104 protein-coding genes and 2 pseudogenes are annotated in these 112,379 nt (G+C 71.2%); 60 read left to right on the forward strand and 46 right to left on the reverse strand.

Annotated elements, in window-relative coordinates; translation table 11 throughout:
* Nucleotides 1–132 precede the first annotated feature (132 nt).
* The 5 genes from tsf to ACZ63E_RS33745 all read left to right on the forward strand — a co-directional run bounded on the left by tsf (nt 133) and on the right by ACZ63E_RS33745 (nt 4,813).
* Nucleotides 133–948, forward strand: coding sequence for a translation elongation factor Ts (gene tsf / locus ACZ63E_RS33725; RefSeq protein WP_465340256.1), 816 nt, complete (start codon nt 133–135; stop codon nt 946–948).
* A gap of 116 nt (nt 949–1,064) precedes the next feature.
* Nucleotides 1,065–1,808, forward strand: a complete 744-nt coding sequence (gene pyrH / locus ACZ63E_RS33730; RefSeq protein ID WP_072480944.1) for a UMP kinase — start codon at nt 1,065–1,067, stop codon at nt 1,806–1,808.
* 49 nt (nt 1,809–1,857) lie between these two features.
* On the forward strand, nt 1,858–2,415 hold the full coding sequence (gene frr / locus ACZ63E_RS33735; RefSeq protein WP_392773704.1) for a ribosome recycling factor: 558 nt from the start codon (nt 1,858–1,860) through the stop codon (nt 2,413–2,415).
* Complete coding sequence (locus tag ACZ63E_RS33740; RefSeq protein WP_465340257.1) at nt 2,415–3,407, forward strand: phosphatidate cytidylyltransferase; 993 nt, start codon at nt 2,415–2,417, stop codon at nt 3,405–3,407. The genes frr and ACZ63E_RS33740 overlap by 1 nt, the downstream gene beginning before the upstream one ends.
* Nucleotides 3,408–3,487: 80 nt before the next feature.
* Nucleotides 3,488–4,813 (forward strand): MFS transporter, encoded by a 1,326-nt coding sequence (locus ACZ63E_RS33745; RefSeq protein WP_465340258.1) that lies wholly within the window; start codon nt 3,488–3,490, stop codon nt 4,811–4,813.
* Here ACZ63E_RS33745 and ACZ63E_RS33750 read toward each other — a convergent pair.
* Nucleotides 4,801–5,646 carry a VOC family protein gene (locus tag ACZ63E_RS33750; protein WP_465340259.1) on the reverse strand — a complete coding sequence of 282 codons (846 nt, stop codon included), beginning with the start codon at nt 5,644–5,646 and terminating at the stop codon, nt 4,801–4,803. The genes ACZ63E_RS33745 and ACZ63E_RS33750 overlap by 13 nt on opposite strands.
* Nucleotides 5,647–5,759: 113 nt before the next feature.
* Here ACZ63E_RS33750 and ACZ63E_RS33755 point away from each other — a divergent pair, with 113 nt between their 5' ends.
* On the forward strand, nt 5,760–6,572 hold the full coding sequence (locus ACZ63E_RS33755) for a class I SAM-dependent methyltransferase (protein ID WP_465340260.1): 813 nt from the start codon (nt 5,760–5,762) through the stop codon (nt 6,570–6,572).
* Here the strand turns inward: ACZ63E_RS33755 and ACZ63E_RS33760 are convergent.
* Nucleotides 6,509–7,135 carry a PadR family transcriptional regulator gene (locus ACZ63E_RS33760; RefSeq protein WP_465310634.1) on the reverse strand — a complete coding sequence of 209 codons (627 nt, stop codon included), beginning with the start codon at nt 7,133–7,135 and terminating at the stop codon, nt 6,509–6,511. The genes ACZ63E_RS33755 and ACZ63E_RS33760 overlap by 64 nt on opposite strands.
* Before the next feature lie 78 nt (nt 7,136–7,213).
* Between ACZ63E_RS33760 and ACZ63E_RS33765 the strand changes: the two genes are divergently transcribed.
* Nucleotides 7,214–7,738, forward strand: a complete 525-nt coding sequence (locus ACZ63E_RS33765) for an Lrp/AsnC family transcriptional regulator (protein ID WP_465340261.1) — start codon at nt 7,214–7,216, stop codon at nt 7,736–7,738.
* A gap of 107 nt (nt 7,739–7,845) precedes the next feature.
* Entirely contained in the window at nt 7,846–10,149 is a 2,304-nt protein-coding gene (locus ACZ63E_RS33770) for a transketolase-like TK C-terminal-containing protein (RefSeq protein ID WP_465340262.1), read from the forward strand.
* On the opposite strand, the gene ACZ63E_RS33775 is transcribed toward ACZ63E_RS33770, so the two are convergent.
* Entirely contained in the window at nt 10,142–10,738 is a 597-nt protein-coding gene (locus ACZ63E_RS33775) for a hypothetical protein (RefSeq protein ID WP_465340263.1), read from the reverse strand. The genes ACZ63E_RS33770 and ACZ63E_RS33775 overlap by 8 nt on opposite strands.
* 168 nt (nt 10,739–10,906) lie before the next feature.
* Here ACZ63E_RS33775 and rlmN point away from each other — a divergent pair, with 168 nt between their 5' ends.
* The 5 genes from rlmN (at nt 10,907) to ACZ63E_RS33800 (ending at nt 14,915) form a co-directional block, all read left to right on the forward strand.
* Nucleotides 10,907–12,013 (forward strand): dual-specificity RNA methyltransferase RlmN, encoded by a 1,107-nt coding sequence (rlmN, locus tag ACZ63E_RS33780; protein WP_192782494.1) that lies wholly within the window; start codon nt 10,907–10,909, stop codon nt 12,011–12,013.
* Nucleotides 12,014–12,045: 32 nt separating this feature from the next.
* A complete protein-coding gene (locus ACZ63E_RS33785; RefSeq protein WP_465310744.1) occupies nt 12,046–12,312 on the forward strand; it encodes a hypothetical protein in 267 nt (88 codons plus the stop codon).
* 451 nt (nt 12,313–12,763) lie between these two features.
* On the forward strand, nt 12,764–13,129 hold the full coding sequence (locus ACZ63E_RS33790; RefSeq protein ID WP_465310639.1) for a YciI family protein: 366 nt from the start codon (nt 12,764–12,766) through the stop codon (nt 13,127–13,129).
* 78 nt (nt 13,130–13,207) lie between these two features.
* Entirely contained in the window at nt 13,208–14,032 is an 825-nt protein-coding gene (locus ACZ63E_RS33795; protein ID WP_465340264.1) for an NAD(P)H-binding protein, read from the forward strand.
* 7 nt (nt 14,033–14,039) lie between these two features.
* The gene (locus tag ACZ63E_RS33800) at nt 14,040–14,915 is read left to right on the forward strand and encodes a M48 family metalloprotease (RefSeq protein ID WP_465340265.1); all 876 of its coding nucleotides are present in this window, start codon (nt 14,040–14,042) and stop codon (nt 14,913–14,915) included.
* Here ACZ63E_RS33800 and ACZ63E_RS33805 read toward each other — a convergent pair.
* Genes ACZ63E_RS33805 through ACZ63E_RS33815 form a run of 3 tightly spaced genes read right to left on the reverse strand, consistent with a single transcriptional unit; the run spans nt 14,905 to nt 16,543 of the window.
* A complete protein-coding gene (locus tag ACZ63E_RS33805; protein WP_465340266.1) occupies nt 14,905–15,858 on the reverse strand; it encodes an NAD(P)-dependent alcohol dehydrogenase in 954 nt (317 codons plus the stop codon). The two genes, ACZ63E_RS33800 and ACZ63E_RS33805, sit on opposite strands and share 11 nt — an antisense overlap.
* Entirely contained in the window at nt 15,855–16,079 is a 225-nt protein-coding gene (locus ACZ63E_RS33810; protein WP_465340267.1) for a helix-turn-helix transcriptional regulator, read from the reverse strand. Before ACZ63E_RS33810 ends, ACZ63E_RS33805 begins: the two co-directional genes overlap by 4 nt.
* Nucleotides 16,073–16,543: a hypothetical protein gene (locus tag ACZ63E_RS33815; protein WP_465340268.1), complete on the reverse strand. Its 471-nt coding sequence runs from the start codon at nt 16,541–16,543 to the stop codon at nt 16,073–16,075. Before ACZ63E_RS33815 ends, ACZ63E_RS33810 begins: the two co-directional genes overlap by 7 nt.
* Nucleotides 16,544–16,628: 85 nt before the next feature.
* On the opposite strand from ACZ63E_RS33815, the gene ACZ63E_RS33820 reads away from it, so the two are divergent.
* On the forward strand, nt 16,629–16,979 hold the full coding sequence (locus ACZ63E_RS33820) for a YciI family protein (protein ID WP_465340269.1): 351 nt from the start codon (nt 16,629–16,631) through the stop codon (nt 16,977–16,979).
* A 2-nt stretch (nt 16,980–16,981) separates the two neighbouring features.
* Nucleotides 16,982–18,220 (forward strand): RNA polymerase sigma factor, encoded by a 1,239-nt coding sequence (locus tag ACZ63E_RS33825; RefSeq protein WP_465340271.1) that lies wholly within the window; start codon nt 16,982–16,984, stop codon nt 18,218–18,220.
* A gap of 81 nt (nt 18,221–18,301) precedes the next feature.
* On the opposite strand, the gene ACZ63E_RS33830 is transcribed toward ACZ63E_RS33825, so the two are convergent.
* Nucleotides 18,302–18,925 carry an enoyl-CoA hydratase/isomerase family protein gene (locus ACZ63E_RS33830; RefSeq protein WP_465340272.1) on the reverse strand — a complete coding sequence of 208 codons (624 nt, stop codon included), beginning with the start codon at nt 18,923–18,925 and terminating at the stop codon, nt 18,302–18,304.
* Nucleotides 18,922–19,515: a TetR/AcrR family transcriptional regulator gene (locus tag ACZ63E_RS33835; protein WP_465340274.1), complete on the reverse strand. Its 594-nt coding sequence runs from the start codon at nt 19,513–19,515 to the stop codon at nt 18,922–18,924. The genes ACZ63E_RS33830 and ACZ63E_RS33835 overlap by 4 nt, the downstream gene beginning before the upstream one ends.
* A 53-nt stretch (nt 19,516–19,568) precedes the next feature.
* Here ACZ63E_RS33835 and ACZ63E_RS33840 point away from each other — a divergent pair, with 53 nt between their 5' ends.
* From ACZ63E_RS33840 to ACZ63E_RS33850, 3 genes are read left to right on the forward strand one after another with little or no spacing between them, the layout of a single operon-like run.
* Nucleotides 19,569–19,925, forward strand: coding sequence for an arsenate reductase family protein (locus ACZ63E_RS33840; protein WP_465340275.1), 357 nt, complete (start codon nt 19,569–19,571; stop codon nt 19,923–19,925).
* A gap of 10 nt (nt 19,926–19,935) precedes the next feature.
* Nucleotides 19,936–20,733 carry a thymidylate synthase gene (locus tag ACZ63E_RS33845; protein ID WP_465310651.1) on the forward strand — a complete coding sequence of 266 codons (798 nt, stop codon included), beginning with the start codon at nt 19,936–19,938 and terminating at the stop codon, nt 20,731–20,733.
* The gene (locus tag ACZ63E_RS33850) at nt 20,730–21,188 is read left to right on the forward strand and encodes a dihydrofolate reductase (RefSeq protein ID WP_465340276.1); all 459 of its coding nucleotides are present in this window, start codon (nt 20,730–20,732) and stop codon (nt 21,186–21,188) included. Before ACZ63E_RS33845 ends, ACZ63E_RS33850 begins: the two co-directional genes overlap by 4 nt.
* On the opposite strand, the gene ACZ63E_RS33855 is transcribed toward ACZ63E_RS33850, so the two are convergent.
* Both ACZ63E_RS33855 and ACZ63E_RS33860 read right to left on the reverse strand, forming a co-directional pair.
* Entirely contained in the window at nt 21,164–22,396 is a 1,233-nt protein-coding gene (locus ACZ63E_RS33855) for a threonine synthase (protein ID WP_465340277.1), read from the reverse strand. The genes ACZ63E_RS33850 and ACZ63E_RS33855 overlap by 25 nt on opposite strands.
* Nucleotides 22,397–22,409: 13 nt before the next feature.
* On the reverse strand, nt 22,410–22,901 hold the full coding sequence (locus ACZ63E_RS33860; RefSeq protein WP_465340278.1) for an EXPERA domain-containing protein: 492 nt from the start codon (nt 22,899–22,901) through the stop codon (nt 22,410–22,412).
* A 30-nt stretch (nt 22,902–22,931) separates the two neighbouring features.
* On the opposite strand from ACZ63E_RS33860, the gene ACZ63E_RS33865 reads away from it, so the two are divergent.
* Nucleotides 22,932–23,732 carry a DUF1295 domain-containing protein gene (locus ACZ63E_RS33865; protein WP_465340279.1) on the forward strand — a complete coding sequence of 267 codons (801 nt, stop codon included), beginning with the start codon at nt 22,932–22,934 and terminating at the stop codon, nt 23,730–23,732.
* A gap of 44 nt (nt 23,733–23,776) precedes the next feature.
* Here ACZ63E_RS33865 and ACZ63E_RS33870 read toward each other — a convergent pair whose 3' ends face one another.
* The 3 genes from ACZ63E_RS33870 to ACZ63E_RS33880 all read right to left on the reverse strand — a co-directional run bounded on the left by ACZ63E_RS33870 (nt 23,777) and on the right by ACZ63E_RS33880 (nt 26,769).
* Nucleotides 23,777–24,523 carry an SDR family NAD(P)-dependent oxidoreductase gene (locus ACZ63E_RS33870; protein ID WP_465340281.1) on the reverse strand — a complete coding sequence of 249 codons (747 nt, stop codon included), beginning with the start codon at nt 24,521–24,523 and terminating at the stop codon, nt 23,777–23,779.
* Nucleotides 24,524–24,607: 84 nt separating this feature from the next.
* On the reverse strand, nt 24,608–25,507 hold the full coding sequence (locus tag ACZ63E_RS33875) for a LysR family transcriptional regulator (RefSeq protein ID WP_465340282.1): 900 nt from the start codon (nt 25,505–25,507) through the stop codon (nt 24,608–24,610).
* The gene (locus ACZ63E_RS33880) at nt 25,507–26,769 is read right to left on the reverse strand and encodes a cytochrome P450 (RefSeq protein WP_465340283.1); all 1,263 of its coding nucleotides are present in this window, start codon (nt 26,767–26,769) and stop codon (nt 25,507–25,509) included. The genes ACZ63E_RS33875 and ACZ63E_RS33880 overlap by 1 nt, the downstream gene beginning before the upstream one ends.
* Before the next feature lie 46 nt (nt 26,770–26,815).
* Between ACZ63E_RS33880 and ACZ63E_RS33885 the strand changes: the two genes are divergently transcribed.
* Together ACZ63E_RS33885 and ACZ63E_RS33890 are read left to right on the forward strand one after the other, a co-directional pair.
* A complete protein-coding gene (locus ACZ63E_RS33885) occupies nt 26,816–27,544 on the forward strand; it encodes an alpha/beta fold hydrolase (RefSeq protein ID WP_465340284.1) in 729 nt (242 codons plus the stop codon).
* Between the two features lie 239 nt (nt 27,545–27,783).
* Nucleotides 27,784–31,023, forward strand: a complete 3,240-nt coding sequence (locus ACZ63E_RS33890; RefSeq protein ID WP_465340286.1) for a tetratricopeptide repeat protein — start codon at nt 27,784–27,786, stop codon at nt 31,021–31,023.
* A gap of 97 nt (nt 31,024–31,120) precedes the next feature.
* On the opposite strand, the gene ACZ63E_RS33895 is transcribed toward ACZ63E_RS33890, so the two are convergent.
* Nucleotides 31,121–31,897, reverse strand: a complete 777-nt coding sequence (locus ACZ63E_RS33895; protein ID WP_465340287.1) for an L-histidine N(alpha)-methyltransferase — start codon at nt 31,895–31,897, stop codon at nt 31,121–31,123.
* 28 nt (nt 31,898–31,925) lie between these two features.
* On the opposite strand from ACZ63E_RS33895, the gene pdxR reads away from it, so the two are divergent.
* The 7 genes and pseudogenes from pdxR to ACZ63E_RS33930 form a co-directional block, all read left to right on the forward strand.
* On the forward strand, nt 31,926–33,371 hold the full coding sequence (gene pdxR / locus ACZ63E_RS33900) for a MocR-like pyridoxine biosynthesis transcription factor PdxR (protein WP_465340288.1): 1,446 nt from the start codon (nt 31,926–31,928) through the stop codon (nt 33,369–33,371).
* A 164-nt stretch (nt 33,372–33,535) separates the two neighbouring features.
* Complete coding sequence (locus tag ACZ63E_RS33905) at nt 33,536–35,305, forward strand: MFS transporter (protein ID WP_465340289.1); 1,770 nt, start codon at nt 33,536–33,538, stop codon at nt 35,303–35,305.
* A 389-nt stretch (nt 35,306–35,694) separates the two neighbouring features.
* Nucleotides 35,695–37,599: a tachylectin-related carbohydrate-binding protein gene (locus ACZ63E_RS33910; protein ID WP_465340290.1), complete on the forward strand. Its 1,905-nt coding sequence runs from the start codon at nt 35,695–35,697 to the stop codon at nt 37,597–37,599.
* A gap of 98 nt (nt 37,600–37,697) precedes the next feature.
* Nucleotides 37,698–46,985 (forward strand): RHS repeat-associated core domain-containing protein, encoded by a 9,288-nt coding sequence (locus ACZ63E_RS33915; RefSeq protein ID WP_465340291.1) that lies wholly within the window; start codon nt 37,698–37,700, stop codon nt 46,983–46,985.
* A gap of 13 nt (nt 46,986–46,998) precedes the next feature.
* Nucleotides 46,999–47,481 carry a hypothetical protein gene (locus ACZ63E_RS33920; protein WP_465340292.1) on the forward strand — a complete coding sequence of 161 codons (483 nt, stop codon included), beginning with the start codon at nt 46,999–47,001 and terminating at the stop codon, nt 47,479–47,481.
* Nucleotides 47,482–47,570: 89 nt separating this feature from the next.
* Nucleotides 47,571–48,419 carry an HYD1 signature containing ADP-ribosyltransferase family protein gene (locus ACZ63E_RS33925; protein WP_465340293.1) on the forward strand — a complete coding sequence of 283 codons (849 nt, stop codon included), beginning with the start codon at nt 47,571–47,573 and terminating at the stop codon, nt 48,417–48,419.
* A gap of 29 nt (nt 48,420–48,448) precedes the next feature.
* Nucleotides 48,449–48,700: pseudogene (locus ACZ63E_RS33930) on the forward strand (DUF6881 domain-containing protein); the annotation flags it as partial.
* Nucleotides 48,701–49,818: 1,118 nt separating this feature from the next.
* Here ACZ63E_RS33930 and ACZ63E_RS33935 read toward each other — a convergent pair.
* On the reverse strand, nt 49,819–50,478 hold the full coding sequence (locus ACZ63E_RS33935) for a peptidylprolyl isomerase (protein ID WP_465340294.1): 660 nt from the start codon (nt 50,476–50,478) through the stop codon (nt 49,819–49,821).
* A 26-nt stretch (nt 50,479–50,504) separates the two neighbouring features.
* Nucleotides 50,505–50,759 (reverse strand): DUF2631 domain-containing protein, encoded by a 255-nt coding sequence (locus tag ACZ63E_RS33940; protein ID WP_465310672.1) that lies wholly within the window; start codon nt 50,757–50,759, stop codon nt 50,505–50,507.
* A 491-nt stretch (nt 50,760–51,250) separates the two neighbouring features.
* On the opposite strand from ACZ63E_RS33940, the gene dxr reads away from it, so the two are divergent.
* The 4 genes from dxr to ACZ63E_RS33960 all read left to right on the forward strand — a co-directional run bounded on the left by dxr (nt 51,251) and on the right by ACZ63E_RS33960 (nt 55,566).
* The gene (gene dxr / locus ACZ63E_RS33945; RefSeq protein ID WP_465340295.1) at nt 51,251–52,453 is read left to right on the forward strand and encodes a 1-deoxy-D-xylulose-5-phosphate reductoisomerase; all 1,203 of its coding nucleotides are present in this window, start codon (nt 51,251–51,253) and stop codon (nt 52,451–52,453) included.
* Between the two features lie 3 nt (nt 52,454–52,456).
* Complete coding sequence (locus ACZ63E_RS33950) at nt 52,457–53,671, forward strand: M50 family metallopeptidase (RefSeq protein WP_465340296.1); 1,215 nt, start codon at nt 52,457–52,459, stop codon at nt 53,669–53,671.
* 118 nt (nt 53,672–53,789) lie between these two features.
* Nucleotides 53,790–54,941 (forward strand): flavodoxin-dependent (E)-4-hydroxy-3-methylbut-2-enyl-diphosphate synthase, encoded by a 1,152-nt coding sequence (ispG, locus tag ACZ63E_RS33955; protein ID WP_465310675.1) that lies wholly within the window; start codon nt 53,790–53,792, stop codon nt 54,939–54,941.
* A 52-nt stretch (nt 54,942–54,993) separates the two neighbouring features.
* Nucleotides 54,994–55,566, forward strand: a complete 573-nt coding sequence (locus ACZ63E_RS33960; RefSeq protein ID WP_465340297.1) for a class I SAM-dependent methyltransferase — start codon at nt 54,994–54,996, stop codon at nt 55,564–55,566.
* Here the strand turns inward: ACZ63E_RS33960 and ACZ63E_RS33965 are convergent.
* A complete protein-coding gene (locus tag ACZ63E_RS33965) occupies nt 55,555–55,809 on the reverse strand; it encodes a hypothetical protein (protein ID WP_247062465.1) in 255 nt (84 codons plus the stop codon). The genes ACZ63E_RS33960 and ACZ63E_RS33965 overlap by 12 nt on opposite strands.
* An 81-nt stretch (nt 55,810–55,890) precedes the next feature.
* On the opposite strand from ACZ63E_RS33965, the gene ACZ63E_RS33970 reads away from it, so the two are divergent.
* Complete coding sequence (locus ACZ63E_RS33970; protein WP_465340298.1) at nt 55,891–56,697, forward strand: helix-turn-helix domain-containing protein; 807 nt, start codon at nt 55,891–55,893, stop codon at nt 56,695–56,697.
* Nucleotides 56,694–57,083, forward strand: coding sequence for a VOC family protein (locus tag ACZ63E_RS33975; RefSeq protein ID WP_465310678.1), 390 nt, complete (start codon nt 56,694–56,696; stop codon nt 57,081–57,083). The genes ACZ63E_RS33970 and ACZ63E_RS33975 overlap by 4 nt, the downstream gene beginning before the upstream one ends.
* 9 nt (nt 57,084–57,092) lie before the next feature.
* On the opposite strand, the gene ACZ63E_RS33980 is transcribed toward ACZ63E_RS33975, so the two are convergent.
* A complete protein-coding gene (locus ACZ63E_RS33980; RefSeq protein ID WP_465310679.1) occupies nt 57,093–57,299 on the reverse strand; it encodes a DUF4177 domain-containing protein in 207 nt (68 codons plus the stop codon).
* Nucleotides 57,300–57,399: 100 nt separating this feature from the next.
* Between ACZ63E_RS33980 and ACZ63E_RS33985 the strand changes: the two genes are divergently transcribed.
* The 3 genes from ACZ63E_RS33985 (at nt 57,400) to map (ending at nt 60,994) form a co-directional block, all read left to right on the forward strand.
* Nucleotides 57,400–58,254, forward strand: coding sequence for a GNAT family N-acetyltransferase (locus ACZ63E_RS33985; protein WP_465310680.1), 855 nt, complete (start codon nt 57,400–57,402; stop codon nt 58,252–58,254).
* Between the two features lie 61 nt (nt 58,255–58,315).
* Entirely contained in the window at nt 58,316–60,112 is a 1,797-nt protein-coding gene (locus ACZ63E_RS33990) for a penicillin-binding transpeptidase domain-containing protein (RefSeq protein WP_465340300.1), read from the forward strand.
* A 24-nt stretch (nt 60,113–60,136) separates the two neighbouring features.
* Nucleotides 60,137–60,994, forward strand: a complete 858-nt coding sequence (map, locus tag ACZ63E_RS33995) for a type I methionyl aminopeptidase (protein ID WP_465340301.1) — start codon at nt 60,137–60,139, stop codon at nt 60,992–60,994.
* Between the two features lies 1 nt (nt 60,995).
* On the opposite strand, the gene ACZ63E_RS34000 is transcribed toward map, so the two are convergent.
* From ACZ63E_RS34000 to ACZ63E_RS34025, 6 genes are all read right to left on the reverse strand, one after another.
* Nucleotides 60,996–61,799 (reverse strand): ABC transporter permease, encoded by an 804-nt coding sequence (locus tag ACZ63E_RS34000; protein ID WP_465340302.1) that lies wholly within the window; start codon nt 61,797–61,799, stop codon nt 60,996–60,998.
* Nucleotides 61,799–62,755 carry an ATP-binding cassette domain-containing protein gene (locus ACZ63E_RS34005; RefSeq protein ID WP_465340303.1) on the reverse strand — a complete coding sequence of 319 codons (957 nt, stop codon included), beginning with the start codon at nt 62,753–62,755 and terminating at the stop codon, nt 61,799–61,801. Before ACZ63E_RS34005 ends, ACZ63E_RS34000 begins: the two co-directional genes overlap by 1 nt.
* A gap of 28 nt (nt 62,756–62,783) precedes the next feature.
* Nucleotides 62,784–63,626: a DUF4097 family beta strand repeat-containing protein gene (locus tag ACZ63E_RS34010; RefSeq protein ID WP_465340304.1), complete on the reverse strand. Its 843-nt coding sequence runs from the start codon at nt 63,624–63,626 to the stop codon at nt 62,784–62,786.
* Between the two features lie 71 nt (nt 63,627–63,697).
* Nucleotides 63,698–64,189, reverse strand: coding sequence for a toxin-antitoxin system HicB family antitoxin (locus tag ACZ63E_RS34015; RefSeq protein ID WP_465340306.1), 492 nt, complete (start codon nt 64,187–64,189; stop codon nt 63,698–63,700).
* A 59-nt stretch (nt 64,190–64,248) separates the two neighbouring features.
* Nucleotides 64,249–64,602 (reverse strand): phosphotransferase, encoded by a 354-nt coding sequence (locus tag ACZ63E_RS34020; RefSeq protein ID WP_465340404.1) that lies wholly within the window; start codon nt 64,600–64,602, stop codon nt 64,249–64,251.
* 398 nt (nt 64,603–65,000) lie between these two features.
* Nucleotides 65,001–65,684 carry a FadR/GntR family transcriptional regulator gene (locus ACZ63E_RS34025; protein ID WP_465340307.1) on the reverse strand — a complete coding sequence of 228 codons (684 nt, stop codon included), beginning with the start codon at nt 65,682–65,684 and terminating at the stop codon, nt 65,001–65,003.
* Between the two features lie 49 nt (nt 65,685–65,733).
* Between ACZ63E_RS34025 and ACZ63E_RS34030 the strand changes: the two genes are divergently transcribed.
* The 3 genes from ACZ63E_RS34030 (at nt 65,734) to ACZ63E_RS34040 (ending at nt 69,808) form a co-directional block, all read left to right on the forward strand.
* Nucleotides 65,734–66,963: an MFS transporter gene (locus ACZ63E_RS34030; protein ID WP_465340309.1), complete on the forward strand. Its 1,230-nt coding sequence runs from the start codon at nt 65,734–65,736 to the stop codon at nt 66,961–66,963.
* A gap of 51 nt (nt 66,964–67,014) precedes the next feature.
* Nucleotides 67,015–67,911, forward strand: a complete 897-nt coding sequence (locus ACZ63E_RS34035; RefSeq protein WP_465340310.1) for an XRE family transcriptional regulator — start codon at nt 67,015–67,017, stop codon at nt 67,909–67,911.
* An 85-nt stretch (nt 67,912–67,996) separates the two neighbouring features.
* Entirely contained in the window at nt 67,997–69,808 is a 1,812-nt protein-coding gene (locus tag ACZ63E_RS34040) for a proprotein convertase P-domain-containing protein (protein ID WP_465340311.1), read from the forward strand.
* Nucleotides 69,809–69,853: 45 nt separating this feature from the next.
* Here the strand turns inward: ACZ63E_RS34040 and ACZ63E_RS34045 are convergent, their stop codons facing one another.
* A complete protein-coding gene (locus ACZ63E_RS34045; protein ID WP_465340313.1) occupies nt 69,854–71,248 on the reverse strand; it encodes a mycothione reductase in 1,395 nt (464 codons plus the stop codon).
* Between the two features lie 97 nt (nt 71,249–71,345).
* Entirely contained in the window at nt 71,346–72,218 is an 873-nt protein-coding gene (locus ACZ63E_RS34050; protein WP_465340314.1) for a M15 family metallopeptidase, read from the reverse strand.
* Between the two features lie 166 nt (nt 72,219–72,384).
* Here ACZ63E_RS34050 and ACZ63E_RS34055 point away from each other — a divergent pair, with 166 nt between their 5' ends.
* Nucleotides 72,385–73,191: a S1 family peptidase gene (locus tag ACZ63E_RS34055; protein ID WP_465340315.1), complete on the forward strand. Its 807-nt coding sequence runs from the start codon at nt 72,385–72,387 to the stop codon at nt 73,189–73,191.
* A gap of 17 nt (nt 73,192–73,208) precedes the next feature.
* The gene (locus ACZ63E_RS34060; protein WP_465340316.1) at nt 73,209–73,643 is read left to right on the forward strand and encodes a GNAT family N-acetyltransferase; all 435 of its coding nucleotides are present in this window, start codon (nt 73,209–73,211) and stop codon (nt 73,641–73,643) included.
* Nucleotides 73,644–73,646: 3 nt separating this feature from the next.
* On the opposite strand, the gene ACZ63E_RS34065 is transcribed toward ACZ63E_RS34060, so the two are convergent.
* From ACZ63E_RS34065 to ACZ63E_RS34075, 3 genes are all read right to left on the reverse strand, one after another.
* On the reverse strand, nt 73,647–74,822 hold the full coding sequence (locus ACZ63E_RS34065) for an 8-amino-7-oxononanoate synthase (protein WP_465340317.1): 1,176 nt from the start codon (nt 74,820–74,822) through the stop codon (nt 73,647–73,649).
* A gap of 100 nt (nt 74,823–74,922) precedes the next feature.
* Nucleotides 74,923–76,533 carry a DEAD/DEAH box helicase gene (locus tag ACZ63E_RS34070; protein WP_465340318.1) on the reverse strand — a complete coding sequence of 537 codons (1,611 nt, stop codon included), beginning with the start codon at nt 76,531–76,533 and terminating at the stop codon, nt 74,923–74,925.
* A gap of 325 nt (nt 76,534–76,858) precedes the next feature.
* Entirely contained in the window at nt 76,859–77,863 is a 1,005-nt protein-coding gene (locus ACZ63E_RS34075; RefSeq protein ID WP_465340320.1) for a serine protein kinase RIO, read from the reverse strand.
* Between the two features lie 272 nt (nt 77,864–78,135).
* On the opposite strand from ACZ63E_RS34075, the gene ACZ63E_RS34080 reads away from it, so the two are divergent.
* Nucleotides 78,136–79,674: a phytoene desaturase family protein gene (locus ACZ63E_RS34080; RefSeq protein WP_465340321.1), complete on the forward strand. Its 1,539-nt coding sequence runs from the start codon at nt 78,136–78,138 to the stop codon at nt 79,672–79,674.
* 191 nt (nt 79,675–79,865) lie between these two features.
* On the opposite strand, the gene ACZ63E_RS34085 is transcribed toward ACZ63E_RS34080, so the two are convergent.
* Nucleotides 79,866–80,753 (reverse strand): MBL fold metallo-hydrolase, encoded by an 888-nt coding sequence (locus tag ACZ63E_RS34085; RefSeq protein WP_465340322.1) that lies wholly within the window; start codon nt 80,751–80,753, stop codon nt 79,866–79,868.
* Between the two features lie 82 nt (nt 80,754–80,835).
* Here ACZ63E_RS34085 and ACZ63E_RS34090 point away from each other — a divergent pair, with 82 nt between their 5' ends.
* Complete coding sequence (locus ACZ63E_RS34090) at nt 80,836–81,702, forward strand: LysR family transcriptional regulator (RefSeq protein WP_465340323.1); 867 nt, start codon at nt 80,836–80,838, stop codon at nt 81,700–81,702.
* Here ACZ63E_RS34090 and ACZ63E_RS34095 read toward each other — a convergent pair.
* Nucleotides 81,672–82,226 (reverse strand): suppressor of fused domain protein, encoded by a 555-nt coding sequence (locus tag ACZ63E_RS34095; RefSeq protein WP_465310702.1) that lies wholly within the window; start codon nt 82,224–82,226, stop codon nt 81,672–81,674. The genes ACZ63E_RS34090 and ACZ63E_RS34095 overlap by 31 nt on opposite strands.
* An 83-nt stretch (nt 82,227–82,309) precedes the next feature.
* On the opposite strand from ACZ63E_RS34095, the gene ACZ63E_RS34100 reads away from it, so the two are divergent.
* Both ACZ63E_RS34100 and ACZ63E_RS34105 read left to right on the forward strand, forming a co-directional pair.
* Nucleotides 82,310–83,380, forward strand: coding sequence for an NAD(P)/FAD-dependent oxidoreductase (locus tag ACZ63E_RS34100; RefSeq protein WP_465340325.1), 1,071 nt, complete (start codon nt 82,310–82,312; stop codon nt 83,378–83,380).
* Nucleotides 83,377–83,904 carry a GNAT family N-acetyltransferase gene (locus tag ACZ63E_RS34105; RefSeq protein ID WP_465340326.1) on the forward strand — a complete coding sequence of 176 codons (528 nt, stop codon included), beginning with the start codon at nt 83,377–83,379 and terminating at the stop codon, nt 83,902–83,904. The genes ACZ63E_RS34100 and ACZ63E_RS34105 overlap by 4 nt, the downstream gene beginning before the upstream one ends.
* Here ACZ63E_RS34105 and yaaA read toward each other — a convergent pair.
* Entirely contained in the window at nt 83,891–84,637 is a 747-nt protein-coding gene (gene yaaA / locus ACZ63E_RS34110; protein ID WP_465340328.1) for a peroxide stress protein YaaA, read from the reverse strand. The two genes, ACZ63E_RS34105 and yaaA, sit on opposite strands and share 14 nt — an antisense overlap.
* Before the next feature lie 55 nt (nt 84,638–84,692).
* Here yaaA and ACZ63E_RS34115 point away from each other — a divergent pair, with 55 nt between their 5' ends.
* The 3 genes from ACZ63E_RS34115 to ACZ63E_RS34125 are packed head-to-tail and all read left to right on the forward strand — an operon-like array spanning nt 84,693 to nt 86,773.
* Nucleotides 84,693–85,646 (forward strand): GNAT family N-acetyltransferase, encoded by a 954-nt coding sequence (locus ACZ63E_RS34115; protein WP_465340329.1) that lies wholly within the window; start codon nt 84,693–84,695, stop codon nt 85,644–85,646.
* Nucleotides 85,647–85,701: 55 nt separating this feature from the next.
* Nucleotides 85,702–86,535, forward strand: a complete 834-nt coding sequence (locus ACZ63E_RS34120; protein WP_465340330.1) for a helix-turn-helix domain-containing protein — start codon at nt 85,702–85,704, stop codon at nt 86,533–86,535.
* A 16-nt stretch (nt 86,536–86,551) separates the two neighbouring features.
* A complete protein-coding gene (locus tag ACZ63E_RS34125; RefSeq protein WP_465340331.1) occupies nt 86,552–86,773 on the forward strand; it encodes a DUF397 domain-containing protein in 222 nt (73 codons plus the stop codon).
* Here the strand turns inward: ACZ63E_RS34125 and ACZ63E_RS34130 are convergent.
* Nucleotides 86,754–87,655: pseudogene (locus ACZ63E_RS34130) on the reverse strand (2-hydroxyacid dehydrogenase). The gene ACZ63E_RS34125 and the pseudogene ACZ63E_RS34130 sit on opposite strands and share 20 nt — an antisense overlap.
* Nucleotides 87,656–87,811: 156 nt before the next feature.
* Here ACZ63E_RS34130 and ACZ63E_RS34135 point away from each other — a divergent pair.
* Nucleotides 87,812–89,044 carry a glycosyltransferase 87 family protein gene (locus ACZ63E_RS34135; RefSeq protein WP_465340332.1) on the forward strand — a complete coding sequence of 411 codons (1,233 nt, stop codon included), beginning with the start codon at nt 87,812–87,814 and terminating at the stop codon, nt 89,042–89,044.
* A gap of 293 nt (nt 89,045–89,337) precedes the next feature.
* On the opposite strand, the gene ACZ63E_RS34140 is transcribed toward ACZ63E_RS34135, so the two are convergent.
* Entirely contained in the window at nt 89,338–89,679 is a 342-nt protein-coding gene (locus tag ACZ63E_RS34140) for a VOC family protein (protein ID WP_465340334.1), read from the reverse strand.
* A gap of 124 nt (nt 89,680–89,803) precedes the next feature.
* Here ACZ63E_RS34140 and ACZ63E_RS34145 point away from each other — a divergent pair, with 124 nt between their 5' ends.
* Both ACZ63E_RS34145 and ACZ63E_RS34150 read left to right on the forward strand, forming a co-directional pair.
* A complete protein-coding gene (locus tag ACZ63E_RS34145; RefSeq protein WP_465340335.1) occupies nt 89,804–91,552 on the forward strand; it encodes a proline--tRNA ligase in 1,749 nt (582 codons plus the stop codon).
* Nucleotides 91,552–92,427 carry a DUF8017 domain-containing protein gene (locus ACZ63E_RS34150; RefSeq protein WP_465340336.1) on the forward strand — a complete coding sequence of 292 codons (876 nt, stop codon included), beginning with the start codon at nt 91,552–91,554 and terminating at the stop codon, nt 92,425–92,427. The genes ACZ63E_RS34145 and ACZ63E_RS34150 overlap by 1 nt, the downstream gene beginning before the upstream one ends.
* Here ACZ63E_RS34150 and ACZ63E_RS34155 read toward each other — a convergent pair.
* A complete protein-coding gene (locus ACZ63E_RS34155) occupies nt 92,424–94,538 on the reverse strand; it encodes a bifunctional lysylphosphatidylglycerol flippase/synthetase MprF (RefSeq protein ID WP_465340337.1) in 2,115 nt (704 codons plus the stop codon). The two genes, ACZ63E_RS34150 and ACZ63E_RS34155, sit on opposite strands and share 4 nt — an antisense overlap.
* A 111-nt stretch (nt 94,539–94,649) precedes the next feature.
* Complete coding sequence (locus ACZ63E_RS34160) at nt 94,650–95,345, reverse strand: HAD family hydrolase (protein WP_465340339.1); 696 nt, start codon at nt 95,343–95,345, stop codon at nt 94,650–94,652.
* A 104-nt stretch (nt 95,346–95,449) separates the two neighbouring features.
* Here ACZ63E_RS34160 and ACZ63E_RS34165 point away from each other — a divergent pair, with 104 nt between their 5' ends.
* A complete protein-coding gene (locus ACZ63E_RS34165) occupies nt 95,450–96,454 on the forward strand; it encodes a YhgE/Pip domain-containing protein (protein WP_465340341.1) in 1,005 nt (334 codons plus the stop codon).
* Here the strand turns inward: ACZ63E_RS34165 and ACZ63E_RS34170 are convergent.
* Genes ACZ63E_RS34170 through ACZ63E_RS34180 form a run of 3 tightly spaced genes read right to left on the reverse strand, consistent with a single transcriptional unit; the run spans nt 96,392 to nt 98,386 of the window.
* Nucleotides 96,392–96,802, reverse strand: coding sequence for a secondary thiamine-phosphate synthase enzyme YjbQ (locus tag ACZ63E_RS34170; RefSeq protein WP_465340342.1), 411 nt, complete (start codon nt 96,800–96,802; stop codon nt 96,392–96,394). The genes ACZ63E_RS34165 and ACZ63E_RS34170 overlap by 63 nt on opposite strands.
* Nucleotides 96,803–96,812: 10 nt before the next feature.
* The gene (locus ACZ63E_RS34175; RefSeq protein WP_465340343.1) at nt 96,813–98,015 is read right to left on the reverse strand and encodes an MFS transporter; all 1,203 of its coding nucleotides are present in this window, start codon (nt 98,013–98,015) and stop codon (nt 96,813–96,815) included.
* Nucleotides 98,012–98,386, reverse strand: coding sequence for a cupin domain-containing protein (locus ACZ63E_RS34180; protein ID WP_465340344.1), 375 nt, complete (start codon nt 98,384–98,386; stop codon nt 98,012–98,014). Before ACZ63E_RS34180 ends, ACZ63E_RS34175 begins: the two co-directional genes overlap by 4 nt.
* A 60-nt stretch (nt 98,387–98,446) precedes the next feature.
* Here ACZ63E_RS34180 and ACZ63E_RS34185 point away from each other — a divergent pair, with 60 nt between their 5' ends.
* Nucleotides 98,447–99,106, forward strand: coding sequence for a TetR/AcrR family transcriptional regulator (locus ACZ63E_RS34185; RefSeq protein WP_465340345.1), 660 nt, complete (start codon nt 98,447–98,449; stop codon nt 99,104–99,106).
* Here the strand turns inward: ACZ63E_RS34185 and ACZ63E_RS34190 are convergent.
* The 5 genes from ACZ63E_RS34190 to ACZ63E_RS34210 all read right to left on the reverse strand — a co-directional run bounded on the left by ACZ63E_RS34190 (nt 99,091) and on the right by ACZ63E_RS34210 (nt 103,605).
* Nucleotides 99,091–99,735, reverse strand: coding sequence for a response regulator (locus ACZ63E_RS34190; protein WP_465340346.1), 645 nt, complete (start codon nt 99,733–99,735; stop codon nt 99,091–99,093). The genes ACZ63E_RS34185 and ACZ63E_RS34190 overlap by 16 nt on opposite strands.
* A 9-nt stretch (nt 99,736–99,744) precedes the next feature.
* Entirely contained in the window at nt 99,745–101,058 is a 1,314-nt protein-coding gene (locus tag ACZ63E_RS34195; RefSeq protein WP_465340347.1) for a sensor histidine kinase, read from the reverse strand.
* A 150-nt stretch (nt 101,059–101,208) separates the two neighbouring features.
* Nucleotides 101,209–101,409: a hypothetical protein gene (locus ACZ63E_RS34200; RefSeq protein WP_257921124.1), complete on the reverse strand. Its 201-nt coding sequence runs from the start codon at nt 101,407–101,409 to the stop codon at nt 101,209–101,211.
* A 7-nt stretch (nt 101,410–101,416) separates the two neighbouring features.
* The gene (locus tag ACZ63E_RS34205; protein WP_465314401.1) at nt 101,417–102,526 is read right to left on the reverse strand and encodes a fatty acid desaturase family protein; all 1,110 of its coding nucleotides are present in this window, start codon (nt 102,524–102,526) and stop codon (nt 101,417–101,419) included.
* Between the two features lie 11 nt (nt 102,527–102,537).
* The gene (locus tag ACZ63E_RS34210; RefSeq protein WP_465340349.1) at nt 102,538–103,605 is read right to left on the reverse strand and encodes a ferredoxin reductase; all 1,068 of its coding nucleotides are present in this window, start codon (nt 103,603–103,605) and stop codon (nt 102,538–102,540) included.
* 93 nt (nt 103,606–103,698) lie between these two features.
* Between ACZ63E_RS34210 and ACZ63E_RS34215 the strand changes: the two genes are divergently transcribed.
* From ACZ63E_RS34215 to ACZ63E_RS34235, 5 genes are all read left to right on the forward strand, one after another.
* Nucleotides 103,699–104,352, forward strand: a complete 654-nt coding sequence (locus ACZ63E_RS34215) for a TetR family transcriptional regulator (protein ID WP_465340350.1) — start codon at nt 103,699–103,701, stop codon at nt 104,350–104,352.
* A gap of 123 nt (nt 104,353–104,475) precedes the next feature.
* Entirely contained in the window at nt 104,476–105,588 is a 1,113-nt protein-coding gene (locus tag ACZ63E_RS34220) for a Re/Si-specific NAD(P)(+) transhydrogenase subunit alpha (protein WP_465340352.1), read from the forward strand.
* Nucleotides 105,585–105,896: an NAD(P) transhydrogenase subunit alpha part 2 gene (locus ACZ63E_RS34225; RefSeq protein WP_392771743.1), complete on the forward strand. Its 312-nt coding sequence runs from the start codon at nt 105,585–105,587 to the stop codon at nt 105,894–105,896. The genes ACZ63E_RS34220 and ACZ63E_RS34225 overlap by 4 nt, the downstream gene beginning before the upstream one ends.
* On the forward strand, nt 105,893–107,281 hold the full coding sequence (locus tag ACZ63E_RS34230) for an NAD(P)(+) transhydrogenase (Re/Si-specific) subunit beta (RefSeq protein WP_465340354.1): 1,389 nt from the start codon (nt 105,893–105,895) through the stop codon (nt 107,279–107,281). The genes ACZ63E_RS34225 and ACZ63E_RS34230 overlap by 4 nt, the downstream gene beginning before the upstream one ends.
* Complete coding sequence (locus ACZ63E_RS34235; protein WP_465340355.1) at nt 107,278–108,009, forward strand: lipoate--protein ligase family protein; 732 nt, start codon at nt 107,278–107,280, stop codon at nt 108,007–108,009. Before ACZ63E_RS34230 ends, ACZ63E_RS34235 begins: the two co-directional genes overlap by 4 nt.
* A gap of 30 nt (nt 108,010–108,039) precedes the next feature.
* Here the strand turns inward: ACZ63E_RS34235 and ACZ63E_RS34240 are convergent, their stop codons facing one another.
* Entirely contained in the window at nt 108,040–108,534 is a 495-nt protein-coding gene (locus tag ACZ63E_RS34240) for an Lsr2 dimerization domain-containing protein (RefSeq protein WP_465340356.1), read from the reverse strand.
* A 138-nt stretch (nt 108,535–108,672) separates the two neighbouring features.
* Between ACZ63E_RS34240 and ACZ63E_RS34245 the strand changes: the two genes are divergently transcribed.
* A complete protein-coding gene (locus ACZ63E_RS34245) occupies nt 108,673–110,067 on the forward strand; it encodes a dihydrolipoyl dehydrogenase family protein (protein ID WP_465340357.1) in 1,395 nt (464 codons plus the stop codon).
* 3 nt (nt 110,068–110,070) lie between these two features.
* Here ACZ63E_RS34245 and ACZ63E_RS34250 read toward each other — a convergent pair whose 3' ends face one another.
* Nucleotides 110,071–112,335, reverse strand: a complete 2,265-nt coding sequence (locus tag ACZ63E_RS34250; protein ID WP_465340358.1) for a hypothetical protein — start codon at nt 112,333–112,335, stop codon at nt 110,071–110,073.
* Between the last annotated feature and the right edge of the window lie 44 nt (nt 112,336–112,379).

A 112,379-nucleotide genomic window follows, 5' to 3' on the forward strand; every position in this document is an offset into this window, starting at 1 on the left:
CGGCTGCCCCGAACACCCCCCCCCCCCCCCCCCTCTCCCCCCCCCCCCCCCCTCCCCCCCCCCCCCCCCCCCCCCCACGGGCGTAGCACCCCCCAAGGATTTCACGTACCTGAAAAGGACGGATTTAGCAGAATGGCGAACTACACCGCCGCTGACGTGAAGCGCCTGCGCGAGATGACCGGCGCCGGCTTCATGGACTGCAAGAAGGCGATGGAGGAGAACGACGGCGACTTCGACAAGGCCGTCGAGTTCCTGCGGATCAAGGGCGCCAAGGACGTCGGCAAGCGCGCCGAGCGCGCCACCGCCGAGGGCCTCGTCGCCGGCGACGGCGGCGTCCTGATCGAGCTCGACTCCGAGACCGACTTCGTCGCGAAGAACGCCGAGTTCCAGGCGCTCGCCGCGAAGATCGTCGAGGTCGCGAAGACCCTCAAGACCAGCGACGTGGACGCCCTCAAGGGCGCCGAGCTGGACGGCAAGACCGTCAACGAGGTCGTGCAGGAGCTCTCCGCCCGCATCGGCGAGAAGCTCGAGCTGCGCCGGGTCGTGTCCTTCGAGGGCCAGACCACCAACTACCTGCACCGTCGTGGCTCGGACCTGCCGCCGGCCGTCGGCGTGCTCATCGAGTTCACCGGTGACGACACCGAGGCCGCCCGCGGCGCCGCCATGCAGGTCGCCGCGCTGCGCGCGAAGTACCTGACCCGCGACGAGGTGCCCGCCGAGATCGTCGAGAACGAGCGCTCGATCGCGGAGAAGACCGCCCGCGAAGAGGGCAAGCCCGAGCAGGCCCTGCCCAAGATCATCGAGGGCAAGGTCAACGCGTACTACAAGGACAACGTCCTGCTCGAGCAGCCGTCGGTCAAGGACAACAAGAAGACCGTCAAGGCCCTGCTCGACGCGGCCGGCGTGACGATCACCAAGTTCGCGCGCTTCGAGGTCGGCCAGGCCTGAGGCCTGGTCCGGGCGTAGGTTTCACCCCCAGTGCCCCGTCTCCGTCCATCGGGGACGGGGCACTGTCGGGTCCAGGAGAAGAATGATCGGGTCGAGGGGCCTAGGAGGCGACATAGATGGGTGACCGGGTCGAAGGTGGCTACCGGCGGGTGCTGCTGAAGCTGGGCGGCGAGATGTTCGGCGGTGGTTCGATCGGCGTCGATCCGGATGTCGTCCACTCGGTCGCGCAGCAGATCGCCGACGTCGCCCGCACCGGCGTCCAGGTCGCCGTCGTGATCGGCGGCGGCAACTACTTCCGCGGCGCCGAGCTCTCGCAGCGCGGCATGGACCGCGACCGCGCCGACTACATGGCGATGCTGGGCACCGTGATGAACTGCCTGGCGCTGCAGGACTTCCTGGAGAAGGAGGGCCTGCCCACCCGCGTGCAGACCGCCATCACGATGGGCCAGGTCGCCGAGCCCTACATCCCGCGCCGCGCCGAGCGGCACCTGGAGAAGGGCCGCGTCGTGATCTTCGGCGCCGGGGTCGGCATGCCGTACTTCTCCACCGACACCGCGGCCGCGCAGCGCGCGCTCGAGCTGGGCTGCGAGGCCGTGCTGATGGCGAAGGCCGTCGACGGGGTCTACACCGCGGACCCGAAGAGCGACCCGACGGCCGAGATGTTCCGCGAGATCACCCACCGCGAGGTGCTGGAGCGGGACCTCAAGGTCGCCGACGCGACGGCGTTCAGCCTCTGCATGGACAACAACATGCCGATCATCGTGTTCAACCTGCTCACCGAGGGGAACATCGCCCGCGCGGTGAGTGGTGAAAGAATCGGCACGTTGGTCAGCACCCCCGCCGACGGGGTGCCGGCCTAGACCTGCTGGGATCAGCAAGCGCCACACCATCACAACACCGGGAGTAGCCGTGATCGACGAGACCCTCCTCGACGCCGAGGAGAAGATGGAAAAAGCGGTGTCCGTCGCCAAGGACGACCTGACCTCGGTGCGCACTGGCCGAGCCACTTCGTCGATGTTCTCGCGCATCGTGGTCGAGTACTACGGCGCGCCGACCCCGCTGAACCAGCTGGCCAGCGTGAACGTGCCGGAAGCCCGGATGGCGCTGATCAAGCCCTACGACCAGACCCAGCTCGGCGCGATCGAGAAGGCCATCCGCGAGTCCGACCTCGGGGTCAACCCGAGCAACGACGGCCAGGTCATCCGGATCGTCATCCCGCAGCTCACCGAAGAGCGGCGCAAGGAGATGGTCAAGGTCGCCAAGGGCAAGGGCGAGGACGCGCGGGTGACCATCCGCAGCATCCGCCGCAAGGCCAAGGAAGAGCTCGACCGCATCGGCAAGGACGGCGAAGCGGGCGAAGACGAGGTCGTGCGCGCGGAGAAGGAGCTGCAGAACCTCACCGACACGTACTCCCACAAGGTCGACGAGCTGGTCAAGCACAAGGAAGCCGAGCTGCTCGAGGTCTGATGGCACAGGTGAGCGAGGAACGAGAAGACCGGGTGGACGGCGTCGGCGAAGAGCCGGCGGCCGCTCCGGCGCCGGCGGTGGCCGGCGAGCCGGCGGCGGAGACCGCGGCCCGGCCGAACGGGGCCGCCGGTCCGGCGGAAGCCGCTCCGGAGAGCGCGGCGCCCGAAGCCAAGAAGGCCTCCAAGGCGGGCCGCAACCTGCCCGCGGCCATCGGGGTGGCGCTGCTGCTCGGCGCCGCGATCATCGTTTCCCTGCTCACCGTCCGGTTCCTGTTCATCGGGATCATCGCGATCGCGATCGCGGTCGGCACCTTCGAGTTCGCGGGGGTGCTGCGCCGGGTCGCCGACGTCCGCGTCGCGATGATCCCGGTGCTGGTCGGCGGCCAGGCGATGATCTGGCTGGCCTGGCCGTTCGGCCGCGAGGGCGCGCTCACCGCGTTTGTCCTCACCGTGCTCGCCTGCCTGCTGTGGCGGCTGCCCGGCGGCGCCAAGGGCTACCTGCGCGACATCAGCGCGTCGACGTTCGCCGCCGCCTACCTGCCGCTCTTCGGCGCGTTCGCGGCGATGCTCGTGCCGCCCTCGGACGGCGTCGGGCGGGTCCTCACCTTCCTGATCGGCGTGGTCGCTTCGGACACCGGCGGGTACATCGCCGGTGTCCTCGGCGGCAAGCACCCGATGGCCCCCACGATCAGCCCGAAGAAGACCTGGGAAGGCTTCGCGGGTTCGCTGGTCGGCGGGGTCGTGGCCGGAGCGCTGACGCTCAGCCTGCTGCTCGACGGCCACGTCTGGCAGGGTGTGATCTTCGGTGTCGCGATCGTGCTCACCGCGACCCTGGGTGACCTCGTCGAGTCGTTGATCAAGCGCGACCTCGGCGTCAAGGACATGGGGACGCTGCTGCCCGGGCACGGCGGGATCATGGACCGGCTCGACTCGCTGCTGCCCTCGGCCGTGGTGTCCTGGCTGCTGCTTTCGGCGTTCGTGCCACTGGGCTGACCTGCGGTGGGAGGTTCCGCTTACCAGAGGTAGGCGATGGTTCGTGGACCACCGAAGTGTCCAGGGGCTTGACTCGGGGCATGTCCACCGGAACCCGCGCCCCGGCCCCGCTCGCGCTCGCCGCCGTCTGCCTGGGCTTCCTGATGATCACACTCGACGCGACGATCGTGAACCTCGCGCTCCCGCCGATCGGGGCCGACTTCGGCGAACCGGCCACCGCCGCGTTGCAGTGGGTCGTCGACGCCTACACCGTGACGCTCGCCGCGTTCCTGCTCACCTGGGGTGCGGCCGGTGACCGGTGGGGGTCGCGCCGGGTCTTCGAAGCAGGCGTCGCCGTCTTCGTGCTCGCGAGCATCGGCTGCGCGCTCGCGGGTTCGGCCGCCTGGCTGATCACCGCGCGCGCCGTGCAGGGGGCCGGCGGCGCCGCGCTGCTGCCGTCGTCGCTGGCGCTGATCGTCCACCAGTTCCCGGACCCGAAGGCGCGGGCCCGCGCGCTCGGGGTGTGGGGCGGGATGAGCGGTGTCGGCCTCGCCGCCGGTCCGGTGCTCGGCGGGCTCGCCGTCGGCCTGGCCGACTGGCGGCTGGTGTTCGCGGTGAACGTGCCGGTCGGGATCGTCGCGATCGTCCTGACCCGCCGGGCCGTCGCCGAACCGCCGCGGCACGAGTCGACCCGCCTGGACTTCGCCGGGCAGCTGGCGGGCACGGCCGCGCTGGCCTGCGTCGTCGCCGGGTTCATCGAGTCCGGTCACGCGGGCTGGTCCGCGTCGACGACGCTCGTGCTGATCGCCGGGGGAGTGCTGGCCGGAGTGGTGTTCGTCTTGGTCGAACGGCGGGTGCCGGACCCCGTGCTGCCACTGGGTGTCCTGAAGATCCGGAACTTCGCGGTGGCGACCGGCGTCGGCGGCCTGTTCAACTTCTGCCTCTACGGCACGCTGTTCGCCCTGGCGCTGTACCTGCAACGGCAGTGGGGGCTGGGTGCGCTCGCCGCCGGTCTCGCGCTGGTGCCGGTGACGATGGCAGTGGGGTTCAACGCGTTCTTCAGCGGACGCCTGACCGGGCGCTTCGGGCCGCGCGCCCCGATGATCGCCGGTGCGCTGGCCGGGCTGGCCGGCTCGGTGGGCTTCGCGTTGCTGCCCGTCGTCCGCGCGCTGGTGCCGTTCGTCGTGGTCTCGGTTGTCTTCGGCTGCTGTTCGCTCGCGATGCCGGCGATGACGTCGCTGGCCATGAACTCGTTGCCGGACAAGGCCGGGCTGGCGGCCGGCGTGCTCAACGCGTCGCGCCAGACCGGCGGGGCGATCGGGGTCGCGCTCGTCGGCGCGCTGCTGCCCGCCACCGGGATGTGGCTGGTGGCGGGCGGGTACGCGCTGGTCGTGGTGCTGGCGTTGCTCGGGCGTCAGTCGTCGTAGGGGTCGTCGACCTCGGCGCGGCCCCAGCCTTCGGCGACGCGTGAGTGGTCGATCACGGCGAAGACGGCGCCCTCCGGGTCGGCGAGGATCGACATCCGGCCGAACGGGGTGTCGTACGGCTGGATCACGACGGTGCCGCCGTTCATCAGCGCCTCGCCCGCGACCGCGTCGACGCCGCGCGCGGGGTCGATGTCGAAGTACACCAGCCAGTGCGGCGGGGTCTCGAGGCTGTATTCCGAGCCCATCACGTAGCGGTACAGGACCGGCTCGTGCTCGATGAGCCATTCGGCGTAGTCGAGCGATTCGCCGTCGCCGATCTGGTGACTGGAGTAGGTGAACAGCTTGGTGTAGAAGTGATCCGCCGCGACGCCGTCGTGCGTGTTGAGATCCGCGCCGCTGAACGTGTTGGGGATCCCGGTGACGAACTGCCAGTCCGGCGGGACCTCCCAGAACACCACCGGCGCGCCGCACGCGTCGTAGGCGTGCAAGATCGTTCCGCGCTGCGGGATCGGCATCGGGCCGAGCGTCAGCCGTCCGCCGAGGTGTTCCACCCATTCGGCCGCGCTCGCGGTGTGCGGCACGGAGATGTGCGGCATCCAGCCCAGCGGCGCGCCCTGGGCGGCGCGGTAGAGCCCGCCGACGGGGAGGCTGTTGAGCGTGGCGATGGCGTAGCGCCCGTCGGACGTCGCCGGATCTCGTTGCGTGGTGTACTCCCAGCCGAAGAGGGCACCGTAGAATCTTTCCGCGATGGCCTGCTCGCGGCAGGCCAGCTCGATCCAGCACGGAATTCCGGCCGGGACCGGGGACGGGGTACTGGACGGGCCGAATGCCATGTGGTGCTCCTCCCGAGACCCACCGAATTCTAGGCGTGATCGGTAAGGTTTCCGCCAAGATTTCGACGCCGGAAAATCACTGTCGGCACGGAAGGCCCCGGAAGGAGCAGCGGGTGCGGTGGTCGTCGCGGCGCGCGGAAGTCGTGCCGAGTCCGAACATCTGGTACTACCAGTCGGATTACGAGCTGGAGAACCGGGCGCAGGACGTCGGCGGCGAGATCTGGCGCGCGCTGCGTGAGGAGTTCGACTGGGCCGGCCGGGACGTGCTGGACGTCGGCTGCGGTGACGGCTTCCACCTGCCGCGCTTCGCCCGCGACGCGGGATCGGTGCTCGGGGTGGAGCCGCACGAGCCGTTGGTGCGGGACGCGCTGAAACGGGTGGCCGGCCTGTCGAACGTGGACGTCAAGCTGGGCCGGGCCCAGCGGCTGCCGGTCCGCAGCGCGAGTGTCGACCTCGTCCACGCGCGCACGGCGTACTTCTTCGGGCCCGGCTGCGAACCCGGACTCGCGGAGGCGGAGCGGGTGCTGCGGCCGGGCGGGATGATCGTGATCGTCGACCTCGACGTCACCAGCGAGCCCTACGGCGGCTGGATGCGCGCCGACCTACCGCACTACGACCCGGTCGCCGTCGAACGGTTCTTCGCGCGGGCCGGGTTCGGCTGCCGCCGCGTGGCCACCGAGTGGCGCTTCGCGACCGCCGCGGACCTCGAAGCGGTGCTGAAGATCGAGTTCAGCAAGCCCGTCGCCGAACAGGCGATCGCGGAGTCGTTGCAGCGTAACGGGAAACGCGGTGAAGACCTGACGCTGCCGGTGGGCTACCGCGTCCATGCGCGGGTGAAGCCCACCGGCAGCGTCCTGCCAGGTCACTCGGCTGCTTCTTCGGCGGAAGCCGAGGACTCGTCCTCGTCCTCACCGAGGATGCCGTAGAGCGAGCGCCGGGCGTCGTTGAGCACCTCGGCCGCGCGGGCCTGCTGGCTCTCGGTGCCGGCGCGCATGATCTGCACGACGGCCGCGGCCAGGTTCTTGCCCGCCTTGGCCAGCCCGACCTCGGTCGGGTCGACGTCCTGGGCGATCTGCTCCCACGGCGGGGTGCTGTCCTGCTCTTCCGCGGCGGTGCGGCCGGCGTCGGTCAGCTCGAAGAGCTTCTTGCCGTGCTCGTCCTTGCTGACGACCAGGCCTTCGTCGGCCAGCAGCTGCAGCGTCGGGTAGACGGAGCCGGGGCTCGGCCGCCAGAAGCCGCCGGAGCGCTCGCCGATTTCGCGGATGATCTCGTAGCCGTGCCGGGGCTGCTCGGCGAGCAGCGCCAGGATCGCGGCGCGGACGTCACCGCGGCGGCTGCGCCGTCCGCCGTGACCCCGCCTGCCCGGTCCGTGACCTCGGCCGCGTCCACCACCAGGGCCGAAGCCCGGGGGGAACTCGCCGAAACCACCGAAGGGGCCAAAAGGTGCGCGCCCACGCTCGTGGGCGAAGGGGTGTCGTTGCCTACGCATGTCTGTGTTCCTTTCTCGAACGATTGCGACTGCTTCACGATATATCGGAAACAGTCGACTGGCAACCCTGCTTCGGCGATGCCGCTCACGGCGCGGCGGGGTGGAAGGATCGGCGGCGTGCCCGACACCATCGACGACATCGACGCCCGGCTCCTGCTGGCGCTCGGCGCGGACCCGCGCTCGACGGCGGTCGCGCTGGCCGAACGGCTGGGCCTGTCCCGCAACACGGTGCAGGCCCGGCTCGCCCGGCTCGAACAGCGCGGCGTGCTCTCCTCGTTCGAGCGCCGCATCGACCCGGCGCGGCTGGGCTACCCGCTGCGCGCGTTCGTCAACGCGCAGGTCGACCAGCGGCGGCTCGCCGAGATCGCCGACGCGCTCGCCACGATCCCCGAGGTCACCGAGGTCTGCGGGCTGACCGGGGCGAGCGACCTGATGGTGCAGGTCGTCGCGGTCGACGCCGACGACCTCTACCGGATCGCCGGGCACATCCTCGCCTCGCCGGGCGTCGAGCGGACGAACATCTCGCTCGTCATGCGCGAGCTCGTCCCGTACCGGCTGACGCCGCTTCTGGAGCGCGTGCATTCTGCGCAGCCGGAGGCCTGAGCCGTCGCGCTGTGGTGTGCATTCTGCGCACTTCGAGGGGCATCGGTTGTGCGATGCGTCCACCGGTGGTGTCCTGGTGTGCGCTTCCTGCACGAAAGGTGTCGACGATGACCCAGCCCTCCGCGACCGTTAAGGCGACGGACACGCTCGCCGCGATCGAACGGCGGGTGCTGTGGCTCGCCACCGCGATCGTGCACCAGGCCAACCGGGTCCGGCCCAACCCGTCCGGGCTGAAGGTCGGCGGGCACCAGGCGTCGTGCGCGTCGCTGGTGTCGATCATGACGTCGCTGTGGTTCCGGCACCTGCGTCCCGAGGACCGCGTCTCGGTGAAGCCGCACGCGTCGCCGGTGCTCCACGCGATCAACTACCTGCTCGGCGAGCTGGACGAGGCGTACCTGCCGACGTTGCGCGAGTTCGGCGGGCTGCAGAGCTACCCGAGCCGCGCCAAGGACCCCGACCCGGTGGACTACTCGACCGGCTCGGTCGGCATCGGCGCCACCGCGCCTATCTGGGGCGCGCTCGCCCGCCGTTACCTGACCACGCGCGGCTCGTCCGCCGGCACCGGGCGGCAGTACTCGCTGGTCGGCGACGCCGAGCTGGACGAAGGCGCGATCTGGGAAGCCATCCTCGACCCGGGGGTCGCGGAGCTGGGCGAGATCGTCTGGATCGTCGACCTCAACCGCCAGTCGCTCGACCGGGTCGTCCCGAACATCGCGGCCGGGCGGCTGCAGGGCATGTTCGACGCGGCCGGCTGGCAGGTCCTGACGCTGAAGTACGGGCGGCTGCTGGAAGAGCTGTTCACCCGGCCGGGTGGGTCCGAGCTGCGCGCGCGGATCGACGCGATGCCGAACCCGGAGTACCAGCGGCTGCTGCGCTGCGACGCCGCCCAGCTGCGCGACCGGCTGCCCGCGGGCAACGACGCGCTTGCCGCCCTGGTGGCGTCCCTCGACGACGAGACGCTCCTGGCCGCGATCCGGAACCTCGGCGGCCACGACCTCGGCTCGCTCGACGAGGTCTTCGCGTCCATTTCGGACAGCCGGCCGACGGTGATCTTCGCCTACACCGTCAAGGGCCGCGGCCTGCCGACGCAGGGGCACCCGCAGAACCACTCTTCGCTGCTGACGGTCGCGCAGATGGAGGAGCTGGCTTCTTCGCTGGGTACGGATCTTTCTTCGCCTTGGGAGGGCTTCGCGGCGGAGTCGTCCGAAGCCGCGTTGTGCGCCGAAGTCGCTTCGCGCCTTCGCCGTCCGGACGTTCCTTCGCTGCCTTCGCTCGAGATGCCCGTCGACATCGGGCGTACACCGTCCGGGACCGCGACGACGCAAGCCGCACTGGGACGCGTCCTGCTCGACCTGACGCGCGAAGCGCCCGAAGCGGCGAAGCGCGTGGTGACGGTCAGTCCCGACGTCAGTTCGACGACCAACCTCGGCGGCTGGGTCAACAAGGTCGGCGTCTGGTCGGCGACCGAGCGCCGCGACTGGTTCGAGGACGACCCCGAGACGATCATGCACTGGCGCGAGAAGCCGACGGGCCAGCACCTCGAGCTGGGCATCGCCGAGACGAACCTCGTCGGCCTGCTCGGGGAGCTCGGCGCGACCTGGAGCCGCTGGGGCGAGCCGCTGCTGCCGATCGGCGTCATGTACGACCCGTTCGTCGAGCGCGCGCTGGAGCCGTGGTCGTTCGGGATCTACGCGGGCGGGCAGTCGATCCTGATCGGCACGCCGTCCGGCGTCACGCTCGCCCCGGAAGGCGGCGCGCACCAGTCGATCACCACGCCGTCGATCGGCATCGAGCAGCCCGGCTGCGTCAGCTACGAACCCGCGTTCGCGATCGACACCGAGTGGACGCTGCTCGCGGCGCTCGGCCGGCTCGGCAAGCCGGGCGGGACGTCGTCGTACTTCCGGCTGTCGACGCGTCCGGTGGACCAGACGCTGGCCGCGGTGCCGGCGGACCCGGCGGCGCGCGAACGCCGTCGCCGCCAGGTCGTGGCGGGCGCATACCTCCTGCGGCGGTCGGAGTCCCCGGCGGTGACGCTGGCGGCGATGGGCGCGCTGGTGCCGGACACCCTGGCGGCGGCCGAGCGGCTGGCCCAGGTCGGCGTCGAGGCCGACGTCGTCTGCGTGACCAGCCCGGGCCTGCTCTTCGAGGCGGTCCAGGCGCGGTCGGGCCGGGGGAGCGCCGAGTCGTGGATCCTCGACCAGGTCTTCCCGGCGTCGCGGGCGCGTCCCTTGGTCACGGTGCTCGACGGCCACCCGCACACGCTGGCGTTCCTCGCCGGGGTCAACCGGGTGCCGTCGGTCGCGCTGGGCGTCACGGGGTTCGGGCAGTCCGGGTCGCTCGAGGAGGTCTACCGCCACCACGGGATCGACACGGACTCGATCATCCGCGCGGCGCTCGACGTCGTCAGCTGAAGGTCGCGCCCTCGAGCATCGTGTCGACGGCCTTGTCCCAGTCGGTGCCGGAGCCGTACTCGACCACGAGGATCTTGCTGGTGGGCAGCCACCACATCCGGACCTGGTTGTTCTGCGTCGCGTCCTCGCAGGTGACCTGCCAGTGGCCGTACTCGGCCTTCTTCGGCCCGACCGGCTTGAACCCGGAGTCGAGCAGGGTGCTGCCGGTGGCCACAGCGGCGTCTCCGGGCGGCGAAGCGGCGGTGATACAGGTCGGCACGTCCGTGCCGGTGTACCAGCCGAAGGGCCGCTTCGCGCTCGGGAGGTTGATCGGCGCGTTGGGGTCCGAAGTCGCTTCGCGCAGGTCAAGCAGCCGAGCCGCGCAGACGACGGTGCCCTTGCCGACGCAGCCGTCGAGCAGGCCGTCCTCGGTGCGAGCGGTGTAGGTTGCCCCGACCGGCAGGGCGACGTGCATGGTCCCGACGACGACCTGCGGCCCGGCGGCCTTGGTGACGGTCGGAACGGGCTGCGCCTGCCCCGCGGTGGAGGTGCTGCAGGCAGCAGCGCTCACGACGACCGCGACGGCCACGACGATGTGCCGGAAGGACACGGGCTCACCTCTTTCCTCGGCCCTTCGACTCCCGGACGGCCCGGCCGGTTTCCCGGGAGGTCGACGAACTGTATCCAGCGGCCGGCGCCGGCCCGGGGTGACCTGGGGTACAGGCGGTGCGGGGCGGTGCGGGCGGGGGTTCCGGGGGCGTGGGACACTGGTTCGGTTATGACTGCCCTCCCCCTTGTCTTCGACGCGCCCAAGCGCGGCCTGCCGCCGCGTCACCTCGCCGACCTTTCGGTGGCCGAGCGGGCCGCCGCCGTGGCCGAGCTGGGGGAGAAGCCCTTTCGCGCGAAGCAGCTATCCAACCACTACTTCTCGCGCCTGACCGTGGACCCGGCGGAGATGACCGACATCCCGGCGGCCTCCCGCGAGAAGCTGGTCGCCGACCTGATGCCGACGCTGCTGACCGAGGTCCGCGCGCTGGCGGCCGACAACGGCGCGACCCGCAAGACGCTGTGGCGCGCGCACGACGGCACGCTCCTGGAGAGCGTCCTGATGCGCTACCCGGACCGCGCGACGCTGTGCATCTCGAGCCAGGCCGGCTGCGGCATGGCGTGCCCCTTCTGCGCGACCGGCCAGGGCGGCCTCGACCGCAACCTGTCGACGGCGGAGATCGTGGACCAGGTCCGCTCGGCGGCGGCGGTCATGCGCGACGGCACGATGCCGGGTGGTCCCGGCCGGCTGTCGAACATCGTCTTCATGGGCATGGGTGAGCCGCTGGCGAACTACAAGCGCGTGGTGGCCGCGGTACGGCGGATCACGGATCCCGCGCCGGGTGGTCTGGGGATCGGGCAGCGGTCGGTTACGGTGTCGACCGTGGGCCTGGCCCCGGCGATCCGGAAGCTGGCCGACGAGAAGATGCAGGTGCGGCTGGCGGTGTCGCTGCACACGCCGGACGACGAGCTGCGGGACACGCTCGTGCCGGTGAACGAGCGCTGGTCGGTGGACGAGGTCCTGTCCGCGGCTCGGTACTACGCGGACACGTCCGGTCGGCGGGTGTCGATCGAGTACGCGCTGATCCGCGACATCAATGACCAGCCGTGGCGAGCGGAACTGCTGGCGAAGCGGCTGCGCAAGCACCTGGGTCAGTTGGTGCACGTGAACGTGATCCCGCTGAACCCGACCCCGGGGTCCAAGTGGGACGCCTCGCCGAAGCCGGTGGAGCGGGAGTTCGTGCGGCTGGTCAACGCCGGTGGAGTAGCGTGCACGGTGCGCGACACCCGCGGCCAGGAGATCGCCGCCGCGTGTGGGCAGCTTGCCGCCGAAGGCTGACTTTTCGTTTCTGTGATGGAGAAATCGTCGTGATGTACGCCCCGAGCCTGCTCGACCCGGCCGCGGAATCGTTGAAGCTCGCGGACTTCACCGGCGCGACGGACGTCGCCCGCGAGGCCCGGACGCTGCTGGGCGACCGGTTCAGCTCGGTGACGTTCATGTACGTCCTGATGCGGGCGTTCGAGGTGGAGTACGCGGCAGCGTGCGACGCGTCCCGCTGGCACGAGTTCCACGGCGGGCCGCGTGCGCTGTCGGACGCCGATCTCGAGAAGCTGCTGGCTCCCTGGCTCGACCGCTGACTCCCCGCGATCCGACGCGGGCGGAACGCGCGGTTCTCGAGTTCATGCTGGGGCCGGAGTTCGCCGGCGTGGACCGGCTCCGTGCGCAGGTGCCGCATTGCCGGGTCGTCGCGAGGTGGGCGGAGGGACAGCCGAGCGTTGATCTCGCCGTAGCCGCTTCCGTCGCTCCCGCAGCGGTGTCTGGGTCGGCGGTGGTTACCTTTCGGCCATCGAGTACGCCTGGGTCACCGACGAACCGCCCGAGAAGCTGCCCGACGTCTCGACGATGACCCTGGTCTGACGCGGTCGTCCCCGGCCTTGCCCCCGGTTACTCTGCCCGGAAAAATCTCCGGGAAAAATCTTCGGGGAGAAATGTCGAACGCCGGACGCGGCTGTTCGACGCGGGGGTGAAGGCCGGTCACCGCGTCCGGAACACACCGGGCCACGGCCGAGAACGACCAGGGAGCTAGCCATGCGTTTCCTCATGATGCACCGCCTCGACGAGAGCCAGCCGGAAGCCTGGAACCCGAGCCAGGAGTTCATCGAGAAGATGGGCGCGTTCATCCAGGACTCGGCGGAGAAGGGCATCCTCATCACGGCGGAGGGCGTTCACCCGTCGGAGAAGGGTGCGCTCGTCCGCAAGCCGCGGGGGGCCGCCATCCGGGTCACCGATGGCCCGTTCGCCGAGGCCAAGGAGGTCATCGGCGGGTTCGCGCTGATCAACGCCGCCGACCGCGCCGAGGCCGTCGAGTTCGCGAAGTCCTACGTCGAGCTGTTCGACTCCGAGATCGAAGTCGAGGTGCGCCAGGTCGTCGAGTTCGACGAGATCCCCGGCTGACACCGGCTCCCCGGCGGCGGGCGCTTCCGCCCGCCGCCGGACGGCGCTACTCTCGCCCCCGACACTGGGGGAGGGGTCATGTTCCTGGTCACCGGCGCCACCGGAAACGTCGGCGCGGAAGTGGTTTCGGCACTCGCGGGAGCGGGCGAGCCGGTCCGGGCGCTGGTGCGCCGGGCGGACGCTGTCCTGCCGGAGGGCGCCGAAGCCGTCGTCGGGGATCTCAACGATCCCGGCGGCCTCGACAACGCGCTCAAAGGTGTCGAAGGTGTCTTCCTGCTCGCCGGCTACCACGACATGCCCGGCATGCTGCAGAAGGCGCGCGACGCGGGCGTGCGGCGGATCGTGCTGCTCTCCGGTGGTTCGGCCGCGCTGGAAGACCTCGGCAACGCGGTTTCGCGGTACATGACGCTCGCCGAACGCGCGGTGCGCGCGTCCGGGCTGGGCTGGACGTTCCTGCGGCCGCGCGCGTTCATGTCCAACGCGCTGCGCTGGCTGCCGCAGCTGCGCGAGGGTGACACCGTGCGCGCGCAGTTCCCCGAGGTGGCGGCCGCGAGTGTGGACCCGGCCGACATCGCGGCGGTCGCGGCCCGCGCGCTCGCGGGCGGGCACGAAGGACGCGCCTACGACCTGACCGGTCCGGTCGCGTTGCGGCCCGCGGAGCAGGTCGCCGTGCTGGCCGAGGTGCTCGGCCGGGACCTGGAGTTCGTCGGCCTGACGAACGACGAGACGCGCGCGGAGCTCGAGGCGAGCCTGCCGGCCGAGTACGTCGACGCGTTCTGGAACTTCTACGTCGACGGCACGCTCGACGAGGCGACGGTCCACCCCGCCGTCCCCGAGGTGACGGGACGGCCGGCGCGCACGTTCGCCGAGTGGGCGGCCGCGCACGCGGACCTCTTCCGCTGAGTCGGTCGTGACCGAGCGGAAGCGCACCGACCTTTCCGCCGTGCTGGGGGTCGTCCTGGCCGTGCCGGTCGTCGCCAGCAGCCTGTTCGTGCTGGCGCTGCTCGGGAAGCTCGTCTGGCCGCCGTACTTCTGGGTGCTGCCGGCCGGGTGGGTGGTGGCCGGGGCGATCACGTTCGTGCCCGCCTTCGAGCACTTCCTGCTGCCGCTGCTGTTCGGCATGCGGTCGCCGACGGCACGGGAGCTCGAGCGGCTCGGCCCGTGCTGGCAAGCCGTCTGCGAGGCGGCGGAGGTCGACGGCGGCAGGTACCGGCTGTGGGTCGAGCGGTCGCGCGAGCTGAACGCCTTCGCCGCGGGCGGGCACACCGTCGCGGTGACGCGGACCGCGCTCGAGCTCCCGCAGGCCGGCCTGGAGGCGATTCTGGCGCACGAGCTCGGCCACCACCTCTCCGGGCACACGCGCATCTCGCTCTACGTCTGGTGGCTGGAGCTGCCGGCCCGGGTCCTGACGCTCGTGGTCCGGCTGCTCGCGCTGGCCGTGCCGCACATCGGCCGCGCGTTCGCCGCCTTCGGCCGGTCGGTGGCGGTGCTCGTCACCGTGCTGCTGACGCTGGGCATCCTCACCGCGCTCGCGTTCCTCGACCCGTGGCTGCTGCTGGCGCCGCTGCTCGGCCCGGTGCTCGCCTGGTCGAAACGGCTCGGCGAGTACCGGGCCGACCTGATGGCGGCGCGGCTGGGGTACGGCCCGGAGCTGATCACGCTGTTCCGCGAGTGGATCCGGGTCAACGGGGGTGACGAGCGGCGGCTGTGGTCGCGCCTGCTGGCCGGGCACCCGGCCCACATCGACCGGATCAAGCACCTGAAGGACCGTGGTTTCAGAGCGTGAGGACGACCTTGCCCGCCGCGTGCCCCGCGTGGACGTGGGCGATCGCGGCGACGGCGTCGGCGAGCGGGTAGGTCCGGTCGAGCAGCGGTGTGAGCTGCCCGGCCTCGATCTTTTCGCGCAGGGCTTCGAGGTCCGCGCGGCGGACGCTCGAGACGAGCCCGCGCAGCTGCTGCCGCACGAACGGGTTCAGCAGCGCCGCGCGGAACACGCGCTGGATCCCGCCCAGCCACCGGCCGCCTTCCCCGCCGACGATCACGAGCGTGCCGCGCGGGTTCAGCGCCCGGCGCAGGTGGCGCAGCGAGCGCAGGCCCGCGGTGTCCACGACCAGGTCGTATCGCCCGGTCGTGAAGTCTTCGCGGGTGTAGTCGACGACGTCGTCGGCGCCGAGCGTGCGGACGAGGTCCGTCTTCGCCGTGCTGCACACCGCCGTGACGTGCGCGCCGGCGGTCTTGGCCAGCTGCACCGTGAACGACCCGACCCCGCCCGCCGCGCCGATCACCAGGACGCGCTGTCCCGGCTCGACGTCGTCCAGCGCCTGGAGCGCGGTGCAGCCGGAGACCGCGACGGCCGCCGCCTGCTCGAACGAGAGGCGGGCGGGCTTCGCCACCACGAGGTCCTCGTTGGCGACGGCCAGTTCGGCGAACGCGCCTTCGCAGGTGCCGAACACTTCGTCACCCGGCCGGAAGCGCCGGACGCCGTCGCCGGCTTCCTCGACGGTGCCGGCGAAATCGAGGCCGCGCACCGGTTGCTTCGGCCGGCGCAGCCCGAAACCCAGCAGCCGCAGCAGGTACGGCTGCCCGGTGGTGAGGTGTCGGACGCCCGGGTCGACGCCGGCCGCGTGCACCCGCACGAGGACCTCGCCGGCTCCGGGCGCCGGTCTGTCCAGGTCGCGGAACACGAGCGTTTCGGGCGGGCCGTAGCGGTCTTGGACCAGGGCTTTCACGAGGACTCCTCCGGGTACTGGAACACTTCTTCGAGCGGGACGCCGAACACGTGCGCGAGCTGGAACGCCATCTCGAGCGACGGCGAGTAGCGGCCCTGCTCGATCGCGATGACGGTCTGACGGGTGACGCCGATCCGGGTGGCGAGCTCGGCCTGGGTCATCCGGCCGTGCGCGAACCGGAGGGCGCGGAGCGAGTTGGTGACGCGGGTCGGTTTCACCACGGCTGGAAACCCCGGCGATAGGCGAAGATCCGGGCGACCGACCCGAGGATCGCCGAGAGCGTGAACGCCAGGTACACGGCGTTGGCGATCCAGAAGTGCGGCGCCTCGGCCATCGCCAGCAGCAGCGCGGCGACGGCGCCGATGACGACGAACGAGTGGCCGACGTACTCGCCGAACCGGCCGATCTCGCGGTCGCGCTGGTCCTTGCCGCCGTCCTTCGAGATCACCGCGGCGAGGATGCTCGCCACGATCGTCGCGGCGATGGACGCGCCGACCGTCCACAGCAGCGTCCCGGCGTACGGGACGTCGGCCAGCGGTCGCCCGCCGGCCCGGCCGAGCACCACCACCAGGTACACCGCGTAGCTCACTATCGCGGCGATCCCGAGGATCCAGGCGCGCTTTTCTTCGTGGGTCACCTCCTCAAAGTAAAATAAAGCAGACACTGTGTCAAAGTTTCTTGACATGAGAAAATCTTCGGCGAGGGTGTCCAAGGCGGCGCCGGCCGTTCGTAGTCACCGCGTACGGCAACCGAGCCACAGGAGGATCCCCATGCAGTACCTGATGCTGATCAACGCTTCGCTCACCGCCGACGGCGAGCCCACCGGCTGCAGCACGCCCGAGGACTGGATGCTGTTCGACAAGGCGATGAAGGACGCCGGTGTCCACGTCGGCGGCAACTCGCTCGCCGACTTCACGACGGCCGCCGCGGTCCGCGTCACCGAAGGCGGCGAGCGGGTCGTCACCGACGGGCCGTTCGCGGAGTCCCGCGAGGTGCTCGGCGGTTACTTCGTCATCGACGTGCCGGACTTCGACGTCGCGCTCGACTGGGCGGCGCGCTGCCCGGGCGCCCGCGACGGCGGGCACATCGTCGTCCGGCCGCTCGCGTCCTACGGGGGCTGACGGTGCCGGGGCGGGCCGCGGTCGAGGCCGTGTTCCGGGAGGAGCGCGGGCTGGTGCTGGCCGCGCTCGTCCGCCGGTTCGGCGACCTCGACCTGGCCGAGGAGGTGACGTCGGAGGCGATCGAGGCCGCGCTGGTGCACTGGCCGGCCGACGGCGTGCCGCCGAAACCGGGCGCCTGGCTGATGACGACGGCCCGGCGCAAGGCCGTCGACCGGCTGCGCCGCGACCAGGCTTACGCGGCCCGGCTCGCGGTGCTGCGGGTCGAGGCCGAGCGCGCGCCCGCCCCGCCGCCGGACGCCGGCGGCGACCTGCCGGACGAGCGGCTCCAGCTGTTCTTCACCTGCGCCCACCCCGCCCTGTCGGCCGAGGACCGGACGGCGTTGACCCTGCGCTGCCTCGCCGGCCTGACCACGCCGGAGGTGGCGCGCGCGTTCCTGGTGCCCGGCGCGACGATGGGGAAGCGGATCGTGCGGGCGAAGAACCGGATCCGCACGTTGCGCATCCCGTTCCGGGTGCCGGACGCCGCCGAGCTGCCCGCGCGGCTGCCGGGCGTGCTCCAGGTCGTCTACTCGATCTTCACCGAGGGGTACGCGGCCAGCTCCGGACCGGACCTGCAGCGGCTCGACCTGGCGGAGGAGGCGATCCGGCTGGCCCGGATCCTGCGCCGGCTGCTGCCGGGGGAGCGCGAGGTGGCCGGGCTGCTCGCCCTGATGCTGCTGATCCACGCGCGCCGCGACGCCCGCACCGGCTCGGACGGCGACCTGGTGCTGCTCGACGACCAGGACCGCGCCCGCTGGGACCGCGAGATGATCGACGAAGGGGCGTCGCTGGTTCTCGTGGCCCTCACCGGCGGGCCGCCGGGGCTGTACGGCGTCCAGGCGGCGATCGCGGCCCTGCACGACGAAGCGGCGGACGTGGCGAGCACGGACTGGCCGCAGATCGCGGGGTTGTACGAGGTGCTGCGCGGGCTGGCGCCGTCCCCGGTGGTGGAGCTGAACCGCGCGGTGGCGGTGGCGATGCGCGACGGCCCGTCGGCGGGGCTGGCCCTGCTCGACGGCCTGGCGGGCGACCCGCGGCTCAGCGCGTACAGCCCGTTCCCGGCCGCGCGCGGAGACCTCCTCAGCCGCCTCGGCCGCGACGTCGAAGCGGCGGCCGCGTACCGGGAAGCGTTGGAGCTGGCCGGAACCGAGCCCGAGCGTGCCCACCTGCGCCGTCGGCTGGCCGAGGTCGCCGGTCCGTGACGGCGACCTCGGGGTGGCCGTCACGGAGGCGTCCGGAACTGTCGGTGGCCGCCGGTAAGCTGGAAACCGGGGGCCGGAGGCCTACGCAGGCGTCCGCAGCGCCGCGATCGCCGGGGCGAACATCGTCGCCTTGATCGCACCCAGCGTCCCGCGATCCTTACCTGCCAGCACTTCAACCCGCTCCGAAGCCACCTTCACGACGTCGCTCTCGGCCGCGATCTCGTCGACGAGGCCGAAGGAAAGCGCGTCCGCCCCACCGAACCGGCGTCCCGTGGTCATCGACGCGATCGCCGCCGACGGCGTCAGCTTCCCCTGGATCAGCGCCGCCATCCCGGGGGTGAACGGGATGTTGATGTCGGCTTCCGGAAAGCAGAAGTACCCGCGGTCCGAACGCATCACACGGAAGTCGTGCGCCATCGCGAGCATCGCGCCCGCGCCGAACGCGTGGCCGTTGATCGCCGCCACCGTCGGGACCGGCAGTGTCAACACACGCGCGAACAGCTCCTGCACGTCGGCGACGTACTCGGAAGCCTTGTCCCCGTTGGCCATCAGCCAGTCGAGGTCGAGGCCGTTCGAGTAGAACTTGCCGCTCCCGGTCGTCACCAGCGCATCGGTGACACCGTCCAAAAAGGAATGCGCACGTTGCAGCCAGTCGGGGGAGAAGCGGTTTTCGTCGTCGCCCAGGTCGAACACGGAGACGGTCACGGTCGGTCCTTTTCTCGAGGGGGCACGGTCAGCACGGCCCGCACGGCGGCGGCGAGCCGTGCCCGCACCAGGGGATCGGTGATGTCCCGCCGGAAGAACGCGGTCGGCAGGTCGACGACGCAGGTGGTGATCACCTCGACGGCCAGGCCGTCACCGCGGTCCCACACCAGGCGCGCGAGCCGCACGAGCAGCGCGACCAGGCGTTTGTCCAGCGCGTGCAGGGCGTCGGCCAGCTCCTCGGGCAGCTCGGGCCCGAAGAGCCGATCGCCACGGACCCGCAGCAGCATCCGTGCCCCGTCGGGACGCAGGGAAGCGAACACCGCCGGGGTGTCCGCCGCCGCGACGACGGCCTCCACCGGGGAGGACGCCGCGTCCACGTGCGCGGTCTGCAGGTCGAGGAACGCCGTCGCCGCGCGCAGCCAGACCCGGGCCAGCAGCGCGCTGAGCGAGCCGAACGCGTGGTAGATCGTCCCGTTCGGCACACCCGCGGCGGCGGCCAGCTCCCGCACGGTGACCTCCCCGGACGACGCCACGAGCCGTTCGGCGACGTCGAGGAGCTCGTCGAGGTCGTGGACGCGGGGGCGGGGCATGCCGCGACCGTAACAGAACGCGTGCTCCAAAACCAGGGCGGTAAGCTGCCGCCGTGGAGATCTGGGTCAACCCGGCGTGCGCGAAGTGCCGGTCCGCCGTGTCCCTGCTGGACGAGGCCGGCGCGGAGTACACCGTGCGCCGCTACCTCGACGACCCGCCGTCCGCGGCGGAGCTCGAGGCCGTCCTCGAGCGCCTCGGCCTCGAACCGTGGGACATCGCGCGCACCACCGAGGCGGTCGCGAAGGAGCTCGGCCTCAAGACCTGGGGCCGCACCCCGGACGACCGCTCACGCTGGATCGACGCGCTGGCCGAGCACCCGAAGCTGATCCAGCGGCCGATCATCACGGCCGACGACGGCACGACGGTCGTGGCGCGGACGCCCGAAGCGGTGCGTTCGGTCCTGCCTTAGGCTCGCAGGCATGCCGGACACGCAGTACGAAGACCTGCTCCGCCACGTGCTCGACACGGGCGCCCGCAAAGCGGACCGCACCGGGACGGGCACCCGCTCGATCTTCGGGCACCAGCTGCGCTACCGGCTCTCCGACGGCTTTCCCCTGGTCACGACGAAAAAAGTCCACTTCCGCTCGATCGCCTTCGAGCTGCTGTGGTTCCTGCGCGGCGACTCGAACGTCTCGTGGCTGCAGGAGAACGGCGTCTCCATCTGGGACGAATGGGCGTCCCCCGAGGGTGAGCTCGGCCCGGTCTACGGCGTGCAGTGGCGCTCGTGGCCGACCCCGGACGGCGGGCACGTCGACCAGATCTCCGAGGTGCTGCGCACGCTGCGGGAGAACCCCGACTCGCGGCGGATCATCGTCTCGGCGTGGAACGTTGCCGACATCCCGCGGATGGCGCTGCCGCCGTGCCACGCGTTCTTCCAGTTCTACGTCGCCGACGGTGAGCTCTCCTGCCAGCTCTACCAGCGCAGCGCGGACCTGTTCCTCGGTGTGCCGTTCAACATCGCGAGCTACGCGCTGCTGACGCACATGATCGCCGAGCAGGTCGGCCTGCGGGCCGGCGACTTCGTCTGGACCGGCGGCGACTGCCATGTCTACGACAACCACGTCGAGCAGGTCCGCACGCAGCTCGCGCGTGAGGCGCGGCCGTTCCCGACGCTGAGCCTCAAGCCGGCGGAGAGCCTCTTCGACTACACCTACGAGCACTTCGCGCTGGAGGGCTACGACCCGCATCCGGGCATCAAGGCGCCGGTGGCGGTGTGATCGGGCTCGTCTGGGCGCAGTCCGCGAACGGGGTCATCGGCCGTGACGGCACGCTGCCGTGGCATCTGCCGGAAGACCTGAAGCACTTCCGGTCGGTGACCGCCGGCGCGACCGTCCTCATGGGCCGCCGGACGTGGGAGTCGCTGCCGCCGCGGTTCCGGCCGCTGCCGGGCCGGCGCAACCTCGTCCTCTCACGCACGCCGCAGCAGGGCGTCGAGACGTTCCCCGACCTGCCGGAGGCGCTCGCCGCGGTGTCCGGTGACGGCTGGGTGATCGGCGGCGCGGCCGTCTACCGGGCGACTCTGCCGTTCGCCGACCGGATCGTCGTCACCGAGCTCCGGGAGACCTTCGACGGCGACACGCTCGCGCCGGACGTCGGCCGCCCGCCGGACGCGGTCGGGGAGTGGCTCGAGTCGTCAACCGGGCTGCACTACCGGTTCCTGACCTGGGGCTGAGGGATCTCACCGGTCTTCGCGAGCAGCGGGACGTCGAGCGGGACCGTCTCCGGGTACTTGATCCCGGCGCCGGTGTTGAGGACCACGACGTCTTCGTCGCCTTCGAGCCAGCCTGACTCGCGAAGGTGCCTCAACGCGGCGAAGCACGCTCCGCCTTCCGGACAGACGAAGGTGCCTTCGTGTTCGGTGAGCTCCCGTTGCGCCGCAAGCAGTTCGTCGTCGGTGACGGCGACCGCGGTGCCGCCGGTCGCGTACACGGCGTCGAGCACGAGGAAGTCGCCCAGGGCCTTCGGCACGGTGATGCCGAAGGCGACCGTCCGCGCGTCGGGGAACGGCTCGCTCTCGCGGGCGCCCTGCTCGAACGCCGTCACGATCGGCGCGCAGCCGGTGGCCTGCACGGCGACGAGCCGAGGCAGGTCGCCGGACACCCAGCCCAGCTCCCGCATTTCGAGCAGCGCCTTGTAGATGCCGATGATCCCGACCCCGCCGCCGGTCGGGTAGAGGATGACGTCGGGCAGCCGCCAGCCGAACTGCTCGGCGATCTCGTACCCCATCGTCTTCTTGCCCTCGATGCGGTAGGGCTCCTTCAGCGTCGAGACGTCCTGGACGCCCGGACGCCGCGGAACCGCCGCGGCGACGAGCTTCCCCGCGTCGCCGATGAGACCGTCCACGCGGTACAGCTCGGCGCCCGCGGCGACACACTCGCGCATGGTGATCTGTGGCGCGTCGTCCGGCATGGCGATCAGGCTCGTCATCCCCGCGCGGGCCGCGTACAACGCCCACGCGGCGCCCGCGTTGCCGTTCGTCGGCATCGCGATCCCGCGCACACCCAGCTCGGCCGCCCGTGAGACGCCGACCGCGGCGCCCCTCGCCTTGAACGTGCCCGTCGGGACCAGGCCTTCGTCCTTCATCCACAGCCGCGACAGCCCCAGCTCGCGGCCGTAGCGCGGCAGGCGCAGCAACGGCGTCATACCCTCGCCGAGGCTGACGACGTTCTCGGCCGCACGCACCGGGAGCACCTCGTGGTAGCGCCACAGCGTCGGCTCCCGCCCGGCGATGTCCTTGGGCGTCACGGCCTCGCGGACACCGTCGAGGTCGTACCGCGCGAGCAGCGGCGCGCCGGCCGGCGACAGGCCCTGGACGACGTCGGCGTCGAGGCGCTCGCCGGTCCGGGAGCAGGCGAGGTGGCTGAGGAACGAGTGCGGCACGGCGCCTCCGGGGTCAGAAACGGCGGGTGAACGGCAGCGGCCTGCGCATCCGGACCAGCAGCAGGAGCGGGACCAGGACGTACGGCAGGTTGAAGGCGAGGAACTTCGCGGGGTTGCCGGTGCGCGTCGCCGGGTCGCCGAAGAACTCGACGCCGAACACGACGACCCCGGTGAGCGTGACGATCATCGTCGCGTAGATCACCGACGGCAGCTGGATCCAGTTCCGGCCGGTCAGCAGCGCGAAGACGAGCACGACGTAGAACGGCATGTAGACGAACGCCGAGAGCCCGGTGACGATCCGCATCCAGTCCGGCGGGTGCATGAACAGCGGGTCGGCGTCGTGGGCGTACCAGTAGTTCGAGTTCACGAAGAAGTTGTCGGACGGCTGGGAGAAGTCGACCCCGACGGTCGGCAGCAGGTCGCTGATCAGCGATGTCACCGTGAAGGCCGAGAACAGCACCGCGAAGAAGACGTCGATCTTCCGGTCCCGCAGCGGCAGGTTCATGGACGCGATCCTAGGTCCTATGGTGAGGGGATGGACGCGCTGCGGGTCTGCCTGTACGTCTTCGCCGGGGTGACGCTCGGTACCTGGCTGATGTCGGTGCTGACCAGGGAGTACTCCTGGGTCGACCGGATCTGGTCGATCGTCCCGGTCGTCTACGTGGCGATCTTCGCCGGCGCGGCCGGGTTCGCCGACGCGCGCCTCGACGTGGTGTTCGCGCTGGCCACCCTGTGGGGGATCCGGCTGACGTTCAACTTCGCCCGGAAGGGTGGTTACGCTCGCGGCGGCGAGGACTACCGGTGGGCGGTGCTGCGCGAGCGGATGGCGCCGTGGCAGTTCCAGGTGTTCAACTTCTTCTTCATCTCGCTGTACCAGAACGCGATCCTGCTGCTGATCACGCTGCCCGCGTACACGGCTTTGCAGCACCAGGGCTCGTTCGGGGTGGCGGACGTCATCGTGGCGGTGATCTTCGCCGGGTTCCTCGTCGGCGAGACGGTCGCGGACCAGCAGCAGTGGGAGTTCCACGGCGAGAAGCACGCGGGCCGGGCGTCGACGCGGTTCCTCCAGGAGGGGCTGTTCCGCTACTCGCGGCACCCGAACTTCTTCTTCGAGCAGGCGCAGTGGTGGGCGGTCGCGGCGTTCGGCGTCGTCGCCGGCGGTCTGCAGTGGACGGTCGTCGGCGCGGTCCTGCTGACGCTGCTGTTCGTCGGCTCGACGAAGTTCACCGAGAGCATCACGAAGTCGCGGTACCCGGAGTACGCGGACTACCAGCGGCGCACGTCCGCGGTGGTGCCGTGGCCGCCCAAGCGCGAGCGGCAGGGCGCGGGGTCGTGAGTGGTCGGGGCGGTTAGAACCGTCCCGACCACTCACGACCGGGCTCACACCGCCAAGCGGCCGCCGTCCACCGGGAGCACCGCGCCCTGGACGAAGCTCGACTCTTCGCTCACCAGGAACACGATCGCCGCCGCGATCTCCTCCGGGGCGGCCACGCGACCGGCCGGGCCCGCCGCGGCCAGCTCGTCCAGGCCGTCGCCGAAGACCGCGGTGCCTTCGGTGCGGGTCGGGCCCGGGCTGATCGCGTTGACGCGGACCCCGGACGGCCCGAACTCCGCCGCCCATGCCTTGGTCATCAGCTCGACCGCCGCCTTCGACGAGCCGTAGAGCGCCATTCCCGCCATGCCGCGCGTCGCGACCATCGTGGACACGTTGACGATCGCGCCGTGCCCGCGCGCGGCCATCTCCGGCGCCAGTGAGGCGACGAGGAAGTACGGGATCTTCACGTTCGTCTCGTAGACGCGGTCGAAGTCGGCCTCGGCCGTGTCCGAAGTGGACCCCGTCGGGAAGATCCCGGCGTTGTTCACCAGCACGTCGATGGGCCCGCCCACCTCACGGGCCCGCGCGGCCAGCGAGCGCGCCGACGCGGCGTCCGTCAGGTCGGCCGCGACGAAGTCGGCCTTCCCGCCCGCCGCCCGGATCCGCGAGACGACCTCTTCGCCGCGGGTCGCGTCCCGGCCGGACAGCACGACGTGCGCGCCGAGCCCGGCCAGCGCGACCGCCGTCGCCCGCCCGATGCCGCTCGTTCCGCCGGTCACCAGCGCCGTCGACCCGGAAAGTTCCGAACTCATCACTCAACTCCTCGTACCCGTTGTCCTTCACCGGGTACAAGGACGAGCGCTCCGGCGGGCTTCCGGAGACGCGTTCGGCGCTGCTTATGCCCGCGATTCGCCGGGCCGATGGTCGTCCAGCGCCGCGACGAACTCCGCGACGTCCCGGCGGTGCGACGTCGCCGGCCACACGGCCCACGTCCGCCGCACGATCGGGTTGCCCGCCAGGGGCAGCCACCGCACGGTGTCCGGCATCGGGTACGGCCACTGCGGCGGGGCGAACGCGTACGCCCCACCGGAGCTGACCGCCGGGATCTTCAGCTCGACGATCAGCCGCTGCTCCTCGGGCACCTCGGGCCCGACGTCGAGGCCATGGCTGCGCAGGATCGCGGCCAGCTCGTCGTACCAGGCCGGGCTGCCCGCCCGGGCGAACGCGAACCACTCCAGCCCGGCCAGCTCCTCCAGCCGGACCGGGGAGCCCAGCTTCTCCGCCAGGTCCGCCGCCAGCAGGACGCCGACGTTCTCCGCCACCGCGAGCACCGCGTCCAGGTCGGGGCCGGGCGGACGTTCGCGGACCAGCCCGACGTCCAGCTCGCCGGCCCGCAGCGCCGTCACCTGCGCGACCGACGACAGGTGCCGGGCCTGCACCCGCGTGTCCGGGAACGCCTCCGCCAGCCGCGCGAGGGCCGACGGCAGCAGGTCCGGCGGCAGCTCCAGGGGGATGCCGACCCGCAGGACGTCGGTCGTCGTGTGCCGCGCCAGCGCGGCCAGTGCCTGCTCGTGACGCGCCAGCACCGCGCGCGCTTCGCCCAGCAACGTCGTCCCGGCGTCGGTCGTCTGGACACCGGTGCTGGTGCGGACCAGCAGCTGGACGCCGAGCCGCCGTTCGAGCGCGGTCATCGTCTGGGACAACGCGGGCTGGCTCACGTGCAGCTGCCGCGCCGCCTTCGACATCGCGCCCGCCTCGACCACCGCGACGAACGCCCGCATCTCCCGGATCTCCATCAGCGGCGCCACCGGATCGGCAGGGACTTCAGGCCGTTCTGGAAGTTCGACCGCAGCCGCACCGGCTCGCCGGCGAGCTCGGCTTCGCCCAGCAGGTCGAGGACCGCGGTGAACATCGCCCGCAGCTGCACGCGCGCGAGCTGGGCGCCGAGGCAGAAGTGCGGGCCGTGGCCGAAGGTCAGGTGGTCGTTCGGGGTCCGGGTGAGGTCGAAGGTGTCCGGATCGGCGAACACCGAAGGGTCGCGGTTGGCCGCGGAGAACCAGACCACCACCTTGTCCCCGGCCCGGATATCCACATCGGACAGTCGCGTGTCCGCGGTCGCCGTGCGGCGGAAGTGCATCACCGGCGTCCACCAGCGGAGCATCTCTTCGACGGCGGCGGGCAGCAGCGATCGGTCGGCCAGCAGCCGCCGGTACTGCGCCGGGTGTGCCAGCAGCGCCAGCATCCCGCCGGGCAGGCCGTTGCGGAGGGTTTCGTTGCCCGCCACGGAAAACAGCCAGAAGAGGTTCTCGAACTCGGCGAGCGAGACGCGCCCGCCGTCGTCGGCGACGTGCTGCATGAGGGTGCTCATGACGTCGTCGCCCGGGTGCTCGCGCTTGTGCTCGCCGAGGGCGTTCGCGTACGCGTAGAGGTCCGGCATCCCCGCTCGCGTGCGCGGGTCCGGCATCACCCCGTCCGGGCCCGGGGACGGGCGGACGGCGAGCGCGGCCCGCGCCAGGTCGGTCACGTCCGCCTCGGCGACGGTGGCGCTGACCGCGTAGTCGGCGTCCTGGTAGCCGATCACGCGGTTGCTCCAGTCGTACATCAGCCGCCGGTCCTGCTCCGGCACGCCGAACACCGCGGCCAGCGTCAGCAGCGGCAGGTCCGCGGCCAGCGCGGCGAAGTCGCACTCGCCCCGGCTGGCGACCGCGGTGACGAGGTCACGCGCGTGCGTCTCGATCCGCTCGGTCAGCCTCGCGATCGCCCGCGGGGTGAACGCCTTCGTGAGCAGCCCGCGCAGCCGGCCGTGCTCCGGCGGGTCCATGTTCAGCATCATCCGGCGGACGTAGGCCAGGTCCGAAGCCGACGCCGGGTCGCGGATCTGCGTGCCGCCGAGCTGCGAGGAGAACAGGCCGGGATCACGCAGCACCGTGCGGACGTCGGCGTGCCGCAGCACCGCCCAGAAGTCGTCGACGCGCACCACCGGCGAGCCGTGCCGCAGCCGCGCCAGCTCGTCGTACGGGACACCCCGCACGTAGGTGTCCGGATCCGTGATCCCCACGAGCCGACCCTAGCCGCGAACGCCGTCGTCGGGCAGGCTGCTGCGGATGGACACGCTCACCATGCGCACCGGCGGCGAGGGCGAGCCCGCCGTTCTCCTCCCGCACGGCCTGGGCGCGACCGGCGCCGCCTGGGCCCACTTCCCCGAGTTGCTCGCCCGGCGCGTCCTGGTGCCCGACCTGCCCGGCCACGGCCGGTCGGCGCCGCTGCCGCACTACAGCTTCCGGACGCTCGCCGCCGCGGTCGCGCGGGCGCTGCCGGACCGGCGTCCGCTCGTCGTCGTCGGGCACTCCCTCGGCGGGGTGATCGCGCTCGAGCTGGCGTCCGGCGAGTACGACGTCGAGGTCGCCGGGGTGCTGGCGGTCGGGGTGAAGGTCGAGTGGAGCCAGGACGACCTCGGGCGCGCGGCGAGCTTCGCGGCGCGGCCGGCGCGGGTGTTCGAGACCCGGGAAGACGCCGAACAGGCGTACCTGAAGGTGTCGGGGCTGCTGGGGATCGCGCCCGCCGACTCGGCCGGGCTTCGCGAGACCGAGGGAGGTTACCGCCTCGCGATGGACCCGGCCGCGTTCGGCGTCGGCGCGCCGGACATGCCGGCACTCCTGACCGCGGCGCGGTGCCCGGTCGTGCTGGCGGCGGGGGAGACCGACCCGATGAGCCGGCCCGAGCAGCTGCGGGCGCTCGACCCGGACGCGGTCGTCCTCACCGGCCTCGGGCACAACGCCCACGTCGAGGACCCAGCCGCCGTGCGGGCCCTCTTGGCACGCTTCGACGTCTAGCAGGCTCGGGTGCAGCCGTCGTACCCCACGCGACGGCTGCTCCGAACCCCTCGCCACCACCGGACCCCCAAAGCCTAGGAACCCGTGGTGGACGAGCGCCTGTACTCGCGGGATACGCCGTTGTCACCGTCGGTACCTGCGGAAACGGTTATCTTCGCCGTTCGGTGGTACTCGGGGAGCGGCACGATCGTGATGCTTGAGGGGTACGTTCCGCTCGGGGCACGCGGGAGAGGACACCAGTGGACGAAGGCCTGTCGTTCGCCGGCTGGCTGCGGGAACGCCGGGTGCTCGCCGGGCTCACCCAGGCCCAGCTGGCCGAGCGCGCCGGCGTGAGCCTGCGCGCGGTGCGCAACGCCGAGCTCGGCACCGTCCGGCGGCCCCGGCCGGGGACCGAACGGCGGTTGCGGGAAGCGCTTGCCGAGGCCCCGCCGGAGCCGGTGCGGATCGGCGTGCTGGGACCGCTCGTGGTGCGGCGCGGGGAAACGCCGGTCGAGATCGGCGCGGAGAAGCAGCGCCTGCTGCTGGCGATGCTGGCCCTGCAGCCGAACCGGACCGTGCGGCGCGAGGACCTCGTCGACGTCATCTGGGTCGAGCCGCCGCCGTCGTGCCTGGACCTGCTCCACACCTACGTCGCGCGGCTGCGGCGGGCGCTGCGGCCCGCCGACCTCATCACCACGGACAAGGGCGGCTACCGGCTGTCCGCGGACGAGGACGTCCTCGACCTCTTGCGCTTCGAAGCGCTCACCGACCGGGGTGCCCACCGCGAGGCCCTGGAGCTCTGGCGCGGTCCGGTGCTCGCCGACGTCGAACGCCTCCGGCAGTACCCCGCTCGGCTGGGGCTGGCCATGAAGCGCGCGAAGACGGTGATGGCCTACGCCGACGTCGCGGATCCGGAGGACGCGGCGGTGCAGCTGCGCGGGCTGACCGCCGAGGAGCCCCTGAACGAGTCCGCGCACGCGCGGCTGATGCTCGCGCTCGCCGCGTCCGGACGCCAGGCCGGCGCCCTGGCCCTGTTCGAAGAGGTCCGCCACCGGCTCGACGGCGAGCTGGGCATCGAGCCCGGTCCGGAGCTGCGCGCGGCCCAGCAGCAGGTGCTCCGGCAGGACTTCGCCGGCCGGGAGCTGCCCTCCCGCGGTCCCGCTCAGCTGCCCGCGGACGTCGCCGGCTTCCGCGGCCGCGCCACCCAGCTCGCCGAGCTGGACGACCTCCTGAACCGCGACGGCACCGGCGCCCGCATCGCCGTCCTCTCCGGCACCGGCGGGGTCGGCAAGACCGCGCTCGCCGTCCACTGGGCCCAGCGCTCGCGGGCAGAGTTCCCGGACGGCCAGCTCTACCTCGACCTGCACGGCTACGGCACGGTCCGGCCGGTCGAGCCGGGCGACGCGTTGTCCGGGTTCCTGCGCGCGCTCGGGGTCGACGGCGCGGACATCCCCGCCGAGCAGGACGAGCGCGCGGCGAAGTTCCGCACCGCGCTGGCGGGCCGGCGGATGGTGCTGGTGCTGGACAACGCCGGCTCGGTCGGGCAGGTCCGTCCGCTGCTGCCGGGTTCGGCGTCGTGCCTGGTGCTGGTGACCAGCCGGGACGCGCTGCCCGGGCTGGTCGCCCGGCACGGCGCCCGCCGGGTGCTCGTCGACCTGCTCACCGAAGCCGAAGCCCGCGACCTGCTGCGGACGCTGCTGGGCCGGCGCGCCGACGACGAACCGGACGCCATCGCGGCGCTGATCGGCTACTCCGCCCGGCTGCCGCTGGCCCTGCGGCTCGTCGCGGAGCTGGCGCTGAGCCGGCCGGGGGAGCGGCTCGCCGCCCTCGCGGCCGAGCTGGCCGACGAACGCAGGCGGCTCGACCTGCTCGACGGCGGCGGAGACCCGCTGACCGCGGTCCGCGCCGTGTTCTCGTGGTCCTACCGGCACCTGGCGGCCGACGCCGCGCGCGTGTTCCGGCTCTGCGGCCTGCACCCGGGCCGCGACCTGACCCCCGCCGCGATCGCCGCGCTCGCCCGTGTCCCGCTGCCGGAGGCGGAACGGCTGACCGGCGCCCTGGTGCGCGCCCACCTCGCGCAGGAGACCGGCGACGACCGCGTCCAGCTGCACGACCTGCTGCGGGTCTACGCCGCCGAGCTCGCGGCCGAATCGGCCGGGGAAAGCCACGAGGCGCAGGAGCGGCTGTTCGACTTCTACGTCCGGTCGGCCGCGCAGGCGATGGACGTCGTCCTGCCGCAGGAACGGCACCTGCGCCCGGAGGTGCCCGACCCCGACGTCAAGGTGATCGACGCGCAGGCGTGGCTGGAGGCCGAACGCCGCAACCTGCTGGCGGTCGCCGCGCACGCGACACGGCACGGCTGGGCCGACCACCTGCGGCTGCTGTCCGGGATCCTGTGGCACTACCTCGACGTCGGCGGTTACCACGAGGAATCGCTGGTGCTGCACTCGCACGCGTCGGCGCTGGCCCACGACGCCGGCGACCGGGTGGCCGAAGGCGAGCGGCTGACGCTCATCGGGCTGGGGCACTGGCGCGTCGGCCGGTCCCGGGAGGCGCGGCGGTACCTCGAAGAGGCGCTCGTCCTCGTCCGCGAGACCGGCGACCGCCGGACCGAGATCCACGTGCTCAATACGCTCGGCCTGGTCTGCCGGGCGCTCGGCCGGTTCGCCGAAGCGATCACGTACTCGACCGAAGCGCTGGCGCTGGCCCGCAAGAACGGCGACCGCACCAGCGAAGGCCTGGTCCTGGTGGTGCTCGGCTGCTCGTGCCGCGGCATCGGCCGGTACGGCGAAGCGATCGGCCACCACGAGGACGCGCTCGCTCTCGCGCGGGAGATCGCCGACCGCACGAGCGAGGGATACGCCCTGGTCAACCGAGGTGACGCGCTCTCGGCGCTCGGCCGTCACGACGAAGCCGCGTGTTCGCTGGCCGAAGGGATGGAGCACTTCCGCGCGATGGGGGTGCGGGTGAGCGAGGGCTACGCGCTGGGCATCCTCGGCGACGTCGAGCACGCGCGAGGCCGCGACACCGAGGCCGCGGCGCACCTGGAGCGCGCGCTGGAAATCGCCCAGGAGACCGGAAGCCCGACGAACCGGAGTGTCGCGTTGAAGCACCTGGGCGACGTCCGGCTGGCGCAGGGCAAGCACGCGGAGGCGGCCCAGCACCTCGAAGAAGCGCTGGGACTCGCCCGCGAATGCGGGGACCGCGGGGTGGAGTCCCGGGTCCTCAACAGCCTCGGCGCTCTGTCCGCCGCGCGCGGGATGGCTTCGGACGCACTCACGTACCACCGCGAAGCCCTGGCCGCGGCCAAGGAGACGGGCTGCCGTCCCGAGCAGGGCCGCGCCCACTGCGGGCTCGGTGAAGTCCACTGTGGACTCGGAGAGCCGGAAGCCGCGCGGGAGCACTGGGAACGCGCGATGGCCTGTTACGCCGGGGAGTGGGTGCCCGGGGCGAGCCGCGTCCAGGACCACCTGCTGGCGCTGGACCGCGTCGCCGGGTAGGGGCGGTCGAGCGCGACGAGGTCGTTTTCGACGCGCTGGCGGTCGCGGTCGACGAAGTTCGTGCTGCCCGCGAGACGGCGGGTGCGGCGCCAGGTGATCACGATGTCCCTCCGGTGGCCTTGAAGAACGTGTAGTGGAAGGTGCCGTCCTCGGTGCGGCGCAGGTCCGCGACGCCGCGGGCCCAGGCGGCCTCGGTGCTGAGCCCGTTCGCGACGGCCGTTTCGCCGACGCCGTCGACCATCGCGGTGAAGGTGTCGCGGGTGAACCCGGTGACCAGCTCCGGCCGCGACCGGTCGACGTAGACCGTGCGGGGTTCGACCACGACGTCGCCGAACCCGGCGCCGTCGAGGAGCGGGAAGAGCCGGCGGCCGATGAGCGCGTCGCCGCCGGCGTCGGCCTGCAGACGGACGAGGCAGTCGATCGCGGCCTGGGCGTGCTCGCTGCGCGGGTGGAAGAAGGCCGAGCCGTGGTCACCCTCGATCACGGTGATCGTGCCGCCCGGCCGCAGCAGCGTCCTCAGGTGCGACAGCGCTTTCTCCGGCTCCGGCAGGTGTTCCAGCACGAAGCAGACGAAGACGTGGTCGTAGCTGCCGTCGAGGTCGAACAGGTCGGCCTGGCGGAAGTCGACGCCCCGCACTCTTCGTCTCGCCTGGGCGAGGGAGTCCGCGGAGACGTCGACCGCGGTCAGCTGCGCGTCCGGGCTGCGGGCGGCGAGGTGGACGGTCTGCGCGCCGACGCCGCAGCCGACCTCCAGCACGCGGCTCCCCGCCGGGTAGGCCGTGCCGGCGTGGAGCAGCTCGGCCAGGGTGTCGGCCTGGTCGCCCAGGCGGCGGGCCTCGGGGCGGGTGTATCCGTGCACGTAGGTGGTGTCCATGAGTCCAGCGTGCTGCGACAATGGCCTGATGGACAGGGCCAAAACTTCGCTTCCGGAGGGGTCCATAGGCTCGGACTTCCTGCAGCTCGACGTCCGCGAGGCGCCGCCGGGCGGGCTCGCGGACTGGCTGGCCGGGCAGCTGCGCGCCGCGGTCGCCGACGGCCGCCTCCCGGTGGGCGGCCGGCTGCCCGCGTCCCGGGTGCTGGCCGCCGAGCTGCATGTGTCGCGAGGTGTGGTCACCGAGGCTTACCAGCGGCTGATCGACGACGGCCACGCGGCGGGCCGCGGCCGGGCGGGCACCGTGGTGGTCGCGGCGCCGGTGAGCGCGCCGGAGCCCGCGCGCGTCCGGCCGCCGTCGAAGGTGATCACGCCACTGCCGGGCGTCGAGGTCTTCGACGAGGTCCGCGCGGCCCCGGCCCGCATCGACCTCACCCCCGGCGTCCCGGACCTGACGGCGTTCCCGCGAGCGGCGTGGCTGAAGGCGGAACGCGCGGTGCTCGACGAGCTCGAGCCGGCCCACTTCGGCTACGGCGACCCACGCGGGGCGCCGGCGATGCGGCTGGCGGTGTCGCGCTGGCTGGCGCGCAGCCGCGGCATCCGCGCCGACCCGGGCGAGATCATCGTGGTCGCCGGGGTCGCGCAGGCGTTGACGCTGGTCGGTGCGGTGCTCCGGCAGCACGGGATCACGGAGATCGCGGTGGAGGACCCGAGCTCACTCGGCGCGCGCCAGCACCTGCACCACTGCGGCCTGGCAACCCCGCCGGTCCCGGTGGACGACGACGGCCTGCGCGTCGCGGAGCTCAACGCCCCGGCGGTGCTGTTGACCCCGGCCCACCAGTTCCCGATGGGCGTGGTTTTAGGAGGCGAGCGCCGCCGAGCCCTGATGCGCTGGGCGCACGACGGCGGCGTGATCGTCGAGGACGACTACGACGCCGAGCACCGGTACGACCGCGCGCCGGTGCCCGCGGTCCGGTCGATGGTGCCCGAAGTCTGTTACACGGGAAGCGTTTCGAAGCTGCTGGCGCCGGCGTTGCGCGTCGGCTGGCTGGTGGCGCCGCCTCGTTTCCGCGACGATCTGGTGGCCGCGAAGCGGTTCGCGGACCTGGGCAACGCGGTGCTGGCCCAGCTGGTCCTGGCCCGGCTCATGGAGTCCGGCGAGCTGGAGCGCCAGCTGAGAGTGGTCCGCGGGAGGCACCGCCGTCGCCGTGACTCGATGATCCGCGCGTTGACATCGGACGTCCCGTCGGCGGTCGTCCATGGTGCGGCGGCGGGGTTGCACCTGACGATCACGTTCTCGTCGGAGGTGGACGACGTTGCGCTGGCGGCGGCTGCGCTGGAGGAGGGGGTGAAGGTCCAGCCACTGTCTTGGCATCGTCAGCGGCCGGGGAGGCCGGGGTTGGTGCTCGGGTATGCGGCTCGGACGGCGTCGGAGATCGAGGAGGGGGTGGCGGTGCTGGGCCGGCTGCTGCGGTGACGGCCGCCCGGGCAACTCGCACCGTGCGGTCTTGAGTAAAGACTCCACAAAGGACAGTCAAGCGACTGTGATCATGCTCTCCCAGGCAAACCCGGAACTTGGTTGCCATACGCAAGCAAGTTGCTTAGCCTAGCTAAGGGACTGATGAGCGGAAGGGTTGCACAGTGGCGGAACGCCGGACTTATTCGATCGCGGAACTAGGGCCGCGGTACAAGTGGATCGCGCTGTCCAACACGACGCTGGGCATGCTGATCGCCACGATCAACTCTTCGATCGTGCTGATCGCGCTGCCCGACATCTTCAAGGGCATCGGCATCAACCCCCTGGAGCCGGCCAACACGAGCTACCTGCTCTGGATGATCATGGGCTTCCTCGTGGTCACCGCGGTGCTGGTGGTGAGCTTCGGCCGGCTCGGCGACATGTACGGTCGCGCGAGGATGTACAACCTCGGCTTCGCCGTCTTCACCGTTTCTTCCATCATGCTCGCCATCACCTGGTTCGACGGTGACGCCGCCGCGTTGTGGCTCATCGGCTGGCGGATCGTGCAGGGTGTCGGCGGCGCCTTCCTGATGGCGAACTCCTCGGCGATCCTCACCGACGCCTTCCCGGCCAACCAGCGCGGCCTCGCGCTCGGCATGAACGGTGTCGCGGCCATCGCCGGGTCGTTCCTCGGCCTGGTCGTCGGCGGGGTGCTCGCCCCCGTCGACTGGAACCTCATCTTCCTGGTCTCGGTGCCCTTCGGCGTCATCGGCACGATCTGGGCGTACCTCAAGCTGCACGACACCGGCGTCCGCAAGCACGCGCGGATGGACTGGTGGGGCAACATCACCTTCGCCGTCGGCCTGATCGCGGTGCTGGTCGGCATCACCTACGGCATCCAGCCCTACGGCTCCTCGCCGACCGGCTGGGGCAGCCCGATGGTCCTCTCCTGCCTGATCGGCGGCGTCGCGGTGCTGGTCGCGTTCGTGGTCATCGAGACGAAGGTCGACAACCCGCTGTTCCGCCTGTCGCTGTTCAAGATCCGCTCGTTCACGTGGGGCAACGTCGCGAACCTGACGGCGTCGCTCGGCCGCGGCGGGCTGCAGTTCATCCTGATCATCTGGCTGCAGGGCATCTGGCTGCCGCAGCACGGCTACACCTTCGAGCAGACGCCGTTGTGGGCGGGCATCTACATGCTCCCGATGACCGTCGGCTTCCTGGTCGCCGCGCCGACGTCCGGCATCCTCGCCGACCGGATCGGCAGCCGCCTGCTCGCCTCCAGCGGCCTGCTGATCACGGCGATCACGTTCCTGCTGCTGATCATCCTGCCGGTGAACTTCGACTACTGGGCGTTCGCGGCGATCCTGCTGGTCAACGGCATCGGCATGGGCATGTTCTCCTCGCCGAACCGCGCCGAGGTGATGAACAGCCTGCCGGCGGACTCGCGCGGCTCCGGCGCGGGCATGATGACGACGTTCCAGAACGCGGCGATGGTGCTGTCGATCGGCTTCTTCTTCAGCCTGATCATCGCGGGCCTGTCGAGCAGCCTCCCGTCGACGATGCACGCGGGCCTGATCGCCCACGGCGTCCCCGACGCGGCGGCCACCCAGGTGGCGAACCTGCCGGCGGTGGCGGTGTTGTTCGCGGCGTTCCTCGGGTACAACCCGATCCAGCAGCTGCTGGGCGGCCAGCTCACGTCGCTGCCGCCGGACCAGGCTTCGTTCCTGACCGGACGCAGCTTCTTCCCGAACCTGATCTCGGGCCCGTTCCAGTCCGGCCTCGCGGTGGCGTTCGGCTTCGCGATCGCGGTCTGCCTGATCGGCGCGGTGGCGTCCCTGCTGACGAAGGACGCGCGCCCGAAGAACGGCGAATCGGTGGGCGAAGAGCTGGCGGCGGTCGCCGGGGAGTCCGGTGGCGGCCCGAGCGAATTGGTGTCGCCGTCCCTGGAGCGCTAGACCGGAACGGCGAAGGCCGGGGCTCACCCACTGGGTGAGCCCCGGCCTTCTGCGTTGGATGACCGGTTCCCGTCGTGAGAAGTGAGCCGAACGGAGCAATTGTCAAAGAACCAGTAACGGGTTCGTCAGGTGGTCGATGGGAAGATCGAACAGCTCGCAGGGAGGGCGGGCTCGTCTCGCGTGGCACGGAAGTGCGGTGCCCTGGGGAGAACGCTGCCTGGTCCCAGTGGACCGGCTCCGCCGTCACCGTCCACGTTTCCGGCGATCCTGCCGTGCCGATCACCATCCGATGCTTGGCCGACCCTCCGTTGTAGCACACGGCGGCCGGTCCGGGCGCGGTTCCAGACGAGGGGAAATCCATGCGCCAGAGACCACTCACACGGAGACCCGTGGCCCTGCTCTCCGTGTCCGCCGCCACGCTCGCCATGATGGTGGCCATCGGCGCCGACCCGGCCGCGGCGGCCGACACGATCACCTGCCGTGCCAGCGCGGGGGTCTTCTACACTCTCCCGGACACCCACCTGGACCTCGACCGTCACAACGAACCCGAGACCGGCGCCACCTCCTGGACAGGTCGGACGACGATCGGCTTCACGTGGACGGGCAAGACTCTCGCCGGTCCCGACGGCAGGCTGTACACCATCTCGGACAACGGTGACGTAACTCGTCAGCGCAGGCTCGCCACCGGCTGGGAAAACGGGGGCGTCGGCCAGAAGATCGCCACCGGCTGGAACGGCGTGACCCTGCCCCAGTACCGGAACCGCGTCACGGTCGACGCCACTGGTGACTTCTACTGGTCCCACGACAACATCCTCGCCTGGTTGCGCTACGACGAAACCACGAAGGCCTGGACGAGCCGGCTGATCGACACTGGCTGGACCCTGGCCAAGTACGACATGATCGTGGGCGCGGGCGCCGGCGTCTTCTACGCTCGCACGCCTGCCGGAGCGCTGTACCGCTTTCAATACGATCCCGCGAGCCAGCGATGGATCGAATACGCCACGCTGGTCGGGAGCGCCGGTTGGCAGAACTTCTCCCAGATCGCCTCCGCCGGCGGTGACGTGCTCTATGCGCTGGACAAGAACAACGGTCAGATCAAGTGGTACCGCTACCTCGGCAGCGGCAGCTGGACCGGCCCGAAGGTGGTCGGCACGATCGGCACGGATTACCAGCTGAGCGTCACGACCGACGACTGCAAGCTGGTCAACCCCGGCCTGCCGACACGCCCGGCCGTGCCGGTGACTCCCAGCCCGGCGACACTCCTCATCGAGGGCACCGAAGGCAAGATCCAGCACTTCTACGTCGACGACTTCGGCCGGCTCGTCCACGGGCGACAGCGCACCGACGACGTGACCATCGTGGAGTTCGCCGTCGTGCCGGGCTATCAAGAATTCACCGGTGTACCCGGCGCGGTACGGGCGTCGGACGACAGCCTGCAGGTCGCCGCACTCGGTCAGGACAGCGAGACCCGGTTCAGCAACCAGACCGCGGGAGCGACCGGCTGGCCGGCGCTGGCAGGTTTCGGAGGCTGGACCCCCGGTCCGGCCCGGCTCGTCGTACGTGACGGAGTGTCCTACGCGTTCGCTGTCGACGCGGGCGGGAAGCTCTGGGTCCGCCCGCAGGACTCCGCGAGCAAGCAGTTCCTGCCGTGGCGAGTGCTGCCGTCGACCGGATTGAGCCGGGACCTCACCGTCGTGCCGCAGCCGGACGGGATCGACGTTTTCGCCCGCACGACCGGAGGTCTCTACACGAAGGCGACTTACCTGGACGGTGCGCTGGGGGCGTGGGCCACCGTTCCGGGAACCGGCTGGACGACCACGGCCGCCGCGGTGGCCAACCCGGACAAGAACCTGCAGGTCTTCGCCGTCCAGCCGGATGGCGTGGTCGTGACCCAGCGCGAACTGAGTGGTGGATTCACCGGCACCTGGCAGCCGCTCGCCGGCGTCACCGCCGCCGGAGCGCCCGCGGCTGCGACAGATCCGGGTGGGACGGTCCACATCGCGGTCCGCGCCAACGACGGGTACGTCTACGTGACCGAGCAGGTTGCTCCGGGCAGCAGCGCGTACCGCGGCTGGCAGCGGCTGGCGGATTCCCGCACCGGTGCGTCGTACCAGAGTGTCACCGATCCGGCACTCGCGTCGCACAGCACCGGCGGTGTCGTCGTGGCTTTCCGTGATGCCGACGGGGTGTCGTACGTGTACTCGTCGACGGTTGCTGCCGGCCTGAGTACTCGTGCCGCCGGGGACAACCGCTCCGCGTTCGTGGGCGGTCCCGCGCCGAAGCCGAAGTTCTGACCGATCGGAAAGTCCTCGCGCGGTCCGGCGACCCGGGCCGCGCGAGGGTGCCCCGCGCCCGCGATCCGCCGTTCTCCCGATCTTCGAGGTGACCGTCGATGTCTGTCCGCTCGCGTTTCGCCCCCCGGCCACACGCCGGCCGAGCTCTGCTCGTGGTGCTGGTTCTCGCCCTCTTCGCTGGAGTCATCGGCCCCGCCGGGCGGTTCGATGCTCCCGGATCGCTCGACGACGTCGAACGACTGCAGGCCGCGATGGCCTTGTCGCCCAAGCAGAAGCCGGGCTCGGCCGACGGATATCAGGACGGTTCGGCCGGTACGGGCAATGTCGCGGGGCCGCGATCCCTGCAGTCCAAGTACCCGCCGATCACCAGCGCCGGTAGACCGGCGAGCGCGCCGGTGCGGGTGACCGCCGGCCCGACGAGCCGCACCGGGTTCGACCGCACGACCAGCAGAGAGCTTCCGGAGCGCCGCACCGCGAAGGAGCGCACTTTTGCCAACAGCGACGGCACATTGACGACCCAGTTCAACGCCGAGGACGTCAACTATCGGACAGCCGGCGGCAGCTACCAACCGATCGACACGACGGTGGTGCCCAGCATTGGTGGCGGCTGGCGCAACGCCGCCGATGCCGTCGGTCTCGAATTCGCGGCCACCGGGACCGGTTCCCCCCTGGTCGACGTCCGGCTCGACGCGGACCATGCTTTCGGGTATTCGGTCGCCCAGGCCGGTCCGTCTCCGGCCGTCGTCTCCGGGAGCACGCTCACGTATCCGGAGGTGCGGCCCGGCTCCGACGTAAGGCTCGACGTCGTTCCCGGTGGTTTCAAGGAGACGGTGGTGTTGGGGACGCCGGACGCGCCCCGGTCCTGGCTCTTCCCGCTCCGTCTGCAGGGACTTCGCCCGGCCGTGATCGAAGGCCGGGTCGCCCTTCTGGACGAGGCCGGCCGGGAACGCGCTCACATCCCTGCCGGCTTCATGACCGACGCTTCTCGCGACCCCCTCACCGGCGAACCCGCAACTTCGACCGGCGTGACTTACCGGATCATCGAACAGAAAAGCGGCCCGGTCCTCCAGGTGGACTTGGATACGAACTGGTTGACCGATCCCGCCCGCCGGTACCCCGTCGAAGTCGATCCCAGTGTCGACACCTCGACCGCCAATGCGAGCATGGTCGTCCAGGACGGCAGCAGGCTCGACGGCGGCTCCGAACTGAAGGCCGGGACGACGGGGTCGATCAAGGCCGCGAGCTACCTCGCCTTCGACGGGGTCCAGGACCGCCTGCGCAACCACAAGATCTTCGGCGCGTACCTCAACCTGGCCAACTCGTGGTCGTGGTCCTGTCAGCCCCGTCCGCTCACCGTTCACGCCGTTACCTCGCCCTGGGGCTCGAGCGGTGGCTACCCCGGTCCCGGGTTCGGACCCGCGCTCACGGACTCGTCCTTCGCCCACGGGTACATCGGCCGCGGGCAGACGCGATCGAGCTGTCCGGCCGCCTACGAGCTCTTGAACCTCGGCGACGCCGGGCGTGACCTGGTCCAACGCTGGGCCACGGGTGCACAACCGAACTACGGTCTGACCATCCGCGGCTCGGAGACGGACCCGTACGGCTGGAAGAAGTTCGCGGGCCACCGGACCGCCAACCCGCCGCAGCTCTATGTGACGCACTCGATCTACGACGCCGAGTACCGGATCGAATCGGCGACCGTCGACCCACCGGTGACGCGTTCCCAGAACGGGAAGATCAAGATCACGGTGACCAATCGCGGTGCCGAAACGTGGAACGCGAGCGGCTACGCACTGGGCTACCGGGCCTTCCGCACGTCGGGCGCGGTCGTCGCGTCCACCGAGGCAGCCTCTCTGCCCGGAGACGTCCCGCGCGGAGCATCGGTGACGCTCGAGGCGACCATCAAGGCGATCGAGCCGGGGGACTACCTCTTCGACTTCAGCATGCTCCGCCGTGGCGGCCCGTGGTTCACCGACGAGCAGATCGCTCCGATCAGGTTGGCGCTGAAGGTCGTCGACGTCCCACCGGTGGTCAAAGCCCAGTACCCGCCGAACGGCTATTCGGCGCCGACCTTGACCCCGCAGCTCTGGCTGGACGCGGTCGACGTCGACGCGCCACCGAACAGCTCCCTCAAGTACCGCTTCGAGATCTGCGAGAAGTACCAGCAGAACTCCGACGGCACGCAGACCGGAATCGGTTGCACGAACTCGGGCTACGTGCCGAAGCGGACCTGGACCGTGCCCGCCGGCGCTCTGCGCTGGAGCAAGGACTACCAGTGGCGTGCCTTCGCGTTCGACGGGACGTCCGAGAGCCAGCAGCTCCCGCCGAGTCACCTCCTGACCGCTGTACCGCAGCCGGAGATCACTTCGCACCTGGCCAATGCGCCTTACAGCGGCAGTCAGACGGACTTCGACCCGCAGACGGGGAACTACCATTCGAGCGCCGTCGACGCGACAGCAACTGTCACCGGGCCGGAACTTTCGATCGCCCGTACCTACAACAGCCTCGACCCGCGGCGCGACCTGCTCTTCGGCGCCGGCTGGTCCACCCGCTACGACATGCGCGTCACACCCGACGACGACGGATCCGGCAATGTCGTCGTCACCCTCGCCGACGGGCAGCAGATTCGTTTCGGGCGCAATGCGGACGGCTCGTTCGCGGCGCCGGAGGGACGGCCGGCGAACTTCCGCGCCGAGGTCGAAGGCGCCGGCGGTGGCTGGGTGCTGGTCGATCAGGAGCAGACCGCATACCGGTTCCGGCCCGACGGCCGCCTGATCGCCGTCTACGACCAGGCCGGTCGTTACGTCGAACTCGACTACGGCACGGTCGACCACCTGAAGCGGGTGATCAGCCGGACCAGTGACCGGATCTTCTACTTCACCTACAGCGGGAACCATGTTTCGTCGGTGAGCACGGACCTGGTCGACGGCAGGCAGCTCACGTGGAGCTACGGCTACGACGGCGACAAGCTGATCCAGGTCTGCGACCCGAACGGTGCGTGCACTCGCTACGACCAGGTCACCGGCTCGCACTACCGGAGCTCCGTCACGGATTCCCGGCCCGCGTCGTACTGGCGGCTCGGCGAGCCGGGCGGCACCGCCGCGGGCAGCCAGGTCACCACCAATCTCGGCAAGGACAAAGCCACCCTCCAGGACGTCACGCTGGGCGTGTCCGGAGCGATGGCCGAGTCGGCCGACACCGCGGCAGCGTTCAACGGGACCACGTCGACGATGACGGTGCCGGACGGGACGCTCCGCAAGAACCGCGATCTTTCCGTCGAGCTCTGGTTCAAGACCAGCCAGGGCGGTCCGCTGGCCGGTTACCAGAAGTCGGCACTGGGGACCACCTCGGCCACCGGAGTTCCGTTGCTCTACGTGGGCACCGACGGCAAGCTGCGTGGGCAGTTCTGGACCGGAACCGCGGCCCCCATCACCAGCGTCGGTACGGTCAACGACGACCAGTGGCACCACGTCGTGCTCTCGGGTTCCGTGGCGACGCAGGCGCTGTTCCTCGACGGCCGGAAAGTCGGCAGCCTCAACGGCGACATCACCCACGACGAATTGCTGTTCAACCAGATCGGCGCGGCCTACGCCAGTAGTCCGTCCGGCTGGCCGGCCTGGGGCACCTCGTCCCGGCGATACTTCTCGGGCCAGATCGACGAAGTCGCCTACTACGAGTACGCGCTGGGGCAGACTGCGGCTCAGGCGCACTTCCGTGCCCGGTCGGCGGCGGACTATCTTTCGGAGATCACGTTGCCGAGCGGGCGGACCGCCGCCCAGCTCCAGTACGACAAGGTCGCCGACCGGCTGAGCGAGTTCACGGACCGCAACGGCGGCCATTGGAAGATCGTGTCTCCGATCGTCACGGGCACCGCCACGAACATCGTGCGCACCGTCGCAGTCACGGATCCGGGCAACCGCCTGCACTTCTACGACTTCGACCCCGTCCGCGGCCGGATCCTGCGTTACGTCGCGCCGCTCGGCCTCGGCATTCGGCCGGAGGACCGGCGTGACGGGGTCGGCAATCCGGCGCCGCCGCCTGTCCCCGGCTGCCCGCCGGACGCGCCACCGGGCTTCTGCGGCGGCCCTGTCGGCGGGGGTACGTGGGTCGGCGGTCCGGTCATGGGCCTCGGCGTCAGGACCTATGACTACGACGACAAGGGTTTCCAGACCACCATCGGGGACGAACTGGGCAACGAGGTCGTCCTGACCCACGACGAGCAGGGGAACATCGTCGCGCGCAAGAGTTGCCGCATCGCTCCGGGCAATTGCCAGACGAGCTACTACACCTACTACGTCAACACGGCCGACTTCACCGACTCACGCAACAACAAGGTGCTGACGGCACGGGACGCGCGTTCGGCAAGCGCCGACGACCCGGCTTACGCGACGGTCTACACCTACACGGGCGGCATGGTCGCGGGGCTCTTGGAGTCGCAGACCACGCCCGACGGGGGTGTCGTCCGGCACGTCTACACGGACGGAACAGAAGCCGCGGTCGGCGGGGGCAACGCGCCCCGCGGGCTGATCGAGCAGACCACGGATCCTCGCGGCGGGGTGGTGCGCTACTCGTACTACCAGAACGGAGACCTGGCGAAGATCGTCAATGCCGCCGGACTCACGACCACCTTCACCTATGACGTCCTCGGTCGTAAGAAGACCGAGACGCAGGCCAGCGACTCCAACCCAGGCGGACTCACCACGACGTACGCCTACGACTCGCTTTCGCGTCAGGTGTCGATCACGAGCCCGGGCTCGGTCAACTCGATTACGGGAGTCACGCACACGGCACAGAAGGCGACCGCGTACGACGCCGACGGAAACGTCACCCGAGTGGAGGAACGAGACCTTACCGGTGGTGACCCGAGCCGGGTCACCACCACGGAGTACGACGCTTCGGGCCGCCCGAGCCGGGTGACGGATCCGGAAGGCGGAAGCCAGTTCGTCGGCTATGACGCCTTCGGCAACCGCACCTGGCTCGTCGATCCCGACGGTAACAAGTACGAGTACGCCTACACCGCGCGCAACGCCATCGCCGAAGTCCGGCTGCGGTCGTGGCACGGTCAGGCGACCGATGCCGCCACCGACGGTGGTGACGGTGACGGCGACGGCGTTCTCAAGGATTCGCTGGTCCTGCAGTCCTTCGCGTACGACTTCTCCGGACGGCTCGTTCGGCAGACGGACGCCATGGGACGGACGACCCGCTACCAGTACTACACCGACGACCGGCTGTGGAAGACGATCGCGGCCGACGTGGCCGATCCGGACAACCCGGCCGCCGCGAAACGCACCATCACCTTGAGCGAGCTGTCGTACGACGCAGCTGGGAACGTCGTGAAGGAGACGACACCGGGCGGCCGGATCACCACCTACGAGTACGACACGACCGGCCGCCGGAGTGCGCAGACCGCGGACCCCACCGGCCTTGCGAACCGGAGCGAGTTCACTTACTCGACCGCCGGGGACCTGACGAAGATCACGCACACCGGGTTGAGCTCCAACAGCTCGCTCATCGACCCCGGCCGAGTCGAGAGGACCGAATACGGCTACGACACCGCGGGCCGGAGGACCAGCGACACGGTTTACAACCGTCAGGCGGAAAAGTTCACCACCTCGTGGACGTTCGACCAGCGTGGCCTGGTCACCTCGGCCACCGACGCGCGGGGGAACCTCCCCGGCGCCGACCCGGCGCCTTTCACGACGACCTACGGCTACGACAAGCTCGGATTGCAGACCTCGGTGACCGGTGCGGCCGTGTCGGCGGAATCGGGAGGCGCGGCGCCTGTTCAGGTTCGCCCGCAGGTGACCGTCGGGTACGACACCTTCGGGCAGCGCACCGACGTCCGTGATCCGGCCGGGCAGGTGAGCACGACCCGCTACGACCGCGCGGGCCGGGTTGCCGAGTCGGCGTCTCCCGGGTATCGCAAGCCGGGCGAGGAGCAGAGCGCCAAGGCCGTCACGCGCACTCAGTACGACCCCGCGGGGAACGTCACCGCGACCATCGGGCCGCTCGGCGCCGTCACGCGCTACCGGTATGACCAGCTCGGCCGCCTGGTCGAGAAGATCGACCCGAAGGCCGACGCCGGCGAACAGGCGGGAGGCACCTGGCGGTACTCCTACACGGTCGCGGGTGATCAGCTGTCGATGACGGATCCGACCGGTGCCCGCACCGAGACGACATACGACGATCTCGCACGACCGATCACGCGAACCCAGCTCGAGAGGCGGCCGGAACCGGCGGCCTACACCACGAAACTGCGGTACGACGACGCCGGGAACCTGAAGACCACTACTTCGCCGACGGGGGAGGTGGAGCGGTACCAGTACGACGCGATCGGGCAACTGACGAGCAGGACCGACCCGGCCGACGTCGTGTCGCAGTTCGGGTACGACCTCGCCGGCAACCAGGTCCGCACCACCGACGGCCGCGGGCACACGGTCTTCCGGAGCATCGACCCGGCGGGGCGGAACACCGGGGTCTACGACCTGGATGCCGCGGGGCACATCCTGCGCAAGGCGTCCTCGGCCTACGACGCCGTCGGAAACCTGCTTTCGACGACCGATCCGTACAACCGGACCACTCGGTACGAGTACGACAACGCGTCGCAGCTCGTGAAGCAGCAGGAGCCGGTGTCGGCCACCGAAACGATCACGAGCACCTACGGCTACGACGCCGCCGGGCAGCAAACGCGCGTCACCGACGGGCGCGGGAACGCGACGATCCGGACCTACAACTCGCTCGGACTGCCCGAGTCGGTGATCGAACCCCCGACCGCCGCGGATCCGACGCCGGCGGAAAGGACGCGAACCACCGGCTACGACCTCGCCGGTGCACCCGTTTCACTTCTCGTTCCTGGCGCTGTCTCGAGGCAGCGGACTTACGACGCCTTGGGCAGGTTGACCGGGGAGACCGGCGCCGGCGCGGCCGAGCCGACGGCACCGCACCGGCGGAGCTACGACCTGGCGGGCCGGCTGCAGACCGTGGACACGCCTGGTGGTGACCGCGTCTTCACCTACAACGACCGAGGTGCGCTGCTGACCACCGCGGGGCCGGTCGGTGGCACTTCGACGTACCAGTACGACGGGGCAGGCCGCCTGCGGCAGCGCACCGACGCCGCGGGGACGGCTTCGTTCACCTACGACCGGGGCCGCCTCGCCACGCAGAGCGACAGTCTGACCGGCGTCACCCAGACCATCGGCTACGACGCGGCGGGCGCACCGGCGGAGGTCGGCTACGGCAACCGCAAGCGGACGATGGCTTACGACGACTTCGGCCGTCCGGCGTCGGACACGCTCAAGGCCGCGGACGGGAGCGTTCTCGCGTCCATCGGCTACGGGTACGACCTCAACGACCAGCTGACCTCGAAGAGCGCGGCCGGGTCAGCGGGCACGCAGGCGAACGCCTACGAATACGACTTCGCGGGGCGCTTGACTTCCTGGACCGCCAACGGGACCAAGACCCAGTACGGCTGGGACGCGGCGGGCAACCGGACTAAAGCCGGCGGCACGGTGTCGACGTTCGACGAGCGCAACCGCCAGTTGACCGAGGGCTCGGCGACGTTCACCTGGGAACCGCGAGGGACGCTCGCGTCTCGGACCGACTCGGCCGGCACGGTCGCGTCGGCCTTCGACGCCTTCGATCGCCAGACCAAGCACGGTGACGGCACCTACGCGTACGACGGCCTCGACCGGACGGTGAGCCGGAACGGGCAGAACTTCGAGTACGACGGCGATGGCCGGGACCTCGTCTCCGACGGCGCGAACGTGTTCGCTCGGGGCGTCGGTGGGGAGCTGCTGGCCCAGCGGACTGCCTCCGGCTCAAAGCAGCTGGCACTGACGGACACACATCTTGATGTCGTGGGAGGCCTCGACCCGGCTCCTTCGGGTGGGTTGACGGGATCGACGACGTACGGACCGTTCGGTGAGCGCGTCGCTTCGACCGGCACTTCGGGTTCGCTCGGCTATCAGTCGGACTACACGGACCCGGCGACCGGGGCCGTCGACATGGGCGCCCGCTGGTACACCCCGGGGACGGGAACGTTCACAGCCCGGGACGACATCGACCTGCCGAGCAGTCCCTCGATCGGGGGAAACCGTTACACGTACGGGAACGGAACGCCGCTCGGCACCGTCGATCCCGACGGTCACCTACCTTGGTACTGCTATACGGGCCTGGTCATGGGCGGCATCTGCGCGTGGTTCGACAATCACCCGATCCGATACCCGGACTCCAACCACGAACCGGAGCTTCAGCTCGCTCCGCCGAACCAGGGTTATGACCCGTTCAGTGCGTGGGACGTCTTTGGTGACGGCTGGGGGACCAGTACGAACCCAGGAACCGGTCCGGGCCGTGGCGGCCGTCCGGGAGCGGGCAAGGGGAAGGGCACGGGTGCGGGCCACGGTGGCCCGCCGGCGATCGATTACCGGGCCGCCGGTCAGACGGCGGCGAAGAACAACCCGTTGCCGGTGCCGAAGGCGGCGACGCAGCCGGTGTACGGCAGCAGTGGTGGGATCAAGCCGCCGGTGTCGTCGTCGCCGAACCTGCCGGCGTCGGCGGTGGCGGAGACGGTGGTCGGTGATCCGAACACACAGAAGATCACGCAGGCGGTGACGGGTCAGAACCCGGTGGTGCGGACGGTGGGACAGGCGCCGGTGTCCGAGCTGGCTCCGTCCGGGCCGGGCGAGGCGTCGGGGTTCGGAGGTCAGGTCAGTCAGCTGATGAACCTGATTCCGCTCAGCGGCCTGGGTGTGGTGTGGCGGCTGGCGACGGCGGACAGCTGGGCGGACGCCGGCCATCAGCTGCTCGATCTGGTCGGGTATGTCCCGGTCGCGGGCGAGGTGGCGGATGGCGCGAACGGGCTGTGGTACCTGGGCGAGGGCGACAACCTGAACGCTGGTCTCTCCGCAGCGGCAGCGATACCCTTCGTCGGCTGGGCTGCGGCAGCAGGCAAGGCCGCGAAACGTGTCGGCAAGGCAGCCGAAGAGGCAGGTGCCGCGGCCAAGGACCTGCCTCGGGTCGCGCCTCCGGGTAAAGCGCCCGAATCGCCGACGATCGATCTTGGCAACTACCGTGGCCGTTTCCAGGCGCAGCTGAGTCGGGATGGGCTCAAACGGCTGCCGTCGGACTGGGATGCGCATCACGCGATCCCCCAAGAGTATCGCAGCCATCCGGACTTCCAAGACTTTGACTTTGATGCTCCGTCCAACATGCGCGGCGTGCCAGGATCCAGGATGAACTCACGTGGTGCTAACGTGCACCAGGAGATTACCAACCAGTGGAAGTGGTTCAAGAACTTGAACCCGTATGCGACCCGGACGCAGATCGAAGAATTCGCTGCGCAAATAGACAGGGGGTACGGTGCCTACTACTGGCGAGAATCTAAATAACTGGGCTAGGGAAATGAACTCCCTGCTAACAAGCTTTGTTGAGTCATTTGAAAGTCGCTTTGGTTATCCGCCCGAGGATAATGAGGTGGCAGTATTGGAGGTGACGGCGGATAGTTCTCCGGTGGAGCTATTCGAAGTCGAAATGCCGCGGGATCTAGTCGACTTCTATGCCGTCATAGAAGAAGTGTCACTGCCCGACGTCGTCAACGGCTACTTTGTTCATTCGCTTGAACAGGTGGTTTCGGGTCTTCAGGGGCAGCAGCCGACTCGGTTGGTTGGTGCTGTGAGCGACGAAATCGTTGTCTTTGGGTCGAGCGGCGGCGGAGAACTCTTTGCCTTGAGTTCGAACGGTCGTGGAGTATATCGATTATCCGCTGGGGCTTTCTTGGAAACAGACTATGACGTTGATGAGGTCGGACTTTCTGTGGTGGCCACTGATTTATCGGGTTTTTTAGAATTCCTGCGTGACGAGTTGCAGGCAGCGATGGCAGGTTGAACCTAAGCCTGTTTGTGTCGACCTGTTCCGGATACGGCCTCGACGATCGACTGGTGGCGGAACCGTAACCTACTAGTGGCGGGGATGCGGTGTCCGGTGGTGGCCGTCCGGGAACGGGCAAGGATCCGAACACGCAGAAGATCACGCAGGCGGTGACGGGTCAGAACCCGGTGGTGCGGACAGTCGGCCAGGCGCCGGTGTCCGAGCAGGCTCCGTCCGGGCCGGGCGAGGGTTCGGGGTTCGGTGGCCAGGTCAGTCAGCTGATGAACCTGATTCCGCTCAGCGGTCTCGGAATGGCTTGGCGTTTGGTCACTGCGGACAGCTGGGCCGATGCGGGTCACCAGTTGCTCGATCTGGCTGGGTATGTCCCGGTCGCGGGCGAGGTGGCGGATGGCGCGAACGGGCTGTGGTACCTGGGCGAGGGCGACAACCTGAACGCTGGTCTCTCCGCAGCGGCAGCGGTCCCGTTCGTTGGTTGGGCGGCGGCCGCTGGAAAGACGGGCGCGCGGATAGGTAAGACTGCGGCCGGCGGCGCGCGCGAGGCCGGACAGGCGGTCGCAGGTGCCGGGCGAGCCGGTCTCCCCGGTTTGGCAGGTGGATCGCCGGGGCCGACGCTGTTTTATTACGCTGACGAAGCAGGTCAAGTGGGTATACGTGAGAGTGGTGAGTTACGTCCTTCCCTGAAGGCATCGAACCCGAAGGATGCCAAGTTTGGCGATGGCCAGTACTTCTCCGATATTACTCCAGGAACATTGTCGTGCGCTCAACTATCGCGTTGTTTCATTGGTATTCCGTTTCAGGGTTCAAGGTTCACTCATTATGTGGAGATTGACGTGAGGGGACTCAACGTAGTGAAGGGTCGTGACAACGTTTTTGTTGTGCCAGGAGATACGCCATTGGACATGACGCGCAGAATTGTAGGGTGGGGAAGGAACTAATGGTGGAGTATATCTAGGTCGAATGGCACAACCAGGTGCGCGAAGATCCAATCTTGCTGTACAGTGAGCTAGATGCCGAACGGTATGAAATCCGAAAGGTTGAGGTTTATCTCGATGGTCGGCACGACTGGGCTGGGCCTGAGGGGGCGATCGGCAATACCGTGCTCGGCGAACTTCCGGTGCCTGTCCTCGCCGAGATCGCTCGGCAAGCGGAGTTCACTCCAAAAATGATCGATCGCGATATTTTCGAAGCGGTGTGGAATCAGGCCACCGCTGGATGATGTCATCGCTGAATTGGGGCTGTCGGTCGACGGAAACCCGCTGGGTCTTCCTTGAATATGCAGCGGCCCGTTCGGGATGATCCCGTCTGTGTGGATCACGGTGCCCAGAACTGTTCGGCGCCATCGATCTCGACGGTCACCTGCCTGGTGCCGCTACGGCGGCTCATATTAGGGCATCTGCGCGTGGTTCCATGAGCGCCCGATCAACTATCCGGACTCTGTCCACGAACCGGAGCTTGAGCTCGCTCCGCTGGAGGTCGGCAAGGCTGCTGAGGAGGCTGACGACGCCGCCGAGGCGGCTGCCAAGCAGGCTGGGCGTGGGCCACGTGAGCCCAGGGATGCCGATTTCTGTGGCGGGTTCCCGGGGTTGCAGGGAACGCGGGTTCCACTCTCCGGCTGGAATTACGTCATAACTGGAATAGGGTTGACATGCTCAGAGGGAAAACTGGTTGATGGTGAACCATTTATTTTCCTTCTATCCGAAATGAGGTTCGATTAGCGAGGCTGTTGCCAGTGTTTACGGTCGCCGTGGTAATCACGCCTTGGTTCAGCTTGAGGAGTGCAAGTATCCGGGTCTTTGGTGCAGGATGACTCCTTGAAGCAGTTGTAGTTCGTAGTCGATGAACTAGTGATCTGCGAGAGCAATGTCAGGATGGTGACCTTGGCGAGGCTCTCGGTGAGATCGTTGCGGTTGTCAAGAGTCAACTGGCCCCCTATGAAGTGATGATGCGCGACGCGGAGCTTCGCTTACCGTATTGAGTAGGTCAATCCGCGTTGGCGGCGAGATTCTCTGTCTGCACGAGTTTGTCGGACGCTTGACACGATTGTCGAACCGGAACTGAAGCGACGTACCTTCGAATGAGGTATGAGGCACCGGGCTCGACCGCCGGGCCTCGAGCTGGTTCTCGCGCTGGCGGATTGGTAGCCGAGTGGAATTCACGCCCATGAGATCAGCGGGAAGATCCTCCAAGCGGCTTGGCTGGTCGTCGGGATGCTGCGATGAATAGTCAGATCCAGCTCGGTGTTGTTCCCGAGGAAGTTGGGATCGCGCCATCACCTGCAGGTCAGGACGGTGATGCGCCTTGGTTCTGATTAGATAAGGTGCGGTGTCGCATGGGCTACCAGCCGAGCGAGGCCCGCTGGATCTTCACCGGGTGCGCCGGTGCGCCGTCGAGGGGGCCGTTCGGGTCGGTGGGGATGATCCCGTCCGCCACCATGTGGTCGATCGCCGACATGCCGCGCACGACGGTTCCCAGCACCGAGTAGCTGGCCGGGATGTTCGCGAAGGAATGCACGATGAAGAACTCGGACCCGTTCGTCCCCGGCCCCTGGTTCCCCATGGCCACGGTCCCGCGCGGGTAGGTCTCCGCACCTGTGACCTCGTCTGGGAACTTGTAGCCCGGACCGCCCTTCTCGACTTCGTAGATGTCGCCGCACTGCAGGACGCCGAGGCGGGCGGAGTTCGACAGCCGCCAGCACTGCGAACGGTCGTAGAACCGCTGGGCGATCAGCGAAACCATGTTGTGCACCGCGCAGGGCGCCGCCCCGGCGCGGTTCAGCCGCACCGTCACCGGGCCGTAGTTGAAGCGGAAGGTCACGTCGACGGTCCCGCGCGTCAGCGCGAACGGCAGCGGGCGCACCACCGGCCGGGCGGCGGGGTTGTCGGGTGTCGGGGTGAACGAACACCGGGTCACTACCGGAGACGCCGATGCCGTGGCCGGCGCCACCAGCAACGCACCCAGCACACCGACGAGGGCCAGACCCCAGCGCAGCTTCATGCCCCGGGACGTTAGCCGTTCACCGACTACTTGCGCCAGGCCGTGCGCTGCTTGCGGATGTCCAGCACGAGCAGCAGGATCAGGAACAGCGAGAGGCCGACGAGCCAGACGTTCTCGGTGTTGTTCTCGTGGTTGCCCTTGATCATCACCAGCAGGATGATCGCGCTGAGCCAGCCGGCGATCCGGGTGGCCTTCGGGAACGACCCGTGCCAGCCCCAGGCGGCGGACGGTTCGTCGCGGGGGTCGACCTCGGGCCGCTTCTCGACCGCCTTGCCTGCCACGATGAACTCCTCAAGACCCTTGAACCACGGACGCCCAGATGATCCCACACCTCCGGGCGCGCCGCGGACACGGCCCGCGTGGTGGTGGCCACTCGTGAGAGCCCGCGGATCGGGTGCTGTGGAGCGCTGAGGACTCCGGCCCACCCGAGGGAACCTCCGGGCGCACCGCGGACGCGGACGGGGTGCCGCGGACCGCGCCGAGGACCCCGGCCCACCCGAGGGCAACCTCCGGGTCCGCAGGCGAGATGCCCCCGCGTGGTGGCGGCCAGCCACGGGAGCCGCGGACCGGGCACGTGCGGGGTGTCGCTGACCGGGCGGAGACGGCCTTCCGCTGGCGTCGGCGACCCAGGCCCGCCCGAGGGAACCTCCGGGCGCACCGCGGACGCGGACGGGGTGCCGCGGACCGCGCCGAGGAGCGCCGAGGACCCCGGCCCACCCGAGGGCAACCTCCGGGTGCGCCACAGAGACGCCCCGCGCGACAATGACCCGCGATGACTACCTCGCGAAGCGTTCTCGTGCTCGGCTCGACCGGGTCCATCGGTGTGCAGGCCCTCGACGTCGCCGCGCGCAACCCGCATCTCTTCCGGGTGGCCGGGATCGCCGCGGGTGGCGCCGACCCCGCCGCGCTCGCCGGGCAGGCGCTCGCCCATGGTGTCGAAGCCGTCGCCGTGACCAAGGCCACCGCCGCCGAGGACGTTCAGCTCGCGCTCTACGCCGAAGCGCAGAAGCGCGGCTACAACCAGGGCGACTTCAAGCTCCCGCGGCTCTTCGCGGGCTCCGACGCCGTCACCGACCTCATCGACGCCGTGCCCGTCGACACCGTCCTCAACGCCCTGCCCGGCTCGCGCGGCCTCGAGCCGACGCTCAAGGCGCTCGCCACCGGCGCCACCCTCGCGCTCGCGAACAAGGAGTCGCTCATCGCCGGCGGGCCGCTGGTGCTCGCCGCCGCGAAGCCCGGGCAGCTCGTGCCGGTCGACTCCGAGCACTCGGCGATCGCGCAGGCGCTACGAGCGGGGCACAAAACCGAGGTCGCCCGGCTCGTGCTCACCGCTTCGGGCGGCCCCTTCCGCGGCCGCAAGCGCGCTGAGCTCGCCGACGTCACCGTCGAGCAGGCCATGGCCCACCCGACCTGGTCGATGGGCCCGCTGATCACGATCAACTCCTCGACCCTGGTCAACAAGGGCCTGGAGCTGATCGAGGCGGCGCTGCTCTTCGACATCGCGCCGGAGAAGATCGACGTCACCGTGCACCCGCAGTCGATCGTGCACTCGATGGTGACCTTCACCGACGGCTCGACGATCGCCCAGGCCAGCCCGCCGGACATGCGGCTGCCGATCGCGCTCGCGCTGCACTGGCCCGACCGCGTGCCCGGCGCCGCCGCCGCGTGCACCTGGGACAAGGCCGCGACCTGGACTTTCGAGCCGCTGGACGACGACGCCTTCCCGGCCGTCGAGCTCGCCCGGCACTGCGGCACCGTGGGCGGTTGCCTGCCCGCCGTCTACAACGCCGCGAACGAAGAGCTCGTCGCGGCGTTCCTGGCGCAGAACGCCCGCTTCACGTCGATAGTGGACACTGTTTCCGAGGTGGTGGGAGCCGCCGACGAATGGCGTCGCGAACCACGCGACGTCGAGGACGTTCTCGCGGCCGAGCGCTGGGCTCGCGCCCGGGCCGGTTCGATCATCGAGGGGAAGTAGCGGGTGCTCGCCTACATCATCGGTGTGGTGCTCTTCGCGCTGGGGATCTGCGTCTCCGTCGCGCTGCACGAGGCCGGCCACATGGTCACCGCGAAGGCCTTCGGCATGAAGGTCCGCCGGTACTTCGTGGGCTTCGGCCCCACGGTGTTCTCGTGGCGCCGCGGGGAGACCGAATACGGCCTGAAGTGGATCCCGCTCGGCGGGTTCTGCGACATCGCCGGCATGACCGCGCTCGACGAGGTGACGCCGGACGAGGCGCCGCGCGCGATGTGGCGGTTCAAGACCTGGAAGCGCACGGTCGTCATGAGCGCCGGGTCCGTCACCCACTTCATCCTCGGCTTCGTCGTGCTCTACCTGATGGCCGTGACGATGGGGCTGCCGAACCTGGCGCCCACCTCGACCGAGCCGATCCTGGCCTCGACGTCGTGCGCCCGGTCGACCACGACCGAGGAGCAGGCCAAGGACACCAGCTGCCCGGCGGGCGCGCCGACCCCGGCCAAGTCGGCGGGTCTGCTGCCCGGCGACAAGATCGTCTCCGTCGGCGGGAAGCCGATCGCGACCTGGGACGAGATGCTCGCCGCCGTGCAGGCCACCAGCGGCCCGACGCCGTTCCAGGTGCTGCGCAACGGCCAGACGCTGAACCTGACCGTCGACGTGCCCAAGGTGCAGCGCTGGACCAGCGCCGGCGTCAAGAGCGTCGGCATGATCGGCGCGTCCGCACAGGCCCCGGCGCTGACCACGCAGTACGGCCCGGTCGCCGCGGTCGGCGCCACCTTCAGCTTCACCGGCACGATGTTCGCCGAGACGGCGCAGCGGCTCGTGGAGTTCCCCGAGCGCATCCCCGCCGTCGTCACCGCGATCTTCGGCGGCGAGCGCGACCCGAACACCCCGGTCAGCGTCGTCGGCGCGAGCCGGATCGGCGGCGAGGCCGTCGAGCGGGGCATCTGGGTGCTGTTCTTCTTCCTGCTGGCCAGCCTGAACTTCTTCATCGGCGTGTTCAACCTGCTGCCGCTGCTCCCGCTCGACGGCGGGCACATCGCGGTGGTCTGGTACGAGCGCGTCCGCGACTGGATCCGCGCGCGCCGCGGCAAGGTGGCCGGCGGGCCCGTCGACTACACCAGGTTGTCCGGGATCACGATGGTCCTGGTGCTCATCGGCGGTGCGGTCACGCTACTCACGGTGACTGCGGACATCGTCAACCCGATTCGCTTGCAGTAGCGCCCCGCCACGGAGGGGTTCCGGCCCCTCTGTGGCGTGCCGCACACGCCGTAATGCTGCTCACCGCGACGGTTGACTTGGTGCGGGTGGCCCGGTCGGGGTAGGTACGCTGGAGGCCGTGACCGTCGCACTCGGTATGCCAGCCCTGCCCCCGCCCGTCCTGTCCGAGCGCCGCAAGACCCGCCAGCTCCAGGTGGGCCCGGTCGGTGTCGGCAGCGAGCACCCGATCTCCGTCCAGTCGATGACCACGACGCTCACCTCCGACGTCAACGCGACCCTGCAGCAGATCGCGGAGCTGACCGCGGCGGGCTGCGACATCGTCCGGGTGGCGTGCCCGTCGGCCGACGACGCCGAGGCGCTGCCCGCGATCGCGCGCAAGTCGCAGATCCCGGTGATCGCCGACATCCACTTCCAGCCCAAATACGTGTTCGCCGCGATCGAGGCCGGCTGCGCCGCGGTGCGGGTGAACCCGGGCAACATCCGCAAGTTCGACGACCAGGTCAAGGAAATCGCGCAGGCGGCGAAGGACCACGGCACACCGATCCGGATCGGCGTCAACGCGGGTTCGCTGGACAAGCGTCTGCTTGAGAAGTACGGCAAGGCGACGCCGGAAGCGCTGGCGGAGTCGGCGTTGTGGGAGGCGTCGTTGTTCGCCGAGCACGACTTCCACGACATCAAGATCTCGGTGAAGCACAACGACCCGGTGGTCATGGTGCGTGCCTACGAGATCCTCGCGGAGCAGTGCGACTATCCGCTGCACCTCGGGGTGACCGAGGCGGGTCCGGCGTTCCAGGGCACGATCAAGTCGGCGGTGGCGTTCGGGGCGTTGCTGCGGCAGGGGATCGGGGACACGATCCGGGTGTCGTTGTCGGCGCCGCCGGTCGAAGAGGTCAAGGTCGGTATCCAGATCCTGCAGTCGTTGAACTTGAAGCAGCGGAAGCTGGAGATCGTGTCGTGCCCGTCGTGCGGGCGCGCGCAGGTTGACGTGTACACGCTGGCTGAGCAGGTCACCGCGGGGCTGGAGGGGATGGAGATCCCGCTGCGCGTGGCTGTCATGGGCTGCGTTGTCAACGGCCCGGGCGAGGCCCGCGAGGCCGACCTGGGTGTCGCGTCGGGCAACGGCAAGGGCCAGATCTTCGTGAAGGGTGAGGTCATCAAGACCGTGCCGGAGCACGCGATCGTCGAGACGTTGATCGAAGAGGCCATGCGCATCGCCGAGGAGGCCGGGGAGTCCCTCGGCCAGGGCGAGCCCGTGGTCACCGCTGGCTGAGCTGCTGACGGACGACGCTCTGGAGGCGTCGTCCGTCGTCGCCAACCGTGCGATGAACCGCGAACGGCGGTTGGCCGGGCGCGACGGTTATTCGCGGGTCCTCGGGTTCGACATCCTGGGCCTGCCGCCGGGCGCGCGCTGGCTGGACCTCTGCTGCGGCAGCGGGCGCGCGCTCCTGGACGCGGCCGCCGTCCGGCCCGACCTCGACATCACCGGCGTCGACCTGGTCGGGTACTTCGCGGCGGCCGGACCGGTCCGGTTCGTGACGGCGTCGATCACGGCGTGGGAGCCCACCGCCCGGTTCGACCTCGTCACCTGCGTCCACGGGCTGCACTACGTCGGCGACAAGCTGGGCGCGCTGCTGCGGGCGGCGTCCTGGCTGAGCGAAGACGGCGTGTTCGTGGCGAACTTCGACGTCTCCGGCGTTCAGCTGGCCGGTGGCGCACGGCGGGTGCTGCCCGCCCTGCGAGAGGCGGGTTTCGCCTACGACTCGCGGACCCGCCGGATCCGGCGCACCGGCCCGTTCACCGGGACCCTGCCCTTCCGCTACCTCGGCGCGGACGACCGGGCCGGCCCCAACTACACGGGCCAGCCGGCCGTCCACTCCCACTACTCAGCCCTGTAGGTGGTGCTGGGCGGCGTCGCGGATCTGCAGCCGGACGTTCTCCAGCGCGGCCGCGACCTCGTCGATCTGCTGGGAGGCCAGCTGGATCGAGCCTTGGATCGCGGTCGCGGTCGACGTCTCCCCGAGCAGGCCCATCACCTGGGCCTGCAGGTCTTCGAGGTCGCTCTTCGTGGCGAGCGCGATGCCGGTGGGCACCTGGTCGGCGAGCAGCTCCAGCTGCTGCGCCTGCTCCTGGATCGTCATCGGGGGTTCCTTCCGCGGGGGGACGCACCTTCCGTGTTAGCAGAAACCCGAACTGTCGGTGGTGACGTTTACGCTGGTTTCGTGAGCGTGACCTGGGCCGTCCGGCAGCCGCACCCGGTGGTGCGGCCCCTGGTCACGCGCTATGTCGGGTACGCGCAGGACGACGTCACGCTGCCGGTGCACCGCGGGCTGCCGTCCCGGCACGTGACGCTGGTCATCAGCCTGGCCGGGCCGGTGCGGATGGCCGGGCGCAGCCTGCAGGCGCTGGTCGGCGGGCTGCACACCCGCGCGGTGCTGATCCGGCAGGACCGCGTGCAGGAGGGGCTGCAGCTGGAGCTCGACCCGCTGGGCGTGCGCACGCTCTTCGGCGTCACCGCGGCGGAGCTGAGCGGCGAGGTGGCCGACCTCGCCGACTTCGGCCTCGGCTCGCTGGCGGCGCGGTTGGCCGAGCTGCCCACGTGGGCGGAGCGGTTCACGCTGCTCGACGACGTCCTGGCCGCCCGGGCCGTCGAGCCGGTGGCGGCGCCACCCGAGCTGGGGGAGGCGTGGCGCCGGATGCGCGGCGCCGACGGGCAGGTGCGCGTCGCCGACCTCGCCGGCGAGGTCGGCTGGAGCCGCCGTCACCTCGGGGAGCGCTTCCGCACGGAGCTGGGCCTGGCGCCGAAGCAGGCGGCGCGGGTGCTTCGGTTTGAGCGGGCCACGCGGCTGCTGCGGCAAGGGCAGAGCGACCTGGCCGCGCTGGCCGTCGAGTGCGGGTTCTACGACCAGGCGCACCTGAGCAATGAGTGGCGCGCGCTGGCCGGGTGCACGCCGGGCACCTGGATCGCCGAGGAGCTCCCGTTCCTCCAAGACGAGGAGGTGGGCGCGGGGCAAGACTCCCGGGTATGACTCCTGAACCGAACGTCTGGCCCGCCCTGCGTTACGACGACGCCCCGGCGGCCGTCCGCTTCCTCGTCGACGTCCTGGGCTTCACCGAAACGCTGGTGGTGCCCGAGGGCGACCTGATCGCGCACGCCGAGCTGCGCTGGCCCGAGGGCGGCGCGGTGATGCTGGGCAGCGTCCGCGGCCCGGACGGCGTCCACGACGCGATGAAGCCGGGCACGGGCGCGGTGTACGTCGTGTCGGACAAGGTCGACGAGATCCACGACCGCGTCAAGCGGTCCGGCGCGGAGATCACGGCGCCGCTGACGGACACCGACTACGGCTCCCACACGTTCAGCCTCCGCGACCCGGAGGGCAACGCGTGGACGATCGGCAGCTACCGCGGCGCCTGAGGAGCCCCGCTACCGCACCGGCCGCTCGAAGGTGACCAGCAGTCCGTCGACGCCACCGGGCCCGACGCGGCCCTTCACCTCCGCCGAAGTGATGGCCTTCAGCTGCCAGCCGTCCTCCGCGTGGTCGTTGAGCAGTTTCTCGAGCTTGTCGCCCGACATCTTGCCGCCGAGGAGCTTTTCCCGGACCTCGACGACCTTGTACGTGTAGCGCTGCATGCTCCCGATTCTGCTCGCGCGGCGCGGCGCCGGCCGTTCATCTGAGCGTGTCCGGGGCCTCGCGTTCCGTTTCGGCTGTTCATCTGGCACCCTGGACCCCGTGTTGCGGCTTGCAGGTGCACGGCTGCTCGATGATCGGGACTATCCGGCGGTCCGTGCCGCGCTCGCCGCCGACCCGGTGGGCAGCTGCATGGTCAGCGCCCGGGTCGAGGCCGCGGGCCTCGACCCGTGGCGGCTCGGTGGTGAGCTCTGGGCCGCCGACAGCCGTCCGGTCCGGGCCGGACGGCTCCAAGGGCTGTGCTTCGCCGGCCCGAACCTCATCCCGCTTCGCGGGAACGCGCCCGCGTTGCGCTCCTTCGCCGATCGCGCGCTGCGCCGGCAGCGGACCTGCTCTTCGCTGGTCGGGCCGGCCGAGCAGGTGCTCGGGCTGTGGGACGAGCTGGCCGACGAGTGGGGCCCGGCGCGCGAGATCCGCGGTGACCAGCCGCTGATGGCGCTGGACAGCACCCCGCTGGTCGCCGCCGATCCGCAGGTCCGCGCGGTGCGCCCGGACGAGCTCGAGCGCTACCTGCCCGCGGCCGTCGCGATGTTCATCGAAGAGGTCGGTGTCGACCCGCGCAGCGGGGACGGCGGGGCCAGCTACCGCGCGCGGGTCACCGAGCTGATCGGCGCCGGGCGTGCGTTCGCCCGGTTCGAGAACGGCGAGGTCGTGTTCAAGGCCGAGATCGGCGCGATGTCGGCGACCGTCGGGCAGATCCAGGGTGTCTGGGTGCACCCCGAACGCCGGGGTGGCGGTGTCGGCACCGCCGGCACGGCCGCGGTGGTGAACCGGCTGGTCCGCGGTCTGGGCCGGACCGCCAGCCTCTACGTCAACGCCTTCAACACCCCCGCCCTCGCGGCCTACCGCAAGATCGGGTTCCAGCAGGTCGGCCAGTACGCGACGGTGCTGTTCTAGCACTCTTCCGTGGCGGCGTTTCGGGGCCGGGACACCCCCGCTGACCAGGCATCATCCGGCCATGAGTGCACGTCGACGCCGCGGTGTGCTCGCGGTGCTGCTGCTCGTCGCCGCGACCACGGCCGGCTGCTCGGGCGACGGTCCCGAGGACGCCCTCTCCGCCTTCCTGGACGCCGTCGCGTCCGGGGACGTCGCCGCCGCGGCCGCCGGCACCGACTCGCCGGACGCGGCCAGGACCGTGCTGTCCCAGGTCCGCGCCGTGCTCGAACCGGAGTCCCTCGACGTCGACGACGAAGCGGTGAAGGAGCCGGCGAACGGCGACACCGTCACCGCCGGCTACCAGCTCACCTGGCACCTGCCGCACGAGCGCACCTGGACCTACCGCGCTGACGCCCAGCTGCGCGCGGCCGAGACCGGCTGGCAGGTGCACTGGCAGCCGACCGTCGTGCACCCGCAGCTGGCCGTCGGCCAGACCCTCGGCCTGCTGCCACAGCTGCCGGAGACCGCGCCGGTCCTCGACCGCGACGGCGTGCCGCTGATGCGCCCGCAGACCGTGGTCGGTGTGGTCGTCGACCCGCAGAAGACAGGGGACTCGAGCGCCGTCGCGGGGTCGCTCGCGAAGGCGCTGCACCGGTTCGAGCCGTCGGTCACCGGGCGGTCGGTGCTCGACGGGATGAACAAGACCAAGCCCGGGGACGCCTACCCGGTGATCACCCTGCGCGCGGGCGACTACCAGCGGGTCAAGCCGGTGATCTACGACCTGCCCGGCGTCCGGTTCGCCGGCCAGGAGCGGCTGCTGCCGGTCACCCGCGGGTCCGGGCAGCAGGTGCTGCCGGGCATCCGGGCGCTGGTCGAGCAGGAGCTGGCCGGGGCGGCGGGCTGGCGGATCGTCACCCGGGACGTCACCGGCGGCGAGGCCGCCGAGCTGCGGGCCGAGCCGCCGCGGCCGGCGCCCGCGGTCACCAGCACGCTCAGCGCGAAGATCCAGGACGCCGCCGAGAAGGCCCTCGCCACCGAGGACTACCCGGCCGCGCTGGTGGCGATCCAGCCTTCGAGCGGGGACATCCTCGCCGTGGCGCAGAACACCGCGGCCGACGAGGAGGGCTCGCTGGCGCTGTCCGGGCGGTACCCGCCGGGGTCGACGTTCAAGATCGTCACGGCGGCGGCCGCGCTCTCGACGGGCGACGTGGACGCGGGCAGCCCGGTCGACTGCCCGGGCACCACGACGGTCGAGAACCGCGTCATCCCCAACGAAGGCCGGTTCGACCTCGGCCGCGTCCCGCTGAAGACGGCGTTCGCGCGCTCGTGCAACACGACCTTCGCGCGCCTCGCCGCCGGCCTCCCGGCCTCGGCCCTCACCGACGCCGCCCGCTCCTTCGGCCTCGGCGCGGACTTCGTCGTCCCCGGCCTGACGACGGTCACCGGCGCGGTCCCGGCCAGCGACTCGGCCGTCCAGCGCGCGGAGAACGGCTTCGGCCAGGGCACGGTGGTGACCAGCCCGTTCGGCATGGCGCTGGTCGCGGCGGCCGTGCAGGCGGGGAAGGTGCCGACGCCGTCGATCGTCAAGGGGATGCCCGCGACCACGAACAACGTCGGCGACGCGCCGTCGGACGAGGTGCTCGGGGCGCTGCGCGGGATGATGCGCGAGGTCGTCACCGCGGGCACCGCGACCGGGCTGCGGGACATCCCGGATGTCGCGGGCAAGACCGGCACGGCCCAGTTCGGCGACGGCTCCCGCTCGCACGGCTGGTTCGTCGGCTACCGCGGCGACCTGGCGTTCGCGGTGCTGCTGACCGAGGCCGGATCGTCCAAACCGGCGGTGCAGGCCGCGCACCGGTTCCTGGCGGCGATCGGCTGAGCGGCCCGTCGTAAGGTGGGGGGCATGTCCGTTCGTGCCCCGCTGGTGCCCGGTGTCCAGACGCCGCGCCGTGACGTCCCCACTTCCATCGCCCGTCCCGAGTACGTGGACAAGCCGGCGCCGAAGCGGGACACCGGCAACGGCGTGCGCACGCCCGAGGTGATCGAGGCGATGCGGATCGCGAGCCGGATCGCGGCGCAGGCGCTGGAGGAGGGCGGCAAGGCCGTCAAGCCGGGCGCCACCACCGACGACATCGACAAGGTGGTGCACGAGTTCCTGCTCGACCACCACGCCTACCCCTCGACGCTGGGCTACCGCCGGTTCCCGAAGTCGTGCTGCACCTCGCTCAACGAGGTCATCTGCCACGGCATCCCGGACTCGACGCCCATCGAGGACGGCGACATCTGCAACATCGACGTCACCGCCTACATCGGCGGTGTCCACGGCGACACGAACGCGACGTTCCTGGCCGGCGACGTCTCCGAGGAGGCCCGCCTGCTGGTGGAGCGCACCCGCGAGGCGACGATGCGGGCGATCAAGGCGGTCCGGCCGGGCCGCCAGCTCAACGTGATCGGCCGGGTCATCGAGGCGTACGCGAAGCGCTTCGGCTACGGCGTGGTCCGCGACTTCACCGGCCACGGCGTCGGCCCGGCCTTCCACACGCCCCCGACGGTCCTGCACTACGAAGAGCCCTCCGTCGACACGGTGATCGAGGAGGGCATGACCTTCACGATCGAGCCGATGATCACGCTGGGCACCATCGACTACGACATCTGGTCCGACGACTGGACCGTCACCACGAAGGACAAGAAGTGGACGGCCCAGTTCGAGCACACCCTCGTGGTGACGGCCGACGGCAGCGAGATCCTCACGCTGCCGTGAGTCAGTGGCTGGTCGCCTTCTTGTAGCAGCGCACCGAAAGCGGCACGAAGACCGCCAGCAGCACCGCGATCCACAGCACCGACGCCAGCACGGCGTGCTGCATCGGCCAGACGTCGTGCACCGGCATCGCCGCGCTCGTGTTGCCGAACAGCTCCCGCGCCGCCTGCGTGATCGCCGAGACCGGGTTCCAGTCCGCGATCACCCTCAGCGGGGTGGGCAGCCGACCGCTGTCGACGAACGTGTTGGCCAGGAACGTCAGCGGGAAGATCGCCACGCTCGAGACGTTGTTGAACACCTCGGGCTTGCGCACGGCCAGCCCGAGCGTCCCCATCACCCACGACAACGCGTACGCGAAGGCCAGCAGCAGAAGCACTCCGCCCAGAGCTTCGAAGACGCCGGTGTGGATGCGCCAGCCGACGAGCAGGCCGACCAGTCCCATGATGAGCAGGCTCGTCACGTTGAGGATGAGGTCGGCGGTGGTCCGCCCGATCAGCACCGCCGCCGGGGACATCGGCAGCGACCGGAACCGGTCGATGAGGCCCTTCTGCAGGTCGTCGGTCAGCCCGTAACCGGTGACGATGCTGCCCATCGCCACCGCGAGCGTGAAGATCCCCGGCAGCATGAACTCGCGGTACGACATGCCGGGGATGTCGATCACGCTGCCGAACACGTACCCGAACAGCAGCACGAACATCACCGGCATGAACACGATGGACCCGAGCAGGTCCAGCGACCGGAGGATCTTGATCGAGTTACGCTTGGCCACGGTCACGCCGTCGGTCACGGCCATCTGCACCGCGTTCATCACACGGCCTCCAGTTCGGTCTCGGTCACGTCGTGGCCGGTGAGGGTGAGGAAAACGTCGTCGAGGGTGGGGCGGCGGACACCGACGTCACGGACGTCGACGCCTTCCACGGCGAGCAGGGCCAGCGCTTCGGTAAGCGCTTTCGCGCCGTGGCTCACGGGCACGGTGAGCCGGAAGCCTTCGGCCTGCGACTCGCCGCTGGCCAGCCGGGCGAGCGTCCGCTGCGCCACGACGACGTCGTCGTGCGTGCCGACGACCAGCTCGATCCGCTCGCCGCCGACGAGGTCCTTGAGCTCGTCGGCCGTGCCGCGCGCGATGACGCGGCCGTGGTCGACGACGGCGATGCTGTCGGCCAGCCGGTCGGCCTCTTCGAGGTACTGCGTGGTCAGCAGCAGGGTCGTGCCGCCCGCGACCAGCTCGGTGATGACCTCCCAGAGGTCGGTGCGGGCGCGCGGGTCGAGCCCGGTCGTGGGCTCGTCGAGGAACAGCACCGGCGGGTTCGCGACGAGCGCGCCGGCCAGGTCGAGCCGGCGCCGCATGCCGCCGGAATAGCCCTTCACCGGGCGGTCGGCGGCCTCATCCAGGCCGAACCGGGCCAGCAGCTCCCGGCCGCGGGCCTTGGCCCGCTTGGTGCCCAGGTGGTAGAGCCGCCCGACCATCTCGAGGTTCTCGGCGCCGGTCAGCTCCTGGTCGACCGCGGCGTACTGGCCCGACGCGCCGATGTGCGAACGCAGCTCGTGCGCGTCCCGCACGACGTCGAACCCGGCGACCGTCGCGTGGCCCGCGTCCGGCTTCTGCAGGGTGGTGAGGATCTGGACGGTGGTGGTCTTCCCGGCGCCGTTCGGCCCGAGCACCCCCAGCACGGTGCCTTCGGGCACCGCGAGCGACATCCCGTCGAGCGCGGTGACGCTCCCGTACTTCTTGACGAGCCCTTCGGCCACGATGGCGTCTGGCATCGGACTTCCTTTCCGGGTAAGGGAAACTTCAGGCGCGGCGGATGACGACGTCGCCGGTGTAGGTGTGGGCCTTGACCTGGACCGTCTCGCTGGTCCCGCCGGGACCGTCGGACGGCGTGAGCGAGTTGTGCACGGTGCCGGTCAGCGAGTTGAGCTCGAGCCAGGCGGCGCTGCCCTCGCGGATGCCGACCTCGATCTCGCCGACCGCGGTCTCGAGGACGACGGTGTCGCGGATGACCTCACCGATCCGGATGTCGCCGGCGGCGGTCTTGGCGTGCACCCCCGCGTGGGCGTGGTCGACGACGATGTCGCCGTTCGCGGTGCTGACCCGCAGGTCGCCGGTGACCTCGCCGACGCGGGTCTCGCCGTTGGAGTTCTTCAGCTCGGCGGTGCCATCGATCTCGCGGATCCGCAGCTCGCCGGAGGCGGTGCCGACCTCGGCGTGCCCGGTGACCCGCTCGATGGTGACGTCGCCGGTCGAGGTGCTCGCCTCGAGCCGGGCCACCTCGTCGAGGTGGATGTTGCCGACGGAGGTCTTGATGCGGCTCTCGCCGACGCGGCCGCTGACCCGGACGTCCCCCAGCGCGGCCGACGTCTTGACCCGCGAGCCGGCCGGCAGCTCGACCGAGATGTGCAGGGCGCCGCCCTTGCCCCACAGCTTGGTGGTGTACTTCGGGCCCTTGACCAGCAGCTGGCCGTCGGCGAACTCGACGCGGGTCTTCGCGACGGCCTTGAGGTCTTCGTTGTCGGACGGGTCGGCGGGTTCGACCTCGACGGTGGTTTCCGCGCGCTCCCCGGCGACGATCCGGACGTCCGCGATGCTGACGTCGATCGTGGCCGTGATCGGCTCGGGGGTGGCGAAAAACGGCATGGCTGCGCCCTCCTGGGCTGCTCGGATGGCGTCTCCGCAGGTCGGAGACGTGACGGGTAAAAGGGAAAGGGTTACTGGACCCAGCCGGTGTACTTCTCACCGAACATCGACCGGCGGTGGGTGCTCTGGCTCCGGCCGGGGCCGAGCGCGGCGTTCGCGGCCCGGACGAGCCAGGCGTTGATCGAGAGCTGGTCGCGGTTCGCGGCCTCCTCGACGCGCTGCTTGAGCTGCTCGGGCAGCCGCAGGTTGATCCGGGAGACGGCGCCGTCGTCGGCTTCGGGTGGTGGTGCCGGAGTTTCCTCCTGCGCCGGCTCGGGCTGGGCCGGCAGCGCGACCGCGAACTCGGCTTCGCGGCGGCGCAGGCGCACCTCGACGGAGCCGGGCGCGAGGTCGCGGGTGATCTCGTCGGCCGCCGCCGAAAGCGCGTCGAGCAGGGTGAGCCGGATCGCCGACTCGAGCGGCGCGGTGAGCCGCTCGGCGAGGGCGACGGCTTCCTCACCCGCCGCCTCGGCGGCGACCGCGAGCTCCCGGCGGAGTTCGTCCACGAAGGGCGTCAGGTCCATGGCACTACTGTGGCACCGCGATGGCACCACGACAACCCTGAATTGGCACCCTTAGGGGTTCAGAGTGGTGCCAAAAACGTGCCGGGCAGCGCCTGGGACAGCGTCCGCGCGCGACCGCGGCTCCAGGTGGCGTCGTCGACGTCGAGCGCTTTGCGGAAGACCTCGCGCGCGTCGGCCGGCAGGAGGTTCCAGGCCGGGAACAGGTCGCAGGCCTGGTCACCGACGCCCGTGCAGCCGAAGTCGATGACGGCGCTCAGCCGGCCGCCGTCGACCAGCAGGTTGCCCGGCATGAGGTCGGCGTGCAGCCAGACCGGCGGGCCGTCCCGGTCCGGGCCGCGCAGCGCTACTTCCCAGACGGCGGCCGCGGCGTCGCAGTCGACGTTCTCCTGCGGGATCCTGCGCAGGGCTTCGATCGCCGCGCAGGTCGGCGCGGCGAGCGGGCTGCCGCGGTGTGCCGGGCAGGGTGATGCTCCGCATCGCCGTCACGAACTCGGCCAGGTCCTCGGCGAGCCGCACCGGATCGCTCGGCAGGCCGGGGTTCTCGCCCGGCAGCTACCGGTACACCGACCACGGATACCCCCCGGCGCCCACCATCTCGGGGATCGCGAAGGGCAGCCGCGGCGCGAGCCGGGGCAGCTACTCCCGTCCAGGGCGACGTCCTGGGCACCGCCGGCCACCAGAGGCAGCCGTGCGACCAGGGTGCCCCCGGACGGCCGGCGCCGCACCGGCAGGCCGGCCCAGCCCGGGAACTGCGCGACGACCAGGCGCCGGACGAGGTCGTCGTCGATCGGGTGCTGACCCGGGTGCATGGTCATTCGCGTTCGAGGCGCTCCAGGAGCTCGTCCAGAAACCCGCAGGCCTCGGCGGTGGCCCGCTTGGGGTCGCGCTTGGCGATGGCGTCGGCCAGCCCTTCGTGCCCGATCTCGGGCAGGTGGTCGGTGCCCGGCGTGATGTTCGCCGTCGCCGCGACGCTCGCCGTGATGACCTCGGTCAGCCCGCGGTAGAGCTCGGTGAGCAGCTGGTTGTGCCCGCTGCGGACGACCGCGCAGTGGAACTCCGCGTCCGTGCGGGCGAAGTCCTCCCAGCGTCCTTCGTTCAGCTCGACCTCACGGCGGGCGAGGATCGACCAGAGCTCGGCGACCTCCTCTTGGGTGCGTGACAACGCGGCGAGCCGGGCGCCCTCGACCTCGAGGGTGCGGCGCACCTGGAGGACTTCACGCAGCTCGGAGCCGCAGAGCCGGCGGATCGCGCCGGACACCTCGCTGGTGGCGCGCACGTAGGTGCCGTCACCTTGGCGGACTTCGAGGATCCCCGTGTGCGCGAGCGCGCGGACGGCCTCGCGGACGGTGTTGCGCCCGACGCCGAGCTGGTCGACGAGCTCGGCTTCGGTCGGGATGCGCTCGCCGATGGGCCATTCGCCCTGCGTGACCGCGGTCCGCAGCTGCTCGATGACCTGGTCGACGAGGCCGGCCCGGCGGGTGGTGGCCAGAGGCACAGCTGTTATCCCTTCATCCAATCATCCTACGTATGCGATAGTAGCGGTCATGCCCGTCGAACACCGTGAATCCGCCCTCGAACCCGAGCTGGACGGCGCCGTGGAGCTGCGCACACCGGGCGTGGTCGCCGCCGGCGCGCTGCTCGCGGTCGCGGTGGTGCTCACTGCCCTCAACCTGCGCCCGGCCATCACCGGGGTCGGCCCGATGCTCGCCGAAATGCGCGCCGACCTGGGCACGTCCGGGGTCTGGGCCGGGGTGCTCACGACGTTGCCGACACTCTGCTTCGCCGGTGCCGGGCTGGCCGCGCCGCTGCTCGCCCGCCGCGCGGGGATCGGCGCCGCCATCGCGATCGCGCTCATCGCGCTCGGCGCCGGGCTCGTGCTGCGCGTGCTCGACGGCCCGGCCGTGGTGCTCGGCGGGACCCTCGTCGCCACCGCCGGGATCGCCCTGGTCAACGTGCTCATCCCGGTCGTCATCAAGGGCTCCTTCCCGGCTCGCATCGGCCTGATGACCGGCGTCTACACCGCCGCCCTGCAGGGTGGCGGCGCGCTCGGGTCGGCGGTGACCCCGCAGCTCGGCGACGCGTTCGGCGGCTGGCGGCCCGCCCTGGGCAGCTGGGCGGTGGTGGCCGTCGTCGCGTTGCTGGCGTGGATTCTCGCAGCCCGCGGCACCGGCCGGGCCCCGCGCCACTCCGACGCGGCCGAAGCCGGCCGGTCGCTGCTGGGCAACCGGCTGGCGTGGATCGTCACCGTCTTCTTCGGCCTGCAGGCCTTCTACGCCTACGCCGCGATGGGCTGGTTCCCGCAGGTGCTGATGGACGCCGGGGTGTCGCGCGGCGACGCCGGCCTGCTGTTCGGCCTGGTCGCGCTGATCGCCGTGCCGATCAGCCTGTTCGTCGCGCCGATGGCGGCCCGGCAGCGCGGGCAGGGCGGCTGGATCGTCGTGCTCGGGGTGTTCGGCTTCGCCGGCACGGCCGGGCTGATGCTGGCCCCGGCGTGGTCGCCGCTGCTCTGGAGCATTCTGATCGGCCTCGGGATGAGCGTGTTCTCCCTGGCCCTGACGGTGATCGCGCTGCGCGCCCGCACCGGCGCCGACACCGCACGGCTCTCCGGCATGGCGCAGGGCTTCGGGTACCTCTTCGCGGCGCTGGGCCCGTTCCTGTTCGGCCTGCTGCACGACGTCGCGGGCGGCTGGCCGGTGCCGCTGGCCATGCTCCTGGTCCTGCTGCTGGTCCAGATGGTGTTCGGCGCGCTCGCCGGCCGTCACCGGTTTGTCTGACTCTTAACTGTTAACGGCTTTCGCCCGGGTCGGCGCGGCTAAGATCACCGGATGGCCGTGCCGTCGCCGGACCTCGGGACGTTGCTGCGCGTGGGCCCGTTCGACGCCGCCCTGCGCGCGGCCATCCGCGCCCGCGGCCTGAGCCTCGACCGCCTGCGTGAGCACCTGCGCGCTCGCGGTGTCACGGTGACAACGGCGACGCTGAGCTACTGGCAGTCCGGCCGCAGCCGCCCCGAACGGCGGGATTCGGTGCGTGGACTGGGGCAGCTCGAAGCCGTGCTCGAGGTGCCCGCGGGTTCGCTCGTCTCGCTGCTCGGGCCGCCGCGGGTGCGCCGGTCCGCGCCCGCCGAGCTCAGCCGGTTCTGGCCGGACGGCCGGCGTGTCGACGCCGCGGTGTCCGATGTGGACACCCGGTGGGACGAGCGGCTGACCCGGATCGGCCAGCACGACGTCGTCCTCGTCGGCGCCGGCCGCGAGGAGCTGGAGATCCGGTCGCGGCAGGTGCTGCGCGCCGAGGCCGACGGTCCCGACCGCTGGGTGGTGATCCTGCACCTCGACGAGCACGACCGGCCGCTGCCGGAGCTGCGCGACCTGCGCGGCTGCCGCCCGGGCCGCAGTGTGCACCGGCCGGAGGACGGCCTCCTCGTCGTCGAACTGCTTTTCGCCCGGCCGCTCCTGCGCGGGGAAACGGTGCTCACCGAACACACGCTCGTGAATCGCGCGCCGCACCCGGTCGCGACGAACTACGAACGCAAGTTCCGCTTGCCGGTCCGCGAATACGTGCTCGAAATCCGGTTCTCCCCCGAAGCGGTCCCGGCGGTGTGCCGCCGGTTCGCCGAGCCCGGCGAACTCACCGACGTCGTCCCGGAATCCGGTGCGGTGCACGGGGTCGCGCTGAACTTCGGCCCCGGCCGCTACGGGTTCGAATGGGATTGGCCCGCCAGTTAACTGTTAAGGACTTCCGGATCTTCAATCCGGTGTTTCCCGCGTTCTACGGTCTGCGCACGCCACTCGCCGATTCGAGGAGAAACCGATGCGCAGAATCGTTTCCGTCACGAGCGTGGCCGCGTTGGCCGCGCTCGGGCTGGGCCTGACGCCCGCCGAAGCCGCGGCACCGGACCACCCGCCGGCCGAGATCGCCGGTGTCGCCGCGGCGTTCGGGCTCACCGCGGACCAGGCCCGCGCCCAGCTCACCGCCCAGGACGGCGCCCACCGGCTGGCCGCGGCCCTGCCCGCCGCGGTGCGCGCGAAGTCGGCCGGGCAATGGTTCGACGCGGCCGCCCGGAAGCTGACTGTCGCCGTCACCACCGCCGAAGCCGCTGACCAAGCGCGTGAAGCGGGTGCGGCGGCGCAGGTCGTGGCGCGCGGCCAGGCCGAGCTGGACCGCACCGACGCGGCGGTCCGCGAGCTGGTCGGCGCCGGCGTGCCCGGTGTTTACGGGTGGGGTGTCGACGTCCGCGCCAACGACGTCGCCGTCGACGTCGACCGGACGAAGAAGACCGCGGCGACCGAGAGTTTTCTTTCCCGGGTGAAGGATCTCGGGGTCCGGATCACCGAGACGACGTCGTCGCCGCGCCAGCAGTCCGGCACGATCCAGACCGGCAACCCGTGGTGGCCGGGCAGCGAGTCGAACTGCTCGGTCGGCTTCCCGGTGACGGATTCCGCCGGTGCCAAGCACTTCCTCACCGCGGGCCACTGCACGAACGACGTCAACCAGGCCGCGTACGGCGCTTCGGGCCAGCAGAACAAGATCGGCACGTCGAACGTCGGCGGCACGCACAGCGTCAACGGCCGCGAAGGCGACATGGGCGTCGTCGCGGTGACGGAGGCGGGCTGGAACCTCTCGGCGTCGGTGAACACCTGGGGCCAGCCGGCCGTCACGCTCACCGGCGCGGCCGAGGCGATGGTCGGTGACCGCGTCTGCCACTCCGGCAACACTTCGCACTGGCAGTGCGGTGAAGTGAAGTACACGCACAAGTCCGCCGACTACGGCAACGGCCTGGTCATCGACGACCTGACCTGGACCACGGCGTGTTCGCTCGGCGGGGACTCCGGCGGCGGCTGGCTGCTCGGCGACAAGGCCACCGGCCTGCACGACGGTGGCCCGTCCCAGTGCGTCCAGAACCCGAGTGACGGTGACATGTCCCTGTTCCAGCCGGTGATCGAGGCGCTGAACAAGTGGCAGCTCACCCTGGTGACCAGCGGCGGCACCGGCGACACGACAGCGCCGAGCGCGCCCGGCAATCCGCGTTCCACCGGCACGACGTCGAGCAGCGTCTCGCTCGCCTGGGACGCTTCGACGGACAACGTCGGCGTCACCGGTTACGACGTCTACAACGGCTCCGCGCTCGCCACGAGCGTCGCGGGGACCAGCGCGACGGTCAGCGGCCTCAACCCGGACACGGCGTACACCTTCACGGTCAAGGCGAAGGACGCGGCCGGGAACGCGTCGCCCGCGAGCGCGGCGGTGTCGGCCCGGACGCAGGCGGGCGGCGGCGGCAACCGCACGCTGACCAATGACACGGACTACGCGATCCGTGACTACCAGCAGGTGTTCAGCCCGATCGCCTCGACGCTCACCGGCAGCGCCGCCACCACGATCGGCGTCTCGCTGACCATCCGCCACACGTGCGCCGAAGACCTCGGCATCACGCTGCTCGACCCGCGTGGCCGGGCGTACACGCTCAAGTACAGCGGCGGCAGCACCTGCACGCCGTGGAGCGGCGCGCGGACGTTCACCGTGCCGGCGACGGCGACCCCGGCGTCCGGCAAGTGGCAGCTGCGCGTGACCGACTACGGGCCCGGCGACACCGGCACCCTCGACACCTGGTCGATCACGCTCTAAGGACTCCCGCGGGCCGGGCGGTCACCCCGTCCGGCCCGCGGTGACTCAGTCCAGGGGCAGGTTGAGCAGGGCGTTCTCGACCAGCTCCGGCATCGCCGGGTGGATCCAGTACTGGCCGCGCGCCATCGAACGCGCGTCCAGGCCGAAGCTCATCGCCTGGATCAGCGGCTGGATCACCGACGACGCCTGCGGGCCGATGATGTGCGCGCCGAGCAGCTGCCCGGTCGCCGGGTCGGCGAGGAGCTTCGCGAAGCCCGTCGTGTCCTCCATCGCCCAGCCGTACGCGATCCCGGCGTAGTCCTGCTTCGACGTCACGTAGGAGACGCCGAGCTTGCGGGCCTTCTGCTCGGTGAGCCCGACGGAGGCGACCTGCGGGTGGGTGAACACCGCGTGCGGCACGAACCGGTGGTCGGCCTTGATCCGCTCGTCCGGGTGCAGCAGGTTGTGCTGCACCACCCGGGATTCGTGGTTCGCGACGTGCTTCAGCTCGTGCGGCGAGGACAGGTCGCCGAGCGCGTAGATGCCTTCGACGACGGTCTCCTGGTAGTCGTCGACCACGACGTGCCCACTGTCCATTGTGGTCACTCCGGTGACGGCGACGTCGAGGGTGTCCGAGTTCGGCTTCCGGCCGGTGGCGACCAGCAGCAGGTCGGCTTCGACGGTCTCGGCGCCCTGCGGACCTTCGAGGTCCAGCGCGACGCCGTCGGCCGTCTTGCGCGCCCGCACGGTCTTGCGCTCGAGACGGACGTCGAAGCGTTCCGACGCCAGTTCGGTGAAGCGCGCGCTGACGTCCTCGTCTTCGCCGCGCAGCAGCCGCGCGGACCGGTTGACCAGCGTGACCCGCACCCCGAAGGACGCGAAGACGTGCGCGAACTCGGCCGCGATGTACCCGCCGCCGAGGATGACGATCCGCTCGGGCAGCTCGTCGAGCCGCATCACGGTGTCGGAGGTGTGGTAGCCGGTGTCCTCGATGCCGGGGATCTCCGGGATGACCGGACGTCCGCCCGCGGCAAGCACGAACTTGTCGGCGGTGAGCACCTCGTCGGCGCGGCCGTCGGTGAAGCTGACGCGCAGCTCCTTGTGCCCGGTGAAGCGGCCGGTGCCCTCGTAGACGTCGACGTTCTTGTTGTCCTCGTGGCTGCGGCGGTACTCCGCGCCCCCGGCGGCGATCGGGTCGATCCGGCCGAAGATGCGGTCGCGGATGTCGCGCCAGCGCACGCCCTTCAGCTCTTCGTCGACTCCGTACTTCGCGCTGTGCGAAGGCGTGTACGCGACGTCGGCGGCGTACACGAACATCTTCGTCGGGATGCAGCCGACGTTCAGGCAGGTGCCGCCGAAGGTGCCCTTCTCCACGATCGCCGTCTTCTTGCCGGCGAAACCGGGCCCGAGGATCGAGTTCCCCGATCCCGTCCCGACGATCACCAGGTCGTAGTGGGGCACTGCATCCTCCGCGGGGGTTCGGTCCGGTCGATTCACCCTAGCCAACCGCCTGCGCGAAGCGGGTGTTCCCGGCTGTGCTTAACGTCGTATTACGTGCTCAGTGGCCGTTGCCGGTGAAGTGCATCCGGTCCTTCGGGCTGGTCCAGGCCCCGCCCCAGCTCCAGCCGATCGCCGCGAACGCCCGCACGGTCGCGTCGCCGGCCAGGACCATGCCCGGACGGCGGTTCGTGCGGTCCAGGTAGGCCGACGCCAGCTCGGGCAGTACGAGCTTGCCCTGGGTGTAGGGGTTGCAGAACGGGTTGACGTCCACCGCGAGCCCGTAGGCGTGCGCCGACCAGGACGTCTGCCCGCGGGCCGGGCGGCAGACGAACGCGCTGGTCGAGTTGCCGTCGCCGGTCGGCGGCGCGGTGAGCTCGGCCGGGCTGGTCACGCGCATCTCCTCCAGCGGGAAGCGCGCCGCGAACAGCTGTCCGAAGACTTTGGTGATCCCGGCGGCGCCGGTCGTGTTGACCAGCATCTCGCCGGTGTGCGCGCGGCCGTCGAAACCCCAGAACGACATCGTCAGGTAGCGCAGGTCGGTCGCCTTGACCGGGCAGGCGGGCTGCCAGGTGCTGCGCGCGAGGACGGCGGCGGGCACCGCGCTGATCGTCGAGGCGTAGCGGCCGCCGGACGGGGGCGGAAGGAGGTCTTTTGTCGGAAGTGCCCGGTTCACCAGTTCGGGTGGTGTCGGTTCGACCGCGCCGAACCCGTCCGGGCCGACGGGGAGGGGCCGGGCACCCACCTGCCAGGTGACGGCGGGCGCGCTCGACGGCTTCGGCGGCGCCGAAGTCACCGGAGCGGGGGGTTTGGACACGGTCGTCGAGAACGGCGTCGCGGCCACCGGCTGCGGTGTGGAGGGGACTTCCGACGTGCAGGCGCCCAGCGTGAAGGCCATGACCGCCCCGGAGACCATCGCCGCTGTCCGTCGCATCCGTCCAGCCTGACAGAAGCGTTGGGTGAGCGCGGAGTCCACCCGTTTCAGTGACACCGTTTCGGGCCCACTCCGATTAGGGTATTCAGCGCCACTCGTTCACGCACCGGAGTCATCCGGGTGCCGAGTGTTCTGTCTTGTGCTGCTGTGAAGAGGGGAACGTCCCATGTCCGTGAAGTCCCGTCGATCCCTGCTGCTCGCGTGCGGCGCGTTCCTCGCGGTCACCGCCGTGGCCGTCCCAGTGGTCGTCGGCACGGCGTCGGCGGACCCGGCGTCGGCCAACCAGCCGCGGATCGTGGGCGGCGACAAGGCGTCCCTTTCCGACCACCCGTACGCGGTCTACCTGACCGACGCGGGCGGCAACCAGTTCTGCGGCGCGGTGATCGTCAGCTCCACGGCGGTCGCGACGGCCGCGCACTGCGCCAAGGCGGTCTCGAAGCAGGACGTCCGCGTGGTTGAGGGCCGGGAGGACAAGCGGACCGACGACGGCGAGGCGCTGAGCGTCTCCAAGATCTGGATCAGCACCGGGTACAACGACCCGACGCAGGGTGACGACATCGCCGTGCTGACCGTCCGCGGCCAGCTCGACTACCGGCCCGCGAAGCTGCCGGACAGCGAGGACGTCTACCGCACCGGCACGAAGGCGACGGTGCTCGGCTGGGGCCGGGTCGCCGACGGCGGCGCCCGCTCCGACTACCTGCGCAGCGCCCAGGTGCCGCTGGTCTCGGATTCGGAGTGCAGCGCCGACTACAACGTCTACAACAGCAAGTCCATGGTCTGCGCCGGGTACGCCGACGGCGGCATCGACGCCTGCCAGGGTGATTCGGGCGGCCCGCTCGTCGTGGGCGACACGCTGATCGGGATCGTCTCGTTCGGCGACGGCTGCGGCAAGGCGGGCAAGCCGGGTGTCTACACCCGCGTCTCGGCCTACGTCGACGACATCCGGGCCCAGGCCAAACAGCGCCTCTTCTGAGCGTGGTAAGCAGGGGTATGCCGACCCTGCACGACGCGTCCGGACCCGAGCTCACCGCCGCCCAGCTGCACGACATCCTCCGCCTGCGCGTGGACGTGTTCGTCGTGGAGCAGAAGGCCGCCTATCCCGAGCTCGACGGCCGTGACCTGCGGCCGGACACCCGTCACCTGTGGTTCGAAGACGCCGGCGGCGTCACCTCGTACCTGCGGGTGCTCGCCGACCCGGGTGGTGTCCGCCGCATCGGACGGGTGGCCACGGCCGCGACCGCCCGCGGCCGGGGCCTCGCGGCCCAGCTGATGGACGCGGCCCTCACCACCCCCGGCGAGTACGTCCTGGACGCGCAAACGTACGTCCAGGGTTTCTACGCGCGCTACGGCTTCGTCGCGGAAGGCGCCGAGTACACCGACGAAGACGGCATCCCGCACATCACGATGCGCCGCCTCCCGCGGTAAGGCTCAGGCGGTCGCGCCCCGCGGCGCGGTCGCCGTGATCACCTTCACCGCACGGTCCACATCGGACTCCGTGAGGTCGGCCCGCGCGGTCAGCCGCAGCCGGGAAACGCCGTCCGGCACCGACGGCGGCCGGAAGCACCCGACCCGGATGCCCTGCTCGGCACACGCCGCCGCCCAGGCGACAGCCGTCTCCGCCGAAGGCGCCTGGATCGAGATGACGGCGGCGTCCGGCACACTCGCCTTCAACCCCGCCGCCTTCAGTGACATCGCGAGGTTTCCCGCGTTCTCGAGGACCTTCTCCGCCAGCCCCGGCTCTTCCTTGAGCGCGTGCAACGCGGCCAGTGCGGCGGCCGCGCTCGCCGGCGCCAAAGCGGTGTCGAAGATGAAGCTGCGCGCCGTGTCCACGAGATGCTTGATCACCCGGCGCGGCCCCAGCACCGCGCCGCCCTGCGCGCCGAGGGACTTCGACAGCGTCAACGTCGTGACGACGTCGGGCGCGCCCGCGAGCCCGGCCGCGTGCACCGCGCCACGGCCGCCTTCGCCGAGGACGCCGAAGCCGTGCGCGTCGTCGACCAGCATCGCCGCGCCGTGCGCACGGCAGATCCCGGCCAGCTCGGCCAGCGGCGCGAGGTCACCGTCGACCGAGAACACCGAGTCCGTCACCATCAGCGCCCGCGGCTTGCGCCGGGTCGCGAGCGCGTGCTTGATCGCCGACGGCGACCCGTGCGCGACCGCCGCGACGTCCGCCCGGGACAGCCGGCAGCCCTCGATCAGCGACGCGTGGATGTACTTGTCGGTGACAATCGCGGCTTCGGACCCCGAAAGCGCCGTCACCGCGCCGAGGTTCGCGGCGAACCCGGAGGAGAAGACGAGCGCCGCCTGCGTGCCGCAGAACCGCGCGAGCTCCATTTCCAGCTCGGTGTGCAGCTCCGTCGACCCGGTGACCAGCCGGGACCCGGTCGAGCCGGCGCCCCAGCGGAGCGCGGCGGCCGCGGACGCCCCGGCGACCCGCTTGTCACGGGCCAGCCCGAGGTAGTTGTTGCCGGCCAGGTCCAGCTCGTCGCTCTGCGCGGGACGCGGCCGCAGCTGCCGCACGAGCCCCGCGTTCGCCCGCTTCTCCGCCTCGGTGTCGAGCCAGTCGAAAACCTCTTCGGGCGGGAGCGTCGGCGGCGTAGTCACGTCCCGCAGTCTCGCATCCGGGCCCGGCACAACGGGGAAGCGGGCCCGGAAACGCCGGAAGCCCCGGACCACGAGGGTCCGGGGCTTCCGAAGGGAAAACTCAGCTGTCGTAGCCGCGACGCGGGCCACGGCTCGGGCGGCCGTAACCGCCGCCGTTGCCCGAGCGGGGCTGACGGCCGCGGCCACCGAAGCCGCCGGGACGGCCTTCGCGGTGGCCGGAGCCTTCGCGGGAACCCTGGTGGTACCCGCCGCGGTCGCCCCCGCGGTCACCACGGTCGCCGCCGTAGCTGCTGCCACCACGGTCGCCGCCGCGGTCACGGTCTCCGCGGTAACCACCGCGGCTCGAGCCGCCGAAGCCACGGTCGCCGCGGAAGCCACCGCCGCCGCGACGCGGGTTCTCGCGCCGCCGCTCGATGACCGGCTCGCCGCTGGGCTCGCGGGCCCCGGTGATGCGCGACAGCGCGTCGTCACCCGGACGGACCATCGTGGACTCGGCGCGGACGCCGGCCCGGTCGGTCATCCGCTTGACCATCCGGCGCTGGTCGTTGGTGACCAGCGTGACGACCACACCGGACGCGCCGGCGCGCGCCGTGCGGCCCGCGCGGTGCAGGTAGTCCTTGTGGTCGGCCGCCGGGTCGACGTGCAGCACCAGCGAGATGTCGTCGACGTGGATGCCGCGCGCCGCGACGTCCGTGGCGACGAGCACCGGCGAGTGGCCTTCCTTGAAGTCGGCCAGGACGCGGTTGCGCTGCCCCTGCGTCTTGCCGCCGTGCAGGGCTTGCGCGTTCACGCCCTGCTCGCGCAGCCGCTCGGTGAGGCGGTCGACGTGGTGCTTGGTCCGCACGAACATGATCGTGCGGCCCTCGCGGGCGCCGATCTGCGTGATGATGTCCTGCTTGTCCTGGTGCGAAACCTGGAGCACGTGGTGGTCCATGGTGTCGACGCTCGCGGTCGACGGCGCGACCGAGTGCGTGACCGGGTCGCTCAGGTACTGACGCACGAGCCGGTTGACGTCACCGTCGAGCGTCGCCGAGAACAGCAGGCGCTGCCCACCCGGCGGGGTGAGGTCCATGATCTCGCGGACCTGCGGCATGAAGCCCATGTCGGCCATCTGGTCGGCCTCGTCGAGGGCGATGAAGTTGCAGTCGCCCAGGTGCGCGGTGCCCTGGCGGACGTGGTCCGACAGCCGGCCCGGGGTGGCGATCAGCAGGTCGACACCGCGGGAAAGCGCGTCGGCCTGGCGGGTGAAGGCCATGCCGCCGACGGCGGTGCGGCACCACAGGCCGAGGGACTTGGCCAGCGGGGTCAGCGAGTCGGCCACCTGCATGGCCAGCTCGCGGGTCGGGACCAGGATCAGCGCGCGGGGGCGCTTCGGGCGGGCCTTGCCGCCGTCGAGCCGGGCCAGCATGGCCAGGCCGAAGGCGAGGGTCTTGCCGGAGCCGGTCTGGGCGCGGCCCAGCACGTCGCGGCCGGCCAGCGCGTCCGGGATGGTCGCGGACTGGATCGGGAAGGGGGTGGTGATGCCCGCCTCGGCCAGCGCGCGGAGCAGCGGCTCCGGCAGGCCCAGCTGGGCGAAGGTCTTGGTCGCCACGGTCTCGACCGCGTCGTCGCGCAGCATGTCCCCGCCCGCGGGCCGCTGGCGCGGCTTGCGGTCGGGACGGTCCGCGCGCGCGGACGTCGAGGACGGACCGGAGTTGAACGTGACTGTCACAAATGCCTCTCGGACGTGGTTCGTCGCAAGGAGGCCCGGGCTCCCCGCGCGCAGGCACGGCAAGATGGTGTGCGGTGGGCGTTCACAAGGACGGACCCGGCACACTGTGTCTTGCGCTTTCCGACACTGCGCGCCGCTGGGGGGTTACGGATCACCGCGAGCCATTCGGTGGCTCTGGAGGCGACGGACACCAACTCATCCACGCCGCCGGTTGCGGTCTGTACATACTGTACCCGAGCCGGAGCTGGGACTACGCATCGAGGTCACCGGTTGTGGGCGGCGTCGCAGACGTGTTCCGCGCCACATCCGCGCCGCCGCCCCGCGATCACCCGAGCCCGGCCGTCGTCGCCAGCTCCGCCAGCAGCTCATCGGTCCTGGTGACGTCCTCGCCGAGGCCCCGGCCGTGGAACCAGCCGGCCAGGTTGCGCACGTCCCGCGCCAGGAACTCGACCCCGCCGGGGTTGGCCACGACGTCGACCACCTGGGGCAGGTCGATCACCACCAGCCGGCCTCGGTGCACGAGCACGTTGTACGCCGAGAGGTCGCCGTGGGCGAGCCCCTCGGACGCGAGCAGCTCGAGCGCCGCGGTCGCCTGGTGCCAGAGGTCTGTGAGTTCCACCGGGTCCGGGCGTGCCTGGGCCAGCCGGGGTGCGGCCGTCCCGTCGTCCTCGCCGACGAACTCGAGGAGCAGCTCGGTGCCGTTGCGCTGCACCGGGTACGGCACCGGCGCGCCGAGCGTCCACAAGCGACTCAGGGCGGCGAACTCTGCGACGGCCCACTGTTCGGCGATGAGGTTGCGGCCGAACGCCGTGCGGTGCTCGATCGCGCGCATCTCGCGGGAGCGGCGCATCCGCCGCCCTTCGAGGTACCCCGCGTCGCGGTGGAACAGCTTGTGTTCGTCGCTGCGGTAGCGCTTCGCGGCGAGCAGGGCTCCCGGCGTGCCGGGCAGGCCACGCCGCAAGAGGTGGACATCGGCCTCCTTGCCGGTCTTGAGGACGCCGAGGTCGGTGTCGACCGCGGCGAGCTCGGTGACCACCCAGTCCGGCCGGGGGAGCGGGCCGTGTTCGGCGTCGTCCCAGGTGGACCAGCGGTCGGCGTCGTCGGGCAGCTGGTTTTCGGTGTAGGCGTCGTCGCGCAGCTTCGCGAGGCGGACGCGTTCGCCCTCGGTCAGCCGCCCGCTGCGGGTGGGTTCGGGGTCGTCTTCGAACCGCGCCGTCCGGCGGCGGGTGGTCCGGGGGTCTTCTTCGTCGAGCCGAGCTCGGCGGCGTCCGCTGCCGGCCGGACGGTGTTCGTCGAACAGGTCGAAGTCTTCGAAGTCGTGCTGGCGCACTGGTGGGGTTCTCCTTGGTCAGGGATGCCCCACCGGGCGCGTGGTCAGCCTCGGGGGGCGGGTGGGCGAGGGCGCGGAAGGGCCCGGACAGTCATCACGAGTCGCACCTCCTGCTCTTCCCACTCCGGCTCCCTGCCGGATGCGCTTCAGCTTGCCGGACCGATCCGGGGCCGCGCAACCGAATAGCACGAACGGACCGTTCGCGCCCTTTCCTTGTATTCGGCCCGCCGCCGTGGTCACGATGAACGGGCAAGCCGAGCGAGGAGGGGTGGATGGATTCCTACGACGTCGTGGTCGTCGGTGGCGGTCACAACGGGCTGGTGGCGGCCGCGTACCTGGCGCGGGCGGGCCGGTCGGTGCTCGTGCTCGAACGGCGGGGCGAGACCGGCGGCGCCGCGGTGTCGTTCCGCGCGTTCGACGGGGTCGACGTCCGGCTGTCGCGCTACTCGTACCTGGTCAGCCTGCTGCCCAAGAAGATCATCGCCGACCTCGGCCTCGACGTGCGGCTGAAGCGGCGCCGGATGTCGTCCTACACACCCGCCGGCGACTCGGGTCTCCTTGTCGACACCGGCGACGACGCCCGGACGGCGGCGTCGTTCCGCGCGCTCACGGGGTCCACAGCGGACTTCGCGGCGTGGCAGCGGTTCTACGAGCTGACCAGGCGCGTCGCCGAACGCACTTTCGGCACCCTGACCGAGCCTCTGCTGTCCGAAGTGGACTTCCGGGACCGGGTCGGCGACGAAGAAGCGTGGTCGACGCTGTTCGAGCGGCCGATCGGCGAGGCGCTCACGGCGTGGTTCGGCGACGACACCGTGCGCGGAGTCGTGCTCACCGACGCGCTGATCGGCACCTTCGCCTCGGCAGGCGGAGCGGACCTGCGGCAGAACCGGTGCCTGCTCTACCACGTGATCGGCAACGGCACCGGCGACTGGGACGTGCCGGTCGGCGGCATGGGCGCGGTCACCGGCTCGCTCGCGGCGGTGGCGGCCGCGGCGGGCGCGCGCCTGGTGACCGGCGCGGAGGTGCTGTCGCTCGACCCGGACGGCGAGGTGCGCTACCGCCGTGACGACACCGAGCACGTCGTGCGGGGCGGGCACGTCCTGGCGAACGTCGCGCCGGCCACCCTCACGCGGCTGCTGGGCGAGGAGCCGCCGGAGCGGCCCGAAGGCGCCCAGCTGAAGGTGAACATGGTGCTGTCGCGGCTGCCGAAGCTGCGTGACCCGGCCGTCGACCCGGCCGAGGCGTTCGGCGGCACGTTCCACGTCAACGAAACCTTCGGCCGGCTGGAAACGGCGTACCGCGAGGCGGCGGCGGGGCAGATCCCCACGCTGCCGCCGTGCGAGATCTACTGCCACTCGCTGACGGACCCGTCGATCCTGGGTCCGGCCGAGCGCGCGGCCGGCGCCCAGACCCTCACCCTGTTCGGCCTGCACATGCCCGCGCGGCTCTTCGAAGGGCGCAACGAGGAGGCGCGCGAAGCGGCGTTGCGCGCGACGCTGGCTTCGCTGAACAGCGTGCTGGCCGAGCCGATCGAGGACTGCCTGCTGACCGGGCCGGACGGGAAACCCTGTGTGGAGGCGAAGACCCCGCTCGACCTGGAGGCCGAGCTGGGCCTGCCGGCCGGGCACATCTTCCACCGGGACCTGTCCTGGCCGTTCGCGCAAGATCCGGGCCAGGCGGGCAGGTGGGGCGTCGAAACGGCGCACGACCGCGTCCTGCTGTGCGGCGCGGGCGCGACGAGGGGAGGTGGTGTCAGCGGCATTCCGGGCCACAACGCGGCGATGGCGGTGCTGGGCCTTCCCGGTCGGTGATCCCCATTTGTTTTCCATACGGCGGATATCCGGTCCGCGGGGTCAACGACTCCCGGCCGCCATCTCCCTCCGGAGATCGCCGAGGGTGCGTGCGGCTCACCGCGCACTGCCGCGTGCCACTTCAAGATCGACCGCGCAATGGGCGACTGGCTCACCACTCCGTGACGCGAGGTTCGCGCCGCCCGAAAGGGTCAACCGCCGTGTTCGGCGCACAGGCAGCCGACGCCCGGCTCGATCCACTCCTGCCCGGCCCACTCCGGGTGCCGCTCCAGCAGCAGGGCCCGGACTTCCGCGACGATCTCCGCCTGCGCCATCGCGGAGTCGCGTCGTCGCCAGGTCTCGTCGCGCAGCTCGCGCAGGTAGTCGCGGACGTCGGTGAGCACGGCGCCGCCGCCGACCTCCCCGTGGCCCGGGACCACCACCCGCGGCTCGTCCGCCACCAGCCGGTCGAGGACCGTGAGCCAGCCGATGCCGGAGACGTCCGCGTCGTGCGGCGGGAACCACGGGAAGATCGCGAACTGCCCGGTTTCGGCCAGGTCGCCGGTGAACAGGACCCCGGCGTCCGGCACCTCGACGACCTGGTCGCCCTTCGTGTGCCCGCGGCCGGTGGGGCGCAGCCGGACCGTCCGGCCGCCGAGGTCGAGCTCGTGCGTGCCGTCGTAGACGACGTCGGGCGCCGGCACCCGGACGCCGTCGAGGCGCCGGGCGATCACCTCGCCGAGGCCGCGGAACATCTCCAGGTAACCCGGGCCCTTGGTGCTCAGGTCGTCGGCCTGGGTGCGGTTGACCAGGTAGGTGGCCTCGCCGGCGAACACCTGCGCGCCGAACGCGTGCTCGGGGTGGAAGTGCGTCGTGGTCAGGTAAAGGCGACGGCCCTTCGCCACTTCGGTCGCGAAGGCGAGGACCTCCGAGGCGTTGGCGGTGCCGATGCCGGTGTCGACGACCAGGACGGCGTCCCGGCCGCCGACCACGCCGATGTTGGGCACCAGGTCGACGTGGTCGTTCGGGATCACGAGCAGGTCCGGGGCGAGCTCGCGGGCGCCGCCGACGCGGACGGCGGGATCGGTCGGTTCGGTCATGCCCCGATTCCACCGCCGGGGCGGCGCTCCCGTCCAAGACCGGTTGTGCGGAGCCGATACCCGGCGAATATCGTCGCCGGTCATGGAGCTACGCACGCTTCGGTACTTCGTGGCGGTCGCCGAGGAACTCCACTTCGGGCGTGCCGCCACGCGGCTGCACATGAGCCAGCCGCCGCTGAGCCGGGCGATCAAGCAGCTGGAGGCGGACGTCGGCGCCGTCCTGCTCGTCCGGTCCGCCGCGGGGGTCGCGCTCACCCCGGCCGGGGCCGCGCTGCTGGCCGAAGCGCGGGCGCTGCTCGACCACGCCGATCAGGCGCGGGTGCGCGTGGCCGCCGCGGCCGGCGCCGCGACGCTCACCGTCGGCATCCTCGCCGACAACGCCGACCCGGGCGCGACGCGCCTCGCCGACGCCTACCGCCGCCGGCACCCCGAGGTCGAAGTCGTCGTCCGCGACACCGACCTGACCGACCCGACCTGCGGGCTGCGCGCCGGGCTGGTCGACGTCGCCCTGACACGCGGGCCGTTCGACGAGACCGGCCTGACCGTCCGGCAGCTGCGCGCCGACCCGGTGGGCGCGGTGCTGCGCGCCGACGACCCGTTGGCCCGCCGGGAAAGCCTGGTGCTGGCGGACCTGGCCGGCCGCCGCTGGTTCCGGTTCCCGGACGGCACCGACCCGGTCTGGCAGGCGTACTGGCACGGCGGTGAACCCCGCGACGGGCCGGTGGTGCGCGCCGTGCAGGAGTGCGTCGGGGCCGTGCTCTGGAACGGCACCGTCGGCCTGATGCCGCTGGGGCACCGGCCGCCCGGGGAGCTGGCCGTCGTGCCGCTGACCGACCTGGCGCCGAGTCCGGTGGTCGTCGCGTGGAAGGACGCCGGACCGCTGGTCAGGTCGTTCGCCGGGCTCGCGACGGCCGCGTATCAGACCACCGGCGGACGCCGGACGTCGTAGAGGTCCCAGTCCAGCTGCCAGAACGCGTCGATGCCGTGCTCGCGGATGTACTGGCGCTCGGTGTCGTGCACGGGGTAACAGCCGGCGATGCTGATCGGCGGGCCGCCGAGGTCGATCAGCGTGTACTGGTGCGCGTCCAGGCCCGCGGGCGCCGAGACGGCGAACGCCGTCATGCCGGACTCCGGCGCGATCGGCTGCCCGAAGTCGATGGTGTCGCCGTAGACGAACGGGCAGGTGCCCCGCAGCTGCTCGGCGAGGTAGCCGATGGCCAGCGCCCACACCGGGTCGTCGGACCGGACGCTGATCCACAGCTCCGGTCTCACGCCGTGCCAGTCGGGGTGGTCGGCCAGCGAAAGCCCGTACGTCGCGCCGGTCAGGTAGCGCGGTTCCGGCTCGTCGGCGTAGACGAACGCGATGACGTCGTCGAGCTCGGGATGGGTGGACGGGATCGGCTGCAGGCGGGCCTCGGTGTCCCCGGTCAGGGTGTCGAGATGGGCGAAATACCGCTCGGCACGGCTCGGCATGGCGCGCAGCATACGACCCGCCCGTCGAGCCGCGGTGGTGCGCCGTTGGCCCGGGCGCGGCAGTTTCGGGCAGGGTGGGGGACATGCGAGTGCTCGTGATCGGAAGCGGAATCGGCGGCGCGGCGACGGCTTGGCACCTGGCGGGCCGGGGCGCGGAGGTGGTCGTGGCGGACGCGGCGCGCCCGGGGACGGCCACCGAGGCCGGCGCCGGCATCGTCAGCCCCTGGACGTCGCGCTGGGAAGACGCGCTCTACCCGCTCGCGGCGGCCGCGGGCCGGTACTACCGCGAGTTCACGGCGGAGGTCGAGGACTCGTCGTTCGAGGTCGTCGGCGGGATGATCGTCTCGGCCGACGAGGCCGAGCTGGCCGAAGCGCACGCACGCCTGACGGCGCGGGCGGTGGACGCGCCGGAGATCGGCGAGATCCGGCGGCTCGGCCCGGACCAGGCCCGCGAGCTGTTCCCGCCGCTGGCGCCCGGGCTGAGCGCGGTCCACCTGGCCGGCGCCGGCCGGGTCGACGGCCACCGGCTGCGTCGCGCGCTGCTGTCCGCCGCCGAGCGCCGGGGCGCGAAGTTCGTCGAGGGCGAGGTCGCCTTCCGGGCCGACGGGACGGTCGCGAGCCCGGCCGGCCCGCTGGAGGCGGACAGCGTGGTGGTCGCGGCCGGCGCGTGGAGCCGGGAGCTGCTGGCGCCGCTGGGCGTCGACCTCCCGGTGACGCCGCACCGCGGCCAGATCAGCCACTTCGACCTGCCGGACACGGACACGGCGGCGTGGCCGGTGGTGCTGCCCCGCACCAGCCACTACCTCCTGGCCTTCGGCGGCGGCCGCGTGGTGGCGGGCGCGACCCGCGAGGCGGAGGCCGGCTTCGACTACCGCGTGACGGCGGCCGGTCAGCGCGAGGTGCTGGACAACGCGCTGACGGTCGCCCCGGGCCTGGCCGACGCGACCTTGGCGGAGACGAGGGTGGGCTTCCGCCCGGGCACCCCGGACGGCTTGCCGATCCTCGGCCTGCTGCGCCCGGGCCTGGCGGTGTCGACGGGCTTCGGCGCGGGCGGGCTGACGAACGGGCCGTTCGCGGGAAAGCTGGTGGCGGCGCTGGCGCTGGGCGAGGACCCGGGCTTCGACCTGAGCCCGTTCGCCCCGGACCGGTTTTGAGCGAACTCCGCCTTCGCCGCGCGACGGAGTCGGACATTCCGGCATTGCTGGCAATCCTCGACGGCGCGAGCGTCTGGCTCGGCGGGCGGGGGACCGACCAGTGGGCGGGTGCCCGCTGGCGCGCGGACGAGCTGCGCCCGGACCTCGCGACGGGCGGGTTGCGGGTGGCTGAGAACGGCACTTTCCCCGCGAAAGAGGCGTGCTCCGGCGACCCCGTTGCGACCATCACCCTCGGCGAAACGCCCGCCTCCCATTGGCGGCCCGAGGACGACCCCGCTTCCGCGCTCTACCTCAGCCACTTCGCCGTCGACCGGGCTCTCGCTGGGCGGGGCGTCGGTGCCTGGTTGCTCGACAAGGCCGCCAGGGAAGCCGCGCAGCGCGGAAAGCGGTCGCTGCGGCTTGACGCCTGGACCACCAACACCCGCCTGCACGCGTACTACCGGAGTCAGGGCTTCCGGCTCGTGCGGATCGCCGCGGACAGCCTCTCCGGCGCCCTCTTCGAACGGGCCGTCAGCCCTCCGTGACCAGCTCCAGCGCGTGGTCGCCGGTGCGCTCGACCGTCAGGCCCGCCTTCGTGATCACCTTCACCAGCTGGTCCACAGTGGACGGTTCCGCCCGCGTCTCGGCCAGCACCCGCGCCAGGCGGCCCTTGTACGCCTTGTTGAAGTGGCTGACCGTCACCCGCTCGCCGCGGGCGTTCTCCGTCACCACGCGGACCGTCACCGCGTCCGGGCGCAGCTTCGCGAACGCCGAATACGTGCCCGACCGCAGGTCCACCACCAGCCCCTCGACCTGCTGCAGCACCGGCTCGAGAACCGGCTTCCACAGCCCGCGGACCGTCCCGACCGACGGCAGCGCGTTCCCGCCCGACAGCCGGTACGCCGGGATCGGGTCGGTCGCCGAGACCACCCCGAACACCGACGACGTCACCGCCAGCCGCCGGTGCGCCTTCGCCAGGCCCGCCTTCGTGAAGCTCTTCACGTCCAGCGCGTCGTACAGCACCCCGGTGTAGCGGCGCAGCGCCGGCATCGTCGGCGACGACCACAGCTCCGCGTTGCGCGCGACCTCCCCGGCCTGGCGCTCGGTGATGCCCAGCGCCGCGATGCTGGCCGGGACGTCCTGGGCCAGCTCGGCCAGCGCGTCGACGAGCTTCGCGCGCGTCGGGTTCAGCTCGGGGAACGACAGCGCGCCGAGGTCGAGCGCGCCGCCGCGGCCGCCGTCAGCCTTGGTTTCGGAAGGGGGGAGGAGCACCAGCACGCATCGAGCGTAAATCGGGGTGCGCGGCCGCCGTCGCCCGGCCTAGCCTCGCGGGATGGACCTGACCTGGCGCCCGTTGACCCTCGACGACGTCCCCGCGCTCACCCGCCTGTACGCGGCGGCCGAGGAAGTCGACCGGACGGGTGAGCACCTCAGCGCCGACGACCTCCGCGAGGAGCTCGAGGGCCCCAACGTCGACCTGGCCCGCGCCACGACCGGCGCCTGGGCGGGCGAGCGGCTCGTCGGGTACGGCCTGGTCCGCCGCCGCGACGCCGCGAACCCCGTGCACATGGTCCGGCTCCAGTCGGTCGTGCACCCGGCCTACCGCGGCGCCACGGTCGGCGTTCACCTGGTCGAGTGGTTCGGACGCACGAGCCGCGAGGTCAGCGAGCGTGTGTTCCCCCGGGCGCCGCTGGAGCTGCACCACGGCATCCACCAGAACGAACGCTGGATCGCCGGCGTCCTCGCCGACGCGGGATACACGCACAACCGGACGATGGTCAACATGCGTGTCGGCCTCGCAGATCTTCCACCGCAGCCGCCGCTGCCGGAGGGCGTCGAGGCGGTGCCGTTCGAGTTCAAGCACGACCTCGCGGTGCTCGACGCCCGCAACGACACCTTCGCCGGCCACTGGGGCAGCACGGTCTACGAGCCCGACGCCTGGCGCCACCTCGTGACCGGCTCCAAGGACTTCCGCCCGGACCTGTCGTACCTCGTCCTCGACGGCGACAAGGTCCTCGCGTTCGTGCTGAGCCACTTCTACGCGTCCGACACCGAGGTGACGGGCATCCGCGAGCACTACGCCAGCTGGGTGGGAACGAGGGAAGTGTTGCGCGGCCGCGGTGTCGCGTCCGGGTTGCTGGGCCACGTGGTGCTGGCGGCGAAGGCGGCGGGCTTCGACCGGTCGGCGCTGAACGTCGACGTCGACAACGCCCACCGCGCGCTGGGTGTTTACGAACGGTGCGGATATCGCGTCGACGACGAATGGCACGTGTACGTGCTGTCCTGAATTCGGGACGCCCCACCGCCGATCGGGGAATGGACGGCATTCGTACGATCGCTTCATGAAGCCGACTTCCGCTTCCCCGGGTTCGAGAGCACTTGCCGCTTCGCTGCGCGAAGTCCGCGAAGCGCGCGGTAAAGGGCTTCGCCAGCTCGCGCGGATGGTGCGGATTCTGCCGCAGTTGTTGTCGGCGTGGGAGAAAGGGCAGCGCAGCCCCAGCCCGGAGGACGTGGCCCGCCTGCTGGGCGCTCTTCAGGTGGACGACGCGACCTACCACCGCATGATGCGCCTGGCCAGACGCGCCAAGGACGACAACTGGCTCGATTCGAACCCGTCGGACCTGCCGCCCGCCTTGAGCGGGATCGTCGAGTACGAGCGCACCGCAACGAACATCACGAACTGGGAACCGGCGATCTTGCCAGGCCTGCTGCAGACCGCCGACTACGCCCGGGCGATCCTGAGCAATTCGGAAATCAGCCTCCAGCAGGCCGATTCGATGCTGGTGGCCCGGCTGAACCGGCAGCGGATCCTCACCAAGGCTGATCCGGTACGTCTTGCCGTCTTCATCAGCGAGATCGCGATCCGAGAACAGGTGGGCGGTCCGGATGTGATGTCAGACCAGATCGATTACTTGCTCGAAGTGGTGGATCGGCCCAACATTTCGCTGCGTATCGTGCCTGCGAACATCGGCTACCATCCGGGGTTGCTGGGCTCGTTCATCCTTTACGAGTTCGCGGCTCTGCCGCCGATCGTGCACCTGGAGAACTCGCACGCCACGGCATTTCTGCTCGATGAAGAGGTTGTCCGGCGCTATCGGAAGCAGGCTAAGCTGCTTAGTGGCAAGGCATTGACCGAGGACGCCACCCGGGCACTGCTGCGGGAGGCGGCACGATGAGCGCGGAGGCCGCCGCATGGACCACATCACCTGGCGCAAGGCGAGTTACAGCGGCACCGAGTCCAATTGCGTCGAGGTGGGCTGGCGAAAAGCGAGCCACAGTGGCGGTCAGTCCAACTGCGTCGAGGTTCGGGTTGATCTCTCCGTGGGCGTCCGGGACACCAAGGCCCGGGAGCACGGCCAGCTGACCGTGTCCCGCGCCGCCTGGACCGCCGCCGTCACCGCTCTACGAGGTTGAGCAGCTCCTCTCCCGTCACGTACCTCCGCAGCTGCTCCGCCGCCAGCTTCTTCGCGCGCGGATAAAACGACGCCGACCCACCCGCGATGTGCGGGGTGATGACCACGCCCGGGACCGTCCACAGTGGATGGTCCGACGGCAGCGGCTCCGGGTCGGTCACGTCGAGGCCGGCGCGCAACCGTCCGGCCCGGGTCTCGGCCAGGAGCGCCGCTGTGTCGATCGCGGTGCCGCGGCCGACGTTGACCACGAGGGCGTCGTCGGGCAGGGCCGCCAGCTCGTCGGCGCCGATCAGGCCACGCGTCGACGCCGTGTCCGGCAGGATCAGCACCACGATGTCGGCCTCGGGCAGCAGCGCGGGCAGCTCGTCGACGCCGTGGACGTCCTCCGCCGGCCGCGCGCGGCTCGCCACCCGCGTCACCACGGCTTCCGCCGCCACCAGCTGTCGTTCGATGGCCTGGCCGATGGAGCCGTGGCCGACCAGCAGCACGCGGCTGTCGGCGAGGGAGCGCGTGTGCTCGCGCTTCCACTCACCGCGCGTCTGCTGCGCGAACCACCGCGGCAGGTCGCGCTGCGCCGCGTGGATCAGGGCGAGCGCGTGCTCGGCGACGCTCAGGTCGTGCAGCCCCCGCCCGTTCGCCAGCCGGACGTCCGGCGGCAGCAGCGGCACGAGCGTCTCGACGCCGGCCGACAGCGACTGCACCACCCGCAGCGACGGCAGCCGTTCGACCAGCTTCGGCGGCTCCGGCCCGCGGTCGTAGGGGAGCACGTAGAACTCGACGCCGTCGAGCTCGGCCGGCGGGGCTGCGACGCCGTCGTAGTAGGCGGCCTCGACCCCTCGGGCACGGCGATGTCGGTCCACGGCAGCAGTACACGAGCGCTCATGCCGCCTTTCTACAGGCAGCTGCGCGTCGGTCACGAATCCGTGGGATGTGTCGGCTCCGGATGCGGATCGGCGTAGTCGTCCGGCGGCTGTCCGGCGAATTCGTCGAACTGCCGGACAAGAGTGACGGAACTGCGGGAGGTGGCGATAAGCCTTTCGTGACCGCGTCCCAGTTCCGAGTGTTCCTGCGCGCCGCTCCGTGGCTGTTGGTGGCGCTGGCGGCCGGTCTGGCCGTCCGGATCGGGCTGTCCGCCGAGGACGGCCTCACCGCGCTTTCCGACACCCGCATCTACCGCGACGGCGTCGTGGCGTGGGTGCACGGCAGCGACCTGTACACCACGGTGCTCTACAGCGGCGCCAACCCGGCGCACTACACCTACCCGCCGTTCTCCCTCCTGCCGTTCGGGCTGATCCTGGCCTGGTACCCGCTGGGCGCGTTCGTGCTCACCGCCGGCACCGCGGCCGCGATGTTCCACATCCTGCTGCTGGTGCTGGGACGGCTGGCGCCGTCGCTGCCGCACCGCGCGCTGGTCGCCGCGGTGGGCACGGTCGGCGCGTTGCAGCTCGAACCGCTGGTCAGCACGCTGTTCTGGGGTCAGATCAACGTGTTCCTCCTCTGGCTCGTGGCGGTCGACTGCCTGCACCGCAACCCGCGCTGGCCGCGCGGCCTGCTGGTCGGGATCGCCGCGGCGATCAAGCTGACGCCGTTCGTGTTCCTCCTGTATTTCCTCCTGGGCCGCCAGGTGCGTCCGGCGGTGGTCACGGTGGCGGGGTTCGCGGCGTGCACCGGCCTCAGCTGGCTCGTCGCACCGCACGACTCGCTGGTGTACTGGACGCGGGCGATGTGGGACCCGACGCGCATCGGGAACGTCGCGCTGCCCGGCAACCAGTCGTTGCGCGGGTTCGTCGCGCGCCTCGGCCTTTCGGCGGGTGCGGCCTCCTTCCTGTGGCTGGTGCTGGCCGCGGTCGCGACCGTGTTGACGGCGGTGGTGGTGGTCCGCTTCCGGCGCATCGGCAGCGACGTGCCCGCCTGGCTGGCGGCCGCCGCGCTCGGCACGCTGGTGTCGCCGATGTCGTGGACCCACCACTGGGTGTGGCTGGCCCCGCTGCTGACGGCGGCAACGGTGTGGGTCGCCCGCGCCCCACGCCTCGCGGTACCGGCGGTGGTAGTCGCCGGCGGCACGGCGCTGTTCGCCCCACCCGAGCGGTTCCCGGCGGGGCCGGACACGGCGTGGTGGACGCATGTGGCGGGGGAGAGTTACGTGGTGCTGGGGTGCCTGGTGCTGGTGGCGCTGGCGGTGCTGCCGCGGCGGTTCCTGCCTGGTGGACCGCGCCGGGAGGTGCTTGCGGAGGGACTGCTGCCGGACGAGCCTGTGGCGGTGCCTGGCTAGGTCGGGAGGTGCCGGGTGGCTGCCGAGCTGCGCCGGCTTCGGGCAGGCTTGATGCCCGGCTGGCGCGCATCAGCCTGGGCACCCGCTGCCGACCGCACCGAAACCCGCGGCCCCGTGCTGCGCGGGCCGCCGCCAGCCGCGCCGAAACCTGCGGCCGCTGTGCTGCGCGGGCCGCTCCCGGCCACGCCGACCTCTGCCGGCCGCGCCGGAATCCGCCACTCGCGCCAGCGCGGTCCCCGCCACCGCCGCATCCCAGGCCGCCGCGACGACCCCAGCCTCCGGAACCCGCCCCGCTACCCCACGCAGAACTCATTCCCCTCCGGATCGGTCAGCACAGTCCAAGCCAACCCCGGCACCTCATGCTCAGCCACCTCCTTCGCACCCAACCCCACGAGCCTCCCCACCTCCTCCGCACGATCGCCGCCGCGAAAATCGATGTGGACCCGGTTCTTGCCCGGCTTCGGCTCCGGGACCCGCTGCAGCGCCAGCGGGAGCCCGCCCTCCGTCGGGGCCAGGATGAGGAACTCGCCTTCGTAGTCCTGGTCGACCTTCGTGCCCAGGGCGGCCGTCCAGAACTGCGCCAGGCCGCGCGGGTCCGCGCAGTCGATCGTGATCATGCCCATGTGGATCGTCATGCCCCCGAAGCTAGCCGCCACCACCGACAAAAACCGGCCGCCGAGTAACCCGTTGGAGTCACGGCCGGGGGATTGACTACCCTGAGCGGGACTTTCACACCCGCCCGGAGCAGGGAGACCCGCAGTGATCACCAGGACTTCGTCGTTGTTCCTTCGCACGTTGCGTGAGGACCCGGCGGACGCCGAGGTGCCGAGCCACCGGCTCCTGGTGCGCGCCGGCTACGTCCGCCGCGTCGCGCCGGGCGGGTACTCCTGGCTGCCGCTGGGCCTGCGCGTGCTTCGCCGCATCGAGAACGTCGTGCGCGAAGAGATGAACGCCATCGGCGCGCAGGAGATCCAGTTCCCCGCGCTGCTGCCGAAGGAGCCCTACGAGGCCACCGGCCGCTGGACCGAGTACGGCGACGCCCTCTTCCGCCTGAAGGACCGCAAGGGCGCCGACTACCTCCTCGGCCCGACGCACGAGGAGCTCTTCGCCCTCACCGTGAAGGGCGAGTACAGCTCGTACCGCGACTACCCGGTCACGCTCTACCAGATCCAGACGAAGTACCGCGACGAAGCGCGCCCCCGCGCCGGCATCCTGCGCGGCCGCGAGTTCGTCATGAAGGACTCCTACTCCTTCGACCTCGACGACGAGGGCCTCGAGCGCTCCTACCAGGCCCACCGCGCCGCCTACACGAAGCTGTTCGACCGCCTCGGCCTCGAGTACGTCGTGGTGAAGGCGACGTCGGGCGCGATGGGCGGCTCGGCGTCGGAGGAGTTCCTCGCGGTCGCCGAGACCGGTGAAGACACCTACGTCCGCAGCACCGAGTCGGGCTACGCGGCTAACGTCGAAGCGGTCGTCACGCCCGCCCCGCCCGCGCAGCCGATCGACGGCCGGCCCGAGGCGCAGGTGCACCACACGCCCGACACGCCGACCATCGAGACCCTGGTCGACTTCCTCAACAACGCCGGCCTGGGCCGCACCTTCACCGCCGCGGACACGCTGAAGAACGTCATGCTCAAGACGCGTCAGCCGGGCGCGAAGGAGTGGGAGCTCGTCTGCGTCGCGCTCCCCGGTGACCGCGAAGTGGACATGAAGCGCCTCGAAGCGTCGCTCGAGCCCGCCGAGGTCGCGCTGCTCGAAGAGGCGGACTTCAAGGCGAACCCGTTCCTCGTCAAGGGCTACATCGGCCCGAAGGCGCTGCAGGACAACGGCGTGCGCTACCTCGCCGACCCGCGGGTCGTGGCCGGCACCGCCTGGGTCACCGGCGCGGACAAGCCCGACCACCACGTCGTCGACCTGCTCGCCGGGCGCGACTTCACCCCGGACGGCACCATCGAGGCCGCCGAGGTCCGCGAGGGTGACGCGTCGCCGGACGGCCACGGCACCCTGGTCGCCGCGCGCGGCATCGAGATCGGGCACATCTTCCAGCTCGGCCGCAAGTACGCGGACGCGTTCGAGCTCGACGCGCTCGGCCCCGACTCCAAGCCGATCCGGATCACGATGGGCTCCTACGGCGTCGGCGTCTCGCGGCTGGTCGGCGTGCTCGCCGAGCAGAACCACGACGAGCTCGGCATCATCTGGCCGCGCGAGGTCTCGCCGTTCGACGTGCACATCGTCATCGCGGGCAAGGACGAGACGGTCGCGGCCGGCGCCGAGAAGATCGCCGCCGACCTCGACGCGGCGGGCATCGAGGTCATCCTCGACGACCGCAAGGCGACGCCGGGCGTGAAGTTCGCCGACGCCGAGCTGGTCGGCGTGCCGACCATCCTGGTGGTCGGGCGCGGGCTGGCCAACGGGGTCGTCGAGGTCAAGGACCGGCGGACCGGCGAGCGCGAGGAAATCGCGGTCGACGCCGTCGTCGAGCACCTGGTCAAGCTCGTCCGGTCCTGATGGGCCCGTTCTCCCGGCGCTCTGACGACACGACACCGGGGTACGAGGACAACGCGGCGCTCCGCGGGTTCGGCGGTTACGAACCCGCGGACGCGCCGGAGCCGCCGCGCGCGGCGCCGAAGCGGATCCGTCCTGCCGCGAAGCCGTTGAAGTGGCGGCGGGCGCCGTGGTTCGGGCTGGTGCTCATCGCGCTGGTCGCGGGGGTGCTGAACGCGCTGGGCGTCGGCAAGTCGCACCGGCCCGCCTCGACGCCGGTGCCGCGGACGCCGGTGGTCGTGACGCCGTCGCCGCGGGTGGTGGTGCCCGCGGCGGTGAGCGGCTGGCAGTCCGTCGCGGCGCGCGACGGCTCGTACGCCTACGACGTCCCACCGAACTGGGAACCGGCCCCGACCACGCTGCACGGCTGGGACGAACCGCCGGTCCGGCTGGTCACGAGCGCGTTCCTGCGCCGGGACTTCTGCGGCCGGGACGACCTGGGCGGCGCGGGCGTCACCACCGAGCCGGTCGGCGACCCCGAGACGGCGGCGCGCAAGGCCGCGACGGACCTGGCGGCGGGCGCCTACGGCGGGACGTTCCCGGGCGGCCCGGGCGAGGACGCCGAGCTGACGAAGTCCGACGGCACGAAGGCTCCGGCCCGGATCGTGGTCGCAGAAGTGATTCCGTCGGACACCGGCGAGTGCGCGGCGAAGCACGCGCTGGTCGCGACGCTGGCGTTCGGCAACGGCAGCACCTCGGGGGTCGTGGTGGCCTATGCCGACAGCGATCGCGCCGGGCCGTCGATTCGCGAGGACCTGGTGCGGATCGTGCGGAGCTACCGGTTCGTGCCGGCGGCGGACCGGTCCACGACCACCCCGCCGCCGACCACGCGCCGTTAACGCTTCCGCGCCAGCTTCGCCAGCTCCCGCAGCCGCACATCCGGCAGATAGGCCCGGCTCAGCGCCAGCCCGATCCGCGGCAGGTCGGCCTCATCACGGAACGCCAGGTACAACGGAACGTGCCGAGGCTGGAACTTCGCCTTGAACGCGTGCAGCGAGCGGAACCCGTAGTACGGCTCCATCACGCGCCCCAGCGACTCCAGCACCCGGTCCACCGGACGCGCCGGGCCGCCGGAGGCGCTCCGGGCCAATGGGGCGCCCGACAGGGACACGAACCTTGCGCCCTCCGCGCGGAACGCCATGCACGCCGACGCGATCAGGAACTCCATCACCGGACGGAAACCGTGGGGACTGCGGCGCATGACGTCCAGCGTCCAGCCGCCCACCTTGCCCGCTCCCGTGTACACCGGGAGCCACGATGTCACGCCGTGGACCGTGCCCTCCGCGTCCACCGCCAGGCCGACGCGGGTCGCCGGGTCCATCGCCTCGTCGAGGCCGCCGAGGGTGAAGCCCATCTCCGGCATCGCCTTGTCCGCCATCCACTCCTCCGACAGCGCGCGGACCTGGGCGAGAATGGGTTCCGGCTGGTCGGCCAAGCGGACCAGCCGGAAGTCGATGTCCTGCTTGGCGGCCTTGTTCAGCGCGGACCGGACGTCCTGCCACGCCTTGCCGCGGAACTCCAGGCCCTCCAGGTCGAGCACGTTGTCCTCGGCCACCTGGACGTGCTGCCAGCCGAGCTCGCGCGTCGCCTCGACCGTCGCTTCCGTCGCCGAGAACACGCACGGCACCAGGCCGGAGTTCTCGCACATCGCCGTGAACTCGTGGACCGTGGCCGCCGCCGTGCCGTCCGGGGCGATCGGGTCGCCGAGTGCCACCGCGACCCCCGCGTGACGGCGGTAGGCGAGGTACGAACGGCCGTCTTCGCGGACGAAGTACGTGTTACGCGGCCAGGTTGTCATCCACGACAGCGTGCTTCCGCCGTGGCGCCCCAGGAGCGTGCGGGCCAGCGCCACACCCGGACCCTGCGCGTGGCGGCGCGACCGGCGCCGGGAAGGCACCCGGAAGGCGTGCCGGGCGGCGATCAGGACACCCAGCTCGACCGTCCACAAGAGATTGTCCACGAAGAACAGCGGCAGGCCCGTGGTGTCGTAGTCCGCGCCGAAGACGTCGGCCAGCCCGATGACCGTCGCGGCCGCGAGTCCTTGCAGCGTCACGAAAACCGAGAGCGCGACGGCCCACCGCCACGCGACGCGGCCGCCCTTGCGCAGCCCGTTGAGCATCGGCACGACGAGCAGCGCCAGGACCGCCAGCTCCGGCGCCGACAGCGAAACCCCTTCCGTGGAGCCGAACGGGCCGTCGCCGGGGACCAGGAACATGACCACTTCGGCGATGGTGAGCAGCAGCAGGCCGGCGACGGCCAGCAGCCGCCACTCGCGCGGGTTGGGCCCGGCCGAGGGCGCCCGCCGGTTGCCGACGAGCCGGTTTCCGAGCGGGATGGCCAGCAGCAACGCGAAGAAGTGCACGAGGTCGGCCAGCGTGCCGACGTAGACGATCGCGACGCCGGCGTACACGCAAAGCCCGGCCCGCAGCCGCAGCGCCCACGGCGGCCGCAGCGTCGCGCTGGCGACCGCGACCGCGGCGAGCGCGCCGCCGGAGAAGCCGACGTCGAGGCTGCCCGCCATGCGCTCGGCCCACAGCCAGCCGGAGTTGCGGCACAGCGCGAGGAACTGGGTCGCGACGAGCACGGAGACGAGCTGGCCGCCGATGGTCACGGCCATCGCGCGGCGCGTCCCCAGCTGCCACTCGGCGAAGCCCGCGAAGAGCGCGAAGGTGCCGACCATCGGCAGGTAGTACCAGGGGATGACGGCGAAGAACGGGCCGACGACCATCGTCCACCACCGCCCGACCTCCAGCGACGGCAGTCCGTAGGCGACGAACGGGTAGGCCGCGCGATCTTCGGCGGCGCTCCACAGCGCCCCGGTCGCGACGGCCAGCACGAGCATGGCGAGCACAACACCGCTGGTGAACGGCAGGCGCTGTCTCAGCACCGCCACCGTCGTGTGGATGCGTCCCCCTCCGGCGGGCCCGGCCGCCGACGCTGCTTCAGTCATGAAGAAGAGTCTTGCGAGCCGCGCCGCCGCGGACATCCGACGGCAGAGCGAGATTTCCCCTAGGGGAGTCGTCCCTTCGGCTGAGGGACATCCCCCTCCGAAGGACGACGCTCAGCCGAGGACGGCCGCCCGGACGGCGTCGGTGTCGGCCAGATCCGGCAGCACGGTGTGCGCGCCCGCCGCCCGCAGCTCCTCGGCGCTGTAGCGGCCGGTCGCCACGGCGACGGAGACCGCGCCGTTGTGCAGCGCCGCCTGGACGTCGTTCGGGGTGTCGCCGATGACGACGACCGCGTCGGCCTCGAACGTCGCGCTGTGCTTGGCCGCGGCGAGCCCCACCGCGTGCGGCACCAGGTCCGGGCGGTGCACCGACAGCTCGCCGTACCCGCCGATCTCCAGGTCGAGGTGCTCCAGCAGGTCGAACGCGGCGAGCTTGTGCCGCGAGATCTCCGGCAGGTTGCCGGTGACGAGCGTCTGGACGACGTGGTCGTGGCCGGCGAACGAGGTGAGCGCCTCAGCGGCGCCGGGCAGGACCCGCGCCTCGGCCGCGAACCGGTGCTCGGCGCGTTCGGACTCCGCCACCAGGGCCGCGAACACCGCCTGGATCGTCGCCTCGCCGGGTTCGAAGCCGTTCGAGGTGAGCAGTTCGGTGGTGGTCGCGAGCTCCGTCCGGCCGCCGAAGACCGGGTGCACGCGCAGGGTGGCGCCGGTCGCCGCGGTGAACGCGGCCGCGTACCAGTCGATGCCGAGCCCGGCGAAGTCCACCAGCGTGTGGTCGATGTCCCAGAGCACCAGCCGCGTCTTCGTCACGGGTTCGAGGTTACCGGGATCACTATTCAACACGCGTTGACTTCCTGGGAGAGCCGTCGTACCTTGACATCAATTCAACACGTGACGAATAAATGGAGGCTGTCATGTCTGCTCCCGTCCGGCGCCCCGCCGGGGCGCTCGCCCTGGTCGCCGCCGTGGCCGGCGCGCTGGTGGCGGTGGTGCTGGGGTTCCTGACCTTCGGCGCGCAGGCGACCGTCGCGCCGGACCACGTCCCGGTCGCGGTCGCCGCGCCACCCGAGGTCGCGCAACGCATCGCCGCGCACGGCGGCGGCCAGCTCGACTGGACGATCGCGACCCCGGCCGACGCGCGGAAGCTGCTGGAGGACAAGAAGGTCTACGGCGTGCTCGAGCTCGGCCCGGGGCCGTCCGCGACCGTCGTGACGTCGGGCGCGGTCAACCCGGCCGGCACGCAGGTCGCGCAGCAGGCGCTGACCGGGGCGGCGTCGGCGCTGGCCGCCGCGCCGAAGCAGGAGGTGCTGCACCCGGTGAGCCTCGCCGGCCGGACGGCGCCGCTGGCCGCGTCCGCGCTGGCCTGGATCGGCGCGCTGGTCGCGGGACTCGCCTTGACGCAGCTGGCGAAGCGCACCGGCCGCACGGTCGGCGCGGGCGCGCGGCTCTTGCAGGTCGCCGGGGTCGGAGTGCTCGTCACGGCGGCCGTGGCCGGGTTCTTCGCGCTGTGGGACTCGGCGCTGCCGCTGGACGGGAACGTCCTCGGGTTCGTCTTCCTCGCCGCGACGGCGTTCGCCGCGGTGCAGGCGGGGCTGCTGCGGCTGCTCGGCCTGCGCGCGATGGCCGTGCTCGGCCCGCTGTACCTGGTCGCGCCCGCGATCGCCGGGCAGGTGCCGGAGCTGCTGAACCCGGCCTACCGCACGCTGCTGTGGTCGTGGACGCCGTTCCGCTTCTCGGCCGAAGGCCTGCGCAGCCTCTTGCAGGGGGTGCCGGGCGCACCCGACGTCGCGACCGGTGTCTGGGTGCTCGGCGCCCTGCTCGCCGCGGGGCTGCTGGTGGTGCTGTGGCCGGGCCGGTCAGCCCGCCAGGAGGCTGAAGCGGACGCGCCGGACCGGGTTGTCGAGGTTGGTGTCCACTAGGCACACCGACTGCCAGGTGCCCAGCGCGAGCACGCCGCCGAGCACCGGGATCGTCGCGTACGGCGGCACCAGCGCCGGGAGCACGTGGTCACGGCCGTGACCCGGGCTCCCGTGCCGGTGCCGCCAGCGGCCGTCGCGGGGGAGCAGCTCGTCGAGCGCGGTCAGCAGGTCTTCGTCGCTGCCCGCGCCGGTCTCGAGGATCGCCAGGCCCGCGGTGGCGTGCGGGACCCAGACGTGCAGCAGCCCGTCGGTCGCGTCGGCGTCGCGCAGGAACGCCTCGGTCTCGTGGGTGAGGTCGTGGACGACGGCTTCCGCGCCGGTGCGGACCTCGATCTCGGTGGAGTACATGCGCCCCAGCCTAGGGAGCGACGAGCACCTTCGCGGGCTCGCGGCGCATCGTGAACGCGAAGACCGCCAGGCCGGCCAGCAGCACCGCGCCGGCGACGTACGGGACGGCGGGGGCGATCTCGTACAGCCCGGTCCCCAGCAACGGGCCGCCCATGAACGCGAGTGCACTGCCGGACCCCATCAGCCCGGCGACCGCGCCTTGTTCTTCGCGGCTCGCCAGCAAAGTCGGCGCGGACATGAACCCCGGTGTCGCGAAGCCCATGCCCGCCCCCAGCACGGCCACCCCCGCGCCGAGCAGCAGCCCGCTCGGGGCGACGACCACCACGAGCATGCCGCCGGTCATCACGACCGCGCCGACCCGGACCAGCCGCAGCGGCGGCCAGCCCAGCCGCGGGACGGCCAGCACCTGGACCAGGATGATCATCCCGGCGCCGGCCAGCATCACCAGGCTCGTCACGCGGCTCGTGTCCGACGCGGCGAGGTTCAGCCGGTCCTGCACCAGGAAGCCGATCGTCATCAGCACGATCGCAAGCGCCAGGTACAGGCCGAACCCGAGGGTCAGGAACGGCCACATCCGTCGGTCGAACGGGCTGACCTTCACTGTCACCGGCCGGGATTCCCGCTTCGGTGGCTTCGGCAGCATGAGCGTGATGACCACGGCGATCACGGCCAGGATCACCGGCGCCGCGTAGATCGGCACGAGCAGGTTGCCGGTCAGGCTCAGGACACCGCCGAGCGCCGGGCCGACGGCGAGCGCGAGGCCCTGGGCCGCGCCGAACATCGACATCCCGCGCACCCGTTCGGCCGGGCCCGACGTCATGTCGGCGATGTAGGACTGCGCCGTCACCGGGGTGGCGGCCCAGGCCAGGCCGAACACGATGCCGCGGGTGAGCAGGACCCCCGCGAACAGCACCGGCACGGCGAGGGATCCGCTGAGCCCGGCCTGGGCGACCAACGCGAATCCGAGCAAGCCGAGCATGGCTCCGACCAGCGAGACCAGCAGGACCGGCCGGTGCCCCCAGTGCGCGGTCCGGCGGCCCCAGAACGGGCTGGCCAGCACCACACCCGCGCCGCCGACCGCCCAGACCGCGCCCAGCGCCAGCTCGCTGAACCCGAACTCGCGGGCCAGCGGCGGCAGGATCGGGTTGAGCAGCTGCTGGCCCGCCATCAGCCCGAACACCGCCAGGCAGGCGACCAGGATCGGGCGTCTCATGCCCCGGCCCGTTCGTGCTCGGTGCCGGCGCGGGGCGTGATGGAGATGAGGTCGCCGGGCTCCTCGACGGCCAGCCGGTGCCAGCGGCCCGGCGGGACGATGAACGACTGCCCGGCGGTCAGGGTGGCGACGTGCCCCTCGTCGCGCAGGTGGACGCGCAGCGCGCCGGAGAGCACCACGAGCACTTCGTGGCCGTGGGGGTGGCGCTCCCAGTGGTCGGCGTGCACGGACAGGTCGCTCTCGGCGTGGAACGCGCCGACGGTCCACAGGCTCTCGTCGCCGGTGAAGCCTTCGCGGCGGTCGACGGAGTCGGCCACGCCGCCTTCACGAAGTCGGATCAGGGTCTTGAACAGGTCGTAGTTTTCGAACATGTTCTGAAAGTAGCACCGGCCGAGCGGACCTGTCGACCGGGTTCACGGCATGATGGGGGTGTGCCCCGCCCCTCCGGCCGCATCGGACGGCCTCCCACGACGTCCCGCCCGCAGATCCTCGAAGCGGCGCGGGCGATCCTCGACCGGGACGGCTGGGAGAAGCTCACGGTCCGCCGGCTGGCCGCCGAGCTCGGGGTCGGCACGACGACGCTCTACCACCACGTCCGCGACAAGGACGACCTGCTGGTCCAGCTCCTCGACTACTACGCCGCCCAGCTCCCGCGCCCCGAGCTGCCCGCGGACCCGCGCGAGCGGATCATCGTGGCGGCCACCGTCATGCACGACTCGCTGGCCGCGTGGCCGCAGGCCGTGGAGGTGCTGACGGCCGACGACCTCCTCGGCGAGTCCGCGCTGTGGATGGTCGAGGCCATCGTCGGCGGCGCGCTGGGCTGCGGGCTCGGCCCCGAGCGGGCCGTGGAGCTGTACCGGGACGTCTGGTACTTCATCGTGGGCGAGATCCTGATCCGCGTCCGCGCCGGGCGGCGCGCGGGGGAGGAGCGTCCTCGGTACCGCGACACGGTTTTCGCGGCCCTGGACGCTTCGGAGTTCCCCAGCCTGGCCGCGATCGGGAGCCGCTGGCCGGAGCTGACCGCGCGGGACACGTTTCCGCGCGGGCTGCGGGCCTTCGTCGACGGCCTGCTGGCTCAGGAATCCAGGTAGCGCAACACCGCGAGCACCCGGCGGTTGTCCCCTTCGGACGGTGGCAGGCCGAGCTTGCCGAAGATCGACGTCACGTACTTCTCCACCGAACCCGCCGAGAGGAACAGGTTTCCGGCGATCGCGGAGTTCGAACGGCCTTCCGCCATCAGGCCCAGCACTTCGCGTTCGCGCGGGGTCAGCCCGCTGAGCGCGTCCGTCTGGCGCGTCGCCGAGAACAGCTGGCTGACGACTTCGGGGTCCAGCACCGTTTCGCCGTCCGCGACCCGGCGCAGCGCGTCGAGGAAGTCCGACACCTCGGCGACGCGGTCCTTGAGCAGGTAGCCGACGCCGCCCGCGCGGTCGGCCAGGAGCTGGGCCGCGTACTTCGTCTCGACGTACTGGGAGAACAGCAGGATCGCGCGGCCCGGCGACTCGCGGCGCAGCGAGATCGCCGCCCGCAGGCCTTCGTCGGTGTGCGTCGGCGGCATCCGGATGTCCACAATGGACACGTCGGGGGTGTTCTCCTCGACCGCGGCCCGCAGCGCGTCGGCGTCCTTCACCGCGGCGACGACCTCGTGGCCGCGGAAGGTCAGCAGCTCGACGAGGCCGTGGCGCAGGATGGTGGAGTCCTCCGCGATGACGATCCGCATGCGCAGACCCTAGCGGGGCAGCGGTACTCCCGCGGTCACTTCGGTCGGACCGCCGGGCGGGCTCGTCACGGCCAGCCGGCCGTCGACCGTGCGCAGCCGCTCGGCCACCCCGGCCAGCCCGCCGCCGGGCACGACCCGCGCGCCGCCCGGGCCGTGGTCGCGCACCCGCAGCCACAGGACGTCCCGGTCCTCGGTGACCTCGACGACCGTCCCCCGGCCGCCGTGCTTCGCGGCGTTCGTGAGCAGCTCGGCGGCGCTGAAGTAGACGATCGTCTCCAGCGACGGCGGCGGCCGGCGCGGCAGCTCGACCACGACCCGCGCGTCGATCCCGGACGTCGCGACCAAGGTGGCGAGCGCGACGTCGAGCCCGGCGTCCAGGGCGGCCGGGTGGATGCCGCGGGCGAGGTCGCGCAGCTCGGTCAGCGCCTGCTTGGCGTTGGTGTGCGCGGCGGTGACCAGCTGCCTGACCTGGGCGAGGTCGAGCTCGTCGGCGCTCAGCTCGTCCTTGGCCAGGCCGAGCTTCATCGCCAGCGCGACGAGCTGGGCCTGCGCGCCGTCGTGGAGGTCACGCTCGATGCGCCGAAGCCGCAGCGCCGAGTCCTCGACCGCCGTCGCGCGGCTCGCCTCGAGGTCGCGGACCCGTTCGGACAGCACGCGTTCGCCGAGCAGGCCCACGACGAGCAGCCGGTCGAGGGCGACGAAGGCGTGCGTCACCCACGGCAGCGCGACGAGCACGAGCAGCCCGGACGCCGTCCAGGCCAGCGACCCGGGCCAGCTTTCGGCGCGGATGCCGAAGACCGGCAGGTTCTCTTCGCCGAGCGGGAACCACAGGAAGCTGTAGGTCGTGGCGGCCAGGCCGTAGACGGTCGCGGCGAAGACCGTGAACAACCCGACGAGGGTCAGGGGAAGGCGAAGCAGCAGGTAACCGGCGGCGCGCCAGCCGGCCGGATCCCCGACGCGGGCCCGCACCCAGGCCCAGAGCCCGGGCTTCAGCTCCGGCCGACGCGGAACGGGCACGCTGACGCCGAGCAGCGCCCGGGCGAGCCGCCGGTGGGCGCCGCCGAGGCCGCGGGCGTAGAGGATGGCCCCGGCGAGCACGAGGAACCCGAGCAGGATCGGCGTCAGCCAGAGCCCGAGCGCGAGCAGGACGAGGAAGCTGACCAGGGCGAAGAGGGTCAGCGGAGCGGAGAGCCAGAGCCAGAGGTACTCGGCCCAGAAGTCCCGCGAGGCCAGCGGCCCGAAGGTACGGCGCAACGGGTGGGGGCGAGGGACGTCGAGGCTGGTCACGGTGCCAGTCTCGCCCGTGGGGGCGGTGGTGCCCATCCGGTTTTCCCCCGGGCCGGACCCGGGTTCACCCCTCGGCCCGCGGGGGCGCCCCCGTTTTCCACGCTACCGGCGGGCACCGACAGTTCCGGCGCCGGAAACGGGTGCGGGCCATCCTGCATCCACAAGGTGGCCCGCACCCGCCGTCGGTCAGGGGGCGTCCGGGTCGTCGTCCCGGGCCTTCTGCGCCGCCTCGCGCATCTCGATCACGTCGGTCAGCCAGTCGCCGGTCTCGCGGGCGATGTCGCGGATCGCTCCCGTGATGATCGAGGCGATGTTGCCGACGTGGGTCGCGGCGGACTCGGTGATCACCTGCAGGGTGTCCTTGTCTCGTTCGAACTGGCCCACCATGTCACCCTCACGCTGCTCGGAGCTGCCGGTCGGGTTCCACGGTAACCGGCGACGGCGAACTCTGCGGAAGAGCCAGCTTCACGATCTTCTTCGCCACCGACCAGAGCTGCTTGCGCAACGGCCCCGTGTGGTACGGCAGGCCGTACTTCTCGCAGATCGCGCGCACCTCGCCGGCGATCTCCGGGTAGCGGCGCGCCGGGATGTCGGGGAACAGGTGGTGCTCGATCTGGTGGGACAGGTTGCCGCTCATGATGTGGAACAGCGGGCCGCCGGAGATGTTCGCCGAACCCAGGATCTGGCGCAGGTACCACTGGCCCCGGGACTCGGACGCGGTCTCCTCCTCGGTGAAGCTCTCGACGTCGGCGGGGAAGTGGCCGCAGAAGATGATCGAGAACGACCACAGGTTGCGGACCAGGTTCGCGGTCGCGTTGCCGGCGAAGGTCAGCGGCGCGAGCGGTCCGGTCAGCAGCGGGAACAGCACGTAGTCCTTGCCGACCTGCCGCGACGCCTTGCGCAGGATGCGCCGGAGCACCGGCGCGTTGTCGGCCCACGACCGCTCGCCCTTGACGACGTTTTCGACCTCGAGGTCGTGCAGCATCACGCCCCACTGGAAGAACAGCGCCAGCAGCGTCGCGTACACCGGGTTGCCCAGGTAGTACGGGTGCCACTTCTGGGCGGTGTCCATCCGCAGGATCCCGTACCCGACGTCGCGGTCCTTGTCGACGATGTTCGTGTACGTGTGGTGGATGTAGTTGTGCGAGTGCCGCCAGTTCTCGGCCGGCGCCACGGTGTCCCACTCGAAACGCTGCGAGCTCAGCGCCGGGTCGCGCGTCCAGTCGTACTGGCCGTGCATGACGTTGTGGCCGATCTCCATGTTGTCGAGGATCTTCGCCACCGACAGCGCGCCGACGCCGGCGAGCCAAGCGGGCGGGAAGAACCCGGCGAACAACAGCGCGCGGCCGGCGACCTCGAGGCCGCGCTGGGTCTTGATGATGCCGTGGATGTAGTCGACGTCTTCCTGGCCCAGACTGTCGACGGTCCGCTGTCGCAGCGCGTCGAGCTCGCGGCCGAACTCCTCGACCTGTTCCGGGGTCAGGCGGTCCTGCAGACCGGTCATGGCGGTTCTCCCTAAGCGTCGATCTCGACGTCCCCGACCGGGACGGAGATGCAGAGCTGGATTTCTTCGTCTTCTTCGCCGGAGACCTCGCCCGTCTTGGCGTTGCGGACGCGGCCGGCGGTCTTGAGCTGGGTGCAGGAGAAGCAGATGCCCATCCGGCAGCCGTGCTCCGGCGACAGGCCCGCTTCCTCGGCCTGCTCCAGCAACGGCTTCCCGGAGTTGGCGCACTCCCGGCCGCTGCGCTTGAACCGGACCTGCCCCTCGGCGTTCGCGGTGTCGAAGGTCAACGCCGGCGGCGTGAACTCTTCGGTGTGCACCCGTTCACCCAGCTGGTCACGCACGGCGTCCATCAGCGGCTTCGGGCCGCAGACGAACGCCTCCGCGTCGCGGTGCCACGGCGCGACGCGCTCGAGGTGTTCCGGCGAGAAGAACCCGTGCAGGTCCCCGCCCTGGGTGTGGGTGTAGGCGTGCACGACCTTCAGCCCGGGGTGCCGGGCGGCGAGCTCGGCCAGCTCGGTGCGGTAGAGCGCGTCGGCCGGGCCGTTCGAGTACTGCAGGAACACGATCTCGCCGGCGTGCCCCTCGGCCACCAGGGTGCGCACCATGGCGAGCACGGGCGTGACCCCGCTGCCGCCGCCGATCAGCAGCACGCGCTCCGGCCGGGCGGCCGGCAGCGTGAACGTGCCGTCCGGAGTGGACAGACCGACCACCGAGCCGGCGCCGATCGCGCGGTTCAGGTGCCCGGAGACCAGGCCCTGCTCCTTGACCGTGAACTCCAGCACGCCGTCGTACTGCGAACCGCACGGCGAATAGCAGCGCGTGCGCCGGACGCCGTTGATCTCCACCTGGAGGCGGACGTACTGGCCGGCGGTGAAGCCGGGCCACGCGCGGCTGGGCCGCACGGTGAGCGTGACGGTGTCCGGTGTCTGCTTGCGCACCGCCGTGACCAGGCCGCGGATCTCGCGGCGGACCAGCATCGGGTCGACGAGCTCCAGGTAGCGGTCCATCCCGTGCGGGGTCAGCAGCGCTTCGGCCAGCGAGGCCAGGCTGCGCACCCGCCGGGGGATGAGCGCCGTCATCGGAGACCTCCTCGATTACAGTGAACGACTGTACACTCAACAGTGCACTGCAGGAGTGGACTGCCTGTCAACGAAGGACGCGGAGGATGTGACGTGAGCAACGCGGTGGACATCCGTACGCTGGACCCTGTGTCCGAAGAGCCGGTGAGCCGCCAGGAGCGCAAGCAGCGCACGCGCCAGGCGTTGCTGGACACCGCCCTGGAGCTGCTGGCCGACCGCCCGTTCGCGAGCCTTTCCCTGCGTGAGGTCGCCAAGGGCGCCGGTTTGGTCCCGACGGCGTTCTACCGGCACTTCGCCTCGATGGAGGAGCTCGGCGTCGCGCTCGTCGAAGAAGCGACCCGCACCCTGCGCGGCATGATGCGCTCGGCGCGCAGCGACCCGGACACCTACCGGGGGATGATCAGCGCTTCGGTCACCACCGTGCACCAATTCGTCCGGGCGAACGAGGACCATTTCCGGTTCCTCACCCGCGAACGCTACGGCGGCGGCCCGCTCGCGCGCGCCATCGCCGTCGAACTGCGGATGTTCTCCGGTGATCTCGCGATCGACCTCGCCCGGTTCACGCCGCTGCGGGCGTGGAGCACCGAAGACCTGCACATGCTGGCCGACTTGATCGTTTCCGTAATGATCACCACGACGGTGGAACTGCTGGAAGCGCGCCCTGGTGAAGACGCAAAAATCACCGGAACGGCGGAAAAACGGCTGCGGTTGGTCCTGCTCGGGATCCCCCATTGGAAAACGAGCTGAACGTTTCCGGCACAACGCTCGTATCTTCTGGCACATCCCCGAGACTTGCGACCCACGTCACTGGGGACTGTCGGTCCGGCGTGGTACAACCCACGGATCGTGCCTCGCCGATGAGGAGGTCGTGTGGCGGACAGCGAACAGGATCAGCAGCTCACCGTGGGCGTGGTGGCCGAGTCACGCCCCGGGGAGCGCCGGGTGGCCATGGTGCCCAAACTGGTCGGGAGACTCGTGCAGCGCGGGCTGCGCGTGCTCGTCGAACCGGGCGCCGGGGCCGGGGCGCACCTGAGTGACGACGCGTACACCCAAGCGGGCGCCGAACTCGGCGACGCCTGGGGCGCGTCGGTCGTCGTCAAGGTGAACCCACCCGCGCCGGAAGAGATCGCCAAGCTGAGCCGGGGCGCCGTGCTCATCGGCTTCCTCGACCCGCGCGGCAACCCGGAGGGGCTCGCGAAGCTCGACGAAGCGGGCCTGCGGGCGTTCGCGATGGAGGCGGTTCCGCGGATCTCTCGGGCCCAGGCGATGGACGCGCTGTCGTCGCAGGCCAGCATCGGCGGGTACCGCGCCGTGCTGCTCGCGGCGCAGAAGCTCCCGCGCTTCTTCCCGATGCTCACCACCGCGGCGGGCACCGTGCCGCCGGCGAAGGTGCTGGTGCTCGGCGCCGGCGTCGCCGGCCTGCAGGCGCTGGCCACCGCGAAACGGCTCGGCGCGCAGACCACCGGCTACGACGTGCGGCCCGAGGTCGCCGAGCAGGTCAAGTCGCTCGGCGCGCAGTTCCTGGACCTCGGCATCGAAGCGGTCGGCGAAGGCGGGTACGCCCGCGAGCTGACGGCGGAGGAGCGCGAGGAGCAGCAGCGGCGGCTCACCGAGGCGATCACGAAGTTCGACGTCGTGATCACCACCGCGCTGGTGCCGGGCCGCAAGGCGCCGACCCTGGTCACCGCGGACGCGGTCAAGGGCATGCCGGCCGGGTCGGTCGTCGTCGACCTCGCCGGCGAAACCGGCGGCAACTGCGAGCTGACCAAGCCGGGCGAGGACGTCGTGGAGCACGACGTCACCATCTCGTCCCCGCTGAACCTGCCCGCCGAAATGCCTTCGCACGCCAGCGAGCTCTACGCCCGCAACGTCACCGAGCTGCTGGAGCTGCTGGTGACGAAGGAAGGCGCGCTGGAGCTGAACTTCGAGGACGAGATCGTCGCCGGTGCCTGCGTGGCCGGGCGCGAAGGGAGCCCGGCATGAGTCCCCTGGTGCAGAACCTGGCGGTGCTGGTGCTCGCCGGGTTCGTCGGCTTCGCCGTCATTTCCAAGGTGCCCAACACCCTGCACACGCCACTGATGTCCGGCACCAACGCGATCCACGGCATCGTGCTGCTGGGCGGGCTGGTCGTGCTCGGCCTCGGCGTCGACGGCGTGTTCAACAAGATCCTGCTGGTGATCGCGATCGCCTTCGGCACGATCAACGTCGTCGGCGGCTTCCTGGTCACCGACCGGATGCTGTCGATGTTCAAGGCCAAGAAACCCGCTCCCGGCGAGGAGGAGGACAAGTGACCGACTTCGTCGCGATCCTCTACATCGTCGCGTTCGCCCTCTTCATCTACGGCCTGATGGGCCTGACCGGCCCGCGCACCGCGGTCCGCGGTAACTGGATCGCCGCGGTCGGCATGGGCATCGCCGTGATCGCCACCCTGCTCACCCCGGGCATGGGCAACTGGCTGCTGATCGTCCTCGGCGTCGCGATCGGCGCGGTGGTCGGCGTACCGTCCGCGCGCAAGGTCAAGATGACCGCGATGCCGCAGATGGTGGCCCTGTTCAACGGCGTCGGCGGCGGCGCGGTCGCGCTCATCGCGTGGGTCGAGTTCAACTCCACCGACGGCTACGCGCACGAGCCGACGTACATCGCGATCGCGTCGCTGTTCGCCGCGATCATCGGGTCGATCTCCTTCTGGGGCTCGAACGTCGCGTTCGGCAAGCTCCAGGAGCTGATCAGCGGCCGCCCGATCACGATGGGCAAGCTGCAGCAGCCGGTCAACGCGCTGCTGCTGCTGATCGCCCTCGCGTGCGCGGTGGGCATCATCGCCGGCGGCGACTCGTGGCTGCTGATCGTCGGCCTGCTCGTCGCGGCCGGCATCCTCGGTCTCACCGTCGTGCTGCCGATCGGCGGCGCGGACATGCCGGTCGTGATCTCGCTGCTCAACGCGTTCACCGGCCTGTCGGCCGCGGCGATGGGCCTCGCGCTGGACAACACGGCGCTGATCGTGGCCGGCATGATCGTCGGCGCGTCCGGCTCGATCCTGACCAACCTGATGGCCAAGGCGATGAACCGGTCCATCCCGGCGATCGTCGCGGGTGGGTTCGGCGGCGGGCCGGCGGTGGCGGCCGGAAGCGGCACGAAGGAAGCGCGGCCGGTGCGCTCGACCAGCGCGGCCGACACGGCGATCCAGATGGCGTACGCCAGCAAGGTCGTCGTGGTGCCCGGCTACGGCATGGCCGTGGCGCAGGCGCAGCACACCGTCCGCGAGATGGCGAAGCTGCTGGAGAAGAAGGGTATTTCGGTCGCCTACGCCATCCACCCGGTGGCCGGGCGCATGCCCGGGCACATGAACGTGCTGCTCGCCGAGGCCGACGTGCCCTACGAGCAGCTCAAGGAGATGGACGAGATCAACTCCGAGTTCGGCCAGACCGACGTCGCGCTGGTGATCGGCGCGAACGACGTCACGAACCCGGCGGCGCAGACCGACCCGAGCTCGCCGATCTACGGGATGCCGATCCTCAAGGTCAACGAGAGCCGGTCCGTGATCGTGTTGAAACGCGGCATGAGCTCGGGCTTCGCCGGCATCGACAACGACCTGTTCTACGATCCGAAGACCAGCATGCTCTTCGGGGACGCCAAGTCGTCGGTGGGCGAGATCGTGGAGGAACTCAAAGCGTTATGACAACCGGGTCGGACGTGCGCGCGGCGTTCACCGATCCGGCCGAGAACCTCGCTTTCGACGAAGCGCTCCTCCGGGTTGCGCCCGAGTCACCGGTCGTGTGGCTCTGGCGCAACCCGGTTTGTGTCGTGGTGGGCCGCGGGCAGCGGATCGCGCGGGAGGTGCACGTCGACGCGTGCTCGCGCGACGGCGTCCCGGTGCTGCGGCGCGCGAGCGGCGGCGGCACGGTGTTCCACGACCCGGGCAACCTGAACGTGACGCTGGTCCTGCCGGGGCCCGCCGACCGGCCGCTGGAAGCGCTCGGCCAGGTGATGAGCGCCGCCGTCGACCAGCTCGGGCTGGTCCCGCGGATCGGGGACCGCGGGCTGTTCGTCGGCGAGGCGAAGCTGTGCGGGTTCGCCGTGTTCCGCACCAAGACCGGGCTGCTCGCGCACTCGACGCTGCTGGTCGAGACGTCGGCGGGGCTCGTCGGGCGCTACCTGACCAGCGCGCCGCCGGACCCGCGCCCGCTCGACTCCCACCGCAGCCCGGTGGCGTCGCTGGCCGAGCACGGGCTGCGGCCCGGCTTCCCGGCGGTCGAGGCGGCGGTGCGGGCGGCGGCGTCGCAGCTGCTCGGCACGCTGGTGCCGCGCCCGCCGTCCGCGGCCGAGCTGGCCCGGCAGCGGGCGCTGCTGCACACCCGCTACCGGTACCCGGCCTGGCACGCGGACGGTTCCCAGCGCGCAACCTGACCCCGCTTGGATCGTCTGTCTACTGTGGACTTACTGCTCGGCGGCCGAGAAAGTGACGCCCGGCACCTTCCGCGCGGTCGCCCGGGTGGTCTTCTTCGGCTCCGCCGCCTTGCGGGTGCGGGTGGTCTTCGCGGGCTCGGCCTTCGCCGCGGCCTTCGCGCGGGTCGCCTTCGCCGGGGCGGCCTTGGCAGCGGCCTTCGGGGTGGTCTTGGCCGCGGTGGTCTTCGGTGCGGTGGTCTTGGCGGCCGTGGCCGTGCGCCCGGCGACCGGCTTCGCGGTCTTGGGGGCGGCCTTCGCCTTCGTCTTGGTCTTCTTCGCGCCCGGGACGATCCGCGGGCGGCGCTTGCGGCCACCTGCGCGCCGGCCCGCGTCGGCGTAGCGCTGCAGCAGCTCGCGCAGCGCCTCGGCGTTGGCGAAGGTGAGGTCGATGTCGTAGTCGATGCCGTCCAGCGAGAACCCGACCGTCTCGCCGGCGGGGTCCCCGGTCAGATCGTCCAGGACCCGCACAGCCGTGTTTCTGGCCACGACAAACCTCCCGTGCTCGAACGTGGTTGCTCGCGCGCACCGGGCCCGACGGCACCCGGTGCCGCCGATGTCTTGCAGCTTCCTGACGAGGATAACTGCTGGCTTGCGCGATCCCGCGTGGTGGTGTGCGCTGAACCCATGTCTGGACAGACTTTTGACGTAGTGGTGGTCGGCGCGGGTCCGGTGGGGGAGGTGGCCGCCGAACGGGCGGCCCGTGGCGGCCTGAAGGTCGCTCTCGTCGAGCACGAACGCTTCGGCGGCGAGTGCTCGTACTGGGCGTGCATCCCGAGCAAGGCGTTGCTGCGGCCCGGAAATCTCCTCGCGGCGGCCAAGCGCGTGCCCGGGGTGCCGGTCGGCGACAAGATCGACCCCGCCGCGGTGTTCGCCCGCCGTGACTGGTTCACCGGCAAGGGTGACGACTCGGGCCAGGTCGAGTGGGCGCGCGGCGCCGGCATCGAGCCGGTCCGCGGGCACGGCGAGATCACCGGTGAGCGGGAGGTGACTGTCGGCGGCGACCGCGTCCTGACCGCGCGGCACGCGGTGATCGTCTGCACCGGCAGCGTGCCGAGCCGGCCGTCGATCCCCGGGCTCGACACGATCGAGCCGTGGGGCTCGCGGGAGGCGACGTCGGCTTCGTCGGTGCCCGGCCGCCTCGGCGTGCTGGGTGGCGGGGTGGTCGGCGTCGAGATGGCGCAGGCGTTCGCGTCGCTCGGCTCGGAGGTCCACCTGGTGATCACGGGAGAGCGGCCGCTGCCGCGTAACGCCGCGTTCGCCGGCGATCTCGTGTTGCACGGGCTGCGCGAAGCCGGGGTCTACGTGCACACGGAATCGGGCGTCGAGCGGGTCACGGCCGGGAAGTCCGGCACGGAGCTGGCGCTGAAGGACGGCGAGACGGTCGTCGTCGACGAGTTCCTGGTGGCGACCGGTCGCCGTCCCGCGACGGCCGGGCTCGGCCTGGAGGCGTTCGGCGTCGAGCCCGGGCGCCCGCTGGAGGTCGACGACACCGGCCGCGTGTCCGCAGTGGACGGTGGCTGGCTGTACGCGGCGGGCGACGTCACCGGCCGGGCCCCGCTGACCCACCAGGGCAAGTACGGCGCCCGCGCGGCCGGCGACACGGTGGCGGCGCTGGCCGCGGGCAAGCCGGTGTCGGCTTCGCCGTGGAGCCCGTTCACCGCGACGGCCGACCACCACGCGATCCCGCAGGTGGTGTTCACCGACCCGGAGGTGGCGGCGGTCGGCCTGGCGGACGCGCGGCCCGGCTCGGCCGACCGCGTGGTCGACATCGACATCGCGGTGGCGGGATCGTCCCTGCACGCCGACGGGTACACGGGCAAGGCCCGGATGGTGGTCGACACGGAGCGGAACGTCCTGCTCGGCGTGACGTTCGTCGGCCAGGACGTCTCAGAGCTGATCCACTCGGCGACGATCGCGATCGTCGGCGAGGTGCCGCTGGACCGCCTGTGGCACGCGGTGCCGTCGTTCCCGACGATCAGCGAGGTGTGGCTGCGCCTGCTCGAGGCGTACGGGCTCTGAGGGTTACTGGGCAGGCAGGTCCAGGGCGGCTTTCGCGGCCCGGGTGAGGCCGGGATCGTCCGGAGTGGACGGTCCCGGCGCCCAGACGGCCTGCACCAGGCGTACGGAGGTGCCTTCGACCTTGCTGGCGTAGGCGGCGTTCTCGAAGCGGGGTGGCTGGGTGGCGCCCCACTGGCCGGTCTCGGTGGCGAGGTCGAGGATGCCGCCCCCGCCGGGAGTGTCGGCAACGGCCTTGAAGTCGGCGGCCTGAGCAGCATCGGGAAACTGCACGATCCCGACGGTGACGGCCGCGGCCCGCCCATCGATGGTGGCGGCGTAGCTCGCCCGCCGCACGCCGGCGCAGCTGGTCTGCTGAAGGCTGGCTTGAGCATCCCCGAAGGCATGGGAAGCGCATCGTTGGTCACCCCCGGCGGCGCGCAGGGCGAACTGAAGGCTCTCGACGGGAGCGGCGCCGGCGGAGGAGCCGGGCGGCTGAGTGGCGGGAGTGGGCGGGCCAGTGGGTGCGGCGGCGGTGTCATCCCCGGTGGTGGCGACGGCAATCGCGGCGACGACCAGGACGACGAGCAGCGCGATGGCGGCCAGGGGGAGCCAGCGGACGGTCTTTGAGGCCGGGGTGGCGGCGCGGGGCGCGGGTTCGGGGCGCGGCCGGGGGGTGGGGAAGGACGGCGGCCCGAGGGGGTGCGCGGGTCCGGTGGCCGGAGTGGCCTTGGCGGCTTGAGCGGGCTCGGTTGTGGGGGACGGGCTGGCCGACTTGGGGAGCCAGGGGAGCTGGGCTGCGTTGGTGGAATCGGCGGCGGGGGAGGAACCGGCCGATTTCGGGAGCCAGGGGAGTTGGGCCGCGTTGGTGGCCGAAGTGGACTCGGCGGCTGAGGTGGGCTCCGCTGGCGGAGTTGGCTCAGCGGCCTGCGCCGGTTCGGCGAGCTGAGTCGAATCGGCTGGTTCGTTCGGTTCGGTGGGTTGCGCTGGTTCGGCGGGCTGAGTGGGTTCGGCGGGTTCGGTCGGTCCGGTTGACTGCGCCGGTTCGGCGGGTTCGGTCGACTCGGCGGCTTGGGTGGATCCGTCGGGCTCGGCCACTCCGGTGGATTGCGCCGGTTCGGCGGGCCGGGCGGGCTGGGGTCGGGCGCTCCCGGGGAAGCGGAGAGCCTCGGTTTGCTCGGCGTCCGGGGCTTCGAGGGACTCGGTCCGCTCGGTTTCCGTGGCGGGAGCCGCGGGGCGCGCGGAAGACTCTGTGCCGGGGAACACCGGCAGGGCGGGAGTTTCCGCCGGTTCGACCTTGTCCTCGGTGGGGGACGAGAGAACCTCGGTGCGCTCGGCAGCCGGCTCCGCAGCGAAAGGCGCGGGATCTGCTGCGGAAGAGCCCGCTTGCGCAGCCTCGGGCCGCGTTTCGGCCGGGAGCGAGCCGCTCGAGACGGCAGAATTCGTGCTCGCCCGGGGCGCAGCTGAGTCCGGAGCGACCTCGGAAGCGGCAGAAATCGCGGGCACGGCGACAGAAAGGTCCGGTTCCGAAGCAGCGCCGGCCGCCGAAGCCGGAGTCTTGGTCCGCCAGTCGGCTCCGCTCGACGCCACCAGACCGGATGAAGCTGGCACAACCGCGCTGGCCGCCCCAGAAGACCCAGACACCGCCGCCCCACTGTCCCAAAGGGACTCCGGGGGCGAGTCGTCCGAAAAACGGCTGAAGCCTTCCCCCAGCAAAACCTCGTCCGACAGCTCCGGAGCCTCCGGCGCCAACCCCCGCATCAACGCCCGCACCTGGTCCACCGATCGGGGCCGGTGGGCCGTGGCCAGCGACACCGTCGCCGCCAGCATCGTCGTCGGGGTCGGGTGCAGGACGCGGACCGGGCCCGCCAGGTCGCCCGCCGGCTGGTCGACCGTCTCCACGTACGGTCCTACCGCGACGATCGTCCCCACCGGGGCCGTTCCCGGCACCAGGGACACGATGCGCTGCTCGCACGCCTGGGACAGGTCCAATGCCTCCGTCGCCGGGTTGACCGCGTCGTCGTCGGCGACCAGGGGCCAGCCGTCCGCCTTCCACTCGGCCCCCAGTGGGGCTTCCAGGCGCAGCGCCGGGTCCGGGAGGTCGACGCCGATCACGATGATCACCCCGTGTGGCAACAGGACTACCGCTTCGATCGGGCGCTCGGTCACCGAGCCGACCCCGACCAGCGCGATCCCGCCGACGACGGTGCTGCCGCGGCCCAGGGACGCCAGCGCCGCCCGGACGTCGTCGGCCACCCGGGACTGCTGCCGCTCCAGGCGCACCAGTCGCACCGAAACCCCTCCCTGCTCGTCGTTCCGGGTCATCACGCTAGCGC

The sequence above is a fragment of the Amycolatopsis sp. NPDC104819 genome, assembly GCF_055583145.1.

What these genes read in the sequence shown, in the direction of transcription:
- tsf (WP_465340256.1), top strand. Translation starts at nt 133, where the DNA reads ATGGCGAACTACACCGCCGCTGACGTGAAGCGCCTGCGCGAGATGACC.
- pyrH (WP_072480944.1), top strand. Translation starts at nt 1,065, where the DNA reads ATGGGTGACCGGGTCGAAGGTGGCTACCGGCGGGTGCTGCTGAAGCTG.
- ACZ63E_RS33740 (WP_465340257.1), top strand. Translation starts at nt 2,415, where the DNA reads ATGGCACAGGTGAGCGAGGAACGAGAAGACCGGGTGGACGGCGTCGGC.
- ACZ63E_RS33745 (WP_465340258.1), top strand. Translation starts at nt 3,488, where the DNA reads ATGTCCACCGGAACCCGCGCCCCGGCCCCGCTCGCGCTCGCCGCCGTC.
- ACZ63E_RS33750 (WP_465340259.1), bottom strand. Translation starts at nt 5,646, where the DNA reads ATGGCATTCGGCCCGTCCAGTACCCCGTCCCCGGTCCCGGCCGGAATT.
- ACZ63E_RS33760 (WP_465310634.1), bottom strand. Translation starts at nt 7,135, where the DNA reads ATGCGTAGGCAACGACACCCCTTCGCCCACGAGCGTGGGCGCGCACCT.
- ACZ63E_RS33765 (WP_465340261.1), top strand. Translation starts at nt 7,214, where the DNA reads ATGCCGCTCACGGCGCGGCGGGGTGGAAGGATCGGCGGCGTGCCCGAC.
- ACZ63E_RS33770 (WP_465340262.1), top strand. Translation starts at nt 7,846, where the DNA reads ATGACCCAGCCCTCCGCGACCGTTAAGGCGACGGACACGCTCGCCGCG.
- rlmN (WP_192782494.1), top strand. Translation starts at nt 10,907, where the DNA reads ATGACTGCCCTCCCCCTTGTCTTCGACGCGCCCAAGCGCGGCCTGCCG.
- ACZ63E_RS33785 (WP_465310744.1), top strand. Translation starts at nt 12,046, where the DNA reads ATGTACGCCCCGAGCCTGCTCGACCCGGCCGCGGAATCGTTGAAGCTC.
- ACZ63E_RS33790 (WP_465310639.1), top strand. Translation starts at nt 12,764, where the DNA reads ATGCGTTTCCTCATGATGCACCGCCTCGACGAGAGCCAGCCGGAAGCC.
- ACZ63E_RS33795 (WP_465340264.1), top strand. Translation starts at nt 13,208, where the DNA reads ATGTTCCTGGTCACCGGCGCCACCGGAAACGTCGGCGCGGAAGTGGTT.
- ACZ63E_RS33815 (WP_465340268.1), bottom strand. Translation starts at nt 16,543, where the DNA reads ATGTCAAGAAACTTTGACACAGTGTCTGCTTTATTTTACTTTGAGGAG.
- ACZ63E_RS33820 (WP_465340269.1), top strand. Translation starts at nt 16,629, where the DNA reads ATGCAGTACCTGATGCTGATCAACGCTTCGCTCACCGCCGACGGCGAG.
- ACZ63E_RS33835 (WP_465340274.1), bottom strand. Translation starts at nt 19,515, where the DNA reads ATGCCCCGCCCCCGCGTCCACGACCTCGACGAGCTCCTCGACGTCGCC.
- ACZ63E_RS33845 (WP_465310651.1), top strand. Translation starts at nt 19,936, where the DNA reads ATGCCGGACACGCAGTACGAAGACCTGCTCCGCCACGTGCTCGACACG.
- ACZ63E_RS33860 (WP_465340278.1), bottom strand. Translation starts at nt 22,901, where the DNA reads ATGAACCTGCCGCTGCGGGACCGGAAGATCGACGTCTTCTTCGCGGTG.
- ACZ63E_RS33865 (WP_465340279.1), top strand. Translation starts at nt 22,932, where the DNA reads ATGGACGCGCTGCGGGTCTGCCTGTACGTCTTCGCCGGGGTGACGCTC.
- ACZ63E_RS33870 (WP_465340281.1), bottom strand. Translation starts at nt 24,523, where the DNA reads ATGAGTTCGGAACTTTCCGGGTCGACGGCGCTGGTGACCGGCGGAACG.
- ACZ63E_RS33875 (WP_465340282.1), bottom strand. Translation starts at nt 25,507, where the DNA reads ATGGAGATCCGGGAGATGCGGGCGTTCGTCGCGGTGGTCGAGGCGGGC.
- ACZ63E_RS33885 (WP_465340284.1), top strand. Translation starts at nt 26,816, where the DNA reads ATGGACACGCTCACCATGCGCACCGGCGGCGAGGGCGAGCCCGCCGTT.
- ACZ63E_RS33895 (WP_465340287.1), bottom strand. Translation starts at nt 31,897, where the DNA reads ATGGACACCACCTACGTGCACGGATACACCCGCCCCGAGGCCCGCCGC.
- pdxR (WP_465340288.1), top strand. Translation starts at nt 31,926, where the DNA reads ATGGACAGGGCCAAAACTTCGCTTCCGGAGGGGTCCATAGGCTCGGAC.
- ACZ63E_RS33915 (WP_465340291.1), top strand. Translation starts at nt 37,698, where the DNA reads ATGTCTGTCCGCTCGCGTTTCGCCCCCCGGCCACACGCCGGCCGAGCT.
- ACZ63E_RS33920 (WP_465340292.1), top strand. Translation starts at nt 46,999, where the DNA reads ATGAACTCCCTGCTAACAAGCTTTGTTGAGTCATTTGAAAGTCGCTTT.
- ACZ63E_RS33935 (WP_465340294.1), bottom strand. Translation starts at nt 50,478, where the DNA reads ATGAAGCTGCGCTGGGGTCTGGCCCTCGTCGGTGTGCTGGGTGCGTTG.
- dxr (WP_465340295.1), top strand. Translation starts at nt 51,251, where the DNA reads ATGACTACCTCGCGAAGCGTTCTCGTGCTCGGCTCGACCGGGTCCATC.
- ACZ63E_RS33960 (WP_465340297.1), top strand. Translation starts at nt 54,994, where the DNA reads ATGAACCGCGAACGGCGGTTGGCCGGGCGCGACGGTTATTCGCGGGTC.
- ACZ63E_RS33965 (WP_247062465.1), bottom strand. Translation starts at nt 55,809, where the DNA reads ATGACGATCCAGGAGCAGGCGCAGCAGCTGGAGCTGCTCGCCGACCAG.
- ACZ63E_RS33975 (WP_465310678.1), top strand. Translation starts at nt 56,694, where the DNA reads ATGACTCCTGAACCGAACGTCTGGCCCGCCCTGCGTTACGACGACGCC.
- ACZ63E_RS33980 (WP_465310679.1), bottom strand. Translation starts at nt 57,299, where the DNA reads ATGCAGCGCTACACGTACAAGGTCGTCGAGGTCCGGGAAAAGCTCCTC.
- ACZ63E_RS33990 (WP_465340300.1), top strand. Translation starts at nt 58,316, where the DNA reads ATGAGTGCACGTCGACGCCGCGGTGTGCTCGCGGTGCTGCTGCTCGTC.
- map (WP_465340301.1), top strand. Translation starts at nt 60,137, where the DNA reads ATGTCCGTTCGTGCCCCGCTGGTGCCCGGTGTCCAGACGCCGCGCCGT.
- ACZ63E_RS34000 (WP_465340302.1), bottom strand. Translation starts at nt 61,799, where the DNA reads ATGAACGCGGTGCAGATGGCCGTGACCGACGGCGTGACCGTGGCCAAG.
- ACZ63E_RS34005 (WP_465340303.1), bottom strand. Translation starts at nt 62,755, where the DNA reads ATGCCAGACGCCATCGTGGCCGAAGGGCTCGTCAAGAAGTACGGGAGC.
- ACZ63E_RS34010 (WP_465340304.1), bottom strand. Translation starts at nt 63,626, where the DNA reads ATGCCGTTTTTCGCCACCCCCGAGCCGATCACGGCCACGATCGACGTC.
- ACZ63E_RS34015 (WP_465340306.1), bottom strand. Translation starts at nt 64,189, where the DNA reads ATGGACCTGACGCCCTTCGTGGACGAACTCCGCCGGGAGCTCGCGGTC.
- ACZ63E_RS34030 (WP_465340309.1), top strand. Translation starts at nt 65,734, where the DNA reads ATGCCCGTCGAACACCGTGAATCCGCCCTCGAACCCGAGCTGGACGGC.
- ACZ63E_RS34035 (WP_465340310.1), top strand. Translation starts at nt 67,015, where the DNA reads ATGGCCGTGCCGTCGCCGGACCTCGGGACGTTGCTGCGCGTGGGCCCG.
- ACZ63E_RS34040 (WP_465340311.1), top strand. Translation starts at nt 67,997, where the DNA reads ATGCGCAGAATCGTTTCCGTCACGAGCGTGGCCGCGTTGGCCGCGCTC.
- ACZ63E_RS34050 (WP_465340314.1), bottom strand. Translation starts at nt 72,218, where the DNA reads ATGCGACGGACAGCGGCGATGGTCTCCGGGGCGGTCATGGCCTTCACG.
- ACZ63E_RS34055 (WP_465340315.1), top strand. Translation starts at nt 72,385, where the DNA reads ATGTCCGTGAAGTCCCGTCGATCCCTGCTGCTCGCGTGCGGCGCGTTC.
- ACZ63E_RS34060 (WP_465340316.1), top strand. Translation starts at nt 73,209, where the DNA reads ATGCCGACCCTGCACGACGCGTCCGGACCCGAGCTCACCGCCGCCCAG.
- ACZ63E_RS34080 (WP_465340321.1), top strand. Translation starts at nt 78,136, where the DNA reads ATGGATTCCTACGACGTCGTGGTCGTCGGTGGCGGTCACAACGGGCTG.
- ACZ63E_RS34085 (WP_465340322.1), bottom strand. Translation starts at nt 80,753, where the DNA reads ATGACCGAACCGACCGATCCCGCCGTCCGCGTCGGCGGCGCCCGCGAG.
- ACZ63E_RS34090 (WP_465340323.1), top strand. Translation starts at nt 80,836, where the DNA reads ATGGAGCTACGCACGCTTCGGTACTTCGTGGCGGTCGCCGAGGAACTC.
- ACZ63E_RS34095 (WP_465310702.1), bottom strand. Translation starts at nt 82,226, where the DNA reads ATGCCGAGCCGTGCCGAGCGGTATTTCGCCCATCTCGACACCCTGACC.
- ACZ63E_RS34100 (WP_465340325.1), top strand. Translation starts at nt 82,310, where the DNA reads ATGCGAGTGCTCGTGATCGGAAGCGGAATCGGCGGCGCGGCGACGGCT.
- ACZ63E_RS34115 (WP_465340329.1), top strand. Translation starts at nt 84,693, where the DNA reads ATGGACCTGACCTGGCGCCCGTTGACCCTCGACGACGTCCCCGCGCTC.
- ACZ63E_RS34120 (WP_465340330.1), top strand. Translation starts at nt 85,702, where the DNA reads ATGAAGCCGACTTCCGCTTCCCCGGGTTCGAGAGCACTTGCCGCTTCG.
- ACZ63E_RS34125 (WP_465340331.1), top strand. Translation starts at nt 86,552, where the DNA reads ATGGACCACATCACCTGGCGCAAGGCGAGTTACAGCGGCACCGAGTCC.
- ACZ63E_RS34140 (WP_465340334.1), bottom strand. Translation starts at nt 89,679, where the DNA reads ATGACGATCCACATGGGCATGATCACGATCGACTGCGCGGACCCGCGC.
- ACZ63E_RS34150 (WP_465340336.1), top strand. Translation starts at nt 91,552, where the DNA reads ATGGGCCCGTTCTCCCGGCGCTCTGACGACACGACACCGGGGTACGAG.
- ACZ63E_RS34155 (WP_465340337.1), bottom strand. Translation starts at nt 94,538, where the DNA reads ATGACTGAAGCAGCGTCGGCGGCCGGGCCCGCCGGAGGGGGACGCATC.
- ACZ63E_RS34165 (WP_465340341.1), top strand. Translation starts at nt 95,450, where the DNA reads ATGTCTGCTCCCGTCCGGCGCCCCGCCGGGGCGCTCGCCCTGGTCGCC.
- ACZ63E_RS34170 (WP_465340342.1), bottom strand. Translation starts at nt 96,802, where the DNA reads ATGTACTCCACCGAGATCGAGGTCCGCACCGGCGCGGAAGCCGTCGTC.
- ACZ63E_RS34175 (WP_465340343.1), bottom strand. Translation starts at nt 98,015, where the DNA reads ATGAGACGCCCGATCCTGGTCGCCTGCCTGGCGGTGTTCGGGCTGATG.
- ACZ63E_RS34180 (WP_465340344.1), bottom strand. Translation starts at nt 98,386, where the DNA reads ATGTTCGAAAACTACGACCTGTTCAAGACCCTGATCCGACTTCGTGAA.
- ACZ63E_RS34190 (WP_465340346.1), bottom strand. Translation starts at nt 99,735, where the DNA reads ATGCGGATCGTCATCGCGGAGGACTCCACCATCCTGCGCCACGGCCTC.
- ACZ63E_RS34195 (WP_465340347.1), bottom strand. Translation starts at nt 101,058, where the DNA reads ATGGGCACCACCGCCCCCACGGGCGAGACTGGCACCGTGACCAGCCTC.
- ACZ63E_RS34200 (WP_257921124.1), bottom strand. Translation starts at nt 101,409, where the DNA reads ATGGTGGGCCAGTTCGAACGAGACAAGGACACCCTGCAGGTGATCACC.
- ACZ63E_RS34205 (WP_465314401.1), bottom strand. Translation starts at nt 102,526, where the DNA reads ATGACCGGTCTGCAGGACCGCCTGACCCCGGAACAGGTCGAGGAGTTC.
- ACZ63E_RS34210 (WP_465340349.1), bottom strand. Translation starts at nt 103,605, where the DNA reads ATGACGGCGCTCATCCCCCGGCGGGTGCGCAGCCTGGCCTCGCTGGCC.
- ACZ63E_RS34225 (WP_392771743.1), top strand. Translation starts at nt 105,585, where the DNA reads ATGAGTCCCCTGGTGCAGAACCTGGCGGTGCTGGTGCTCGCCGGGTTC.
- ACZ63E_RS34235 (WP_465340355.1), top strand. Translation starts at nt 107,278, where the DNA reads ATGACAACCGGGTCGGACGTGCGCGCGGCGTTCACCGATCCGGCCGAG.
- ACZ63E_RS34245 (WP_465340357.1), top strand. Translation starts at nt 108,673, where the DNA reads ATGTCTGGACAGACTTTTGACGTAGTGGTGGTCGGCGCGGGTCCGGTG.